General features: G+C 39.7%; 108 protein-coding genes and 2 pseudogenes (2 of these 110 only partly in view). 57 read left to right on the forward strand and 53 right to left on the reverse strand.

Translation table 11 applies throughout. The features are described from left to right. On the reverse strand, nt 1-321 hold the 5' portion of the coding sequence (locus tag VOI46_RS18720; RefSeq protein ID WP_004586327.1) for a S24 family peptidase. Its footprint begins 93 nt before the window's first position; 321 of the gene's 414 nt are visible here — the first part of the coding sequence; the start codon lies at nt 319-321; the stop codon falls past the left edge of the window. 81 nt (nt 322-402) lie between these two features. Continuing rightward, entirely contained in the window at nt 403-822 is a 420-nt protein-coding gene (locus VOI46_RS18725; protein ID WP_004586326.1) for a MarR family winged helix-turn-helix transcriptional regulator, read from the reverse strand. A 123-nt stretch (nt 823-945) separates the two neighbouring features. On the opposite strand from VOI46_RS18725, the gene VOI46_RS18730 reads away from it, so the two are divergent. The 3 genes from VOI46_RS18730 (at nt 946) to VOI46_RS18740 (ending at nt 4,097) form a co-directional block, all read left to right on the forward strand. After that, nucleotides 946-1,689: a siderophore-interacting protein gene (locus tag VOI46_RS18730; protein WP_282337425.1), complete on the forward strand. Its 744-nt coding sequence runs from the start codon at nt 946-948 to the stop codon at nt 1,687-1,689. Nucleotides 1,690-1,829: 140 nt separating this feature from the next. Next, a complete protein-coding gene (locus tag VOI46_RS18735) occupies nt 1,830-2,819 on the forward strand; it encodes an LLM class flavin-dependent oxidoreductase (protein ID WP_004586324.1) in 990 nt (329 codons plus the stop codon). Between the two features lie 282 nt (nt 2,820-3,101). After that, a complete protein-coding gene (locus VOI46_RS18740) occupies nt 3,102-4,097 on the forward strand; it encodes a patatin family protein (RefSeq protein WP_004586323.1) in 996 nt (331 codons plus the stop codon). A 67-nt stretch (nt 4,098-4,164) separates the two neighbouring features. Here VOI46_RS18740 and VOI46_RS18745 read toward each other — a convergent pair whose 3' ends face one another. The 3 genes from VOI46_RS18745 to VOI46_RS18755 form a co-directional block, all read right to left on the reverse strand. After that, nucleotides 4,165-5,028 (reverse strand): EamA family transporter, encoded by an 864-nt coding sequence (locus tag VOI46_RS18745; protein ID WP_004586322.1) that lies wholly within the window; start codon nt 5,026-5,028, stop codon nt 4,165-4,167. Between the two features lie 150 nt (nt 5,029-5,178). Then, nucleotides 5,179-5,889 (reverse strand): AraC family transcriptional regulator, encoded by a 711-nt coding sequence (locus VOI46_RS18750; protein WP_004586321.1) that lies wholly within the window; start codon nt 5,887-5,889, stop codon nt 5,179-5,181. Between the two features lie 74 nt (nt 5,890-5,963). Continuing rightward, nucleotides 5,964-6,395: an Lrp/AsnC family transcriptional regulator gene (locus VOI46_RS18755; protein ID WP_004586320.1), complete on the reverse strand. Its 432-nt coding sequence runs from the start codon at nt 6,393-6,395 to the stop codon at nt 5,964-5,966. Between the two features lie 167 nt (nt 6,396-6,562). Here VOI46_RS18755 and VOI46_RS18760 point away from each other — a divergent pair, with 167 nt between their 5' ends. From VOI46_RS18760 to VOI46_RS18775, 4 genes are all read left to right on the forward strand, one after another. Next, nucleotides 6,563-7,645 carry an ornithine cyclodeaminase gene (locus VOI46_RS18760; protein ID WP_004586319.1) on the forward strand — a complete coding sequence of 361 codons (1,083 nt, stop codon included), beginning with the start codon at nt 6,563-6,565 and terminating at the stop codon, nt 7,643-7,645. Continuing rightward, on the forward strand, nt 7,642-8,553 hold the full coding sequence (locus VOI46_RS18765) for an arginine deiminase-related protein (protein WP_004586318.1): 912 nt from the start codon (nt 7,642-7,644) through the stop codon (nt 8,551-8,553). The genes VOI46_RS18760 and VOI46_RS18765 overlap by 4 nt, the downstream gene beginning before the upstream one ends. A 127-nt stretch (nt 8,554-8,680) precedes the next feature. Further along, a complete protein-coding gene (locus VOI46_RS18770) occupies nt 8,681-10,087 on the forward strand; it encodes an alanine/glycine:cation symporter family protein (RefSeq protein WP_004586317.1) in 1,407 nt (468 codons plus the stop codon). Between the two features lie 139 nt (nt 10,088-10,226). Beyond that, the gene (locus tag VOI46_RS18775) at nt 10,227-11,258 is read left to right on the forward strand and encodes a patatin-like phospholipase family protein (RefSeq protein ID WP_004586316.1); all 1,032 of its coding nucleotides are present in this window, start codon (nt 10,227-10,229) and stop codon (nt 11,256-11,258) included. A gap of 103 nt (nt 11,259-11,361) precedes the next feature. Here VOI46_RS18775 and VOI46_RS18780 read toward each other — a convergent pair whose 3' ends face one another. Then, on the reverse strand, nt 11,362-12,978 hold the full coding sequence (locus VOI46_RS18780; protein WP_004586315.1) for an FAD-dependent oxidoreductase: 1,617 nt from the start codon (nt 12,976-12,978) through the stop codon (nt 11,362-11,364). A gap of 562 nt (nt 12,979-13,540) precedes the next feature. Next, nucleotides 13,541-14,302 carry a DeoR/GlpR family transcriptional regulator gene (locus VOI46_RS18785; RefSeq protein ID WP_004586314.1) on the reverse strand — a complete coding sequence of 254 codons (762 nt, stop codon included), beginning with the start codon at nt 14,300-14,302 and terminating at the stop codon, nt 13,541-13,543. Between the two features lie 169 nt (nt 14,303-14,471). Between VOI46_RS18785 and glpK the strand changes: the two genes are divergently transcribed. Both glpK and VOI46_RS18795 read left to right on the forward strand, forming a co-directional pair. Next, nucleotides 14,472-15,968: a glycerol kinase GlpK gene (gene glpK, locus VOI46_RS18790; RefSeq protein ID WP_004586313.1), complete on the forward strand. Its 1,497-nt coding sequence runs from the start codon at nt 14,472-14,474 to the stop codon at nt 15,966-15,968. Nucleotides 15,969-16,145: 177 nt separating this feature from the next. Then, entirely contained in the window at nt 16,146-16,892 is a 747-nt protein-coding gene (locus VOI46_RS18795) for an MIP/aquaporin family protein (RefSeq protein ID WP_004586312.1), read from the forward strand. Nucleotides 16,893-17,704: 812 nt separating this feature from the next. Here the strand turns inward: VOI46_RS18795 and VOI46_RS18800 are convergent. The 4 genes from VOI46_RS18800 to VOI46_RS18815 form a co-directional block, all read right to left on the reverse strand. Continuing rightward, nucleotides 17,705-18,103: a hypothetical protein gene (locus VOI46_RS18800; protein WP_128081036.1), complete on the reverse strand. Its 399-nt coding sequence runs from the start codon at nt 18,101-18,103 to the stop codon at nt 17,705-17,707. Between the two features lie 169 nt (nt 18,104-18,272). Continuing rightward, nucleotides 18,273-18,626, reverse strand: a complete 354-nt coding sequence (locus VOI46_RS18805; RefSeq protein WP_029772036.1) for a hypothetical protein — start codon at nt 18,624-18,626, stop codon at nt 18,273-18,275. Nucleotide 18,627: 1 nt separating this feature from the next. Further along, nucleotides 18,628-19,038 carry a hypothetical protein gene (locus VOI46_RS18810; RefSeq protein ID WP_085065403.1) on the reverse strand — a complete coding sequence of 137 codons (411 nt, stop codon included), beginning with the start codon at nt 19,036-19,038 and terminating at the stop codon, nt 18,628-18,630. Nucleotides 19,039-19,159: 121 nt separating this feature from the next. After that, the gene (locus VOI46_RS18815; protein ID WP_324738277.1) at nt 19,160-19,303 is read right to left on the reverse strand and encodes a hypothetical protein; all 144 of its coding nucleotides are present in this window, start codon (nt 19,301-19,303) and stop codon (nt 19,160-19,162) included. A gap of 71 nt (nt 19,304-19,374) precedes the next feature. Here VOI46_RS18815 and VOI46_RS18820 point away from each other — a divergent pair, with 71 nt between their 5' ends. Beyond that, on the forward strand, nt 19,375-19,611 hold the full coding sequence (locus VOI46_RS18820) for a hypothetical protein (protein WP_324738278.1): 237 nt from the start codon (nt 19,375-19,377) through the stop codon (nt 19,609-19,611). Between the two features lie 264 nt (nt 19,612-19,875). Here the strand turns inward: VOI46_RS18820 and VOI46_RS18825 are convergent, their stop codons facing one another. From VOI46_RS18825 to VOI46_RS18855, 7 genes are all read right to left on the reverse strand, one after another. Continuing rightward, nucleotides 19,876-21,030: a zonular occludens toxin domain-containing protein gene (locus VOI46_RS18825; RefSeq protein WP_324738279.1), complete on the reverse strand. Its 1,155-nt coding sequence runs from the start codon at nt 21,028-21,030 to the stop codon at nt 19,876-19,878. A gap of 4 nt (nt 21,031-21,034) precedes the next feature. After that, the gene (locus tag VOI46_RS18830; RefSeq protein ID WP_138611579.1) at nt 21,035-21,358 is read right to left on the reverse strand and encodes a hypothetical protein; all 324 of its coding nucleotides are present in this window, start codon (nt 21,356-21,358) and stop codon (nt 21,035-21,037) included. Beyond that, nucleotides 21,351-23,312 (reverse strand): hypothetical protein, encoded by a 1,962-nt coding sequence (locus VOI46_RS18835; RefSeq protein WP_324738280.1) that lies wholly within the window; start codon nt 23,310-23,312, stop codon nt 21,351-21,353. The genes VOI46_RS18830 and VOI46_RS18835 overlap by 8 nt, the downstream gene beginning before the upstream one ends. 103 nt (nt 23,313-23,415) lie before the next feature. Then, entirely contained in the window at nt 23,416-23,550 is a 135-nt protein-coding gene (locus VOI46_RS18840; protein WP_262974659.1) for a hypothetical protein, read from the reverse strand. 26 nt (nt 23,551-23,576) lie between these two features. Next, nucleotides 23,577-23,840: a hypothetical protein gene (locus VOI46_RS18845; protein WP_029771876.1), complete on the reverse strand. Its 264-nt coding sequence runs from the start codon at nt 23,838-23,840 to the stop codon at nt 23,577-23,579. Between the two features lie 2 nt (nt 23,841-23,842). Next, nucleotides 23,843-24,160 carry a hypothetical protein gene (locus tag VOI46_RS18850; protein WP_324738282.1) on the reverse strand — a complete coding sequence of 106 codons (318 nt, stop codon included), beginning with the start codon at nt 24,158-24,160 and terminating at the stop codon, nt 23,843-23,845. A gap of 39 nt (nt 24,161-24,199) precedes the next feature. Beyond that, nucleotides 24,200-26,191, reverse strand: a complete 1,992-nt coding sequence (locus tag VOI46_RS18855; protein ID WP_324738283.1) for a replication endonuclease — start codon at nt 26,189-26,191, stop codon at nt 24,200-24,202. 336 nt (nt 26,192-26,527) lie between these two features. On the opposite strand from VOI46_RS18855, the gene VOI46_RS18860 reads away from it, so the two are divergent. Then, nucleotides 26,528-26,866 (forward strand): DUF3693 domain-containing protein, encoded by a 339-nt coding sequence (locus VOI46_RS18860; RefSeq protein WP_029771881.1) that lies wholly within the window; start codon nt 26,528-26,530, stop codon nt 26,864-26,866. A 100-nt stretch (nt 26,867-26,966) separates the two neighbouring features. Here the strand turns inward: VOI46_RS18860 and VOI46_RS18865 are convergent, their stop codons facing one another. Next, a complete protein-coding gene (locus VOI46_RS18865; protein WP_004586310.1) occupies nt 26,967-27,530 on the reverse strand; it encodes a YSC84-related protein in 564 nt (187 codons plus the stop codon). A 137-nt stretch (nt 27,531-27,667) separates the two neighbouring features. On the opposite strand from VOI46_RS18865, the gene VOI46_RS18870 reads away from it, so the two are divergent. Continuing rightward, nucleotides 27,668-28,879 carry a tyrosine-type recombinase/integrase gene (locus VOI46_RS18870; protein ID WP_004586309.1) on the forward strand — a complete coding sequence of 404 codons (1,212 nt, stop codon included), beginning with the start codon at nt 27,668-27,670 and terminating at the stop codon, nt 28,877-28,879. Further along, a complete protein-coding gene (locus VOI46_RS18875) occupies nt 28,879-30,078 on the forward strand; it encodes a cation:proton antiporter (RefSeq protein WP_004586308.1) in 1,200 nt (399 codons plus the stop codon). Before VOI46_RS18870 ends, VOI46_RS18875 begins: the two co-directional genes overlap by 1 nt. A 143-nt stretch (nt 30,079-30,221) precedes the next feature. Here the strand turns inward: VOI46_RS18875 and VOI46_RS18880 are convergent, their stop codons facing one another. Beyond that, nucleotides 30,222-33,269, reverse strand: a complete 3,048-nt coding sequence (locus VOI46_RS18880; protein ID WP_004586307.1) for an FAD-binding and (Fe-S)-binding domain-containing protein — start codon at nt 33,267-33,269, stop codon at nt 30,222-30,224. A 684-nt stretch (nt 33,270-33,953) separates the two neighbouring features. Beyond that, nucleotides 33,954-36,329 carry a phosphoenolpyruvate synthase gene (gene ppsA, locus VOI46_RS18885; protein ID WP_004586306.1) on the reverse strand — a complete coding sequence of 792 codons (2,376 nt, stop codon included), beginning with the start codon at nt 36,327-36,329 and terminating at the stop codon, nt 33,954-33,956. A 154-nt stretch (nt 36,330-36,483) separates the two neighbouring features. On the opposite strand from ppsA, the gene VOI46_RS18890 reads away from it, so the two are divergent. Next, the gene (locus tag VOI46_RS18890; RefSeq protein WP_004586305.1) at nt 36,484-37,293 is read left to right on the forward strand and encodes a pyruvate, water dikinase regulatory protein; all 810 of its coding nucleotides are present in this window, start codon (nt 36,484-36,486) and stop codon (nt 37,291-37,293) included. Between the two features lie 60 nt (nt 37,294-37,353). Here VOI46_RS18890 and VOI46_RS18895 read toward each other — a convergent pair whose 3' ends face one another. After that, nucleotides 37,354-38,703, reverse strand: a complete 1,350-nt coding sequence (locus VOI46_RS18895) for a 3-deoxy-7-phosphoheptulonate synthase class II (protein ID WP_004586304.1) — start codon at nt 38,701-38,703, stop codon at nt 37,354-37,356. 986 nt (nt 38,704-39,689) lie between these two features. On the opposite strand from VOI46_RS18895, the gene VOI46_RS18900 reads away from it, so the two are divergent. Further along, the gene (locus tag VOI46_RS18900) at nt 39,690-40,565 is read left to right on the forward strand and encodes a DNA replication terminus site-binding protein (protein WP_004586303.1); all 876 of its coding nucleotides are present in this window, start codon (nt 39,690-39,692) and stop codon (nt 40,563-40,565) included. A gap of 62 nt (nt 40,566-40,627) precedes the next feature. On the opposite strand, the gene VOI46_RS18905 is transcribed toward VOI46_RS18900, so the two are convergent. Beyond that, the gene (locus tag VOI46_RS18905) at nt 40,628-41,842 is read right to left on the reverse strand and encodes a hypothetical protein (RefSeq protein WP_004586302.1); all 1,215 of its coding nucleotides are present in this window, start codon (nt 41,840-41,842) and stop codon (nt 40,628-40,630) included. 774 nt (nt 41,843-42,616) lie between these two features. Here VOI46_RS18905 and VOI46_RS18910 point away from each other — a divergent pair. From VOI46_RS18910 to VOI46_RS18930, 5 genes are all read left to right on the forward strand, one after another. After that, nucleotides 42,617-43,855, forward strand: coding sequence for an AAA family ATPase (locus VOI46_RS18910; RefSeq protein ID WP_004586301.1), 1,239 nt, complete (start codon nt 42,617-42,619; stop codon nt 43,853-43,855). Nucleotides 43,856-43,870: 15 nt separating this feature from the next. Then, a complete protein-coding gene (locus tag VOI46_RS18915) occupies nt 43,871-44,833 on the forward strand; it encodes a hypothetical protein (protein WP_004586300.1) in 963 nt (320 codons plus the stop codon). Nucleotides 44,834-45,269: 436 nt separating this feature from the next. Continuing rightward, nucleotides 45,270-48,413, forward strand: coding sequence for a DEAD/DEAH box helicase (locus tag VOI46_RS18920; protein ID WP_004586299.1), 3,144 nt, complete (start codon nt 45,270-45,272; stop codon nt 48,411-48,413). A gap of 955 nt (nt 48,414-49,368) precedes the next feature. Beyond that, complete coding sequence (gene rmuC / locus VOI46_RS18925; RefSeq protein ID WP_004586298.1) at nt 49,369-50,835, forward strand: DNA recombination protein RmuC; 1,467 nt, start codon at nt 49,369-49,371, stop codon at nt 50,833-50,835. A gap of 160 nt (nt 50,836-50,995) precedes the next feature. Further along, nucleotides 50,996-51,172 carry a hypothetical protein gene (locus VOI46_RS18930; protein WP_004586297.1) on the forward strand — a complete coding sequence of 59 codons (177 nt, stop codon included), beginning with the start codon at nt 50,996-50,998 and terminating at the stop codon, nt 51,170-51,172. 34 nt (nt 51,173-51,206) lie between these two features. Here VOI46_RS18930 and VOI46_RS18935 read toward each other — a convergent pair whose 3' ends face one another. Then, on the reverse strand, nt 51,207-51,611 hold the full coding sequence (locus VOI46_RS18935; RefSeq protein ID WP_004586296.1) for a MerR family transcriptional regulator: 405 nt from the start codon (nt 51,609-51,611) through the stop codon (nt 51,207-51,209). An 87-nt stretch (nt 51,612-51,698) separates the two neighbouring features. Here VOI46_RS18935 and VOI46_RS18940 point away from each other — a divergent pair, with 87 nt between their 5' ends. Beyond that, the gene (locus VOI46_RS18940) at nt 51,699-52,949 is read left to right on the forward strand and encodes an NADH:flavin oxidoreductase/NADH oxidase family protein (RefSeq protein WP_004586295.1); all 1,251 of its coding nucleotides are present in this window, start codon (nt 51,699-51,701) and stop codon (nt 52,947-52,949) included. A gap of 26 nt (nt 52,950-52,975) precedes the next feature. Here the strand turns inward: VOI46_RS18940 and VOI46_RS18945 are convergent, their stop codons facing one another. Continuing rightward, a complete protein-coding gene (locus VOI46_RS18945; protein ID WP_004586294.1) occupies nt 52,976-53,701 on the reverse strand; it encodes an amino acid racemase in 726 nt (241 codons plus the stop codon). A gap of 111 nt (nt 53,702-53,812) precedes the next feature. Here VOI46_RS18945 and VOI46_RS18950 point away from each other — a divergent pair, with 111 nt between their 5' ends. After that, nucleotides 53,813-54,697: a LysR family transcriptional regulator gene (locus VOI46_RS18950; RefSeq protein WP_273604499.1), complete on the forward strand. Its 885-nt coding sequence runs from the start codon at nt 53,813-53,815 to the stop codon at nt 54,695-54,697. A gap of 205 nt (nt 54,698-54,902) precedes the next feature. Further along, nucleotides 54,903-55,910 carry a zinc-binding alcohol dehydrogenase family protein gene (locus VOI46_RS18955; RefSeq protein ID WP_029771784.1) on the forward strand — a complete coding sequence of 336 codons (1,008 nt, stop codon included), beginning with the start codon at nt 54,903-54,905 and terminating at the stop codon, nt 55,908-55,910. A gap of 63 nt (nt 55,911-55,973) precedes the next feature. On the opposite strand, the gene VOI46_RS18960 is transcribed toward VOI46_RS18955, so the two are convergent. Both VOI46_RS18960 and VOI46_RS18965 read right to left on the reverse strand, forming a co-directional pair. After that, entirely contained in the window at nt 55,974-56,921 is a 948-nt protein-coding gene (locus VOI46_RS18960; protein WP_004586291.1) for a LysR family transcriptional regulator, read from the reverse strand. Between the two features lies 1 nt (nt 56,922). Then, nucleotides 56,923-57,828 carry a LysR family transcriptional regulator gene (locus tag VOI46_RS18965; protein WP_004586290.1) on the reverse strand — a complete coding sequence of 302 codons (906 nt, stop codon included), beginning with the start codon at nt 57,826-57,828 and terminating at the stop codon, nt 56,923-56,925. A gap of 298 nt (nt 57,829-58,126) precedes the next feature. Between VOI46_RS18965 and VOI46_RS18970 the strand changes: the two genes are divergently transcribed. Both VOI46_RS18970 and VOI46_RS18975 read left to right on the forward strand, forming a co-directional pair. Then, nucleotides 58,127-58,882: a glucose 1-dehydrogenase gene (locus tag VOI46_RS18970; RefSeq protein ID WP_004586289.1), complete on the forward strand. Its 756-nt coding sequence runs from the start codon at nt 58,127-58,129 to the stop codon at nt 58,880-58,882. Between the two features lie 186 nt (nt 58,883-59,068). Further along, nucleotides 59,069-59,860, forward strand: a complete 792-nt coding sequence (locus tag VOI46_RS18975) for a dioxygenase (protein ID WP_004586288.1) — start codon at nt 59,069-59,071, stop codon at nt 59,858-59,860. A 117-nt stretch (nt 59,861-59,977) separates the two neighbouring features. On the opposite strand, the gene VOI46_RS18980 is transcribed toward VOI46_RS18975, so the two are convergent. Both VOI46_RS18980 and VOI46_RS18985 read right to left on the reverse strand, forming a co-directional pair. Next, the gene (locus tag VOI46_RS18980; RefSeq protein ID WP_198288820.1) at nt 59,978-60,124 is read right to left on the reverse strand and encodes a hypothetical protein; all 147 of its coding nucleotides are present in this window, start codon (nt 60,122-60,124) and stop codon (nt 59,978-59,980) included. A 126-nt stretch (nt 60,125-60,250) separates the two neighbouring features. Continuing rightward, nucleotides 60,251-60,604 carry a DJ-1/PfpI family protein gene (locus VOI46_RS18985; protein WP_004586286.1) on the reverse strand — a complete coding sequence of 118 codons (354 nt, stop codon included), beginning with the start codon at nt 60,602-60,604 and terminating at the stop codon, nt 60,251-60,253. A 150-nt stretch (nt 60,605-60,754) separates the two neighbouring features. Here VOI46_RS18985 and VOI46_RS18990 point away from each other — a divergent pair, with 150 nt between their 5' ends. The 7 genes from VOI46_RS18990 to VOI46_RS19020 all read left to right on the forward strand — a co-directional run bounded on the left by VOI46_RS18990 (nt 60,755) and on the right by VOI46_RS19020 (nt 69,892). Further along, on the forward strand, nt 60,755-61,432 hold the full coding sequence (locus VOI46_RS18990; RefSeq protein ID WP_004586285.1) for a haloacid dehalogenase type II: 678 nt from the start codon (nt 60,755-60,757) through the stop codon (nt 61,430-61,432). Between the two features lie 359 nt (nt 61,433-61,791). Next, a complete protein-coding gene (locus tag VOI46_RS18995) occupies nt 61,792-63,330 on the forward strand; it encodes an aspartate aminotransferase family protein (protein WP_004586284.1) in 1,539 nt (512 codons plus the stop codon). Further along, a complete protein-coding gene (locus VOI46_RS19000) occupies nt 63,330-64,649 on the forward strand; it encodes a SidA/IucD/PvdA family monooxygenase (RefSeq protein WP_004586283.1) in 1,320 nt (439 codons plus the stop codon). The genes VOI46_RS18995 and VOI46_RS19000 overlap by 1 nt, the downstream gene beginning before the upstream one ends. Next, nucleotides 64,646-65,824, forward strand: a complete 1,179-nt coding sequence (locus VOI46_RS19005; RefSeq protein WP_324738285.1) for an MFS transporter — start codon at nt 64,646-64,648, stop codon at nt 65,822-65,824. The genes VOI46_RS19000 and VOI46_RS19005 overlap by 4 nt, the downstream gene beginning before the upstream one ends. Before the next feature lie 25 nt (nt 65,825-65,849). Next, nucleotides 65,850-68,198, forward strand: a complete 2,349-nt coding sequence (locus VOI46_RS19010; protein ID WP_004586281.1) for a GNAT family N-acetyltransferase — start codon at nt 65,850-65,852, stop codon at nt 68,196-68,198. Beyond that, on the forward strand, nt 68,191-68,829 hold the full coding sequence (locus VOI46_RS19015; protein ID WP_004586280.1) for a hypothetical protein: 639 nt from the start codon (nt 68,191-68,193) through the stop codon (nt 68,827-68,829). The genes VOI46_RS19010 and VOI46_RS19015 overlap by 8 nt, the downstream gene beginning before the upstream one ends. After that, complete coding sequence (locus VOI46_RS19020; protein ID WP_004586279.1) at nt 68,813-69,892, forward strand: heparan-alpha-glucosaminide N-acetyltransferase domain-containing protein; 1,080 nt, start codon at nt 68,813-68,815, stop codon at nt 69,890-69,892. The genes VOI46_RS19015 and VOI46_RS19020 overlap by 17 nt, the downstream gene beginning before the upstream one ends. Nucleotides 69,893-69,929: 37 nt before the next feature. On the opposite strand, the gene VOI46_RS19025 is transcribed toward VOI46_RS19020, so the two are convergent. Beyond that, a complete protein-coding gene (locus tag VOI46_RS19025; protein WP_004586278.1) occupies nt 69,930-70,796 on the reverse strand; it encodes a LysR family transcriptional regulator in 867 nt (288 codons plus the stop codon). A 114-nt stretch (nt 70,797-70,910) separates the two neighbouring features. Between VOI46_RS19025 and VOI46_RS19030 the strand changes: the two genes are divergently transcribed. From VOI46_RS19030 to VOI46_RS19045, 4 genes are all read left to right on the forward strand, one after another. Continuing rightward, the gene (locus VOI46_RS19030) at nt 70,911-71,411 is read left to right on the forward strand and encodes a lactoylglutathione lyase family protein (protein WP_004586277.1); all 501 of its coding nucleotides are present in this window, start codon (nt 70,911-70,913) and stop codon (nt 71,409-71,411) included. A 199-nt stretch (nt 71,412-71,610) separates the two neighbouring features. After that, nucleotides 71,611-72,048: a GNAT family N-acetyltransferase gene (locus VOI46_RS19035; RefSeq protein WP_004586276.1), complete on the forward strand. Its 438-nt coding sequence runs from the start codon at nt 71,611-71,613 to the stop codon at nt 72,046-72,048. Nucleotides 72,049-72,073: 25 nt separating this feature from the next. Continuing rightward, on the forward strand, nt 72,074-73,492 hold the full coding sequence (locus tag VOI46_RS19040; protein ID WP_004586275.1) for a serine hydrolase domain-containing protein: 1,419 nt from the start codon (nt 72,074-72,076) through the stop codon (nt 73,490-73,492). Between the two features lie 25 nt (nt 73,493-73,517). Continuing rightward, on the forward strand, nt 73,518-74,003 hold the full coding sequence (locus VOI46_RS19045; protein ID WP_171044761.1) for a GNAT family N-acetyltransferase: 486 nt from the start codon (nt 73,518-73,520) through the stop codon (nt 74,001-74,003). Nucleotides 74,004-74,187: 184 nt separating this feature from the next. Here the strand turns inward: VOI46_RS19045 and VOI46_RS19050 are convergent, their stop codons facing one another. Further along, a complete protein-coding gene (locus tag VOI46_RS19050) occupies nt 74,188-75,027 on the reverse strand; it encodes a DUF2971 domain-containing protein (RefSeq protein WP_004586273.1) in 840 nt (279 codons plus the stop codon). A gap of 111 nt (nt 75,028-75,138) precedes the next feature. Then, entirely contained in the window at nt 75,139-75,690 is a 552-nt protein-coding gene (locus tag VOI46_RS19055) for a hypothetical protein (RefSeq protein WP_004586272.1), read from the reverse strand. A 284-nt stretch (nt 75,691-75,974) separates the two neighbouring features. Here VOI46_RS19055 and VOI46_RS19060 point away from each other — a divergent pair, with 284 nt between their 5' ends. Continuing rightward, the gene (locus VOI46_RS19060; protein WP_004586271.1) at nt 75,975-76,307 is read left to right on the forward strand and encodes a gamma-glutamylcyclotransferase family protein; all 333 of its coding nucleotides are present in this window, start codon (nt 75,975-75,977) and stop codon (nt 76,305-76,307) included. Between the two features lie 44 nt (nt 76,308-76,351). Here the strand turns inward: VOI46_RS19060 and VOI46_RS19065 are convergent, their stop codons facing one another. Further along, a complete protein-coding gene (locus VOI46_RS19065) occupies nt 76,352-77,032 on the reverse strand; it encodes a hypothetical protein (RefSeq protein WP_004586270.1) in 681 nt (226 codons plus the stop codon). Nucleotides 77,033-77,139: 107 nt separating this feature from the next. On the opposite strand from VOI46_RS19065, the gene VOI46_RS19070 reads away from it, so the two are divergent. Next, a complete protein-coding gene (locus VOI46_RS19070) occupies nt 77,140-78,015 on the forward strand; it encodes a LysR family transcriptional regulator (RefSeq protein WP_004586269.1) in 876 nt (291 codons plus the stop codon). A 77-nt stretch (nt 78,016-78,092) separates the two neighbouring features. On the opposite strand, the gene VOI46_RS19075 is transcribed toward VOI46_RS19070, so the two are convergent. Next, complete coding sequence (locus VOI46_RS19075) at nt 78,093-80,174, reverse strand: TonB-dependent siderophore receptor (RefSeq protein ID WP_004586268.1); 2,082 nt, start codon at nt 80,172-80,174, stop codon at nt 78,093-78,095. Nucleotides 80,175-80,342: 168 nt separating this feature from the next. Here VOI46_RS19075 and VOI46_RS19080 point away from each other — a divergent pair, with 168 nt between their 5' ends. The 5 genes from VOI46_RS19080 (at nt 80,343) to VOI46_RS19100 (ending at nt 84,557) form a co-directional block, all read left to right on the forward strand. Further along, the gene (locus VOI46_RS19080) at nt 80,343-80,966 is read left to right on the forward strand and encodes a fused MFS/spermidine synthase (protein ID WP_004586267.1); all 624 of its coding nucleotides are present in this window, start codon (nt 80,343-80,345) and stop codon (nt 80,964-80,966) included. Continuing rightward, on the forward strand, nt 80,959-81,843 hold the full coding sequence (locus tag VOI46_RS19085; protein WP_004586266.1) for a fused MFS/spermidine synthase: 885 nt from the start codon (nt 80,959-80,961) through the stop codon (nt 81,841-81,843). Before VOI46_RS19080 ends, VOI46_RS19085 begins: the two co-directional genes overlap by 8 nt. Nucleotides 81,844-81,962: 119 nt before the next feature. Next, nucleotides 81,963-82,424, forward strand: coding sequence for a MarR family transcriptional regulator (locus tag VOI46_RS19090; protein ID WP_282337981.1), 462 nt, complete (start codon nt 81,963-81,965; stop codon nt 82,422-82,424). A gap of 8 nt (nt 82,425-82,432) precedes the next feature. Beyond that, a complete protein-coding gene (locus VOI46_RS19095; protein WP_004586264.1) occupies nt 82,433-83,497 on the forward strand; it encodes an HlyD family secretion protein in 1,065 nt (354 codons plus the stop codon). A 10-nt stretch (nt 83,498-83,507) separates the two neighbouring features. Continuing rightward, nucleotides 83,508-84,557 (forward strand): DUF2955 domain-containing protein, encoded by a 1,050-nt coding sequence (locus VOI46_RS19100; protein WP_004586263.1) that lies wholly within the window; start codon nt 83,508-83,510, stop codon nt 84,555-84,557. Between the two features lie 81 nt (nt 84,558-84,638). Here the strand turns inward: VOI46_RS19100 and arfB are convergent, their stop codons facing one another. Then, the gene (arfB, locus tag VOI46_RS19105) at nt 84,639-85,052 is read right to left on the reverse strand and encodes an alternative ribosome rescue aminoacyl-tRNA hydrolase ArfB (RefSeq protein WP_024033019.1); all 414 of its coding nucleotides are present in this window, start codon (nt 85,050-85,052) and stop codon (nt 84,639-84,641) included. Between the two features lie 193 nt (nt 85,053-85,245). Between arfB and VOI46_RS19110 the strand changes: the two genes are divergently transcribed. Further along, nucleotides 85,246-85,818 carry a hypothetical protein gene (locus tag VOI46_RS19110; protein ID WP_004586261.1) on the forward strand — a complete coding sequence of 191 codons (573 nt, stop codon included), beginning with the start codon at nt 85,246-85,248 and terminating at the stop codon, nt 85,816-85,818. An 89-nt stretch (nt 85,819-85,907) separates the two neighbouring features. Here VOI46_RS19110 and VOI46_RS19115 read toward each other — a convergent pair whose 3' ends face one another. From VOI46_RS19115 to VOI46_RS19135, 5 genes are read right to left on the reverse strand one after another with little or no spacing between them, the layout of a single operon-like run. Continuing rightward, on the reverse strand, nt 85,908-86,654 hold the full coding sequence (locus VOI46_RS19115; RefSeq protein ID WP_004586260.1) for an SDR family oxidoreductase: 747 nt from the start codon (nt 86,652-86,654) through the stop codon (nt 85,908-85,910). 10 nt (nt 86,655-86,664) lie between these two features. Then, complete coding sequence (locus tag VOI46_RS19120) at nt 86,665-87,369, reverse strand: histidine phosphatase family protein (RefSeq protein WP_004586259.1); 705 nt, start codon at nt 87,367-87,369, stop codon at nt 86,665-86,667. Then, nucleotides 87,369-88,442 (reverse strand): phosphotransferase family protein, encoded by a 1,074-nt coding sequence (locus VOI46_RS19125; protein WP_004586258.1) that lies wholly within the window; start codon nt 88,440-88,442, stop codon nt 87,369-87,371. Before VOI46_RS19125 ends, VOI46_RS19120 begins: the two co-directional genes overlap by 1 nt. A gap of 12 nt (nt 88,443-88,454) precedes the next feature. Next, nucleotides 88,455-89,276: an SDR family oxidoreductase gene (locus tag VOI46_RS19130; RefSeq protein WP_004586257.1), complete on the reverse strand. Its 822-nt coding sequence runs from the start codon at nt 89,274-89,276 to the stop codon at nt 88,455-88,457. Between the two features lie 9 nt (nt 89,277-89,285). Continuing rightward, a complete protein-coding gene (locus VOI46_RS19135) occupies nt 89,286-90,506 on the reverse strand; it encodes an acyl-CoA dehydrogenase family protein (RefSeq protein WP_004586256.1) in 1,221 nt (406 codons plus the stop codon). A 115-nt stretch (nt 90,507-90,621) separates the two neighbouring features. Between VOI46_RS19135 and VOI46_RS19140 the strand changes: the two genes are divergently transcribed. After that, complete coding sequence (locus VOI46_RS19140) at nt 90,622-91,530, forward strand: LysR family transcriptional regulator (RefSeq protein ID WP_004586255.1); 909 nt, start codon at nt 90,622-90,624, stop codon at nt 91,528-91,530. Nucleotides 91,531-91,588: 58 nt separating this feature from the next. On the opposite strand, the pseudogene VOI46_RS19145 reads toward VOI46_RS19140, so the two are convergent. The 5 genes and pseudogenes from VOI46_RS19145 to VOI46_RS19165 form a co-directional block, all read right to left on the reverse strand. Continuing rightward, nucleotides 91,589-91,984: pseudogene (locus VOI46_RS19145) on the reverse strand (bile acid:sodium symporter family protein); the annotation flags it as partial. After that, nucleotides 91,965-92,147: a hypothetical protein gene (locus tag VOI46_RS19150; protein ID WP_004586253.1), complete on the reverse strand. Its 183-nt coding sequence runs from the start codon at nt 92,145-92,147 to the stop codon at nt 91,965-91,967. The gene VOI46_RS19150 and the pseudogene VOI46_RS19145, both read right to left, overlap by 20 nt. Before the next feature lie 163 nt (nt 92,148-92,310). After that, nucleotides 92,311-92,847: pseudogene (locus VOI46_RS19155) on the reverse strand (phytanoyl-CoA dioxygenase family protein); the annotation flags it as partial. 460 nt (nt 92,848-93,307) lie between these two features. Continuing rightward, entirely contained in the window at nt 93,308-93,898 is a 591-nt protein-coding gene (locus VOI46_RS19160; protein ID WP_004588279.1) for a uracil-DNA glycosylase family protein, read from the reverse strand. A 150-nt stretch (nt 93,899-94,048) separates the two neighbouring features. Continuing rightward, nucleotides 94,049-94,405, reverse strand: coding sequence for a VOC family protein (locus VOI46_RS19165; protein WP_004588278.1), 357 nt, complete (start codon nt 94,403-94,405; stop codon nt 94,049-94,051). A 222-nt stretch (nt 94,406-94,627) separates the two neighbouring features. On the opposite strand from VOI46_RS19165, the gene VOI46_RS19170 reads away from it, so the two are divergent. Genes VOI46_RS19170 through VOI46_RS19180 form a run of 3 tightly spaced genes read left to right on the forward strand, consistent with a single transcriptional unit; the run spans nt 94,628 to nt 96,896 of the window. Then, the gene (locus tag VOI46_RS19170; RefSeq protein WP_004588277.1) at nt 94,628-94,966 is read left to right on the forward strand and encodes a hypothetical protein; all 339 of its coding nucleotides are present in this window, start codon (nt 94,628-94,630) and stop codon (nt 94,964-94,966) included. Continuing rightward, complete coding sequence (locus tag VOI46_RS19175; RefSeq protein ID WP_004588276.1) at nt 94,963-96,558, forward strand: PepSY-associated TM helix domain-containing protein; 1,596 nt, start codon at nt 94,963-94,965, stop codon at nt 96,556-96,558. Before VOI46_RS19170 ends, VOI46_RS19175 begins: the two co-directional genes overlap by 4 nt. Continuing rightward, nucleotides 96,555-96,896 carry a DUF3325 domain-containing protein gene (locus VOI46_RS19180; protein ID WP_004588275.1) on the forward strand — a complete coding sequence of 114 codons (342 nt, stop codon included), beginning with the start codon at nt 96,555-96,557 and terminating at the stop codon, nt 96,894-96,896. Before VOI46_RS19175 ends, VOI46_RS19180 begins: the two co-directional genes overlap by 4 nt. A gap of 237 nt (nt 96,897-97,133) precedes the next feature. Here the strand turns inward: VOI46_RS19180 and VOI46_RS19185 are convergent, their stop codons facing one another. After that, nucleotides 97,134-97,655, reverse strand: a complete 522-nt coding sequence (locus VOI46_RS19185; RefSeq protein WP_004588274.1) for a lipocalin family protein — start codon at nt 97,653-97,655, stop codon at nt 97,134-97,136. A 120-nt stretch (nt 97,656-97,775) separates the two neighbouring features. Between VOI46_RS19185 and VOI46_RS19190 the strand changes: the two genes are divergently transcribed. From VOI46_RS19190 to VOI46_RS19200, 3 genes are read left to right on the forward strand one after another with little or no spacing between them, the layout of a single operon-like run. Further along, a complete protein-coding gene (locus VOI46_RS19190) occupies nt 97,776-98,231 on the forward strand; it encodes a YaiI/YqxD family protein (protein WP_004588273.1) in 456 nt (151 codons plus the stop codon). Nucleotide 98,232: 1 nt separating this feature from the next. Beyond that, nucleotides 98,233-98,775, forward strand: a complete 543-nt coding sequence (locus VOI46_RS19195) for a hypothetical protein (protein WP_004588272.1) — start codon at nt 98,233-98,235, stop codon at nt 98,773-98,775. A 17-nt stretch (nt 98,776-98,792) separates the two neighbouring features. Beyond that, entirely contained in the window at nt 98,793-99,185 is a 393-nt protein-coding gene (locus tag VOI46_RS19200) for an ACT domain-containing protein (protein WP_004588271.1), read from the forward strand. Nucleotides 99,186-99,291: 106 nt separating this feature from the next. Here VOI46_RS19200 and VOI46_RS19205 read toward each other — a convergent pair whose 3' ends face one another. The 6 genes from VOI46_RS19205 to VOI46_RS19230 form a co-directional block, all read right to left on the reverse strand. Then, nucleotides 99,292-99,723, reverse strand: coding sequence for a hypothetical protein (locus VOI46_RS19205; protein WP_004588270.1), 432 nt, complete (start codon nt 99,721-99,723; stop codon nt 99,292-99,294). A gap of 165 nt (nt 99,724-99,888) precedes the next feature. Further along, nucleotides 99,889-100,545, reverse strand: a complete 657-nt coding sequence (locus VOI46_RS19210; RefSeq protein ID WP_004588269.1) for a class I SAM-dependent methyltransferase — start codon at nt 100,543-100,545, stop codon at nt 99,889-99,891. 12 nt (nt 100,546-100,557) lie between these two features. Then, nucleotides 100,558-104,208, reverse strand: coding sequence for an AAA family ATPase (locus tag VOI46_RS19215; RefSeq protein ID WP_324738286.1), 3,651 nt, complete (start codon nt 104,206-104,208; stop codon nt 100,558-100,560). Continuing rightward, nucleotides 104,205-105,452: an exonuclease SbcCD subunit D C-terminal domain-containing protein gene (locus VOI46_RS19220; RefSeq protein WP_004588267.1), complete on the reverse strand. Its 1,248-nt coding sequence runs from the start codon at nt 105,450-105,452 to the stop codon at nt 104,205-104,207. Before VOI46_RS19220 ends, VOI46_RS19215 begins: the two co-directional genes overlap by 4 nt. A 77-nt stretch (nt 105,453-105,529) precedes the next feature. After that, nucleotides 105,530-105,766 (reverse strand): hypothetical protein, encoded by a 237-nt coding sequence (locus VOI46_RS19225; protein ID WP_004588266.1) that lies wholly within the window; start codon nt 105,764-105,766, stop codon nt 105,530-105,532. Nucleotides 105,767-105,901: 135 nt separating this feature from the next. Continuing rightward, complete coding sequence (locus VOI46_RS19230; protein WP_004588265.1) at nt 105,902-106,138, reverse strand: hypothetical protein; 237 nt, start codon at nt 106,136-106,138, stop codon at nt 105,902-105,904. A gap of 382 nt (nt 106,139-106,520) precedes the next feature. Between VOI46_RS19230 and VOI46_RS19235 the strand changes: the two genes are divergently transcribed. The 5 genes from VOI46_RS19235 (at nt 106,521) to VOI46_RS19255 (ending at nt 112,646) form a co-directional block, all read left to right on the forward strand. Then, nucleotides 106,521-108,956 carry a M1 family metallopeptidase gene (locus VOI46_RS19235; protein WP_004588264.1) on the forward strand — a complete coding sequence of 812 codons (2,436 nt, stop codon included), beginning with the start codon at nt 106,521-106,523 and terminating at the stop codon, nt 108,954-108,956. Next, nucleotides 108,956-109,447 carry a DUF6702 family protein gene (locus VOI46_RS19240; protein ID WP_004588263.1) on the forward strand — a complete coding sequence of 164 codons (492 nt, stop codon included), beginning with the start codon at nt 108,956-108,958 and terminating at the stop codon, nt 109,445-109,447. The genes VOI46_RS19235 and VOI46_RS19240 overlap by 1 nt, the downstream gene beginning before the upstream one ends. A 257-nt stretch (nt 109,448-109,704) precedes the next feature. Continuing rightward, complete coding sequence (locus tag VOI46_RS19245; RefSeq protein ID WP_004588262.1) at nt 109,705-110,322, forward strand: HAD-IA family hydrolase; 618 nt, start codon at nt 109,705-109,707, stop codon at nt 110,320-110,322. 178 nt (nt 110,323-110,500) lie between these two features. Beyond that, nucleotides 110,501-111,226, forward strand: coding sequence for a YebC/PmpR family DNA-binding transcriptional regulator (locus tag VOI46_RS19250; protein ID WP_004588261.1), 726 nt, complete (start codon nt 110,501-110,503; stop codon nt 111,224-111,226). 283 nt (nt 111,227-111,509) lie between these two features. Beyond that, nucleotides 111,510-112,646, forward strand: coding sequence for an ISAs1 family transposase (locus tag VOI46_RS19255; protein WP_024602346.1), 1,137 nt, complete (start codon nt 111,510-111,512; stop codon nt 112,644-112,646). A 234-nt stretch (nt 112,647-112,880) separates the two neighbouring features. Here the strand turns inward: VOI46_RS19255 and VOI46_RS19260 are convergent, their stop codons facing one another. Continuing rightward, on the reverse strand, nt 112,881-115,073 hold the full coding sequence (locus tag VOI46_RS19260) for a malate synthase G (protein ID WP_004587181.1): 2,193 nt from the start codon (nt 115,071-115,073) through the stop codon (nt 112,881-112,883). A gap of 236 nt (nt 115,074-115,309) precedes the next feature. On the opposite strand from VOI46_RS19260, the gene VOI46_RS19265 reads away from it, so the two are divergent. After that, on the forward strand, nt 115,310-115,343 hold the 5' portion of the coding sequence (locus tag VOI46_RS19265) for an isocitrate lyase (protein WP_004587182.1). 1,568 nt of this gene lie beyond the right edge of the window; only the first 34 of its 1,602 coding nucleotides appear in the window; it begins with the start codon at nt 115,310-115,312; its stop codon lies off the right edge, out of view.

The following is a 115,343-nucleotide window of genomic DNA, read 5'->3' on the forward strand; positions in this document are numbered from 1 at the left end:
TAGTTGTACCGGCTTATGTAAAGGCGATGCAGAGAGTAACCGCGCATTGGTTTTATCTAATAGCTTACACACAAATAAGCCATTTAAGTTAGCAACAATAACATCGCCGTTATCGGCTTGCTCAGCACGGTCTACAAGCAGTAAGTCGCCCTCAAAAATCCCCACCTCTTGCATGGAATTACCCGAGGCAATACCAATAAAGGTGGCGTCGGGGTGCTTTATTAATAGCTCATCAAGAGAAACACCGAGCTCGGCGTATTGCGCCGCGGGCGATTCAAACCCACACACACCGGCTTCTATATAAACGGGAATAACAAACATAACACAACCTAAAACGCATATACTGTATAAGTGTACAGTATATGCGTTTTGTGTAAGTTATGCCAAGAAATGAAAGACAGATCACGCCATGTTTTTGATCATTTGTTGCGCGGTATCTAAAAAGTCTTTGATTTGCTGCGGGTTTAAGTTTTTACACATTTGATCATTTATTTGCTGCTCAGAGGCTAATAACTTATCAAACAATGTATTGCCTTGCTCGGTGAGCGACAAAATAAAGCAACGTTTGTCGTGCTCACTTGCTTGCTTATTAATCAGATTTAAGGCAATAAGATCTTTAATTAAGCGGGCAATTTGGGCTTTGTCGCGCTGTGTTTTAGTCACAATGTCGTTAGCGGTACAGTTAGATGTACTGGCAATAATGTGTATACAACGCACGTGCATAGCATTAATACCAAGGTCGCCTGCGTTAATAGCCTCGCGAATTGTTACGCGGTAATTTTGCATCAGCTCAAATAGGGTATTTGATAAAAGCGTGTTCATAAGCTCTCTAATGGTTGACAATGTCAATTAGTTTGTTATAGTTGATTTTATCAACCAATGGGGCGTTGTGCAATGCTTGCTTTAAAAAGCAGTTAACTATTTTGTTAAACGAGGTGATTTTAAATGGGTAAACAAGTTCGCAAAGCTACGGTACTAAGTACTGAACAAATAACACCGCATTTACAGCGCATTGTTGTAGGCTCAGATGAGTTTTCGGATTTAACACAAGCGCATATTGGCAGCTATGTAAAAGTGCTTATTCCCCAAAATGGCAAAGTTGATTTTAATTTAAAAACCGCGTGTATGCGCTCTTACACAATAAGAGACGTTGATGATACAACGGGCGCGTTAACGCTCGACTTTGTAATAAACATGCACCAAGGTCCGGCTACGCAATGGGCTATAACTGCAAAAGTAGGTGACGAGGTTGGCATAGCGGGCCCAGGTCCTAAAAAGCTTGATAATTACCAGCATCCGCATTATGTATTACTAGGCGATTTAACCTCAGTTAATGCAATAAAAGGGTACATGCAGCAGTTACCCGCCAGCGCAAAAATTGACGCGTTTGTGCATGCCCCTACTGAGCAAGACATTATTGATTTACACACGCAGCGCGATGTTAATTGGTTAATTACAGATACACCGGATACGGATATGCTCAGCGCGCTTAACAATTTGCCACACACAAACGAGCCACCTATTGTATTTATGGCATTAGAGGCGGGGTTAGTACGTAAAGCAAAAACCTTACTTACCCAGGATTGTAATATACCGCGCAGTAATATAGTTTCTTCTGGCTATTGGAAAAAAGGCGTAGACTCAGAGGGTTATAAAAAAGAGCGCCAGCAAAGCCCTGAGCTTGCATGAATACCTTAGAGCAAAACAGCCTAACGCTATTTTGCTTTTATCCATTACCTAACTTGAATTGAATAAATAGCAGACCCATTTAAGTGTTTTATGCTGATGATGAAGCCCATTGTTAGTATGCATTTTAAGGAGCTGCTATTTTGTTATCTTCCATTCCCTTTTCGTTATTAGAGCTTGCCCCCATGATCAAAGGGGACAGCGTTTCTCATACGCTCAATAAAACCACCAAATACGCCCAGCGTGCCGACCAATTAGGGTTTAATCGCTTTTGGCTAGCCGAGCACCACAATATGCCTGGTATAATTTGTGCTGCCACCTCAATATTAGTAGGTCACATTGCAGGTAAAACTCAGCGTATACGGGTTGGCTCTGGCGGAATAATGCTGCCGAATCATTCGCCCTTAGTTGTGGCTGAGCAATTTGGTACGTTAGAGAGTTTATACCCTGGACGAATAGATTTAGGCCTTGGCCGCGCCCCTGGTAGTGATCCAGTAACCAGCCGTGCACTAAATAATGATATGAGCCGCGCAGAAAACTTCCCGGGCGAGGTAACAGAGCTGCAAACATTATTAGGCCCATACAATGGCACACACCCTATACGTGCTATTCCAGGGGAGGACACAAACGTACCGCTTTGGTTATTAGGCTCAAGTTTGTTTAGCGCCCAATTGGCCGCGCAAAAAGGGTTGCCTTATGTATTTGCAGGGCACTTTGCACCGCGTTTTGTACACGATGCCATCGCACTATATAAGCGAGAATTTAAAGCCTCAAATGTACTCGATAAACCCTATGTAATGCTTGCCTTACCGCTGGTAGCAGCAGAAACCGATGAAGAAGCGCAGTACCTCTCTACCACCTCAAAACAACGCGTGCTTGAATTAATACGCGGCAAAGAGCTGTGGCTAAAGCCACCGGTAGAGAGTATGGAAGGTTTATGGAGTGAGCAAGAGCGCGCCCACGTAGAAAACTTTTTAAGCTTAAGCGTTGTTGGCGGGCATGTGAGTATAAAACATAAATTACAAATGATAGCGAAAGAGCTAGAAGTGGATGAGTTTATATTTACCAACGATGTTTACGACAGCGAAAAACGCCACCGAGCTCTAGAAATTTTAATGGAAATAAAGCATTAATTAAAAAAGGAAGTGTTTAGTTAAGCAAGCGTACACACAAGCCTTGCTACTATGTAGACATCATTAAAAGTGAATACAAACTTATTAACTTTAAGTGATGTCTGAACAAACACTTTCGATAATTAAACATATTTAGGTTGCCAAGGATAAGGCCCATTTTGCATTATTTGTCGTTCTGTTTTTTCAATCAAACTGATTTAAACAATCAATTTTAAGACATCACTTTTATTTTTTATAATGTAGTTATTAATCAAACATCATTAAATTAAAGGAAGGTACACCGTGAACGCTCTAACAACCGCATCGGCTAATTCAGTTACTCATACAGCGCAGCCAAAAGTTGCTCTGATAGCTGAAGGTGGCGGACAACGAGGGATATTCACAGCCGGTGTATTAGATGCATGGTTAGAGCAAAACTATGACCCATTTGATTTATTTATTGGCACCTCTGCCGGCTCGCAAAATTTAACAAGCTATTTAGCACGTCAAAAAGGTTACGCTAAACGCTTAATTAGAGGGCTTTCTCGTAACAAACGCTTTTTTCAACTAGGGCGTGGTTTAATGGGCAAGCACATTGTTGATTTAGACTGGTACTTTGAAAAAACCACCGAAGTAAACAGAGCCCTTGATTTTAAAACAGCAAAAACCAGCTTAGGCGAGCGAAAGCTGCTTATAACGGCAACCAATGCACGCGACAGAAAAGCCTATTACCTTTCACCTACAGGCGAGGGTAAGCAATGGCGAGATTTGTTAAAAGCATCGAGCGCGTTACCTTTTTTGTATAAACAAGGCGTTAAACTTACTCCTTGGTTAGGTACAAAAGCGGCAAACGAAGCACATTTAGCTGCAGAGCAATCGAGTGAAGATTTTTATTTAGATGGCGGCTTAGCTGCGCCACTGCCTGTACGCGAAGCTTATAACCGTGGCGCACGAAAAATCGTGGTAATTAGAACCGTTGATGAGCATTTTCAGGCGCAAACTGCATGGGTTCAAAAGCTTAGAACATTTGCATGTGCATCAGGCTACTGCCCAAAAACACTTGATTACTTGATTCAACACGAGCAAGCATACCTAGACGAGCTAACGTTTATTGCCAACCCGCCTAGTGATGTAGAAATTATACAAATTTTTGCAGACGAAAAGCTGCACAGTAAATTATTAGGTAGCTCAAACGACGATTTACGCTTTGATCATAAGCTAGGTGTAAAAGCAGGCCGCGCTTATTTAAAAAGCCAAAACGCACGTATAGTAGATTACGCACACAGCTACGCTATGTAGCTGTGTATTAACGCTTAAACTTAAATTACTACTTAAGTTTAAGCGTTGGTAAAGTGCCGTGGCAAAATTAAAGCTCTGCTTTTTTTAAACTTACCGATGGCTTTTTATTGCTAATCGCCGCGCCTAATAAAATAAGTGCTAAAGCAATAAATACTGACCAACTAAAGGGAGCCTGCGAGGCGAGTATTAAAATAAAAGTAGAAAGCACCGGCGTTAAAAAACTCAACGAGGCTAATAGCGAACGGTTACCAAATTTTAAACCATGATCCCATAAATAAAATGCACCTCCCACTGGGCCTAATCCTAATAAAATAGCGCCTAGCCATTGTGAAACAGACAAACTAATAACGGTTGTTTCAAAATAAAAATGTGCACAAAGGGCAAGCACAGCCACAATAAGCGAAAGCCAGCCTATGTCATCTACATGGCTATTAAATTGCGACATTAAATAAGAATAACTAGACCACAGTACTGCGCAGCATCCTGCAAAAAAATACCCTAAGTAGTATTCACTATTGATAGATAACCCACTGCCATCGGTAATTAAACTAAGCGTGCCTAAAAACCCCAGTAATCCGCCCAATATTGCTTTAAATTTAGACCTAGGGGTAGCCACAAATACACCCAGTAATAATGGCCAAAGGTACACAATTAAGCTTACCTCTATTAAAGGACCGTATTTTAAAGCCATAAAATAACAAAAGTGAAAACCAAATAAGCCAGTAACACCTATTACAATTTGTTTTTTAGAAAGCTTTGGAGGGGTTAATAATGGCTGTTTTGTAGCAAAACGTTTTACTAATAAAATAATAAAAGAAAGTGCAAAGCACATAAAAAGTAACTGAAAAGCCGGGAGCGCTTTGGTTAAATTACCCAGTAATGCTAAAAGCCCCCACGAAAATATTGCTAAAAACCCTATGTGTGTTGCCATTAATTACCCTCCGTAAATACTATGTACTGAGTGTATCAATATAGGTTTTTAAAAATATGCTAAAAAGACGGTGTTATTGTTTGCTCTGACGCTATTTAACCTACGCTCTGCCTGAGCTTGCTTTATTATCTTGTGTTTAGGTTATCTATATTACTGCTTTGCAAACGCCTTAGGTGGCTGCCCAAAATATAAATTAAACCGGCGGCTAAACGCAGAGGCATCGTTATAACCAATGCGCTCGCCTACTAAAGCAATGGGTAAGTCTGAATGGGTTAAAAGGGCGCGCGCGTGCTGCATTCGCAACATAGTTAAATATTGCAGCGCACTCATAGTGGTACTTTTTTTAAACACAGTTTTAAATTGTGTAACGCTTAAACAGGCTATATCGGCCAGCTCTTTTAACGTATAGGGGTAGGCTAAATTTTGCTTAACAGTGGTTATTACATTATCTATTCGTTTATCAATATTACTGTGGCTGCTTTGCTCACAAAGTAATAAGTAAAATAAATCAAAAGTTGAATTAGTAAGCTTTTCATCGCTAAAAACGAGCAGTTGCTGCTCTATAAACTGTAAGTAACTTAATAAACGGCTATCTATTGAAATTTTAGGGCATAAAAGGTTAATAAGGTTTTCAGGGAGCGCGTCTAAATCTGCCACAATAAAACGCGCGGCTTCATCGGCCGTAAAGGCATGCACTACGTTTTTCTCTATAACGATACAACTGCCCGTACTCACCGTTGTTTTATAGTCATTATTTAACGTTATAAAAATTTCCCCGTGTAGGGGTAAAACGAGTTGATGGTAATTGTGCTGGTGGCGCTTTATATCTTGCGAATAATACCGAATAGAAAGCTTATTCATTACCTACTCCAATACCTAATACATAAACCGAGTATTGCCTAACATACTTTAAGTAAAACATGGCGTTAATAAACCTAAGTAGATGACAATAATATACTGGTTTCGCTATTTAAAATGCCTTCTATTTCGCGTACTTGCCTGAGTACGCCATCAAACTCACCTAAATTTGCCGCCTGTATTTCAGCCACTAAATCCCAAGCGCCATTGGTTGTATGTAACTTTGTTAGCTCTGGTATGCCGCGCATGGTTTTAATTACCTGCGATGTAGATTTACCCACCACTTCCACCATCATTATTGCTCTTACAGCTTCGGTTTCTATGTGTTCGTGTACACGCACCGTAAAGCCTAATATAGCGCCCGATGAGACTAAACGGTCTAAGCGGTTTTGCACTGTCCCGCGCGACACCTTTAAAACATCGGCTAGGGCTGAAATAGAAGCGCGGCCATCTTTTCGTAATTCGGCTATTAATGCGTTATCTAATGAGTCGTAAATGTAAGGGGTCATAAAACGCCTTGGGTTATGTGTTTATTACAAATTACTAAATTTGTACTTTATTGCATAGCAATTTGCTAAAAAATACTATTATTTGTATAAACTTTTGGCATTTTAAGTAACACCTCTGGCCTATAAACTTATTTCAATTAATTTATTTAGTCATTAAAGAGGTATTTATGAGTCATTTTATCGCACAACCTAAACAAGGTGTTCCATTCGTTAGCGTACAGGCAATGGCCAAACTTATAAATAAAGTCGGAATAGAAAACGTATTGCTTGAGCTTACTCAAAGATTAGAACACGACTTTGCTCGCTGGGAAGAATTTGATAAATCGCCACGTTATGCGGCGCACTCTCCTGATGGCGTAATAGAGCTTATGCCCGTAAGCGACGGTAAAATGTTTAGCTGTAAATATGTAAATGGTCATCCAAAAAACACCTTTAAGGAACTTCAAACCGTGGCCGCATTTGGTATTTTGTCGGATGTTGATAGCGGCTATCCGGTCATGATCAGCGAAATGTGCTTACTAACAGCCTTACGTACAGCGGCTACATCGGCGCTTGTGGCAAAGTATTTAGCGCCTAAGCACTCAACAACGCTTACATTAATTGGTAATGGTGCACAGTCTGAGTTTCAGGCATTAGCTTTTAAAGCCGTATTAGGCATTACTCACATTCGTTTATACGATATTGATAAAAACGCCTCACAAAAAGCCTACAACAACTTAAGTGGTTACGGTTTAAATGTAACTCTATGCAATAGCGCAGAAGAGGCCGTACAAGGCGCGAACATTATTACCACCTGCACAGCCGATAAAAAAAATGCCACTATTTTAACCAGCGATATGATCCCCCAGGGCGTGCATTTAAATGCCATTGGTGGCGATTGCCCTGGTAAAACAGAGCTTGATTCAAAATTATTAACGCGCGCAAATGTGTTTGTAGAGTACGAACCGCAAACCAGAATAGAGGGCGAAATACAACAAATGAGCGAAACCTTTGCCGTAACAGAGTTTCATAAAGTAATTAATAAACAAACACCTGGGCGTACAAGTAACAACGAGCTTACTATTTTTGATGGGGTAGGCTTTGCAAGCGAAGACTTTACCGCGCTGGTGTATATTAAAGACGCGCTGGTGGCTGCGGGTGAGTTTGAACTACTTGATTTAATTACACAACAAGCTGATCCGCGTAATTTATTTTCGGTACTTAATAGTACACAACCATCAAAAACACCTAAGCAAGAGCAAGTCGCATGAGCCACATAAAGCAAGCACCGACAGCGGTGGTGATGGTGCGCCCGCATCACTTTACATCTAACCCACAAACCATGTTAGACAACACGTTTCAAAGTACCTGCAACTCACAAAATCAGAGTCAGCTTGCCTTTGACGAAGTCACTAATGCGGTTAAATTATTACAAAACGAGGGCGTAACGGTTCATCTTTTTGAAGACGAACATACACACACGCCCGATTCTGTGTTTCCAAATAATTGGTTTTCTACTCATCAAAGTGGCGAGCTAGTTATGTACCCAATGTACGCAGAAAACAGAAGGTTAGAATATCGAAAAGATATTATTGATTTTTTGACTAATCACTATAAAGTGTTGTCTGTGACTGATTATTCATTTTTAGCGAAAGAAAATGCATTTTTAGAAGGCACAGGATCGCTTGTTATTGACCACCCCCATAAGCTTGCTTATGCAGTAGAATCTAAGCGCACTACTAAAACCGTGGTTAATACAGTGTGCGAGCAATTAAAGCTAAAACCTGTTGTATTTAACGCCTACGATGAGCAAGGCACTGCGGTTTATCATACTAATGTATTAATGTGTGTAGCCACAGAGTTTGCCATGATCAGCTTAAATATGGTGCCAAATAGTCAGCACAAACAATTAACTAGCCATTTTATACAAAGCCATTTAGAAGTAATAAACTTATCTAATGAGCAAATAAGTAGCTTTTGCGGCAACGCAATAGAGTTACAAGGTACAAATGGTCGTATTTTAGCACTCTCACAAACGGCGTTTAATGCACTTACAACCGAGCAAAAAGCAGCAATACAAAAAACAGCTAAACTTGTTCCGTTACCTATACCAACCATAGAGTCGGCGGGAGGTTCGGTTAGATGCATGATTGCTGGCATACACCTGCAAAGTAAATAACCTACCACTAAGTCAACATACTAAGGCAGCTTAGCTGCCTTAATCTATGGCTAACATGCATTATTAAATGCCAATTACTCAACTATGCGCTGAGTAAAAACATAATAAATACAAAAAGGATTAGCCCATGTTCGATACCGTAGTAAAAAGTGTAAATGGCCTATTATGGGGAGAAGGCCAAATACTAATCTACATACTACTGTTTGCAGGTATTTGGTTTTCGGTACGTTTAAAAGCAATTCAAATAGTAAAATTTAAACACATGTTTAGCCTGTTAAAAGGCAGTAGCAAGTGTAAAAAAGACGACATTTCATCATTTCAAGCATTGTGTACAGGCCTGTGTGCCCGTGTAGGTACAGGTAATTTAGCCGGGGTCGCTGTTGCAATTTCACTAGGCGGAAGCGGCGCCATATTTTGGATGTGGGTTATAGCCATACTAGGCATGGCAACCGGCTTTGCTGAAAGTGTATTAGGGCAAGTGTATAAAGTACGCGATAGTAGTGGCGAATTTAGAGGCGGCCCCGCCTATTATATTCAACAAGGTTTGGGCAGCCGTGCCTTTGCTATTGTGTTTGCCGCGTGTTTATTTTTAGGTTATGGCTTTACCTTTAGTGCCATGCAAACCAATACCATAACCGACGCCCTTAACTATGCTTTTCAAGTACCTACCTTTTATTCTGGGTTAGTTATTACCGTATTAGCAGGCTCAATTATATTAGGTGGCTTTAAAGCTATTGCCCGCTTTGCTGAGCGAGTCGTGCCATTAATGGGCATATTATTTGTAGCCGCGGCGGTTATTATTACGATTATGAATTTACCGCAAGTGCCTGCCATGCTTAAAGATGTGTTTTTATCTGCATTTGGTTTACAAGAAGCAGGCGCAGGAGCAATGGGCGCTGCCATTAAAAACGGTATACAACGCGGATTATATTCTAACGAAGCCGGCGCAGGTAGTGTGCCGCACGCTGCAGCAAGTGCTAGCCCAATGCCTAATCATCCAGTTACACAAGGGTATATACAAATGCTTGGCGTGTTTTTCGATACAATTGTGCTTTGTAGCTGTACCGCGGTAGTTATTTTATTGGCCGATGTAGATATAAGCGGCGAAATGGAAGGCATACGTTTAACCCAAAGCGCCATGACCGCACATTTAGCACAAGGCGGTGTGTACTTTGTTGCGGCAGCCATAACCTTATTTGCTTTTACCTCGGTAGTGGCCAACTATGCTTATGCCGAAAGTAACCTGCATTTATTTAAGCTCGATAACAAAGTAGGGCGCACAATTTATACATTACTTTATTTATCAATGATGCTGTGGGGCGCATCTGCGTCTCTAAAAGAAGTCTGGGATTTAGCCGATATAGCATTAGGGTTAATGACAGTGGTTAACGTTATCGCTATTATATTGCTCACGCCGACTATTTTGTCTGTTAATCGCGACTACAACACACAAAGAGAAAAAGGCATAGAGCCCGAATTTAAAGTAAAAGACGTAAAAGTACAGGGTAAATGCGAAAGTGGCATTTGGGATTGATTCCCGTATTTTTAGCAATTTTAACGATAAAAAGCGGTTTTATGGCAACATAAAACCGCTTTTTAATTTTGCATAATTATTCAATTTTGGGTTATGTGAACAGCACTAAAATATAAGAATAATAAGGTAAACTGATTTAATGATCGACATTCACGCAGGTAAAACAGCAGCAAAAATTATTAACGAGCAGGGCTTTAAACCCGAGTTATTTACCTCTTTTTTAGGGGCAAGTGGCGGGCCTAAATGGTTTACATTATTTGGCTTAGACAAATATATTTTTGGTGAGTTTTTTAAAAACCGCACCCAACCGCTTAATTTAATTGGGTCATCAGCGGGTGCTTTTCGTTCTGCATGTTTTGCACAAAACGATCCGGTTGCTGCCATTGAGCGTTTAGGAAAATCATATTCGCAAACCCGTTACACGAGTAATAAACCAACACCTGCTGAAATTACACTAAAAGCCCGCGCATTATTAGATGATGTATTTGGGGAGCACGGCGTAACCGAAATTTTAAATAATCCTATTTTTAAAGCGCATTTTATAGTGGCAAAATCGAATGGCTTTATTGCTAGTGAAAATAAATTAATTCAACTTTTAGGTTTATCAAAAAGCTATATGCTTAATCGGGTTAACCGAAAATTATTAGGCTCGCAGTACGAGCGATTTATTTTTGGCGCGCCAAACAGCAACTTATCAATAACCGACAGTTATAATTTTAAAACCCAAAACATACCACTTAGCCAAACAAATTTAAAAGATGCCTTACTTGCATCGGGCTCAATACCGCTTGTTATGCAAGGGGTAAAAAATATTGCAGGCTCACCACAAGGCATGTATCGCGATGGCGGGATCATTGACTACCATTTTGACTTAAAAATTAATAACCCTGGCTTAATTTTATATCCACATTTTAATAGCGAACCAAAAGCAGGCTGGTTTGACAAAAGTTTAAAACGTAAAGTTGCACCGCAAAATTACGATAATGTTGTGATGATTTCACCTTCAAAAAAGTTTGTAGCAGGGTTGCCTTACGGAAAAATTCCAGACAGGAGTGACTTTACTATACTTGATGCAGACACACGTATAAAATATTGGAATACCGTTTTTAGCGAAACTGAAAAGCTAGCTGAAGATTTCGATAAAAAATTAAAAACTAGAACTTATTATTAATAGGCTAAATTACAATTTAGTCGCTAAACTATTGGATACCAGAACAATTGATTAACTGCACTGGTAGCCAATATACTGTAAAGCGCCTGATAGTTATAAAATGCTATTTTGATATTTCATCAATATACTCTTGGAGTTTGCTTTGAGCATTTTCTTTACCAAATAAGATTTGGCAAACCTCCTGCAAACCAGGATCGTTAAGAATATCCTGCGTTCTAACAACCAATGAAATCTTAGACCGGCGGCGCAAAAAGTCACTGAGTTTAGTTATCATTTCTCGCTCGGCAGCATGCTCTATTTCTACACGTAAGTATTCAGAGTGTTTAATAAGAAGTTCTGCTTTTTCAGGTACTTCGCGAATTTTTTCAAGCATGTTAATGCTATTTCTACCGTAGCGCCTCCAAAACCGTTTACTAAGCGGCTCAGTTGATGTAATAGGTGTTAAACCATCTAAGTTCATTAATTTTGCACGATGCAAAAACTCATTTTTAACGGTGTCGTCAGGCTCGCCGTACCATTTGTAGTCTTTATGTGGCAGGTTAATGCCTAGGCTTGTAACCAAATCAGCTACTTCATCGCCAACATTAATACAATCAGTTAATTTACCGCCAAAAATAGACAGGTATTGTTTATCCTTATTCGTATCTATTGCGTGTTTGCGCGATAGCTGTACCCAATCAGCTTGGCCATTACCGTCTTTTTTAATAGCTAAAGGCCTAACACCGCAACGCTCGGCAATAATGTCATCTTTAGTCAGTTCTTTTTCTAAATCCAGTAGCTTATTTGCGTTACCTAGAACAAAATTTCTGTCTTCATCAGTCACTTCTGAGTATGGACTATGAACTTGTGTATCGGTTGTACCAATACAAGTTTTAGGCCCCATGGGGATCACAAAAAACAATCGTCCATCGTCAGCAAAAAAAGTTAACACCTTATGGCTATTCGTAATTTTATCAACAATTAGGTGAATACCTTTTGAAAAAACATGATGATGAGCCGTTGTTTGGTTATTAACGTCATTAAGCGGATCAACAAACGGACCCGCAGCATTAATGATAACCTTAGAACGAATGTTAAATTGTTCGTTAGATATTTCATCTACCGCTTTTGTAGTCCAAACGCCATCAGCGCGCGTTGAGCCTTGTGAACTAACATAGTTAGCTGCAATACAGCCATGACTCATACTGGAGCGAATAAAATTAAAAACAAAACGCGCATCGTTATCTAATAAAAAGCTATCTGAATATTCAAACCCGGCCTCAACATTTTTTGTATCAACAACAGGCTCCAAAGACTTAATTTTTTTTGTAGTAAGGTATTGAGGAGATTTTGTAAAAAAACGGCCCATAAACCAATAGAGAATAGTCCCTAAATAAACAAATAATGCAGGAAACCTAAAGCCTTTTTGAATACTTGTAAAAAAACGAATTTCTTTAACAGTAGAAGGGTAACTACGCATTAAATGGTTTCTACTTTTACAAAGTTTGTTAACTAGATTATATTCATGGCCTTCTAAGTACTTTATACCACCCCATGCTAAATTAGATGAGTTTGAACTTGTAAAACCAGCAAAATCACCTTTGTCTATCAACGCAACTTTAGCACCTTTAGCCGCTAGTGCTGCAGCAGAAACTGCACCGTTAATACCTCCTCCAATAATCAAAACATCATAGACATCTTGAGGAAGCTTTTTAATATTGTTGTCTCTGAGTTGACTCATCTATTGGATTACCTATTTTAAGAAGCTTAATTAACTATATAAGGCCTAAAGGGCTCTAAGGTGTAATTTTTAAATATTTAGGGCGTTTTACTTGCATTGCGAAATATCAAACCTTGCCTATTTATTAATACAATCCCAAGACTAAAAATTATTGTCACGGGGTAGGTATTCAACATCTAACGTAGGATAGCAGGTAAAAATATTTATAGGCTGAAAATAAACATGGTACAAATTTTCCCTTTAATAAAAATAACACTTAATAACGAACATTTGCAAACATTAAAATACATAAATGAAAATCAAACTTTTGCAGTGGTTGTAATTTAAATTTTGAAAAATTAGTACGTTCTAGCTTGAGCTAGCGTATTTAGAAAAAAAAGAAAGGTATCTTAATAATGCCAACGACATAAAAAAAGATGGATTATAGCACCTTGAAAATTGCGCTATGGCAGAGTAAAAATTGCAATATAAAGTTATGATTAATAATTTTTACACTGTACTGTCTGCTATATCCCCATAAACGAGTATAAATACAGCTTTAAACATCCCTATGCTGTTTATTTTAATGGGCTAAATGCAGTGTTACATCGTGCTCTTTTAGTAAAGTAAGTATACTTTCAGGTGGCTGCGCATCAGTAATGAAATTATTGGCTTGTGTAATATTACCCAATCTCACCATTGCATATCGACCAAATTTAGAATGGTCGGCGGCCAGTAGAACGTTACGTGAATTTTTAATAATTGCCTGTGCTACACGTACTTCTCGATAGTCAAAATCAAGTAACGCGCCATTTTCTTCTATACCACTGATGCCAATAATGCCAAAATCCATACGAAATTGATTAATAAAGTCTTCTGTTGTTTCACCAATAATGCCGCCGTCTCTGTGTCTAACCTCACCGCCTGCAATAAGCACGGTAAAGTCTTTTTTAACGCCTAATATAGCCGCAACATTTAGGTTATTAGTAACCACTTTTAAATTTTCATGATTAAGTAATGCTTTCGCGATAGTCTCTGTTGTGGTGCCTATGTTTATAAAAAGTGAAGAGCCATTGGGTATCATACTAACGATGTGGTCAGCTATTTTTTGCTTAGCTTCTAAGTCCATAATTTTTCGGGTTTGATACGCGGTATTTTCAATACTTGAAATTGCACTAGCACCGCCATGGTGGCGCCTTAATTTATTTATATTGGCTAAATATGTGAGATCGCGTCTGATAGTTTGCGGCGTAACCTTATAATGACTTACCAATTCTTCTATAGAAATTGAACCTCTTTCTTTTAATAATTTTAGTATGGATTCGTGTCTCTGATCTTGAGTCATGTGCTTCACATTTGAGAATAAGCTATCGGCAAATTATAGATTAAAAACAAATGAATGAAAATTACATATAAATAATTATATATTAAGGACGTATTTTAGTTGTATGTACCGATAAATCCATGTAATAGTAAAAAAACGAAAATAATCGAAAGTAGAAGTGAAAAAAACAATGAATAAATACATTCTTTCAATAGATCAAGGCACAACTAGTTCTAGAAGTGTACTATTCGACTTAAAAGGTAATATTGCTTACTTAGAACAACAAGAGTTCGAGCAACACTTTCCTAAAGCCGGCTACGTAGAGCATAAAACAGATGATATTTGGCATTCTGTTAAACAAACGACTGAAGCGGTAATGAAGCACATTGACCCACAACAAGATAAAGTGATTGCAATTGGTATTACTAACCAACGTGAAACAACCATTGTGTGGGACAAAAAAACAGGCGAGCCTGTTTATAACGCGATTGTTTGGCAAGATAGACGTACGTCAGAGTTTTGTAATAGTTTAAAAAAAGCTGGCAAAGAAAAAATGGTTAGCAAAAAGACAGGGCTTTTAATCGACCCTTATTTTTCTGCAACAAAAATAAATTGGATTTTGGATAACTGCGAAGGCGCTAGAGAAAAGGCAGAAAATGGCGATTTAATCTTTGGTACTGTTGATACGTATCTATTGTGGAAATTAACAGGTGGAAAAGAGCACCGCACCGACGCCACAAACGCATCACGTACTATGTTGTTTAATATTCACACCCAAGAGTGGGATCCAGAATTACTTGAACTTTTCAATATACCTAAACACATGTTACCCGAGGTTATGGACTCATCTGATGACTTTGGCGTAGCAGAGCAAGCATATTTAGGTTACGAAGTTCCTATTTTAGCTATGGCCGGCGATCAACAGGCTGCACTATTTGGGCAAACATGCTTTCAACCCGGCATGGCAAAAAGTACCTATGGAACAGGGTGCTTTATGATGGTTAACACTGGCGATAAAGTCCTTGAATCTGAAAATAGGCTTTTAAGTACAGTAGCTTACAGACTAAATGGTAAACCAACCTATGCGCTTGAAGGTAGCATTTTTGTTGCAGGTGCGGCAATTCAATGGCTTAGAGACGGTTTACAGCTAATCGAAAAAGCAGATGAAACTGAATCACTTGCGTGTAATACCCCTTTAGACCACGGTATTTATATGGTACCAGCGTTTACTGGATTAGGTGCACCTTATTGGGATGCTAATGCGCGGGGCGCTATTTTTGGTTTAACCAGAGACACCGGTATTAAAGAGATTGTAACCGCTGGATTACAATCAGTCTGTTTTCAAACTAAAGATCTTCAAAAATCTATGGAGTCAGATGGGGTGCGTCCTCAGGTACTGAGAGTTGATGGCGGTATGGTAAAAAATAGCTGGCTTATGCAGTTTTTGTCTGATGTGTTAGGTGCAGAAGTTGATCGTTCTAGCATAAGTGAAACAACTGTATTAGGCGTCGCCTATTTAGCAGGTCTAAAAGCGGGTGTTTTCCCATCACTTGAGTCATTAGCTACAAACTGGAATTGCGATAAACGATTCGTACCCGATATGACTAAAGTAAAACGAGATGAATTGTATGCTGGTTGGTGTAATTCAGTCAAAAAAGTTCAAAGCGAAGATTGCTTGCAAGAATAAATGGTAAAAATTATCTGATTAAGTTTTTTAATATACGTTATTAAAAACTAAAACAGACTTAACGTTAAATATAAAATACGTATTTATGATGATGTAAACCAAATATTATAAATATTTGGGCTTGTCTGATAAATACATAGTTATGGACGGTTTTTATCACTAATAAGGAATATTAAAATGTCACCTTTCTTAGCTGAAATAGTTGGCACAGCATTACTAATTTTAATTGGTGGTGGGGTTGTTGCTAACGACATACTCAAAAAAACATTGGGCCATGGTGGCGGTTGGATGACAATCACTACAGCTTGGGCATTTGGTGTTTTTATCGGCGTTGTTGTTGCCGGCCAATACAGTGGTGCGCACCTAAACCCTGCGGTTACATTGGGTTTAGCCGTAGCAGGGTCATTCCCCTGGTCTGAGGTACCAAGCTATATTGTTGCTGAGTTTATAGGCGCTATGATCGGCGCTTCATTAGTGTATGCAATATACAAAGATCACTTTGATGCCACCGACGATCCGCTTTTGAAACGAGCAGTATTTTGTACATCTCCAGCAATACAAAACACATTTAGGAATGTACTTAGTGAAGTAATAGGCACATTTGTTTTACTCATTTGTGTATTTTATTTTTCTTCGGCTGAAATTTCCGACGGCTCTGGTGTAAAAATAGGTTTAGGATCAATTGGTGCCATTCCTGTTGCATTTGTAGTTTGGGGAATAGGGCTTTCTTTAGGTGGAACCACAGGATACGCGATAAATCCAGCTCGCGATTTAGGCCCGCGCATTGTTCATTCGTTATTACCAATAAAAGGAAAAACGGATAGTAATTGGAGTTACTCATGGGTGCCGGTAATTGGCCCATTAATAGGTGGGCTATTAGCTGCTTGGTTTCATATTTTAATTAGCTCAACGAACACTATTTAAGTTAAATACACACTAAACGCACAGACACATTATTAATACACAAACTAATTAATTATATAATCATAAAAAATAAAAAGGGCGCATAGCCCTTTTTATTTGTGTAAAGTTAAATAAAATTACCGCACGCATAATAAATAGTTTATTAGCAAAGCAAGTCATTGTTTGCATGTTAAATGTATAATGCAATGAGGTGCTAAACTAAATTCGTTTTTATTTAAAATTAATAAGGCCGACTTAATTTTATATTTTAATTTAAATTTAAAAAGCAGGGCGCTTAGATAAAAAAAAAGTAACACCACAAAAATTACGATAGCGTTGTGATGATCTCCCATCAAAAGAATTTATAGCAGGTTTACCTTATGGAGAATCCCAGACAGAACGACTTTACTGTTTTTGATGTAGATACACACATTAAATATTGGAATAGCGTTTTTAGTGAAACTGATAAGTCGCTTGAGCGTTTGATAATAAATTGATGACTAGATAAAATCTATGGGTGTAAAAGATAATAAGTTAAGGGCTGCGTAAAGATAAAGGTAGATTCGAAAAATTAAAGCTAATCTCATAAATAGAATTTGTAGAAAGAATCCTATTCGAAAATTAGTTTCAGCTTAATTACATTGTGATGTGTTTTCCCAACTAATTTAGGATAATCATAAGATCTTGTGTGATTTTTAATTTAAAAGGCTAATTATTAATACCTTAATAATTAGCTTTACTATTTATATAATGACTTTGTGAAATATAATATCACGGTTTCTTTTCCATAAAATAATTATTTAGTATCGACAAATTGTTACCTATAAAATATTTCATTCACTAAAATTTTTATCAAGTTTATCAACTAGGGTGCGAAAGTCACTAGTTAAAATTTCCTTTGAATTTGGAGCTAGCACTATTGCTTGTGAAAAATACTTATTTTTAAGTAGTCCATCACTATTTTTTTCATGTAATAGACCAATTCGGAAGTAAGTTAAAGCAAGGTTTAAGTTTGTTCCTTCAATTGAAAGCTCATCTGGGCCAATAAACTCTAATAAACGAGCTAGTGAGTTCAATGCATATAAACCGGTGGCAGTATCATTAAACAAATAAGCTTTATGGGCTTCATTAATTTCATTTTTTAAATATGAAGATGTTGAGCTATTTGCAAACACATTACTTATGGATAGGGTGAAAAATATGAAAAACGTCAATATTTTGAAAGTAGTCACTTTTTATTCCTTTAAATAATTAACAGTATTTAAAACATACAAGGTTGTATGTGATTTTACAACTTTAAATACACAACCCATAAATTACGGTACGTAATATTAAAGAAAAGGGCGAAAAGCCCTTTTTTATTAATTGGTTAGTGCTACTGTCTACATTGACAGTTTGGCATTAGTGGTACATAGGGTCGCAAGCTTCAACATACTTTAATTCATTTTCCTTGGTTCTATTATTTACATATAAATTAGTAAATAAATCACATACACCAAGTAGCTCTTGAAATTTTTCTTCACCATATTTATTTTTTAAACTTTCTATATAGGCGTCTCGAAGTTTATGTAGTTGCTCACCTTGTTCCTTTTTATGTTTTTCCATAGCAACCTCTAAGTTGTATGAAAAAGTTTCCTCTTTAGGTATGTTTTCAAAACTGTTTAAATTAGTTGATTTAGTGCGTAATTTATTTGCAAAAAATAAAGCTACCGATAATACAATAAATATTATTATAAGAATTTTTAAATTATTCATACTAACTCCCTGTGCGCTCTGAGATTTCACCAATTATATCTAAAAGTTGGTTTTGTAGGTCAGATAAATATACATCTTGTGTTTTATATTGTTCCTTAAGTGTTTTGTACATATTTTCAGATTTCCTTGCTGACCATTTGTATCGGTGAACTAGTTGAACATCGGATGGTTTAACTTTGCCCCAAGGTGTGGACATTGTGTTGTCGTGATAGGAAATTCTACAATCCGCCCACGGGCCAGTCGGAGGTAAGTAACCGCGGTGAATAATTGAGATCAATTTCTCGATTGGTTTAGATGCTTTATTTGCTTTCACGTACCGCCTTACCTGACGTTCACTAACACCTAATTCTTTAGCTCCTTTTGCATAGTCATAACCGAATAATGACAAAAATTGCAATTTAAAGTTTCCCATTGTGATTTACTCCTTTATTAAAAATCACAATGAGAACTTGATTTAGGTGTTAATCTCAGGTTCGTCATTATCTGAATTTCCGTAATTGTTTATCAAGGGCGCAAGCGCGGGTTATGTGTAACTAAATAAATGATTTACGCTGCGCTTGGTTACGACCGATGAACAGCAATGCTAAATTAATATGAATGTGCGGTCTACATGGCTGCGCCATAAAAATGCTGGCACATTTGATTGCAAAATGTATGTTTTCGCCTGGCTTTGCCATGTCGTTTTGATTGCAAAATATGCTCTGCCGGTTTATCCTGGCTGTTCATTATGATTGCAAAGGATACTAAAATGGCTATTACATACCGCCCAAATGATGAAGTTATTAATGAACTTGAACGCCTAAAGGGTAGGCTAAATATTAATACTTCGACTAAGTTAATTGATTTTTTAATACTCGAATATCAAAAAACACAAACGGAAATTAGTAATTTAAAGGCTGATAATTACCGATTGGGTAATGAACTTGATAATAAAAACGATGCTATTGATAATTTTAAACAAGCTTTCGACAATCTAATTAAATAGCCTTTTTCATGCGGCCAGTTATGACACTGCGAGCCATAAAAGGTATATAGTCAGGGTTATCAATTAAAAACTCTACCATCTGTTTTATCTCAATTTCTGAGTCATCAGGTATTCAAAGGGTTATTTTTTTTAACCCTTTTCCTTTTTGCTTTTGTTCGTACTTTTGATTTCTAGTCATAGTGTCACCAGTGACGGCATCTGATTTATGAATATTTAAACGCCAGCCTACGGTTTCAACAAGTTGAAAAGCGTAGGTTCTGGCGTTTATTCTTGTGTGTATAAATCTTGGTAAGATTCGTCAGGGATATTATTAAATATTTTACCTATTGGTTTATAACGGAAAACTGCTGCTAAAGTATCCCCTCTAAATGCCTCAATACCTAAAGTGCTTTTCTTTAAGCGATAGCCAAGCATCAACAATTCATCACGGGTGAATTTATCAAGTATCTGTTTATTTGAGTTTTCAATAACCAAAAGCAAATCAACAATACGCCCTTTATAGATTTCCTCATAAGTTATAAGTGCAGAGTTATTTTGTATGGTCTGCCTTATATTTTCATATGGGTCTGAACTATAGCGGACAGGAGTATTTTCAGATTTAGCACTTTTAGGTTTTTGCTTAACTGGGGTTTGTATTTGCTCCCTACTTTCAACTTTTGCAACGGGCCCGTTGATAGGTTCTTTAACCGGCTGCTTAACAACTTGAGAATCACCATTAAAAAAACCTACTAAGTAATAAAGAGCAAAAGCTATAACACCAATAAATATTGGTATATAAAACATGAATTGTTTTGTTTTGAATATATTTACACGGTCATCACTATAAACATCAGTATTACCCGTTGTTTGTTGGTGACTAAGGTATGAACCAAAATATTTACTATCGTAAGTGTCTGTACCAGACTTTACTTTTTTAAATACAACATCGCCTTTAGTGCCATTAATTGAACCTTGGTACATTTCCCATTTATATTTTTTATCCATGCCCAACATAGATAATTTTAAAAATGTAATTTTACGTTCAATTCGGCGTTTCCATGTAGTGTGACAATCTGCAAGAGCTTGACCCATACAGATAATATCCATACCTCTATGCCTATGCTCAGCGATAAACTGTGTCATTTCATCAGATAGTTTTTGTCGACCACTTGGGAAAAAGTTTTGTAACTCATCAAGCACAAGTAAGCTGTCATTTTCTACCAAATCGTAAACAGTGTGAACCTGCTCCTCTGTTATTTCGGTATATAAATCCTTTAGTTCATCAACTGTTTTACCAGTCAATTCACTTACTTTTTGATGGTTAAAACCATTTAAGCGAGCGTAGACTTTACGCCCTTTTTGTAAGCTTGGAATTATATGTTTAACGAGTGCTTCGTAACTTTTACCAGAGCCGGGCAAACCTTCGTGAAATATAATCATATTTTTACCACTGGAATAGAGTTAAAACTTTTCTAGTTAGACGGAAAGTGTAACCGATACCGATGATACCCAAAGCAGCATCAAAACCAGTTGCACCGAGTAAGTAACCAACATCAGCAGGAATAGCACTACTAAATTGACTAATGCCACCTGATATAAATTGCGGCGGTTCTATCATTGCAAAAATAAATCTAAAACCCTCTAACATTCGTTCAAATGTTTGCAGAACAAGCCACATTAAACCGTTTAAAATAAATAGTATTACCTCGTAACACCAATCTATAAATGCTTGCCATTGTTCGGCTAACCAATCTAGTAAATCATTCAATTGCAATTCTCCAAGCAAAGAAACCCGCAACAAGCATTAAAATTGCCCTTATATATGGCAAAATACTTTGTACTGCGCTTGAACAAAATTGGTCAATACGTACATTAAAGCTTGCTTGCATAACAGATACATTTGTTTCCCAAACTGGGCATGTACCACCAAAAGAAGTATCAAAGAAACCATCTATAGCACTAAATAAAGGTAGCTTTTGCATTTCATCAATATGCTTTTCCATGACAGTGCCAAAGTTATTTTCATCCCAATCAAATTCTGCTATTTCGGTGTAAGCATCAGGTTTTGTTTCATAATCAATTTTTGGTTTATCGCCATCATACTCTGCTATTTTTTGTAACAACTCTGTTTGACCTTGGAGCTCACCGGTTTGTTTTTTCATTTCTGTTAGTTGGGTGTTTAGAGCACCGATTATGCCATCTTCATCTATGCCATTAATTGTAGAAGTTGTTCCATCTTCACAATTAATTTGCGAATCTCCATTGGGAAGTGTGGTTGTAGTACAAGAATCACCATTTTTTACAGTTGAAGTTGAAGCGCCGCAAGTTATAGAAGCACCTTGAGATGTTTGAATTATTGAACAATCTTGACCATCTTCACCATCTTCACCATCTTCACCATCAAGGCCATCAAGGCCATCAACACCATCTATACCATCAACACCATCTATGCCATCAACACCATCTATGCCATCAACACCATCTACGCCATTAATTCCATCTATGCCATCAACGCCTTTTTCGCCTTGCTCACCTTTTTCGCCTTTTTCACCTTGCTCACCCTTTTCGCCTTTTTCACCTTGCTCACCCTTTTCGCCTTTTTCGCCTTTTTCGCCTTTTTCGCCTTTTTCGCCCTTTTCGCCATCTACACCATCGACACCATCGGTACCATTTAAGCCATTAGCACCTTTATCACCCTTTTCGCCTTTTTCGCCTTGCTCGCCCTTTTCGCCTTGTTCACCTTTTAATTCACCACTATCAACTAATTGTTGTAAATCCTCTTGTTTTAAAAAAGTTGCCTCAATGGCTGCAATTCGCTGATTATCTAAATTAGATTGTTCAGCTAAACCAAGGACCTGATTCCAGTTAATAGCAATAGAATTTTCAGGGCAATCGACAGAATAAACACCGCTAGCATTGTTAACGGTGCAATACTTATCATCTGTATCTGATGGGTCTTTAACTTGCATTCCATTTTCCTCACATTTTGCACCTGTAAAAGTACCACCACCAACAGGAGACCAAATAGTGTGTGTTTCGTTAGATGCAGTATCTATAAATGTGTTTCCAGTTACTTCGCAAGTATTGCCATAATCATCGTTAACACATTTTGGCCTATTACCGCCAGAGGTTAGATTGTTAGGAACAGTAATTGAAAAAAAAGAACTATCAAGACCAACAGAGTCAGCACAAGTATTTTCAGGTTCTACTGGCTCAGCACACATTAATTTAGAGCCTGAATAAACAGGTTCTGTAAAAGTGGGGCTTCCTTCTGGGGGGCAGGATTCACCAACTACCCATGAAACACGTACATTACCTAATGTTTTACATGAATAATTTGATTGAAGGTAGCCGACACCGCCAGATACTGATGTGGGGTAAGATGGCATAGGCGGAGGGGATTGACACATCTCACCAGAACCACCAATAGCAGAAACACATTCAGAAATTGAACCAACTTCAAAGTAATTTGGATTTTGAGGATTAGTAGCACATTCAATAAAAGGCTTGTACTGAAAAGGGTCTCTTAATTCTTGAGCCATTACCATAAAACTAAATAAAGTGAAGAACATCAAAGCAAACCAAATTTTGATTAAAGCAAATAATGTTTTAAATGGGTGTCTTATAATAAATTTTAAAAGGCGCGTTAAACGGCCAAGTGTGTTAACAGCTTTCAAAGCCGCGTACGACTGCAACCGCACAAGCAATACCGAGGAACGCATAATAAATACCCCAAATCATAATTGTTTAACTCCATTAAAAAAGCCCCGCACTTAGCATGAAACGGGGCTTACTGTGCAATTGTTTACAACAGGTAAAACTGTATTAGCGGAACCAGCCAATAACTTTGTTATAACCCCATTTTGCAACGCCTGGTAAAATCTTAACTGCTGCAATAGCTGTAATTGCTGCAACGATAGTAGTAGCGTCAACCGCTGATGTAACTGAAGTGAAATCCATAGTTATTTCCTTTTAGCTTAAAAAGTTTAATTGTCGTTTTCTGGTTTAAACCAGTTAATTACTGCACCATAACCCCATGAGACTAGGTAGCAGATTATTACCAAAGAAAAGCCGCTTACAAAAAGTGCTTGCGCCTGTTCAGTGCTAATTAGTGAAGGGTCGAAAATGCTAGACCCTAAAATAAATTGCTGGTACTCGGTCGGCTCCAACATGACAAAGCCAGTGCAATCTTCAATTGATTGTGCCGTTGGTTTAAGTTCGCCATATTCAAGCTGTACACAAGTAGCCATTTTTATTTACCTTTATTTTCTTGAGGTAAACTATGCAAACGGAAGCCTTTCCAGTCCATTTGACGTGCTACGTTAGCACCTTCGTAATATTCAATATTGAGCAAAACAGGCTTTAAGCCCCAGCCGTTAGGGTCAGATTGCAAGTTTTCCAAATGCTGATAAGTACCATCGTTAAATTGGTCAGCAGATACCTTCACAGATAGAATCTGAGCGGGGTTTTTAGTATGCAGCTTGAATTCGCCAGTAGTAGGCAGGGAAGCGCCTTTATCATCTGTGCGGTTAACTTTTACTAGGTCTGTAATAGCGCCTTCAATATTCATAATTTCTCCAATTTGGTTTAGTTTTATTAATAGTTACAGTTAATGACACAAGTCCAAGCTCGCGACTTCGTCGCTCGAAATGTTGCCAGCCAGAGCTTCGTAATCCATGAATAAGCACATGTTTTGATAATCCTCAAGAACGCACGCTTCAAGGAACTGCATATCTTCATCACTAGGTGCGAATAAGCGGCCGTCATCGTGCCAACCTTGTATTTGTTCAGACACACCGCACATGATTTTACGTTGCGATTTAATATCTTTTTCAGTGAGTATCTGGGTAGTACCGCGTCGAGTAATTACAACAACAGCATCCCAAGCAACGCCTAAAATCCGGTTAGCTGGTTGGTCGCCATATTTAGTGGCAAAGTAGGGTGATTTAGATTCACTGCGGCTAACCTCGCCAGTAATACGGTCAACAATATCGGGCAATTGGTAGTGAATGCGTAAAGTTTGGTCTTTGCGTTTAACTTGTACGCCACCCATTGCAAGGCAAAATGCTTTCCAATCTGATGAATCAGCAGCTTGGCGTACCTTCTCAAGTGCGTATTTTGAAACTGTGTCTAGTGTTGTATTCATTGCGTTTGCAACCTCACATTTGCCAGTATCACCTTGGCCTAATCGTCTAAGTTCACGCCAAAGGGTGACTGAGGGGCCACCAATTTGCTGAAAACGTCTAATATCAAACGTACTCGCCCAAGTCGATGCACGTTCTGCGGCATCGGCTGGAAGTATTTTCATTTCACCAGCTTGTGAACAAATCACTTTATGGATGCTGTCACCAGTTACGGCTTTAGTAATATATTTAGCAATGTAGCCAGCAGCAGAGCCTTTACTTTTATTAATCGTAATAGCCTTAAAGCGGGTGGTGCTTGTTCTAAATTCGGTTGGTGTATCTTCGGTACAAAGCTTTTTAAGAATTGCGCGAACTTGTATCGCGTCACCTTTTTCCATGAATAAAAGCATATGCCAGTGTGGGCAACCGTCATGATGAGGTTCAACAACACGGAATCCGTAAGGGCGCAAATTTTGTTTTGAGAATAGGGCGCGGGCACGTTTCCAAATTCCGTTAAAATATTCCTGTGCATCATGAGGGGTTGAACCATCATATTTATTATTTGGTCGGCCTGTATGGTGAACTGCATGATATCTACTTGGTGCTGATAGTGTGTAGAACTCACCGCGATGGCCATGCATGTCTGCTAGCTCTTCAAAACCACGAATACGAACCATTAATTCTGCCGCTTGTTGTTTACCTGATGTGTGCGAACGTTCAATAATTGATTGCAGTGTTTCGAACTCATCAAACGGGTTTGCATCGTTTGGAACAACAAATAAATCAGACATTATTTCGGCTGATTTGCGCTTACGTTCTCGGCGGTTCTGGATGGTTGGTTGTGACACATAAGCACTTGCTTTTTTATGTACGAGTCTCAAATCACGTGCTAATTGTTCGATAGTAAACGCTTGGATTTTACGTAATTTACGACGCCAGAAAATTGGGTCAGCAAAGCGGTTTAAAATACCTGTTAAAGAGTCTGCTGCAAAGTGTGTGCAATACGGTGCAACTAGTTCAGGCTCTTGAATGTCAAAGGAATTTAAGTATTTAACAAGGATATTAAATACAGATAAAGTGTGGCCGTTTTTACTTATTTTCAGCTCACAATAACGGGCTTTTTGCTCTGCAATTTCGCATAGTTCATCGTCTGAACATGATAAATTTATATGACCGTGTTTAAAATTCCCAAGGGTTAAAACGGTATCAGCAGACTTTAAACGCTTGTTTGCTTCAGCTAAATTGTTGAATTTTTCAGCCAAAAAGTAACCGGTGCTAAGCATATGTGCAAGGTTAGAATGACGTTCAAAAATACGATTTCGCCATGATTCAAAGTCAAAAAAACGTTCTTTCATTGGTTTAGAAAGGTTTGCAAAAACGTCTTTTGCAGTGCATGCAGGTCGTAAATTTGCCGTTAAATTGATTGCTGTATTTAGCGGGAAAACTTGAGCGTATTGGGCGTTAGATAATGAGTTCATTTTAAACCTCATCATCTGAATAAACAGTTTTGTTAATTTGATACTTTGCTACTTGAAATAAAATTTCACATAGAATACCAAGAGAAAAAACAAAAATAGATGACCACATAAGCGCGGTATGCTGAATAAGTAAGGAAACTTGAAATACGACTAATGAAACTAAAATTTGAATGATATTAAATAATTTTAAAGTTGAGCTCATATCCGTATTTACCTGTTAAACTGACAAACTGTCACGTTGGACTCTTTTTTGGAGTCTAGCGGTCATATGTGACTTTTGTCAAACTTTTTAATTATCAAGTTTGACAGTTATAATGAAATACAGAGGAGATTGTTATGAATTTTAGTTACGAACTAATTGAAAAATATAAAGAATCCAAAGGTTATACTCAGGACAAACAAGTTATTTCTGATTTTGAGGAATTTAACTCAGGAAACATGAGTAAAATTAAAAAAGGCGAAAGGCATATTACAGCTAATCAGTGTATAGCAATGGCTAATGCTATAGGTATGGATCAAAAGGAAGCCTTACTTAAACTTGCTATAGAAAAGTCAAAGTCTAAGGAAGAAGGTAAAATCTGGTCTGAAATTGTAAAAAAGATTAGTGCAGCATGTGTAGCGCTAACGCTAGTTGCAGGACTAGCAAATGCACCAACTGAGGACGCATTTGCGTAATAGCGATAACCCATAAATTACGTTATGTTAAATTGAATGATTTATTAGAAAGCGAGCGTGATTATACAAACCAGCCCGCTTTTAGGAGAGTAATTAGGTGTTAATTTAGCTCAGAATCTACCCAAAATTTAGTGCCTTTTAGTACTGCTTGAAGTGCAAGGCCATTTTCGGTTAAAGAATATACGGTAACTTGGTCGGCAATGGCTTCTGCAACCAGTGCTCCACCTTTATCTTCGTATTTTGCTGCTGCATCTGCGTTTCCGCCAAAGGCCCAACCGTGTTCAATAAATCTATTTACTGCCGCTTGGTTATGAAAAACCATAACAACGTTAAAATCTTTAACGCCTAAACCAAGCCCTAAACCGGCTTCACCCATATTCATGTAGGTTGATTTACCCGTTAAGTTATTTTTTACTACACCGTACCCGCCACCAAAACTAGCTAAAACTACATTTACGTTTGCGTTATCAAATACGGCGTAACCGGCAGAATTGGCAATTTGTTTTTTAACATCGGGTTTTTGTGCGTATAATTTGTCGAGGGTATTGTTTTTCATGCTTTGAACTAAAGCACGTTTTTCGCTAGGTGAAGCACTACCTGTAGTAGCACAACCTGTTAGTAATACACTTATTGTAAGTAGGGCTAACACTATAAATTTTTTCATAAAACTTTCCTTAATAAGATTCATACCAATACACAACAATGTTTAAATAAATATACTTTTACTATGTCCAATACTAGACAGTATCGGACTTTAGCGTTAAGCTGTAAGTCTATTATTTTATTGAATATTTATACATTATGCTTGTTGCTTTAGTTGATACGTTAAAACAATTAAGATACCAAATTGCTCATCTTGACGACGGTACTCTAAACTCAGAATACCCAGAACTTGCATCCTTTATACAGCAAGTTGGCTTGACTGTAACTGAATCAAAGGACGATCTTAAATTTTTATACCAATTTTTATATGTGTACGGCCGAAAATCTGAGGCAACATTTAATCGTTTTCGTAATGAGCTTGAACGATTTTATTTGTGGTCTTGGCTAATTGCCGAAAAATCTGTATTTAGTTTAAAGCGCGAAGACATTGAAGAGTATGTTGATTTTATGGCTGAGCCAGATAAAAAATGGGCTTCAACTTCGGTGCAATGGCGTTACAAAGATGAACAAGGTATTCGTCGATTAAATCAAAATTGGCGCCCTTTTATATTAAAAGAGTCAATTGCGAGCCAGCAAACATTAGCGGCTATGTTTACTGCGCTAAATGTATTTTATAAGTTTTCTATTTTAGAAGAAAAAACGTTTGCTAACTTTGTGCCTGTAGTGAAAAAAAATAGCCCCTATTTGGTAGTTCAATCTCAAATTCAGATCCCAGACACCTTAAGTGACATACAATGGGAATATGTATTTGGCGTAACACGCGATTTATGTGAAAAAAAACCAGAGCTTGAACGTAACCTATTTACGCTCGCGTGTTTAAAAGGGCTATATTTACGTATATCAGAATTATCAGAGCGCCCGCAGTGGTCGCCAGTTATGTCACACTTTTGGCAAGATAATGACGGCTTTTGGTTTTTACGTATTATGGGCAAAGGTAACAAGCTGCGAGATGTTACGTTAAGTGATGATTTTGTTGAGTATTTAAAACGTTACCGATTATACAGAGGGTTACCCGCCCTACCACGCGTTGATGAATCTGAGCCATTGGTGCATAAAATTCGTGGCCAAGGTGGGATGACGGTTAGGCAAATTAGGCGTTTAGTGCAGCAAAGTTTTGATTTAGCTCAGCAATCGTTACTTGATGACGGGTTTAAAGATGATGCAGAACAACTTGAAGCAGCCACTGCCCATTGGCTTCGTCACACGGGTGCAACACATGATGCGCAAACTCGACCGCTAAAACATTTATCGGAAGATTTAGGCCATTCTAAAATTGCGACAACCGATCAAATTTACATTCAAACAAATATTAAAGAGCGAGCAAAATCAGGCGTTAAAAGGAAAATTTAATGGAATACTTAGTAATAGCATTTATTGGTTTTTTATTTTTAGTTTATTCAATTTCAATAAGGCAGTTAGAGCGCACAGAAATAACAGGCCCTATGTTTTTTGTTATTGGCGGCATGTTTTTGGCGTTTTTACTTCCTAATGAAGGCGAAAAATTAAAAACAGGAATAGATTATTTATTACCACTGATAGAGCTAACGCTAAGTATATTTTTATTTTCTGATGCGGCTAAATCTAAGTTAGGTGTATTGAGGCATAGTTTTCAATACCCTAGCCTATTACTATTCGTTGCCCTACCCTTAACTTTATTGTGCGGTATTGGTGTTAGCTTATTTTTATTTGCAGAGTTGTCGTTAATTCAATCGGCACTGCTGGCAATTATACTTACACCAACCGATGCCGCTTTGAGTAAAGGGTTATTGCAAAGTACACAAGTGCCCGAAAAAATTAGAGAAGGTATAAATACCGAAAGTGGATTAAACGATGGCTTATGTGTACCAGTATTTTTAATTTTTATTTTATTGGCTAAAAACCCTGACTCTGCTATTACTGCTTCACATACATTAGGTGTGTTTTCAAGAGAGCTTGGCTTAGCATTATTGATTGCTGGTTTTTCTATAGCGATATTTATTCCGGCATTAAATTTTGCAATGCAGCGCCATTACTTTGCAAAAAGCACCAGCCCATTTTTACTTTTAGGTTTTGCGATGGCGGTGTTTTCTATCACTCAATATTTTCATGGCAGCGGTTTTATAGCGGTGTTTATTGCGGGTTTGTTATTTGATAAATTTTCTAAAACTGATATTCGCGCTGAGCTAATAGAGGATTCAGAGCACATTGCTGATTTTACTTCGTTAATGATTTGGTGTTTATTTGGATTTGTTTGTGCGTATTTAGTAATTCCGAAATTAAATACAAATATAATTGTGTATGCCTTATTAAGCACAACATTAATTAGAATAATTCCGGTTATGTTATCGCTACAATTTACAGCACTTAATTGGAAGGAACGTTTTACTTTTGCATGGTTTGGGCCACGTGGTTTGGCATCTATTGTTTTTACTTTAATGGTAATAGACACGCAAATAGAAAATAAATACGATATTGCCACTATTGCAATGACCACTATTTTATTTAGCGTGTTTATACATGGTATAAGTACAAAGCCAATTGCAGATAGCTTCGTTAAAAAATCTAAATAGCGTTTATAAAAATTAGCGAATCTATTGTTTTGCTATGAACACGTTTTTTAGCTTTAAAATAAATCACTTAACTAAGCGAATTGGTATTAATAAAAAAGGCGTAACTTATTTTTAAGTTACGCCTTTTTTATTTTTAACTTTTACTAGCTAAGTACCTGAGCGAGCAACTCTATTGGGTGCTTTGGTTTAAATTGCTCAAAACGTTTTACTTGGCTGCGACACGAAAAACCGGTAGATAAAAGTTGCTCTGGTTTATTTTTATCTACTATTGGTTTCCAACTCATTTCGTACAGTGCACGGGAATTTTCTTGGTTTTGTGCTTCATGGCCATAAGTACCGGCCATGCCACAACACCCAGTATTGGTTGTATTTAGGGTTAAACCAATATCAGTAAAAATTGTTTTCCATACGCTTGCCGCTTTTGGTAAAGCGGTTGTTTCTGTACAGTGGCTTAGTAATGTAAATTCAGTATCGGTTTTTTGTTTAGCCGATAATGATTTAAACGATTGAGTTTGTAACCATTCATGGGCAAGTTGTACATGAAACTCGCCGCGATTATTTTCTAAAATGGTTTTGTATTCATCGCGATAACACATAACTAACGATGCATCTAAACCAACCAAAGGCGAATTAATATCTGCGAGTTTATTTAAAAATTCTGCGCCATTTTTTGCGGTTACTTTAAACTCATGCAAAAACCCTTTTACGTGTTGGGCTTTACCATTAGGTTTAAACGGTAATAGCATCGGCTTTTTACCCAGCGTGGTGATAAGTGTTATAAAACTTTGCACTAACTCGGCTTCGTAAAAGCTGGTAAACGGGTCTTGCACTATTAGCACATAGTCATTTTGTTCATCGCTTGAAAGTGAATTTAATAATTCAAAATCAAATTTATGTGCTTTTGCTACGCGTTTTTCGAGTGAAGGCACACTTAATTGGGGTGTATCTACATACCCTACTGTTTTTTTAATTAAACTACTTACTAAGTTTGTTTTAACAATTGGGTTGATCACACGTGCAAATTTAGACATTACAGGCGCCGAACTTTCAATGTTAGCGACTAAATAATCTTTAAGTGGGCGCGCGTAATAACTGTGATAATAATTTAAAAAGCGTGCTCTAAAAGTAGGTACATCCACTTTAATTGGGCAAGATGTTGTACACGCTTTACACGCTAAACATTCATCCATTGACTCTTTTACTTCGTGAGAAAAATCGTAAACACCTTTGTTTTTTTCACGGCTATGAACAAAACGCTCCCACCAGGTAATAACTTCGCCTTTGTTAAGCTCTTTTTCTACTTCGAGCAAATCTACATTTTTAGACTCTTGAAGTCGTAACCATTCTCGCATTAATGTTGCGCGGCCTTTTGGCGAATGCCTGCGATCGCCGGTTACTTTATATGAAGGACACATGGGAGAATTTTCGTCGTAGTTAAAACAAATGCCGTTACCATTACAGGTCATTGCATTGTTAAAACTTGTTTTTACATCGATAGAAATTTGCTTATCGAAGTACGAACGTTTTTGCCCATCTACACTAACTAGTGGGTCCTCACTTTCTATGGGAGTACATATTTTACCAGGGTTTATTCTATTATTAGGGTCGAACGCTGTTTTTATTTTACGTAGTTGTTTAAATAAATGCTCGCCAAAAAACTCAGGGCCGTATTCACTTCGGTAACCTTTACCATGTTCGCCCCACATTAAGCCGCCGTATTTAGCGGTGAGTTTTACAACTTCGTCTGAAATTTTACGAAGCAGTTTTTCTTGTTCAGGGTCGCACATATCTAGCGCCGGGCGTACATGTAAAACACCCGCATCAACATGGCCGAACATACCGTATTGTAAATTATGGCTATCGAGTAATGCTCTAAATTCTACAATGTAGTCGGCTAAGTTTTCTGGCGGTACGGCGGTATCTTCAGCAAAGGCCAATGGCTTTTGGCTGCCTTTGACATTACCGAGTAATCCGACAGATTTTTTACGCATTGCATAAATTTTTAAAATGTCACTTTTACTGCTGGTTAATTGATAGCCAATAACACCATTGGTTTGATTTGCTACGCATTCATCTAATAATGTGCAAAGTGTGTTTACTTTGTCTTTTATATCTTCAGGTGATACTGCATTAAACTCAACCATGTTGAGTCCTTGCATATCTTTATTTGGTACATCGGTTATTAAGTCCGATACTGAATGCCAAATAATATCTTCGCGAGCCAGGTTTAATACTTTGCTATCGACTGTTTCTACTGATGTTGCACGCGCATCCACTAAAAAGGGAGAGTGGCGAAGTGCCGAATCAAAACTGTCGTATTTAATATTTATCAGTGTTTTAAATTCGGCTATGGGAGTTAGGTTTAATTTAGCTTCAGTAACTATACCAAGCGAGCCTTCTGAACCGGTAATTAGCCTACTCATATCAAAAGTTTGTAAGTCATCACTTAGCACATGTTCTAGGTCGTAGCCTGTTAAAAAGCGATTTAAGCGTGGAAATTTTTCTAAAATAGCTTGGCGCTCATTTAAAGAAATTTCCAATACTGTTTTGTAAAGGCTACCGATTAATGATTCTTGCTCGGCTATTACTTTAGCTTTTTCTATGTCTATTGGTGATGTCACCATTGGGCTGCCATCGACTAAATAGGTAGTAAGTCCTAAAACATGGTCGCTAGTTTTACCGTACACTAATGAACCTTGACCTGATGCATCAGTACTGATCATTCCGCCAATAGTTGCTCGGTTACTGGTTGATAAGTCGGGTGAGAAGAAAAAGCCGTACGGTTTTAAAAAGTCGTTTAATTGATCTTTAATTACACCTGTTTGTACTCTAACCCAACCTTCTTCAACGTTAATTTCGAGTATTTCCCGCATGTAGCGAGACAAATCAACCACTATTCCTGGTGTGAGTGATTGCCCATTAGTACCTGTACCACCACCACGTGGGCCAAAAGTAAGCGACAAAAATGGGTCGCGAGATGCTGTTTGCAATGCCAGTTGAATGTCTTTTTCGGTTTTAGGAAAAATAACACCTTGTGGGATTTGCTGATAAATACTGTTATCAGTAGAGGCGGTTAAACGCGTTGCATAGCTTGCATCGGTGTCTCCACTAAATCCCTGATTTTTAAGTGTACTTAAGTAGTTTGCGACAAGCTCTGTCGCTGCATCTTGCTGTGTAATTGTTGCTATCATGACGGCGATAATTTAAGGCATTTGTGTAATTATATCATGGTGATGGCTAATAGAAATTGAAGATTTTACAGTTTGTAACACTCTTTTTATCGTATTTTGAGGTTCTGTATTTATAATCAAGTTAAACCAATGTGCAGAGTTTTATATGAAAAAATTACTATTACAGATCATAGGTGTGTTCTTTATTTTGCTGGGGCTATTTTTTGCTGTAGTAGCTAGGGCGTGTTGACCTTTGGTTGTTGAATTTGCAGCAGTATGTTTGGTTTTTAGGCAAGGCAGAGCCTATGTAGTGTTACTCCCCATAAATAGGCGATAACGCAGCATAAATACCAAACATGCGCTGCCCTATGGGTTCTTTCTAGGGACGATTAACTCTTTGTTACTCGATTTTTACTTAGCCCACTAGGTTACAAACCTCGCGCCGCGATTTAATCGCCCCTAGATTGAACAAATTTCAATCCACAAAGATAAACACGCCCTTAGCCCCTCCTTGATATTTTTTATGGCGGGGTTACTGTGCTTTTCTTTTTACTACCCAAAAGCGAGGCATTATTTAAAGCTTTGCCAAAAAGCCTTAACTAAATCGTGTAATTATTTAGATAAAAAATTAGCACGGTAATTTAGCCCACATACAAAAATGCCAGCATAATTGCTGGCATTTTTATTTTTTACGGGTACTGATGTTTATTTAGCAAGTTTGTCTGCTAGGTATAACCATGTTTCTAGTACTGTATCTGGATTTAGTGAAACAGAATCAATGCCCTGCTCTACTAACCATGCTGCAAAATCTTCATGATCTGAAGGACCTTGACCACAAATACCTACATATTTGCCCTTTTCTTTAGCTGTTTTAATTGCCATAGAAAGTAGCTTTTTAATCGCAGGATTACGCTCATCAAATAAATGTGCGATTAGGCCTGAGTCACGGTCAAGACCAAGTGTTAGCTGAGTTAAATCGTTAGAGCCGATAGAAAAACCATCGAACATCTCTAAAAATTCATCGGCAAGTAATGCATTTGAAGGAAGCTCACACATCATGATTACTTTTAGACCATTTTCACCACGTTTAAGGCCATGCTCTTCTAGTAATTCGATAACACGTTTACCTTCTTCAAGGGTACGTACGAATGGGATCATGATTTCAATGTTGGTCATACCCATGGTGTTTCTTACGCGTTTAATTGCTTCACACTCAAGGGCAAAACAATCACGGAAGTCTTCAGAGATATAACGTGCAGCACCACGAAAACCAATCATTGGGTTTTCTTCTTCAGGTTCGTACTGCTCACCACCTACTAAGTTTGCATATTCGTTTGATTTAAAATCAGACATACGCACAATTACACGCTCTGGTGCAAAGGCACAGCCTAGCGTTGAAATACCTTCTACTAATTTAGAGATATAAAACTCTACCGGTGATTCGTATCCGGCAATAATGTCGGTAATTTCTGCTTGTAACGCAGGTGATTGGGCATCAAAATTTAATAGCGCTTTAGGGTGAACACCAATCATGCGGTTAATTACAAATTCAACACGGGCAAGACCAACACCTGCATGTGGTAAACGTGCAAAGTCAAACGCGCGGTCTGGATTACCTACGTTCATCATCACTTTCATTGGCAGTTCTGGCATTTTATCAACGCGCGACGTTAGTATTTCAAAATCTAAAATACCTTCGTAGATGTAACCTGTATCGCCTTCAGCACATGATACCGTTACTTCTTGGCCTGCTTGAATTAAATCGGTTGCGTTACCACAGCCAACTACCGCAGGAATACCAAGTTCGCGGGCAATAATTGCTGCGTGACACGTACGCCCACCACGGTTTGTAACAATAGCCGCGGCGCGCTTCATGATAGGTTCCCAATCTGGGTCAGTCATGTCGGTAACTAAAATGTCGCCTTCTTGTACTTGGTCCATTTCTTTAATTGAATCAAGTACACGAACAACACCACTACCAATTTTATGACCAATTGCGCGGCCTTCAGCAATTACATTGCTTGTGCCATTTAATTGAAAACGCTCCATAATATTGGCATCTTCGTTTGAGCGAACGGTTTCTGGGCGCGCTTGTACTATGTACAATTTGCCATCGTTTCCGTCTTTTGCCCATTCGATGTCCATAGGACGACCGTAGTGCTTTTCGATTATTACAGCTTGTTTTGCAAGTTCTTGCACTTCTTCATCTGTAATTGAAAATTTGTTTGAAAGGTTTGGCTCTACGTCAACAATTTCTACTTGTTTGCCGTGTGCCTCATCTGTTGAGTAAATCATTTGAATGGCTTTTGAGCCAATATTACGACGCACTACTGATGGCAACCCTTTTTGTAATGTTGGTTTATGAACATAAAATTCATCAGGGTTTACTGCGCCCTGTACAACCATTTCACCTAAACCGTAGCTTGAAGTAACAAATACAACGTCTTCAAAACCAGACTCTGTATCAATACTAAACATAACGCCTGATGCTGATTTATCTGAACGTACCATACGCTGAATACCAGCAGATAATGCAACACCACGATGATCGTAACCTTGGTGAACACGGTACGATATGGCGCGGTCGTTAAATAAAGAAGCAAATACGTGTTTAATAGCGACCATTACTGAGTCGATACCACGTACGTTAAGGAAGGTTTCTTGTTGGCCTGCGAATGATGCATCTGGCATATCTTCAGCGGTGGCTGATGAGCGTACTGCAAATGATACATCAGCTGATGTATCGCCATGAAGTTGGCTGTATGCGTCGCGAATGGCTTGGTCTAGGTTAGGTTGGAATGGGGTATCGATAATCCATTGGCGGATATCGGCACCGACTTTAGCGAGTGTATTTACATCATCAACATCAAGCGTATCTAAAATGTCGTGAATTTTTGCATTGAGTCCAGATTGCTCTAAAAACTCATTGAAAGCGTCGGCTGTAGTGGCAAAACCACCCGGAACCTGTACACCTGCGTTAGCGAGGTTTGAAATCATTTCACCCAGTGAGGCATTTTTGCCGCCAACACGAGGAACATCTTGCATACCAAGCTCTTGATACCAGAGAACGTATTCTTGCACGGGTCTTTCTCCAAAAAACAAATTGTAGTTGTAACTGTGAGAGTTAAGAAAGAAAACCTTTTATAAAGGTCACCTTCATTCTACACTGGCATTAGACCTCACGTAAACCGTGAGTAAGTCATTTTAGGGATTAAACGTAATAAAAAGGTTAACTATGAGAACTGCTTTTTATATATCAGACGGCACTGCTATTACCTCCGAAGTGTTTGGTCACGCGACTTTGTCGTTATTTCCGGTTGAATTTAATCATAAAACTATTCCTTTTGTAGAAACAGAAGAAAAAGCAAATGAAATTAAAGCGTTAATAAACGCAACTGCTGCAAAAGAAGGTGAGAAGCCATTTGTATTCTTTACCTTCGTAAATCACAACTTAAGTGAAATTATTAAATCGGCCGATGCAATCGCGTATGATTTTTTGTCTACTTACAGTGAAAAAATAGAAAAAGAGCTTAATGTTGCGCCAGTGCCAAAAATGCATCGTACCCACTCTATTCATGAAAAAAGTTATGACTTTAGAATAGATGCGGTTAACTATGCCCTTATGAATGATGATGGCGGAAATATTAAAAACTTTTCTGAAGCCGATATTATTTTAGTAGGTGTTAGCAGAAGCGGTAAAACACCAACAAGCTTGTACTTAGCCCTACAGTACGGCATTAAGGCTGCAAATTACCCAATAACTGAAGACGACTTAGAGAGTGAGGGACTACCTAAATGTTTACTCCCTTACAAACATAAGTTATTTGGGTTAACTATTGACCCTGAGCGTTTGGCTGCAATTAGGCATCGTCGTATGGCAAATTCTAAATACGCATCAATAAGACAATGCCGAATTGAAGTGCGTGAAGTTGAAATGCTTTATAAGCGACATAAAATTGCATACTTTAATTCTACCCATCATTCTGTAGAGGAAATATCTGCAAAAATCTTAATAGACAGTAACCTTGAGCGACGTAAGTACTAACCAACTAATTTACTGTTTTGCTAAAAAAAGCCGCTATATGCGGCTTTAATTTTTTATTTATTATTTACGAGCGTCTTTTAATAAGTCAGCTACTAAAAAGCCTACTTCTAATACTTGGTCTGCATTTAGACGCGGGTCACATTGTGTTTTGTAACGTTGCGCTAGGTCATCATCAGATAAACCGTATGCACCACCGGTACACTCTGTAACGTGCTGGCCAGTCATTTCTAAGTGGATACCACCTGCGTATGAACCTTCAGCTTTATGTACAGCAAAAAACTGGCTAATTTCGCGCATGATATTATCGAAGCTACGCGTTTTATAGCCTGATGTCGCTTTTTCAGTATTACCGTGCATTGGATCAGAGCTCCAAATAACTTTACGGCCTTCTTGCTGAACGCGTCTTACAAGTGCTGGAAGTTTTTCCGGCAGTACGTCGGCACCCATACGTGTAATTAGCGTTAAACGACCCGGAATGTTATCTGGGTTTACTGCATCAATTAAACGAATTAGGTCATCTGGGTCCATTTCTGGGCCAACTTTAACACCAATAGGGTTTTTAATACCTTTGAAAAACTCAATATGTGCATGGTCTAATTGACGAGTACGCTCACCAATCCACACAAAGTGCGCAGAACAGTCGTACCAGTCACCAGATAGGTGATCGCGACGAGTTAGTGCTTCTTCATAGCCTAGCAATAACGCTTCGTGAGACGTGTATAAGTCGGTTTCTTTAAGGCTTGGCGCAATAGTAGAATTAATGCCACATACTTCCATAAATTCAAGTGCGTCTTGAATTTTGTCAGCAAGCTGTTGGAATCGCTCTTTTTGCGGATTAGCGGCTACAAAGCCCATGTTCCAGCGATTCACTTGGTGTAAATCTGCTAAGCCACCTTGTGCAAATGCACGAAGTAAGTTTAATGTAGCAGCACTGTTGTGGTATGCCTTCATTAAACGTTGTGGATCGGGAATACGTGCTTCTTCTGTAAACTCAAAGCTATTTACAATATCACCACGGTAAGATGGTAAAGATACACCGTCAATAGTTTCTAAATCTGCAGAGCGTGGTTTAGCGTATTGACCTGCCATACGTGCAATTTTAACAACTGGGCATTTACCGCCGTACGTTAAAACAACAGCCATTTGTAAAATGGTTTTAAATGTATCGCGAATATTAGCGGCATTAAAGTCGCTAAATGATTCGGCACAGTCGCCACCTTGAAGTAAAAATGCACGACCTTCACATACATCTTCTAATTGTTTAAAGAGGCTTCTTGTTTCTTCTGCAAAAACAAGTGGCGGAGCACTCTTTAACTGGCTCTCTACTGTTTTCAGTTCTTCTTGATCTGGGTACTGTGGCTGCTGTAGTATTGGCAGTTCTCTCCAGCTATTTGGGTTCCACGATTGCATGTTCTTTCCTCATTCCTACTTTACCTGATATAAAGAAATTAACGTATGCATGGCCCTAAGTTCAAGGACTATATTCACTATTTACCAACTAATTTGTTATGAGTTAAATATATATAAGGTTATTTGTGATTTTAAGGCTGCTCAGGCTTAGTTTTAAGCGTTGTTTAATTTTATTATTTTTATTCAAATACAATAAGTTAAACTTATGAAGGCGCTTTTTTAACCATCCCAAACCAAATTGAATTCAAAGCCTTAAAGTTAACAGTTTTATTGGGAACACATCATACTATAAGTGGGTTAAATGTAATCTTAGCTTTACAGTGATAATTTAATTAGATTATCTAGGTGGCTAGTAATTGGCTCGAGTATATGATATATGGCTCGGGGTTGTGCAAGGCTATAGCAATAAGTCCACTTTATTATGTACAGCTGTGATCAGGTTGTTGCACGATGTCAGTACTCTAATTAGAGCTACTAAAAACAGTCTGTATGAACCACTACTTTAAATATTAAGTTGTAGTAGAGTTCATTTTTACAGAGCAGCCTTCCCCATCACAGGTGCCTAGCGCTGTATTACAAGTATCACTTTTAAGAATTATATAATGAGTGCCCAACACTATCTAAAGTGGCGAACCAAAAAATTGATTGCTGGCCTTAAACTAAAGGCTCAATAACTATTTTACACAGAGCGATAATATATAAAAGTATAAACCGCCCTGACAATTACCTGCGTTACAACAAATTTCCCCATATAGCTTATACACATAAGTGTATTTATCACGCCTGGTTTAACTAATTCTTTATGTTATATGCAAACTCTTAAGCACCGAATCTCACTAGGATAAACAAATGACACTAAAGAACACATCATACTTAGCTCTATTTAAACGTAATCTTAGCTTTAGTAAGATGAATTAACTTTAAAAAACCAAAGCAAAAGGTTAAACTTAATAATTATATAAGTAAGATGTGTTCTTAAGGTGGTTATGGTTTCTAAAGTACAAATAAGAAGTCAGTTTGATTTAATGAATGAATTAACATCGTTATTGATTGATGAATTACGTGTCTTTGAATATTCAAAGGCTGAGTATTATCAGCTACCAGATATAAATAGTGTTGATGAAAATATTATTCCCGAGTCAATCCCTGTACAAAAATCAACCGGTGAAATTGCTCATAGGGCAATTTTAAACTCATTTACTGATATTTATAAAAAAGAAAGTTTAAGTAGTAGAGTACTAAAGCGTCATCCTGGGCTTTTGGTTTTAAAAAATGCAGATGTCGCAGCATTAACTAGCCGAATACAACAAGTTAATAAAGCTAAGGCTGCTTTTAAGGAGTGTGTTTTGGCTATCGATAATAACGATGCTCGATTTGAAGCTGTTCATAACGCGGTTCCAAATTTAATCACTCTTGCAGCCTATCGAAAAATTCATTTTCAAAGTGAGTCCCCTTTTTCAGTGAGATTTACTTGGATGCATAAGCATGCAACTAAAACTCTAACTAAAAAAATGGCACTTGAAATGCTCGATAAATCTGCTGGTTATAGAAATCCAAGAATGATCGACCAACAAAAATGGCAGTCCCTTGTTGCACAAGAGCAAATGCGAGTAGCTAGTTTAGGTGAAAAAGAAAAGTTAAGAATTCGCCGCCCTACCCGAGTAAGTCCCCAAGTTAATGTTAGGTACACCGCAGAAAATAGGTATCACGTAAGTGCTGCATTGCCGTTTATTTTAATTAACCCACAGCCCGATGTTAAGTTAGGTACTTTGCCAGATTATCAAAAACCAGAGTCTCACCCGAGAAAAAAAGAGTATGACTTTTTAGTGGATAGGCTTTACTTAGAACAAGTAGATAAATAATTATGTTAAAAAGGCCACACTGTGTGGCCTTTTTGGTAAGTAGTCTAGTATTTTAACCGTTGTTATTTTTCAACTATTTCTTCTATTTTATCTTCATCAATTAAAACTGCGTTTTCGACAATTCGTTTACCACCTTGAATCTCAATACGCTTATTGTGCTTATTGAGCGTGAGTATCTCATCACAAAACTGATCAGAAGGATGCATTTCATAGGTGTAATCAATAATATTACCGGTTTTATCATCTTTTACATTAGTAATGCTGTATTCTGAAATAGCCCCTTTTTCAATCAAGTCTTTCATTGTTGTGGTCATATCACGGCGTAATGCTTTTAATTTGTTTTCTGTGATATCGTCGGTTGAATATATAGACCCGTATTTTTCCATAATAGATAGCAATCTAAAATGATACGTTTTACCAGGCGCGGCATAACGCCAAAGGTGATATAAACGCAGCATCATCCAACGCGATAAACCACGTTTTAGCTCTTGCGCACTGTTAAAGTAATACCCTTTGTATTCAAGGTTATCAATCATGTTATGAACAAATGCATTTAAACATGCAACACATTTAACGTTGCCGCCTTGACCTTTTTTACCACTAAAATGAAGAGATGATAAAAAGTTCATGTTTGACTCATAAAAAGAGTCATCAATATCTGTATTTTTAGTATCAGTAGCCGAGTATTTAAATGAAAGTTTAGAACCTTGAAGTGCTTCCAATGATTCTTTAATTTGTGGGTATGGCATTGATTGGCCAACCGCTTTAAGTTCTTGGGCTAATTCGTTCATCGAAAAAACCACGGCATATTGAATACCGGACTTAAAATTGATTTTTACGATTTTACCTTTCGATGCAAGGCGAATTAACGCGCGCTCAACTTTTTCTTCTCTATCCGATGGCCACACTAAATATTCTACGTCTTCGCCATCTTTACGCGTGCTTACAACAGCCGGTGTAATTTTTATTTCGCCGTCATATAAAATACCATCTACTTTTTCGGATATTTTACGCGTAATAATTGTTTTTTTAGGTGCTTCTTCCAATGGCAATTTTTTATGCCCAGAACGTACAAAACGGCCCCATAAATCATAGTGGTTAAACGTGTTTGAATAAGCACGTAACCCATGAGCGGCATTTTCGATAGAAATTCGCACATCTTTGTTATCTGTAAATAGTGCTAAACTTTCGTTATCAATTGCACTTTCCACCCCGTGTATTTGGCCCCTAAGTGTATCGGGCAAGTTATCTACCGAGATGTTGACCTTTCGGCTCATTGTTCTGATTTCCATTTTTTATTGCGACAGCTAATAACAACACATTAAGCAACAAAAGTTAAATGTTTAAGTTAGTATAAAACTGATCCGAGTATAAATAAACGTAATGGATCATTATTATACTAAGTAGAGAGTGATAAGCTTAATTTCAGATCACTATTTTACTAAGATAAGCTTCTCAAGCTAAATTTTTACTAACTCAATTTATTTTTTGTCCATTAAAAGCGCTATTTTTAAACTTTTTACACGACAAACGTTAGTAAAATAAATACCTGCTGTGGATAACAGTACTTCGAGTTAGCATAGATCTGATCTGTACTTACTACAGATCAGATCTATACCAATTAAACGCCCTGCTCTTCGTAAGCTTAAGTGTATAACTTTCTAATTTACTTGGTAAAAAACTGATCTCACACAGTCATTTTGTACATAACTTATTGAGTAAGTTGTGCATAACTCTAATAATTAAATAAGGCTTAGTAAAAAGCTGATCTGCATGTAGATAAAGATCTGATCTTAACCAAGTATAAAGGTGATCTGCTTTTTTTAACATTATTTATAAATATCATATAGTTACATAGCTATTATACACCCTTAACCTTTATTACCTTATATATTTAACCACCTTTAAACTTCTTTATTTATACTAAGCAATCTTAAAGGTGTAAAAATATTTTTAAATGTCTTGTTATTAAAATGCATGTCGCCTTAAATAGTTGTTTACAGCTATTTGAATGGACATTATACTAACTGCCTAACTTTGAGGAAGAAAGTATGTCTATCAATAATAACGCGCTAAGTACTTACCGGCTTTTAAAAGCAACAGCCGAAGTTGCTGAAAAATCTTTAAAAGGACGCATACAACATTATCGCGCTCATCTTAAATCAGAAGAAAAAGAATTAAGAACTTACACCCAAAAAGCGGCAGCAGATTTATTAGGGTGTAATAATCGTACCTTAAAACGTCGTCATGACAATGGTGACTTTGATGATTTAAATATTAAGCGTGGTGCAAATGGGCACTATGCGTACACGTTAGTTAATATTTTTGCGATGGCCGATATCATGGATATTCAGCCAGATCACCGCACTGCTAACGATAAACTCCAAGTTATTGTTATTAATTCACTTAAAGGTGGCTGTGGTAAAACAACCAGTATGGTTAATATTGCTGCTGCATTGGCGACGACTAATATCAAACGTTATCGTATTGGTATTATTGATTTAGATCCTCAAGGTTCGTCTTCTAGCTTTTTCCCTTCTAACGATCACGACCCTGTTACGGTAGGCGACTTAATGCGTGATTGTATTGATTTAGACGAAGGCGAAACCTGGCCAGAGTTTGTTTCTAGTGCTTTTGTTACTACGCATATTCCAAATATTCGTGTTTTACCCTCAGGTATGGATGACTTTTACTTTGAACACGAGACAGCAACACTTTTAAAAGACACCTCTAATTACGAACAAACACGTCATTATCATAAGCTTTTAGAAAAGGTTATTGAGCCGGTTAAAGACGAATTCGATATTATTTTAATCGATACCGCTCCTACACTTAACTTTATGTTTTATAATGCTTTAATGGCCTCTACGGCGATGCTTATTCCAGTTCATCCAGAAGCTGTAGATTTTGATGCTAACAATAAATATTTAAAGCGTTTAGGTGAGATTTACCACACAGTAGCGGCACTTGGTCATGAAGGTTGGGACTTTATGCAGTTTTTAGTGACCAATTACGTTAAGGGTAATCATTCACAGCGCGATATTGTTAAAGATGTACGTAGTGCGTTTGGCCGCCAAGTAATGAGCTACCCAATTAATCACAGCTCGGCAATTACGGCTAGTTCATCGTCTTTTAATACCATATTTGATCAAAAAGCATCGGATAGTTTAGCAAGTCGCGAGTCTTTATTACGCGCGCAAGAAAATATTAAAGATGTTGTGGACGAATTAGAAATGCTTATTCGTTCTAATTGGGAGTCAACCCAATCATCACTTAACAACACTAAGTAAGGATGTTACATAAAAATGGCTACAAAACGTAAAAACGACACCCGCTTAGATCCATTTGCAACTGCCGTAGGCAATAGCAGCCTTGATGCATTACTTGAGCAAGCAAGCGCTGGTGATGTAATAAGAATGCCTGCGCCAAGCGACCCTACACGCGAAATAACCTTAGTGTGTAAAGTTATTGCTCATGCAGATATTGAATCTAGCACCACGGTTTACGGTAAAAACCGCCGTGTACAAGCGCTATTAAACGAAAAGTCGGTTTCTGATATTTTACCTGCAATTAGTGAAGATGGACGTAATCAACACCCTGCTTTACTTTGGGATCAGGGAAATACTAACTTAGTACTTGCCGGTTCACGTCGTCGAAAGGCATGTATTTTAGGTAATGCCGATTATTTAGTTTTAAGCTCTCCTGATTTTACCGATCAAGATGCTAAAATTTTAGCTGTATCTTCAGATCAGTACATAGCTCCAAGCCTTTGGGAGCTAGGACAAGCTTATCAACAAACTAAAAACGATCTTATTGAGCAAGGTAAAAAAGGCTCTTATCGCGAAATTGCCGCTATTGAAGGTGTATCGCACACCGCAATTGCAGATGCCATTAAAGCGTACGAGCAAATCCCCGCTGATGTAATTTCACTTTACCCAACGGCTAATCACGTAGGCAGAGAAGTCGCTAAAAAGCTTGTTAGTGCAAAGGAGCGCGACGAGCAGGCGTTTAACGCCCTAGTTAGCGAATTACATACAGACGATGAGATTAACGCCATTACAAGCGACGACAAACGCGCTATGGCAATTACTAAACGTTTAACTACCGAGCCTAGCGTGGTTGCTAAACGTGAAGCTGTATTTGAAAACAACTTTATAAACGTACAACGTAATTTAAAAAGTGGTGACGTATCTATTAAAATAGATAATAAAGTATTGACTGACAAACGCTTAGAACAACTTACTAAGCTGTTAAGCGCGTTTAATTAGCCCCTTATTACTTAGTAAAATAGTGATCTTAAAAGCCTGTTAGGTTAGTTAAATTCTGATCTGATGGGCTTTTTACTTAGTAAAATCCTGATCTTTTTTGCTATTTATAACCTATAAATCCCTCATTTTTGCTCTAAAGATCACATTTTTACCAACTGAATTTAGTTTTTACGACTATTTGATGCTGGATCTTAATTTGTTAGTAAAAAACTGATCTGTAAAGCCCCTGCATTGTTAATAAATTGTTTGTAACATGTGTGTTTGCTGTTTACTTATTCTCATATTGGCAGATAAAGTGTCATAAAGTACGTATAAACCGATTTTTTACTAACCTAGCAGCTCCAACCAGTTTATATAACGTTAATATTGCTTTTGCTGTGCGCAGTTAAAGAATATACTGGCAGAATTATTTTAAAAATTTAATACTTAGAGTGACATGTCTGCTAACTTATCAAAAAATGATTTACTGGCTATTTTTGAAGAAATAAAAAATGAGCAGGCAACCTTGTTCCCTCTTTCTGAGCGCTTTATAAAAAAGCTGTTTAGGCCCAACGTGCTCGATAAAGGCAAAGAGTATTATAAAAACGACCAAATTAGTTGGTTAGAGCACAGCAGTGATTTTGCTGTTATTGATTCAACGGTACAAGGCGACACCGGATCAGCATTTAACCAACGCATTGAGATCAGTAAAGTACCTACTGGTTACTCTGTTGATACGCATTGTACCTGTAATGCTAAAACCAAATGTAGGCACTTAGCCGCTGTATTATTTAAACTTAAAATAGAGCACTCAGGTGAATACGGAGAAGACTACTTTATTAACGATTGGTTTAGTGAACTGACAGCACTTAAAAGTGTTGATGCTAAAGCTCCTTCGCAAGTTCTTTTATTTGTATTAGACATTGAAAACAATAAAGTATTTTTAACGCCAAAAATTGCCAATTACGACAAAAATAATAATTACACGCTCGGGCGCAATTTAACTGAGCAACAATTAAATAGCTTTGTAACGCCAAACGATTTGCTCGAAAGTGACTTTAGACTCTTTAGTTGGATTCGCTCACAAAATGCAGTAGGTAATTTAGAGCTAAAAGGTCAATGGGGCTTTAGCGCTCTACAACAATTAATTGCCACCGATCGTTTATTTTTACAACGCTCTCGTGTTGCTATTAAAGCGCAAACTGGGCAATCGCTTAACTTTAATTGGCAGCAGCAAAACGAGTTATCGCAATTAATTATTGAGCTTGAACACAGTAAAAATTGGGCATTGATAAAAACCACGCCGCCCGCTTATTTAGACCTCGATCACTTTAAAGTAGGCCGGATCAGAACACAGCTTAGCGCCGACGAAATCGCTCATTTACAATCTATTCCCGCACTGCACGATGCTAATTTTGATCGCATTTATAAACAACTTGCCGACAATTTTGGCGCCGGTGTTATTCCGCATCCGAATAACGAACAAGTCAATGTTAAGCAACTTGGTAATGCTGTTTTAAAAGCCACTATGGATGAGCAAGGGCTTAAAGTTTCGCTATTATTTAAATATAAAAATAAAAATTATTTAGCGGGAACAGCACCCGCGAGCTTAATAAATAGTGCATTTGAAAACACAGTAACAAATGAGTTAGTAAATTTAGGTTTTGAGTTTTGTAAAGGGGGTTTACAAAGTGAGTTTATATTTAATAAACAATCACCTATACATTTACATTGGCTTGTTTACGAAGTATTCCCTGGCTTTAAAAAGCGTGGCTGGCAGGTAACTCAAACTAAAGTAAATGTAGCCGACCCCCAAGGGCACGTTACACTCGATGTAAACCGTGCTGCAGGTCACCAAATGCATTGTAAAGTGCAATTAAGTGATGCCAAAGCCGCTGTACTTTTTAATACCGATGATGCCACGTATCAATCGTTAAATCGTCAAAGTGAGCTGTTTTATTACTACCCTGTTGGGCGTCAATTTGGTGTTATTAGTAAAGCCGCCATTAATTTACTGACCGAATTTAAACAACGTTTTGAATTTGTTAAAACACGCGATGAATTTAATATCCCGCTTTCTTATTTACCTGAGCTGGTAAAGCATACCGCAGTTACTATAGATCTTCATGATGACTCATTGGAGCGTTATCTTGATGAGTTAAACAACACCGAGCAGGCAATGCCCGTGGTGCCCTTACACGGTTTAAATGACTCGGTAACACTACGTGAATACCAGCAACAAGGCGTTGATTGGCTTAGCTTTTTAAAGCGCCACCAATTAGGTGGCATACTTGCTGATGACATGGGGCTTGGCAAAACGCTACAAGTTATCGCCTTTTTAGCCAGCAGTTTTAATCGCCCGCAAGCGGGCCCTACTCTTATAGTGTGCCCTACAAGTTTGGTAAGTAATTGGCAAAACGAAATAACCAAATTTGCTAAAAGTCTTAAAGTAACCACTATTTTTGGCTCGCAACGTAATGAGCCTTTACAACATTTAGCGCAAGCGCAGTGTATTTTAACTACTTACCCATTATTAAAGCGTGATATTGCTTATTACTCGCCACTTTATTTTGAAAATATTATTTTAGATGAAGCGCAATATATTAAAAACGATACTGCACAAGTCTCGCGCTTAGTTAAGCGTTTAAATGCCGACTTTAAGTTATGTTTAAGCGGCACGCCAATCGAAAATAATTTGTTTGAGCTTAAATCGTTACTCGACTTTGCAATGCCTTCATTACTTGGCTCGCAAGCGCACTTTAAACAGCACTTTCAAACACCTATTGAGCGCGAAGCCGATTCAGAGCGAGCTGAGCAACTAAAAGCGCTTATTATGCCGTTTATATTACGCCGCACAAAAGCGCAGGTAGCTCAAGAGCTGCCACAAAAAACAGAGCTGTTAAAAGAGTTTGAGTTTGAACCTAAGCAAAAAGATATGTACCAAGGTATTACGCGCGCCCTAGAAGAAAAGCTCATCGACTTATTTGCTGAGCAAGGCGCACAAAAAAGTAAGCTCGCATTTTTAGAAGCGCTACTAAAGCTAAGGCAAATTTGTTGTCATCCAAAATTAATTGAGCCAGAAACACAAGCAGGTTCAGCAAAATTAGAATGGCTAACTACGCATTTACCGTTAATGCTAAGCCTTGGTCGTAAAGTGATTATTTTTAGTCAATTTACCTCTGCGCTCGATTTAATTGCAGAGCGTTTAAACGATATAAATATCAAATTTAGTATGCTAACTGGGCAAACGCGTCATCGCGACAAAGTTATTGACGAATTTACCAGTGGCAAAACCTCGGTGTTTTTAATCAGTTTAAAAGCAGGCGGTACTGGGCTTAACTTAACTCAAGCCGATACCGTTATTCACTTTGATCCATGGTGGAACCCTGCTGTTGAAAAACAAGCCACCGATCGTGCTTATCGTATTGGCCAAACAAATCCAGTGTTTGTTTATAAATTAATTATGAGCAATTCAATTGAGCAAAAGGTATTTAAAATGCAGCAAGATAAGCAAGCGCTAGTTGATGCATTATTTACCGATAAATCAATGAGCTTTACTTCGTTTGATGAGCAGCAAATGTTATCACTTATAAAAAGCTAATTTTTTTACTTAGCATGTGAACTAATTTAACCAAACGGCGTCTATTATATTGCTTGTTGAATAATTGCAGTTATCACAAGCTTCATGTTGATTTCCCTGATTGGTTACTAAATTTAGTAATGATTAAGCCAGCCCTTTTAGCTGGCTTTTTTTATGCCTGTAATTAACACCTTAAATTGCATTTTTTATAAATTGTTTGAACTAAATTTAAAAACACGCGTCTACTATAATGCTTGTTGAATAATTGCAGTTATCACAAGCTTCATGTTGATTTCCCTGATTGGTTACTAAATTTAGTAATGATTGAGCCAGCCCTTTTAGCTGGCTTTTTTTATGCCTGTAATTAACACCTTAAATTGCATTTTTTATAAATAGTTTGAACTAAATTTAAAAGGGCGCGTCTACTATTATGCTTGTTGAATAATTGCAGTTATCACAAGCTTCATGTTGATTTCCCTGATTGGTTACTAAATTTAGTAATGATTGAGCCAGCTCCTTTTAAGCTGGCTTTTTTTATGCCCACATTTTAGTTTTTAAATTATTTATATTTTTATGTGAACTTAATTTAGTGTGCGGCGTCTACTATTATGCTTGTTGATTAATTGCAGTTAACACAAGCTTCATGTTGATTTACCCCGTTTAATTACTAATTTTAGTAATGATTGAGCCAGCTCCTTTTTAGCTGGCTTTTTTTATGCCCACATTTTAGTTTTTATAATTATTTATATTTTTATGTGAACTTAATTTAATGAGTGGCGTCTACTATTACGCTTGTTGATTAATTGCAGTTATCACAAGTTTCATGTTGATTTCCCTGATTGGTTACTAAATTTAGTAATGATTGAGCCAGCCCTTTTAGCTGGCTTTTTTTATGCCTTTAGTAAATGTTACGCCCTACCCCCCACTACCTTTATTCGTTATGATGGCATGTCTCTAAATTTTATAAGTTTATTTTATGTTTACTCAGTTATTAACGCATATAGATTGGTTAAGTGCCAGCGCAGGGCTTGCAACAGGGCTCGTACTATATGGCCTAGTGTCGCTCCCTTCTCGTAATAAATTAAAACAACACATTAGCGAGCAACAGCAACAGTTATCGTTATTACAAAACCAGTACGACAATAAACAGCTGCAATACACCGCCTTATTTGATGAGCACGAGCTGCTCGAGCAATCACATCAAGAGCAACGCGATGAAGCGCAGCATTTTAAAACTCGCTTTAGTGAGCAAGAAAAACAAAGTGTTCAATACAACCACTTTTGGCGTAAAGCCGAAGGCGAACTTAGTGCCTTGCGAGAGCAATATAACCAGCGCGATATTGAGCTTAATAATATGCGAACTACGCTTGAGCAAAAGCAGCAAAACTTTACCGAGCAGCTTGCACAAATAGAGCAAAGCAAAAATGTGCTTAAAAAAGAGTTTGAAAACCTAGCTAATAAAATTTTAGAAGAAAAATCGCAAAGCTTTAAAACCCTAAATCAAGAAAGCATTGAGCAACTATTAAAGCCAGTTCAAGGGGAGCTAAAAGGCTTTAGAGATAAAATGGAATCGATTCACGTTGAAGACTTAAAACAACGTGCTGCCCTTAAAACTGAGCTACTGCACTTGCAAGCTAAAAGCCAAGCTATTACCGAGCAAGCCGATAAACTTAGTAATGCCTTACAAGGGCAAAAAAAGACCCAAGGTAATTGGGGCGAACTAATGCTCGAAAACGTACTCGACAGCGCAGGCCTGCGTGCGGGTACTGACTACAAACGCGAAGTATCGTTTAATACCGAAGACGGTCGACTGCGCCCCGACGTAGTGGTGTATTTACCTCAGGGCCGCCACTTAGTGATTGACGCTAAAACATCGCTAAACGCTTATACCCGCTACGTTAATGCCGAAAACGAGCTAGAGGCTAGCCAAGCAATTAAAGAGCATGTAAATGCTGTTACCGCGCGTATTAACGAGCTTGCCAGTAAATCGTACGATCGTCTCCCTGGTATAAATTCGCCTGAAGTAGTTATTATGTTTGTGCCTATAGAATCTGCATTTGTAGAGGCGCTTAAATATCAAAGCGATATTTACCAACAAGCTATCGAAAAAAACATTTTAGTTGCTACACCAACGACTCTGCTTACAAGCCTTAATATTGTTAAACAGCTGTGGCGCTTTGAAGAGCAAACCAAATACTCTAAAGAGCTGGCGAATCGTGCAGAGCGCTTTTATAACAAGCTCAATGGTTTTTTAACGAGTATGGAAGGTGTTGGCAAACAACTAGACCGCGCAAAAGAAAGCTACGATAAAGCCTTTTCACAGCTTTACCGTGGTAAAGGTAACTTAATTAAACAAGCTTCAGAATTTAAAGAGCTAGGTGTATCGGTTCAAAAAGAGCTACCAAACGAAAGCGTAGAAAAAGCCCAATTAGAGCTAGATTAAATTCGATTTATCTCTACTGTTTTATACATTAAAAGGAAGGTTAATGGTTTTTCCCTTACTCAATTCGCAAAGGTTAGCGTTAACCCCTATAAATTATGAGGATAGAGACGCTATTTTTGCTCTTGGTACTGTGGAGCAAAAATAGCGTTATTTAAGTTTTATGGCTGAAAAGCTAGTAAACGCTGAGGCAAAAGTAATTGAATACATAGACGTATATTACGTAGAAACATTATTTTGGGGCGCAAATTCTCATACTATTGCGGTTGGTTGGCCTCTAGTGCCTGTCAACTTACAAAAGCTTTATATCAATTTTCATGGTAAAGCGCCGCAAAACTAATACAACTAAAGCTCACATGTACTCGCTTACGCCTTTAATACTCCACCTCATTTAATAACTCATTTATTTTTTCATCGCCAATACACTCTCCATTAGACCAGTTTGCATTAAGCAGTGTAATTAAATTACCAATACGCTCTGACTTACGCTGTAGCTGCTCTATTAGTGCATTAGCTTCATGTTGTTTTTGAGTGAGGCGCTCAATAATGGCGTTGTGATCTAGCTCCTCATTAGGCTTACGCAGGGAGGGGATTTCTTCAAGCGAAAACCCTAAACTTTGTGCAAACTTAATCATTTTAAGCTGCTCTACACTGGCTTTGTCGTATTGCCTATACCCGTTGTTATTTCGCGTACCGGGTGGCAGCAGCCCTATACTTTCGTAATACCGTATGGTGCTTGCTGCAATACCTGAGTGCTTAGCTAGTTCACCTATTTTCATTATTGCCTCTACTATAAAAAAGCGGGTTGACCTTAAAGCTGACTTTAAGGTTATAGTGCCTGTAATGTCAATTTATGGTTTATATGTATGTCTGAGTTTGAACAATCTGCTGTATTTACGCCCTTTACCCTACCAAGCGGTTTAACGCTTAAAAACCGAGTAGTAAAAGCCGCTATGGAAGAGAACCTCGCAGAGGCCGACCTAACGCCATCGCAAGTGCTTAAAAATGTATACAACGAATGGGCAAAAGGCGGTTGCGGGTTAATTTTTACCGGCAATGTTATGGTTGACCACCTTGCAATGACAGGGCCTGGCGGCCTTGCCCTTGAGCAGCAAACCGATATAACGCCTTTTGCAGAGCTTGCTCGTTTAGGGCAACAAAACGACTGTAAAATTGTGATGCAAATAAATCACCCTGGCCGCCAAGTATTTAAAAAAATGGGCGGTAAAGCGCTAAGTGCCTCTGATATTGCGCTTAATATGGGTAAGCACTCTCACTTATTTGCCCAGCCAACAGCTATGGATAAAAGCGAGATTAGTGATGTTATCGCTCGTTTTACCCATACAGCGCAACAGGCCGAAAAAGCAGGTTTTAATGGCGTGCAAATACACGCTGCACAAGGCTATTTATTAGCGCAGTTTTTATCTCCACTAACTAATAAGCGTGATGACGAATGGGGCGGTAGCCTTGAGAATCGCGCGCGATTATTACTTGAAATAACACGCAGTATTAAAGCGCAATGCAGCGCCGGTTTTTCGGTATCGGTTAAGTTAAACTCAGCCGATTTTCAGCGCGGCGGCTTTGAGCCGCATGATGCGCAAGCAGTTGTTAATATGCTTAGTGCATTAAAGCTTGATTTTGTAGAGCTTTCAGGCGGCAGTTACGAAGCACCGGCTATGCAAGGAACAACGGGTGATGAACGTACACTTGCACGTGAGGCGTACTTTTTGGAATTTGCCAAAGCAATTAGCGAGCAATCAACCATACCCATTATGACCACCGGTGGCATTAGCCGATTAGATGTGGCAAATAAAGTAATTAGCTCAGGCGTAGCGCTCGTTGGTATGGCCACGGCACTGGCTTATCAACCTAATTTAGTTAATGCGTGGCAAAGTAATTCAGTGCAGCCGCTGTTAATGCCGCGCGTTACCTTTAAAGACAAAACCCTTGCAGGGCTTGCCGCTATGGCGCTGGTAAAAAGGCAAATTCGCCGAGTGGGCCAAGGCAAACGCGTTAAAGCAAATGCCTCGGCTATTTTTACTTTAATAAGTGACCAAATACGCGCTGCAAAGCTTACAAAGCGCTATCGAAAACGCTTTGCAAAAGAGCTAAATTAATTAGCTCTAGTTTAAACTGATATTTTCTATGCCACACTTGAGAGCGTTGATTGATGGGCGTTCGCATATGCCCAGTTAACGCACTCTTGCGCTAAAATAGCAATGGTATCTAGGCAGGTGTCTGGCGAGTGTTTGGCTTGTTCATTTAACACAAGCGGTATTTCTGTACAGCCAAACAACACGCAGTCAGCACCTTGAGCAAGCATTAAGTCGTATGCCTTGCTTAACAAGTGGCGACCTTTATTTAAATCGCCCGCTTTTACGGCGGTTATGCCATCCATTATGGCTGCTTGTTGCTGAGTGTTTGGTTCAACAAAATCAATATTGTGCTGCTTAAACGCATTTTGGTAAATGCCCATATTAAGCGTAGCGGTAGTGGCTAAAATACCAACCTTTTGTTTGCCCGTGGCTTTTACTTGTTTTATAACACTTTTTACAATGCTAATGGTGTGTACATCGGCATTTTTAGTGAGCGCGTCGTACCAGTAATGCGCGGTATTACACGGAATAACAATACAACTTACACCTAAGCTTGTTAGCTCTTTAAAGCCTTTTTTAAGCTCAAAAAATGGGTTTTCGTCTTCAAGACCCATTAAAAATTTTGTTCTGTCAGGAATTTGCGGGATATTCCTTATAAACATAGGTATATGCTCTTGATCATTTTTAGCGGGCGATAGCGCAATTACCTGATTCATAAATGAGGCGGTAGCCAAAGGCCCCATTCCACCTAATACGCCAAGAGTTCTAAGCATGATTGCATTCCGGTTATTGAGTTTATAGGCTTAATTTATAGTGTTTTATTTAGTTTGAATAATGCTATTATTTTAACATCCATGCACAAATTGCATAACTAAGTGGTCGCTATGAATATTGAAAGTAAATGGTTAGAAGATTTTTTAACGCTCTCGCACACAAAAAGCTTTTCGCAAGCGGCAAAGCTTAGGCATATTACGCAACCTGCATTTAGTCGGCGTATAAAAGCCCTTGAAGACGCCCTTGGCGCAGCCCTAATCGACCGAGAAAACTTGCCTATAACCCTTACCCCAAGCGGTAAAATATTTCATATAACGGCGCGTAATTTAGTTAACCAAATGAATACCTCGGTTAGCATGCTTGAGGAGTTATCGGTGCAGCAAAATTATTCTGTAAAGGTTGCAGCCGCACATTCTTTAGCGAGTTTTTTAACCTTACAACTCGCTAACTTTCAAACGCAAGATGAGCGCGACATTGTACTTAATTTAGAGGCTATAGACGTAGATAAAGCCACCGAAGCGCTAGAGCAAGGTGAATGCGACTTACTTATTGCCTTTGATAACGAACGCCTTAAACTGCCGCCGTTTAGTCATCAAAAAATAGGTAATGCTAAGTTATTACCTGTTAGCGCCTGTGACGAGCAAGGTAAAGCCTTATATAACCTAGAAAGCGCAGCGCCTATACCGCATTTAGCCTACAGCCTCGACTCCTACATGGGGCGGCAGTTAGAGCCTATTATATCGGGCGCTAAGCTTAAAAAGGTGTTTGTTTCATCCATGACTGAGCTTTTAAAAGTGCACGCTGTAGCGGGCAATGGTATTGCCTGGCTGCCCGACTACGTTATATCGAACGAGCTTAAAAATAATACCTTGGTAGTTGTAGGGAATGAGCACCATTGCGTGCCAATAACTTACTATGCGTATAGGTATCATGCGGCTTTGCACCCCGGTGGCGAAAGTGCGTGGAATAAATTAACTGAGCTAAATATAACCTAACTGTAAACCCCCGTTACAGTTAATAAGGTATTATTAATTTAAAACGATAACAGCTATGTGCAATTGAATTTTAATTATTTACCTATTTTATTATGGAGTTTTATTTCCATAATAATTGGGTGTTTTGTCTCTTTTTTAATACTCTTGATAAGGCCAAAATAGCGTCATCAACACAGAGTATTAACTAGCTAACGAGGCAACTCCCATGAAAGCAATTGGATATCAAAAAAGTTTACCTATCGAAAACGAATTATCATTACAAGACATTGAACTTGAAACGCCAACAGCACACGGCCACGATATTTTAGTAGAAGTTAAAGCGGTATCGGTTAACCCGGTTGATTTTAAAATTCGCCAAGCAATGCCAGCAGCTGAGGGCGAGTATAAAGTAATTGGTTGGGATGCAACTGGGGTTGTTAAATCGGTTGGCGAAAACGTATCGCTTTTTAAGCCAGGCGACAAAGTATGGTACGCAGGCGACATTACGCGCTCAGGCAGTAACGCGCAGTTTCAGTTAGTTGACGAGCGTATTGTTGGCCATATGCCAAGTTCGCTTTCGTATGGCGAAGCCGCAGCATTGCCGCTTACCAGCATTACTGCGTGGGAATTATTGTTTGACCGTTTAAACGTAGCTAAAAACGATGATTCTAAAAGCATTTTAGTTATTGGTGCCGCCGGTGGTGTGGGCTCAATAATGGTGCAGCTATTAAAGCAGCGCACTAAATTAAATATTATTGCCAGTGCTTCTCGTGCTGAAACAATATCGTGGTTAGAAGATTTAGGTGCCGACACTATTGTTAATCACCGTAACCCGTTAAGTGAAGAATTTGCAGCTAAAAACTTAAGCGAAGTGGATTACGTTGTTAGCTTAAACAATACAGAGCAGCACTTACCTGAAATTGAAAAAGTAGTGAAGCCACAAGGTCAATTTGCCCTTATTGATGACCCTGAAACACTTAATATTGTGCCATTTAAAAACAAAAGCGTGTCGGTACATTGGGAGCTTATGTTTACTCGCTCGTTATTTAAAACCGACGACATGCAAGAGCAACACGTTATTTTAAATAACGTAGCCACTATGATTGACCAAGGGCAAATTAAAACTACGGTAGGTGAGCACTTAGGTAAAATTAATGCAGCCAATTTACGCAAAGCGCATCAGCACCTTGAATCGCAAACCGCTAAAGGTAAAGTGGTGTTAGAAGGCTTTTAAGGCCTTTAGCTAATATAGTTTTTTTGAGTATACCCAAGCCCTAACGGGGCTTTTTTGTGGCTATTATTTATATAACTTGTTGTAATTAGGAATATGTTTTACCCAAAATGCAGGGCTGCCAATATACTCTTGTACAGTTTTTATAAATTCGCTCACCAGTGGTGTTTGTTTACGGTGAGGATACAGCGCGTAAATACCGGCGCCCGATGCGCTAAGCTTATAATTAGTTAATAGCGGCACTAGCCCCATTTCGTCTATGGGTTTTTCTAGGTTAAATAAATCTAGCATCACATACCCTAAACCCGCTTTTGTGGCATCAAGCATGGCGCGTACATCGCTTACCTTATAGTTGCCTTTCATTTTATGAGTTTTGTATTCATCACCATGAGGTTGGGTGCTTAATTTTATTTGATCTAGGCTTACATCGCCATTGCCATAAACCACCGCAGGTAAGGCGATAAGTTCTTCAGGTGTGCTTGGCATACCATGGCGTGCAATAAAGTCATTAGAGGCAACCAAAGCAAAGTGCATATCAGATATTTTTTTTGCCATTAGATTGGAGTCATTCAATTTGCCAATTCTAAATGCTAAATCGTAATGGTCGGCAATAATATCGTTGCGCTTATCATCAAGCATGAGGGTTATTTTTACCTCAGGGTACTTTTGCATAAATAAATTAATGGCCGGCTGCACATACTGCTGCCCAAAAAACATGCCCGAGGTAATACGCAAAATACCTTTAGGTTTTGCTTGGTAGGAGTCGGCAATGCTATGAATATCACTGAGCGTATCAATTAAAATATGCGCTTGCTGGAGTATTTCCTCTCCTGCGGAGGTAAGCGAAAACGAGCGCGTAGAGCGATTAAGTAACTGTATACCTAAACTGCTTTCTAGCTTTTTAATTTGCTTTGAAAGCGATGAGTTGTCCATATCGTGCAGGGCCGCGGCTTTTGCAAATGAGCCTTGCTGTACTACATCAACAAATAGCGCTAATTGGTTGGTGATTGACATCTCACTCTCCTAAATCCCAATAAGGTGTATCGGTGTAATAATTGCTCGCAAAATCAACAAACGCGCGCACTTTACTGGGTAAAAACTGCCTGTTTGCGTACACCATATAAAGCCCTATTGGCTCAGGCTCGTAGTCTTTTAATATACGTACTACTTTACCCTGTGCCAGCGCCTCACCAGCTATAAATGTTGGCTGCATGGCAATACCGCCACCTGCTATAGCGGCATTGAGTAGCAGGTCGCCATTGTTAGCAACTAGGTTACTTTCAAGCTTTAACTCGTTTTTAAGCTCGTTCGCTCCACGTAGCTTTTTTGTGGGCTCGGTGTGTGCGTAGCGTAAATAGTTATGCGATTGCAGCTCTTCTAAGCTAGTAGGCGTGCCGTGCTGCGCTAAATAAGAAGGAGAGGCAAATACCGCTAACCTAATAGGCGCTATTTTTTTAGCAATAAGTGAAGAGCTTTTTAAAACCCCAATGCGCAGCGCTATATCAATACCTTGCTCAACAATATCAACAAATTGGTCGGTAAGGTTTAGATCTAATTTTAAATTTGGATAGCGCTTTTGAAACTCAACCAATAGCGGTGCTAAGTGCTTAACCCCAAACGACATAGGGGCACTAATACTGAGCACACCTGAGACATTTTCGTTTAGGTTATCGAGCGAATTTTCCATGTCGTCTATATCGTCTAGTACCTGTAAGCAGCGGGTAAAATAGTGATCTCCCGCCTCGGTAGTGCTTACTTTGCGCGTGGTGCGGTGCAGTAATCGGGTAGCAAGCCCCTCTTCTAGCGCAGACACATACTTGCTCACAAGTTGCGGCGATATATCGAGCTTATCGGCAGCTTTAGAAAAAGACCCCTCTTGTACAACACTTACAAAAGTCTTCATGGTGGTTAGCTTATCCATTATTAGCAATGCCTTGTTTATAATTTTTAAATAAAGATCGTATTAATTATGTTTATAAAAACAGTTAAAGTCCACACATCGCATTTTTGCACAGTTAGTGAGTTTTTATAGCGTTATAAACACATTTTTTTGCGTAAATAACTATTTATTTACAACAAAATGGAGTTAATACGTGCTACTGCAGCAATCACGCTTCTTTTTATCCATTCTAACGCCAAGTCGGGTTTATTAATAATGCAGTATCGCTGTACGTGAATAAGCACGCTTATATTTTTATTAATGACTAAGAGATAAAGCCATGAAAAGATTAAACAACAAAGTAGCCATCGTTACTGGTGCAGCACAAGGTATTGGCGCTGCTTATGCAAAAGGTTTAGCTCAACAAGGCGCTAAAGTTGTGCTTGCTGATTTAGCCGACCCAAGCGCAGCTGTAGCTGAAATTATTGCCGCTGGCGGCCAAGCAATAGGCTGCAAAGTAGATGTAACGAATAGTGAATCGTTAGATGCCATGGTAAAACAAACCGAAGCTGAATTTGGCCCGGTTGAAATATTAGTTAACAATGCTGCTATATTTGCTGCGCTTGAGCTTAAACCATTTTGGGAAATATCTGAAGACGAATGGGATTTAGTTATGCGCGTAAATGCACGTGGGCCTTTTCAGTGTACCAAAGCAGTGTTGCCTAGCATGCGTAAATTAGGTCGCGGTAAAATCATTAACATTGCATCGGGTACATTTTTACGCGGTGCACCTATGTTTTGCCATTATGTGGCATCTAAAGGCGCGGTTGTTGGGCAAACACGTGCGTTGGCCACTGAGCTTGCTAACGATAATATTTTAGTTAATTGCCTATTAGTTGGCTTAACCGAAAGCGAAGGCGTTAAAAATAACGCACAGTTTGATAAAGCTAAAAATAGCACACTAGGCTCACGAGTAATAAAACGTGCAATGGAACCTGAAGACTTACTTGGTCCTATTTACTTTTTAGCTAGTGAAGACAGCGATTTTATGACCGGACAATGTATTAATGTTGATGGTGGTGCAATTAACTACTAACACGCCTGATTGCTTATTTAGTGTTAATTTAAAAGCCGATGTTTACGCACCGGCTTTTTAACGTGGGGGAAAATAAAAATCAGTTTAACAATACTGTATTTATAATATCTCAATGGGCGCTTTATTTATTAACAAAATAAAAGCCAATAAAATACGGGGATATTAATAAAACCCTTAGGTATTACCATGGCTCAACCTGCACTATTTATCTCTCACGGTTCACCTATTATGGCCGTACAGCAATCGCCAACGTCTGACTTTTTAAAAGCGCTTGGCAAGTCACTCAACACGCCACGCGCTATTGTTATTTTTTCGGCGCACTTTGATATGGCCCACGATGAAGCGGCTCATAATATTGTAATAACCGCAGGGCAAGCGCCTGAAACCATTCACGACTTTTATAATTTTCCTGCGCATATGTATAACATTAAATACCCAGCTCCAGGTCATCCTGAGCTTGCGGGTAATATTGCAACGCTATTTAAAAATAAAGGCATTACAGCAATACTTGATGAACGCCAAGGCTGGGATCATGGTGTATGGATACCACTGCGCTTAATGTACCCGCAGGCAAATATTCCTATTGTACAAGTGTCTATAAATACTCGATTAGGCGCAAAAGCCATGTATGAATATGGGCAGTTACTTGCCCCACTTCGTGACGATAATATATTAATTATTGGCTCTGGCGGCATTAGCCACAACCTACGAGAAGTGTTTAAAACCCCTGCTACACCTAACCGTGTACAAATGGTAAAAGCGTTTACCCAATGGGTTGAATATAAGCTTTTAGCGCAAGACACGCCCGCACTTTTAAATTACTTAGCCGATGCACCTCACGTGTTATTTAACCACCCTACCCAAGAGCATTTTTTACCACTCTTTGCTGCTTTGGGCGCAGGCGGCAAGCAAGTTGAAAAACTCTTTAGTGATATTGAACTGGATATTTTAGCGCTTGATACCTATAAGTTTTATTAATTTTAATCAGCACGCTGCAAGCGCCTTGTGTTTTTTTAATCAAAGTGTAATGGGGGTTTACAAAGCGTATGTTGGGTTAAGAGCAGCAAAGCCCAACATAAAGTTATAAAGTGGGCTTTAACGCAGCTTTTTAATGTAATTAGATGTGGCGCTATTTTTATGCGCGTCACCATAAATAATTGGTGACGGATAGTATTCTGCGTCTAACTGTATGGTGGAGGCAACATCTTCACCAAAGTAATCGGCAATAAAAGCAAGGCACATATCCATACCTGCTGACACACCCGCACAAGACCAAATATTGCCATCTTTTACAAAGCGTTCTTCAACTACGGTTACAGTGTTATCTTTTTTAAGGTGATCTAGAAAAGCCCAGTGGGTGGTTACTTTTTAATGCTTAAATAGCCCCGCTTTTTGCATTAAATACATACCAGTGCAAATAGATAAAACACTGTGGCAGTTTTCAGCTGTTTTTTTAAGATAATTAATAACGTCAAGGTCTTCCATTGCTATACGTGCACCACTACCGCCAGGTACAAATAATACATCGGGCTGCACTGGGTCAGTAAAAGGATAATCGGCACTAAAACGCATGCCGTGCTCACCTGAGGGAGTCATAGAATTTAGCGATATTAATTTGGGTTTTTCACATAGCCCCTTTTCTGCCAGCAGGCCTATTAGTTCCCAAGAACCAACTAAATCCAGCTCTTCAACTTTGTCGTAAATTAAAAAATATATTTTCATACTATGTTATTTAGTCCTTTAATTTGTATCGTTTTTAAATAATAGGCGCTGCAATCGTGTTGTAAACTTTATTAATTTGAGCAATCGTTCAAAGTAAGTTAAGCTCAAAACGACTAACTTACAAGTATCTTAAAATTATTGGGAGCAAACATGGCAACCACACTCGCATTTGACGTATACGGTGCGCTTATAAACACTCACGGCGTGCTGTCTTTACTTGAAGATATGATAGGCAATAACGCGCAAAACTTTTCAAATACATGGCGCGAAAAACAATTAGAGTATTCGTTTAGGCGTGGGTTGATGCAAAACTATATACCGTTTTCGTTATGTACCAAACATGCCCTCGATTACGCGTGTTTAGCGCATAAAACGCAGCTTAGTGACGATCAGAAGCAGCAATTGCTTGATCAGTATAAAATTTTACCGGCCTTTGACGATGTTAAAAAAGGCCTTGAGCAACTTAAAGCGCAAAATTACCGATTGTTTGCATTTTCTAATGGCGCTGCGGACGCGGTTAATAAATTGCTCGAAACTGCAGGTATTAGTGAGCTTTTTGAAGGTGTAGTAAGTGCCGACGATATGAAAACATTTAAGCCAAACCCAGGTGTTTACAGCCATTTCTTACGCGAGACCAATTCAACGGGCGCAAACACGTGGCTTATTTCGAGTAACCCGTTTGATATTACCGGCGCTATTTCACATGGTATGCGCGGAGCATGGATAAAACGCTCTGAGGATTCTATTTTTGATCCGTGGGAAATTCAGCCAACCACCGTAGCCACCGATCTAGTGGATTTAAAAAATAAGCTTGAAGATATCAATTAAGCTGCATTTTTACTTTTATATCTCTCTTTAGCACTTAAGGTTTAACCGAGTTGTAAAGGGGGCTTACTTCTTATAGTGGTACTGCCCACTTATAATACGTTAGCTTTTTACTACCCTCTCTCATCTCTTATATTTCAACCATCGTACTATTTTACAAACTGTCATTATTTAGCACACATTTTGGCACCTTCTCTTAGCTCATTTTATACTTTGTTAGTTTTTAAAGTAATTCCTTATAACTAATCAGTCACTCCTAATTGCGAAAATAAACCTATATCTAACCCTTAATCATTATTGTAAATGCAAATTGTTACCATTAAGATCCTCAGCCCCAATATAAGTACAACCAAGGAGCGAATATGTCACAATTACAATCGGCGCAGCTTAGCCCTGTCGAAAATAAAGCATTATTTGAGCAAAACGGGTTACCTCCTCAATTTAATCTCGATCAGTTTATTAACTACCAAATAGCGTCGTTGCAGGGGCTTTCGGCTGTACAACAAGCTATGGCTAAAGCGCAAAAGCCGTTTTCTGGCGTGTCTGTTAATACACTTGCCGCCACTGTAAATGATGTAGATTTAGCCAAACCTCTTGCTGATTTTCCTGCCGTATTAAACGAGCTTAAAAGTGTGTATTTAGATCACGCTGTGTATTTTCATCATCCGCGTTATATGGCGCATTTAAATTGCCCCGTTACGTACCCTGCAGTTGTAGCAGAGCACATCATTGGCGCAATCAATACGTCGGTAGACACCTGGGATCAAAGCGCTGGCGCGACCCTTATTGAACAAAAATTAATAGATTGGAGCTGTGAAAAAGCAAAATTACCTAGCACTGCTGATGGTGTTTTTACCAGTGGTGGTACGCAATCGAACTTAATGGCCATGCTTGTTGCTCGCGAAGTCGCAGTGAGCCGCTATGCACCTAATCATGAAGTAAAACTGCAAGGCTTGCCTGAAGTAGCCTCACGTTTTCGTATTTATTGCTCTGAGGTTGCGCATTTTAGTATTCAAAAGGCAGCGGCATTACTGGGCCTTGGCTATAACGCGGTAGTGCCCGTGGCTACAAACAATAAAATGCAAATGGATATGGACGTACTTAACCACGCAATTGCGGATTCTAAAGCTAAGGGCGATTTACCTATCGCTGTGGTAATTACCGCAGGTACAACCGATTTTGGCTCAATTGACCCTGTTGAAGACATAGCAAAACTTGCTAAAAAAGAGCAGCTTTGGTGCCATGTTGACGGCGCATACGGCGGCGGATTATTGGTAAGCGAGCATCACCGAAGTGCTTTAAACGGCATAGAACAAGTAGATTCAATTACCATTGATTACCATAAATCGTTTATGCAGCCGGTTAGCTGCAGTGCTTTTTTATTAAGTGACAAACGCCACTTTAGCCATATTACCCTTTACGCTGACTATCTAAACCCGCTTGCTGAGGCCGGCAATGGCACGCCAAATTTAGTTGATAAAAGCTTACAAACCACACGCCGTTTTGATGCCTTAAAACTGTGGTTAACACTGCGCACCATGGGCGAAGCACCACTTGGGCGAGCGTTTGATAAAGTAATTGGCCTTGCTCGTCAAACCCACATTGTGCTTAACGACCACCCTGATTTTGAAGTTATAAATTACCCAGAACTTAGCGCATTGGTATTTCGTTTTGCGCCAGAGGAGCTAAAACATAACCCCGATTTACTCGACACCCTAAACCTGCACGTACGCCAAACATTCTTAAATACTGGTGAAGCCATGATTGCGCGCACAAAAGTTAACGGCCGTCATTACCTTAAATTTACGTTACTTAATGCCCAGTGCCAATTGAGCGATGTGCGCGCCGTGCTTGAACAAATTAGTGCTATTGCGTGGCAAACGTATAAGGAGCAAAAATAATGAGTAACCAACCTTATGACTTTATAGCCATTGGCCTTGGCCCGTTTAATTTGTCGTTAGCGTGTTTAAGTGAGCCACTGGAGGGTGTTAAAAGCTTATTTTTAGAGCAGCGTAGTCAATTTGATTGGCACCCCGGCATGATGCTAGAAGGTGTTACTTTACAAACGCCGTTTATGTCTGACTTGGTGACTCTTGCAGACCCTACCAGCAAGTACAGTTTTTTAAATTATGCCAAGCTTAATAATCGCTTATACCCATTTTATATTCGCGAGAGCTTTTTTTTACTGCGTAAAGAATACAATCTCTATTGCCAGTGGGTGTGCTCGCAACTTAGTAACGTAAGCTTTGAGCAAAGTGTAACTAAGGTTGAGTTTTGCCAGCAAAGTGAGTGCTATACCGTTACCTGTAAAACCCCTAATGGGGAGCAACACTATGTTACGCGCCACTTAGTGCTTGGCACCGGCCCTGCCCCATATATTCCTGATTGCGCAGTGCAAAGTAATTCAAATAACGTACTGCACAGTAGTGATTTTTGCCACCGCCTTGATGAGCTAAAAGCTGCTAAACGCGTTACGGTTGTAGGAGCAGGACAAAGTGCGGCTGAAATTTATCACACCTTATTACAACAAGCTGTGCCACAAGGTTTGCAACTAGATTGGATTGCGCGATCGCCGCGTTATTTTCCGCTGGAATACACTAAACTCACCCTTGAAATGACCTCTCCTGAGTATGTTGATTACTTTTATAATTTAAAAACTGAGCAACGAGATTGGCTTAATCAAAATCAAAAAAACTTATTTAAAGGCATTAATGGCGATTTAATTAATGACATTTTTGACACCCTTTACGCGCAAAGCCTAGATGGACCCATATCTACCACATTTAAAACTAACAGCAAGCTTACCAATACACGTAAAAGTGCTGGTTGCTTAGTCACTGAGTTTTATCATCAAGAGCTAAATGAAGCCTTTGAAATAAAAACCGATTACTTAATTTGTGCCACGGGCTTTAAATACAAGCGCCCTGCTTTTTTAAACCCCATTGCACAGCAACTCCCAGAAGATGAGCAAGGCCGCTACTTAGTTAGCCGCGAGTATGCGGTAGATAGCGAACAAAAACGTATATTTGTACAAAATGCAGAGCAGCACACCCATGGTTTTGTAACCCCCGATTTAGGCATGGCGTGTTATCGCAACAGTATAATTTTGCGCGAAATACTCGGTTATGCGCCGTATCAGGTTGAACAAAAAATTGCTTTTCAGTGTTTTGATTTAAGCGATGTAGAAACCCATTCACAGCAAAAGAGTAACGCCGCATGAGTTTACGTTTAGCGCTTATTTTGCTTACGGTTATTTCGGTCGTGTGCGACACCTTATTACTGCCGTTTTATCCGCAATTTTTTGCCAGCGAATTTTCTGTAAGTAACCCCACACTTATTGGCGTGTTTGTAGCTAACTGTTGTATTACCGTTATGCTCGCGTTGCCCCTGTGGGCAAAGGTTGCCAAAAAATACCACGAGCTGGCTCTTTGGCTTGTAACGCAAGTTATTGCCGCCTGCTTTGGTTTACTTTGTTATTTTGCAACTAACGTGTGGGAGTTTTGGTTTTATTATCAGCTTATGTTGGTGCTTAAAGCCAGTTACCTGCTTATTTACCCGTTTGCACTGCGTTTAGAGCAGCAAAGTAAGCATCTTTCTATTATTGGCTTGTTTTCGGTACTTATGCACTTTGGTGCTATTGGCGGCGCGTTAGTGGGCGGGTACTTTTTTAGTATAAATGCACCGCGTTATGCATTGTTATTAAGTGCTGCGGGCGATGTTATACAAGTGCTGTTGTGTGCCTATTTAATGGTGAGCTTAAAGCTAGGTATTTATCAGCACGCGATTGAAAGCGAAAAACCGCGCACTCGCACGCCGTACTTTATTTGGCAATTTTGTTTTATAAGCGTGGTTGTTTACTTTAGTGCGTTTTTAATTAGGCCGTTTTTTACTACCCACTGGCAAGGTATGAGCGCACAAAACAGTGCATTCCAAAGTGCGCTTGTGTACGCCATTCCTGCTTTTGCAGCCCTACTAATGCTGTTGTTTAACCTCTTTAGGCAGCACTTACCTCTTCCTACGCTTAGCCGCACTAGCACGCTATTGTGCGCACTTATTTTTGGCGCTATTGGGCTTTATTTACAGGCGCAAGAGTCGGTGTGGTTAGTGGTCAGCTCTCGCGTTTTATACGGTATAGCATTGTTTCAGGTCATGGTTTTATTAGAAGTGATGCTATTTGCTAAAAGCGAGCCTGCTCACTACGGCAGTGATTTTGCCAAAGTACATGTTGCGCAAAATATTGGCGTTATTTTAGCGTCGTTATTAGTGGGTATGAGTGTGGAATATTTTAATACCACCGTGCCTTTTTACTTTGCTGCCATTGGCTTTGCAAGCCTTGGCGCTATTTTGCTATGGCGCGTTAAATTTGTTGGCCAAGCTGCACACACAGCCACTTAATAATTAAAAAGATTTAGGAGTTTTTATGTATTTTTCATCTTTTGTAACCACGTTACAACACACAGGTAATGTGACTATGCGGTTACTACAGCAAAGCGATATGCCCATAATTTGCCAGTGGCTTACACTGCCTTACGCCCATTTTTGGGGTATGAGTAAACAAACCCCCGAGCAAATGTGTAGCGCCTACCAAGATATACTTAACAACCCGCACCATCATGCCTATGTTATTGAGCAAAATAATGAGCTGCTTGCCTTAGTTGAGCTTTACAGCCCAAAGCACGACAAGCTACTCGCAGCCGCCTATGAGGTAATGCCAAACGATACCGGCATGCATATTTTACTTGCCCCAAATACACAGCCTAAACGCCATTTTAGTTTTGAAATAATGCAGTGCGTATTGCACAGTATTTTTACTCATAATGCCGATGCACGCGTAGTAGTAGAGCCCGATATTGCCAATAGTAAAATTCATACCTTAAATAAGCGTTTAGGCTTTGTGCATACTAAGCAAATAACCCTTGGTGATAAAAACGCCTACCTTGGGTTTTGTAATAAAGCTGCATTTGAAACGCATGTTAATTTACATCACAAAGCGCAAACGCCAATAAACACCGACTATGTAAAGTTTGACCACTGGCAGTGGGCTAACAGGCACTTACAAAGTAAAGCCATTAGCGAACTGGTACACGAGCGCTTATTGGTTGCAGAGCAAACCCCACAAGGTTTTAAAGTAAATATTGAAGGGGGTTATTTTATATTTAATGGCCGTGCTATGGCGCTTAATCACATAGATATAGACGAGCCAAGCTTATGCTTTTATAACCTTAACAACGAGCAAGCAGAGCTTGATGTACTGCACTTTTTTAGCGTGCAAGGCCCTGCGCTGGGTTTAACTGGCGAGCGTTTAGCCACCTACCTTGAAGAGCTTAACGCCACACTTGCCAGTGCCTGTTATAAACGCGAAAACAACACCCTTAGCGCAGCCGAACTTGCGCAATTAGGGCTGCAACAAATAGAGGCTGCAATGAGCGAAGGCCACCCTGCGTTTGTGGCTAATAATGGCCGAATTGGTTTTAGCAAAAGCGACTTTTTACGCTATGCGCCAGAGGTGGGTAAACCGTTTAAAGTGCTGTGGTTAGCGGCGCACAAAACAGTATGTGATTTTGCTTATAGTGAATACTTTAGTGATTACCCAAGCCATATTAGTGGCGAGCTTGATTTAACCACTCGTAATGCGTTTAACAAAGCGCTAAAAACGCAAAACCTAAACCCCGACGACTACCTATTTATGCCTGCCCACCCGTGGCAATACCAACATAAATTAAGTGTGGTGTTTGCCAACGAGTTTGCCAATAACCGTTTAGTGTATTTAGGTGAAGGCGACGATTTATATCAAGCGCAACAATCTATTCGCACGTTATATAACTGCTCACACCCGCATAAGCCGTATTTAAAAGTGGCGCTGTCTATTTTAAATATGGGTTTTATGCGCGGGCTTTCGCGCGCTTATATGGCGGTAACCCCGGCTATAAATGATTGGGTATTTAATAAAGTAAACTACGACCCCGCGCTCAGTGCGTGCAATTTTACTGCACTAAGAGAGTACGCCACCTTAGGGTATGCGCATCATACCTTTGAGCAAAGCGCATTGGGCGATACACCGTATCGTAAAATGTTTGCCTGTTTATGGCGCGAAAACCCAAACCATAACTTACAAAATAATGAGCAGCTCACCACCATGGCCGCACTACTGCACCTAGATAACGACGGTAAAAGTATGGCAGGTGCATTAATAGATCAAAGTGGTTTAAGCACACATGCTTGGCTGCAACACTATTTTAACGCCTATCTTATTCCGTTAGTGCATTGTTTTTATGCCCATAAATTAGTGTTTATGCCGCACGGCGAAAACCTTATTTTAAAACTTAAAAATTCAGTCCCTGTGGGCGCTTACATGAAAGACATAGGCGAAGAAGTCGCGCTGCTTAATAGCACTGAACCTTTACCTGAGGAAGTGTCGCGTATTCATATTGCTATGCCAAAAGAGCTTGAGTTACTGAGCATATTTACCGATGTATTTGACTGCTTTTTTAGATACCTAGTGGCTATTTTAGTAAGAGAAGAGCGCATTACCGAGCACGACTTTTGGCACGGCGTTGCGCAAAGTGTTAAAGCGTATCAACAGGCTAACCCTGCCTTAAATGCGCGTTTTAAAGAGTATGATTTTTTTGGTGATGAATTTGCACACTCTTGCTTAAACCGCTTGCAGCTTGGCAATAATAAACAAATGGTTGATTTAACCAACCCAGCAGGCAGTTTACAGTTTGCCGGAAGTTTAAATAACCCGGTATCGGCAAAGCTGTATGGCTAAGCCAGTAACCCTTGCGCACTTTTTATTTTGCCCAGATGAGCCAGCTACTGCGGCTCACCCAAGCTTAGATTTAGTGCGCACATTAGCGATTCATTGCAAGGCGCACTACCCACATGCGCCTAGGCAATTTATTAGTCGGCATTTATATTTGCAGCTTTGTTGGCAAACTATTTATGCCTATTGTTATTGGTATACGTGTAAACACAACGCGCATAGTCCCATGCAATTACAGCTTAAAATTAATGGCGCTTATAGCCGAGGGTTTAACCTCAGCGGTGCGCCTATATTAAGTAAAGCCGAGCAAAACACTGCACTTATTGAGTTTATTAGCTGTGTAGGTAAGTGGATCAATACAGATTATGCGCTGGGTGAAAAAGAGCAAGGGCGCTTATTAATCGACACCCTTAACAGTGCATTTGAGCGCGCACATAGCTTAAATTTAGCAAGCGCTGATCACACTACACATTGCCATCAACAGCTACACAATTTAATCAGCAATCACTTTAATTTAAACAGCCCATTTAAATTAACGGCCGATCGCTTAACGTGCTGTCGTTATTATTTAGCTGGTTACAGCAAATGCCAAACCTGCCCTAAAAAGGATATTAAAACCAATGAACACACGTCTTAAAACGATAGACCTTGCCCGAGGTGCGAGCGTTTTTATTATGATTTTGGTACACACCCTATGGATGTACTCGAGCACAACGCTTCAAAGTGAGAGCCTATTTGGTGCTGTTATTCATATACTTGGCAAAGGCACAGCCTCGTTTTTGGTGGCAATGGGGCTGTCTATGGCGCTTTCGCGCAGGCAAACCCCCATGTTATTAATTAAGCGTGGTATACAGCTTTTACTCCTTGCGTATTTGATGAATGTGGCAAAGTTTTGGCTACCCATTGAGGTATTTAATACCATGCCCGAGGCATTTATAAATGCCTATGGCTGGCAAAGCCCGCTCAGTGCTGGGCAGTTACAATTTATGGTGTTAACCGGTGATATTTTACAACTTGCTGGGGTGAGCTTAGTGCTGTTTGGCGCGCTTAATATTGCCCGCTGGAAAACCCCATGGATTGCATGTTTAGCCATGGCTATTGCACTTGTAAGCCAGTTTGTTAGGGGGCAGCAGTTTGCGCTTTCGCCTTACATTAGCGATTTGTTTTTTGCTAATAACTACCAAGTTTATTTTCCGGTATTTCCGTGGGTAAGCGCTATATTAACGGGGTATGTGCTTGGGCGTGTATATATAAATAGCCAACATAATGCAGCGTATTTATTTAATGTGTGTGCAAAGTTAGGGGCCGCATTATTAGTGATTGGTTCAGTGTGGTTATTTATTGATTTTAAAGGCCAGTTTGGCAACTTTTTTCACTTAAATGGCGGCGGTATTATTTATTTAGTGGGTTTAAATTTATGTGCATTAGCCTTAATAGAATATGCCATTGCCAATAAATTTAATGGCCTTATTACACGCGCTCTTTTATATGCGAGCAAACATGTAACGGCCCTTTACATTATTCAATGGGTGCTAATTTGCTGGCTTATGGGCGTGTTTGGTTATCATACCCAGTCGTTTTGGCCAACGTTGTGCTTAATGGTACTTATGAGCTTATTAACCTTTGCAGTGCACAAAGTGTATTTGCAAGCTAAGCAAACCATATTCGCTATTAAGCAAAAGCCTAAGCGCACAGCATAAACTGTAAAGGGGCTTTACGGGCGCAGTTACACGCGCCCTAGCCGGCCTTTATTGCTTCAATTACTGTGTTCATGCGCTTTGCCATTGGCCTATTTCGGTGATGGCATACATAAATATTTTCACTAATCGGATTAGCTAAATGGTGCGTTTTAATAAGCGCAGGTTTATTAAATGCGCTAACAGCATGCGCAGGTAAAACCGTAAAACCTAGCCCTAAACTGACCGGCTCCAGTATTAAACTTATTTGGTTAGAAAACCCCGTGCGCTTAATTTGATCAACATGCTCAAACTCGCTGTAGTTTTCGCTAAGTAATAGCTGCGCGTGGTGTTTTGCATCGGGATGGCCAATAAAGCCAAGCTCACATAAAACCTCCCATGTTGGGTTTTTAATATGTGTGGGGGTTACTAATAATAAAGCTTCTTGGCCAATTTTGTGGCTGGTAACTTCGCTAAGCGTGGGGGCTTGGGTTAAAAAGCCTATGTCGGCACTGTGGTTTGCCACCGCTTGCTCTACACTGGTATTAGGTGCAAAGCGATAATCAATATTAAGCTTGGTATGCTCAGCCTGTAATGCTAATAATTGGCTATAAAATTGTAGCCCACAACTACCAGGCGATTGTATTTTTACTAGGCCGCTGTAAGGCGAGTCATCTTTTAATTGTTGTTCTAAAAATTGCCATTCTTTTAATAACAAACTGCCTTGCTGATACAAGTTTTGCCCATGCACGGTAAGGGTAAATTGTTTGCCGTGGCGCTCTAATAGCGCGCAGTTTACTTGCTGCTCTAGCTTTTTAATGTGCTGACTTACGCCCGATTGGGTCATAAAAAGACGCTCGGCGGTTTGGGTAAAATGATTTACCTCAACCAAAGTACAAAACGTATTTAACCATGTTGGATTTATCATTACAAAACGTACTCAAAACGATGATTAATGATAATTTTACTTAATGTTAGTCGATTCGTAAACTAACTCCATCAACTAGCCACAAGATAAGTCACAAGTTAAAGAGGAAGCATTATGAGTCATACATATCCACGTAGTTTTTCGCACATTGGTATTTCGGTTCCCGACGTTGAAAAAGCAGTCGAGTTTTACACTAAGGTGATGGGCTGGTACACCATAATGGAGCCTACCGTGATCACTGAAGATAACAGCCCCATTGGCGAAATGTGTACCGATGTATTTGGCCCAAATTGGGAAAAATTTAAAATAGCGCACCTTTCAACAGGCGACCGTATTGGTGTCGAAATTTTCGAATTTAAAAACCAAGAAAACCCTAAAGACAACTTTGAATACTGGAAAACCGGTATCTTTCATTTCTGTGTACAAGACCCAGATGTTGAAGGCTTAGCGGAGCGTATTGTTGCTGCAGGTGGTAAAAAACGTATGCCAGAGCCACGTTACTACTACCCTGGCGAAAAGCCGTACCGCATGATCTACATGGAAGACCCATTTGGTAACATCCTTGAGATTTACAGCCACAGCTACGAGCTTATTTACAGCGCAGGCGCTTATTAAACGTAGCTAATTTAAAAAAGTTTAGCTAAAAACAAAGGCCGCAGTATTTATTTACTGCGGCCTTTTTGTTTTAAATAGACTTGTAGATTATTAATTTGGCTAATATTGGGTGTATAAAAATCAATATCTTCATTTGATTGATTATAGGTACATACACTGATAGCTTACTAATTGCACAAAGTTGTTCTAAAGGAAAAACATGAATCTGTCACTAGAAGACATCACCGCCGATAACTATGAAGCCATATGCGAATTGGATGTTACTAAAACGCAAGAAGAATACGTAGCGTGTAATATGTGGTCGTTAGTTGAGGCGCACTACAATAGCGGGTATACCTGTAAAGCGATTTACTTAAATGCTCTGCCAGTTGGCTTTCTTATGTGGGTACAAGAAACCCCTGCAAAGGTTTCTATTTGGCGCTTTATGGTAGATCAAACTCATCAAAATAAAGGCATTGGGCGCAAAGCACTGGCTATGGCAATTGAAGAGATTAAAACGATTTCTAAGCTTGAACAAATCGAGATTTGTTATAACCCGCAAAATCCTGTTGCTAAAAACTTTTATTCAAGCTTCGGGTTTGAGGAAGTGGGCCTCGATGAGGATGACGACGATATGTTAGCGATTATTAAGCTATAATTTTAATTATTAAAAAGGGATTTTTATGAAGCATCTTATTACTGGTTTAGTTGTACTTTGCCTATCTTATTCGGCTCATGGTAATGAAAAAACAGCGCAAAATTTTATTACTGTTTTTAACGAGGGTTCTCAGAGTGAAGTTATTGAGTACCTCTCAAATAATATGTCTCAGAGTAGAATAGAGACCTACGGCCTTGATGCTTATGTTGGAGTGTTTTTAAACGAGAAAAATACTTATGGAAAACTAAAAGTATTAGAGTACCTACCAGAAAAAAATAATAATGATCGTATACGTGTTATTTCTCAAAATAATAACTTTGAGTATGAACTTGTTATAAATAAACAAAGTTCTCCTCCTCACAAAATTAACTACAGCAGTTTTAATGATGTTGAGTTAAAAAATATAAAAAATGCTTCACTCACCCCAAAAAGCTTTAGCCAAGAATTAGCGCAATTTATTGATAACTTAGATAATAACAACGCGTTTTCTGGTGCTGTATTAGTCGCTAAAGGCCAAAATGTTTTATTTCAAAAGGCGGTAGGTTATGCCAGCAAAGAGTGGCAGGTTAAAAATAATTTAGAGACTAAGTTTTCTTTAGGCTCTATGAATAAAATGTTTACCGCTATAGCGGCGTTGCAACTTATTGAAAAAGGCAAACTCAAGCTCGACGATAAGCTAGTTAACTTTGTAGATAAAAGCTGGCTTCCTGAAGGCGATACAGATTTAATTACTGTTAGGCACCTTTTAACGCACACATCAGGATTAGGTAACTTTTTTAATGAAGAATTTAATGCCAGCAACAAAGAGGCATATCGAGACCTTTCAGCTTATAAACCCCTAGTGGCAAGTACCCCTCTTCTTTTTAAACCTGGCACACGAAACCGATACAGTAATTCAGGAATGCTAATGCTTGGGCTTATAGTTGAAAGTGTAACTGAGGAGTCTTACTACAGTTATGTAGATAAGCATATTTATAAAAAAGCGGGTATGCAAAATTCGGGGAGCTTTGCACTAGATGATGTAAACAATAACCTAGCAACGGGTTATTTAAAGCGAATGCATAGTAGCGGCTGGGTGAATAGTATTTACACCAGAGCTATTAAAGGCAGCCCTGCCGGTGGAGGTTTTTCGACGGTTGGGGACTTACACCGTTTTTCTTTGGCGTTAACACAATTTAAATTATTAAATAAAGAGTTAACACAAGCAGCTTATAGTGAAAAAACACAGTATAATTCAGCGCCTTGGTATGGTTATGGTTTTTCAGTCGGTGGAACCGATACTAATCGAGTTATAGGGCATGGCGGTGCATATTTAGGTGTTGATGCGCGGTTAGATATACATTTAGACGATGACTTCATTGTTGTTATTTTAGCTAATCAGTCAGATGTAGTGTCACCGGTAAGAAGAAAAATCAATGAATTGATTTCTAGCTATAAGCCGTAACAAATTTCAAATTGGAGTAACAGCCATCATAAGGCCATTTGCAGAGAACGACTTTTTAGCCGTTCAAAATATTTATCAGCAAGGTATTGATACCGGCAACGCGACTTTTCAAACTAAAGCTAAAAATTGGGAGCAATGGAATAGTTCTATGCTCAACTGTTGTCGTCTTGTTGCAGTTGAGGATGAAAAGGTGCTTGGCTGGGCCGGGTTATCTGCGGTTTCTAGCCGTGAGGTTTACTCGGGCGTTGCCGAGGTAAGTGTATATGTTGCAAACCAAGCCCAAGGTAAAGGCTTGGGGCAGGCACTGCTTAAAGCACTCATTAATGAGTCAGAAAAAAGCGGTATATGGATGCTACAAGCCAGTATATTCCCTGAAAATACTAATAGTATTGCTTTACATGCTCGCAATGGTTTTAGGCCGGTTGGAAATCGAGAGAAACTAGGTAAATTAAATGGTGTGTGGCGCAATGTAGTTTTAATGGAAAGGCGAAGCGCCATAGTGGGTTTATAATCACACAAACAGCGCAATAAGTACGTATGTGCCTTTGATTAGTATTAAACCATATTAGTGGCCATTGTGGCCGCCGAAAAAACTAATCATTAAAGCAAAATATCTTGCCAATTATTATCAATATTTTAAGTTGTCGAGTGACTAAATAGTGCCATGAGCGGACGGTTGTAACCTTATTCACTTGTTATAACTCTATGAACTCAAGACAAAACTCTTCATTTGATATTCTTGCTTGTTTAATCGCTACGTGAGGATAATTTTTTCTTACCACCGTTAAAATGTTTTCTTTTACATTGTTTTCTATACATGCACCTAGAATTATCTCTTTAACCGCTGAGTTAGGAAATTGAAATAGGTGTATCGGTAAGGAGGTTGTTGTGCTGATAGTCTTTTCGCTATCCTCCAATACAGCACACATTCTCCATTCTTGCTCATATTCCCAAGCCTGTGACTTAATTAAAAATAGCTCGACACCATTCAATTGATTTAAAAGTTTGGAGGGTCTAATTTTACTGTATGTGACTTTACGCAAATGATAAAACTCATCGACCTCGCTTCTCTTTTTGTTGAAGAAGGGTGAAGTATTATCAAACCCGATACAGAACCCTTTATGAGAATACGCGTAATGCGACCACATCAGAAGATTGTCGTTTTTTTCCGTTAGAGAAAGAACACCAATTAATGTGTTTGCTTTATCAATAAAAACTCTAGTTGTTTCACTGCCCATTTCTTTAAATTTGGTTTCCAAAGAAGGCCAATGCTGTTCATATAATTTACGTGTAACTGCTTCTAGCTGTGCAGGTGAAATTTGTTTGCGTATTTCTGAAGGGAATTTTTGAAGTTCTTCTTGAACCATTGTTTTAAGATCTTCATCCATAGCCTTATCGAATTCTTCCTTTGAAGCCACTGACGAAATTACTGATCGAAACTCAAAAGGATCATTAAAATCGGCTGGCTGAGTAAAACGTATATGACCAGAGGCTAAAACATCAATTCTATCGGGCTCTAGGTATTTGAAAAGCAAAATACTCTCTCCTTGAGTTATAACGCCACCTTAAGTGGTGAGCGACAGTTTGCTAAAATGTGAAACGAAGTGGAATCGAGCAAACTGTTACGAATCCGACTTTAAGGCCTGTTATGCAGCTGCTTTTCGAGTTTTAAGTATTTCTCTTAAAGACATTATTCTTGCTACATCTTCTTGGCAGACCTCCTTTATTTTTTGTAACTCCATTTCGACATAATTTTTATCAATTTCACGTTTGTCTTTGACAAGCTGTCTAAGGAACGTTTCATATGAGTTTTGTCGGAATTTATTTTGATCATAATTATGATTAATATAAAGTTGATAACGTGATTCATAATCTATTATAAGGCTTTTATTGACCACTTTACCTTCTTTAACTGCATGGAAGTAAATTCGAGCACTTGCAATCGAGTTTTTAATTATGTCACACTCAATAGGAGTAGCTACACCGTTTAACTGAGAAGTCATTTCATGATATGCGCTCTGAAGAAACTTTCTGGACTGCTCTACACTTGCCTCATTTATGTCCTTTTTGTAGCCCATGATGTTCTCCATGTGCTCAAGGCAAGTATCAATATAATCAATTACTCTTTGAGTTTTTTCTTTTTGTTTAGCACTTCGTATCCCAAAAGCTTGCAGCGCTATACCAATTAACTTTATCACTTTTAATATTCCGATATTTACAGGCTACTCATAGCTGCATAACAATTCAATAGTGTGCTCATCGCGCATATTTCTGCCGACTTAACGCTCATTTATCTACTTTTAACAAATTACCTAAGGTATTACTATAACTAAGTTTTCTAAAGTTTTTAGGTAAAGTTAAATAGAACAATATTAAAGGTGGGTGTCATTGTAAGAGTAAAATTTCACTCGGGAATTTTTTCATATTTAGTTAAGCTTTAGCTTAGTTAAACATAATCATTAGCCTTAATTTAGGAGTTTACGTGTTAGAAGCGCTATTTGTATATGGTACCTTGTGCCCAGGGCATCCGAACGAACATATTCTTGCCAATATTGGCGGTACGTTTGAGCAAGGCAGTGTAGTTGGCAATTTAATTAACGAGGGCTGGGGCGCCAAAATGGGCTTTCCTGCACTGGTATTAGACGAAACAGGCCAAGAGATAAAAGGCTATGTGTTTAGCTCAACTAATTTAAAAGATCACTGGCATGTGCTCGATGAATTTGAAGGCGATGCGTACTCACGCATTTTAACGCAAATAAAATTGTTAAACGGCGAATACGTTCAGGCAAATGTATATGCTCTTAACGTTAAGTAATTTATATAGCAGCGCTTTTTAAGCTAAAGCGCTGCTATAATTTTTTAATTAACTGCAAAATCGTGAGTTTCTAAATAGCTTGGTACGCTTTTAAAACAGGCCTTTAGCTTACTTGCAAGCGTTGTGGTTACTGGCGCATCACATTTTAACTGGCCATTATATTTTCCGTTAGTTAGTGCTACTAAACTGAGTGAGTCATAACTTGGTCTACTTTGTATTTTATGAATTATCACCCCCTGCTCTGCTGAAACCTTTATTAAATCAAACTCTTCTTTTTCAGGTTGTGTTATAGCGATCTTTTTTACATATAACGGATTTTTAAAGGTCAGCTTTGTCGAAAACAAAGCCGTACCTCCGCGCTCAAAATGGCCATTAAACACAGTAGTATTTAAAGTGGGTGTCAGCTTATTTATTAATAAATTTAAATCAAATTTGGTTGGTAAAATGGTGATCTGAGTTTGTTTTTTTAGTGACTCGTTCAGTGCATTTTTGATTATTTTAAAGTGGGTGTCATTGGTAGTTACTTCGTACACTATTTGGTAGTTGTGTGGGAGGGCGTATAAGGGCATGTGGCTAGCTAGTAGTTTATCGCCCGCTAATATAAGCGCCATACCATGAAATCCCACGTAGCTGTGGGTTTTGTGTGTGTTATACGTGTTTTGTTGAGGGTCGCTTGCTAGTGCTGCGCTTGAAAATAAAATAAAAATTAGCAGTATGTATTTCATGTTAATGCTCAAAAATAAATATAGCGTCACTATAAGCTGATTTTTATGTATTAATAATCGATAATAAGTTATTAGCTGTTTCCTTTTAATCAATACGGTTTGGCGCTATGCATTTAGATGACATTGAAAAAGTAATTCATATGGCGAGTTCGCAAAATCTGCATACAACCGCTAAGCATTTTAATATTACCCCAGGGGCGCTGTCTAAAACGCTAAAAAAGGTTGAGGCAAACTTAGCCACGGAGCTGTTTAATCGTGTGGGAAAAACCTTAGTACTTAATGATAAAGGCAAAGAGTTTGTTAAGCACAGTAGTGATTTAGTTCATAATTACCAGCAGCTTACTAGCCGCTTTAAAAGCGATAACCATAAATTTAATGCAGTTATTGCAGGCCCTGCAATTTTACTTAAAAGTGGCTTAAAAAAGTTACTTACCCCTCTTAGCAACCTGCCCTGTTCGGTACGTATTAATAATGTGTTTGAAGGTGAAGCCATAAGCCAAGTTGCATCAGGCGCGGCGCATATTGCGCTAGTAACTCGTGAGGCATTAAATAACAGCTCACACGCTAATTTAGTGGCGGTTGATGTATTTAATACTGGGTTTAGTGTGGCTGCGCATGCTTCGCATCAGCTAGTACAAACTGGCTCTTTAACGCTTAATAAAAATCAATTACTAGAGCTTGCTTTTGCATGCCCTTTGTTTTCACCACTGTGCGGCCTCGAGCAAGGTATAGGCTCCGACGGCTGGCAAGATAATATTGCACCGCGCAATATTGTATTTAGATGTAGCGATTACAGTGCATTAATAGAGGTGGTACAAAGTGGCTTGGCGTTGGCGTATTTACCTAACTTTGTGATTGATGATTTAGGGCTTACAAAATTAACTGTAAAGGGGGTTAACAGTCACTACAGTGAAAACATTGTAATGATATACAAACCTTCAAAGGCCGATGGTTGGCTTAATAAACTTATGCATTCTTTATAAAAAAGCGCTTAAAAATATAAAGCGCCTTAACCACTACATTAAGACGCTTTAGGATGAAAACTTTAATTTGCTAGCTATTAAAAATTATACGCTAACGACATTTTAAATTGAGTTGGCGCACCTGGGTAAACCCATAAAGCGTTGTAGCTGCTTTCGGCGTAATCTTCATCAAAAATGTTATTAACACTCACATTAAGTTCTGTTTGCTCGGTTAAGTTTACGTTGCCAAACACGCCTACTAATTGGTAGCTCGGTAGCCTAAAGCTTAAATCGGCGGCATCACCTAAACGGTTGCTGGTGTATTGGTAACTTGCACCAAACTCAAGCTCTTTGCCCATTAATGCTGTTTGGTGGCTAAGCGTAAGGTTTAAGTTATTTTTTGGTACATTTACCAGCGGGCTGCCTTTTTCAATTGGCACGCCCCAATCGGCATTAATAATGTCGTTTGCTGTGGTGGCATCTATATAGGCGTACGATAAGTTAAACGCCGTTGCATCAGTAATATAGGTGTTTAAATCAAGCTCAAACCCTTTACTATCGGCTTTACCAATAGGCGCTGAAAATCCAACGTTTACAGGGTCTGCCACTAACATATTACTTTTAGACGCATCAAAAAATGCCACAGTACCGTTTATGCCTAAGTATTCAAACTTAGCGCCAACCTCAAACGAGTCACTGTATTCAAAGCCAAACGGGTCGCCGCTTGCATCAGTGCCGCTCAGTGGTAAAAAGCCTTCTGAGTAACTGCTGTAAAAAGTGATTGCGTTATTTAGCTCGTACACTACGCCAACACGAGGGCTTACTTGGCTTTCAGAGCTGGTCGAAAACACGCCGCTGTTGGTTTCTAAAATATCTTGGTCTACGCTGTCAAACCTTAGGCCCACTAATAGCTTAAATTTGTCGGTAATATCCATTTGGTCTTGAACATAAATACCGTACGCCTTTTGCTCTTCGTCGTTTTCGTAAAGCAGGCTTACTGCTGGGCGTTCTACATCGTAATTTGGCTCAAAAATATCAACGGTATAAGTGCCGTTACCGCCTCGATAGCGAGAAAGCGCTGTACGTAAATCGTACTTGTATGCATCGGCACCTATTAATAAATGATGCGTAATACCGGCTGTGTCTACACTGCCGCTTAGCTCAAACTTAACACTTAAATCTTCTACTTCGTAGTCGCGATAACGCTGCTGGCGAGTAAGTGTGCGGCCATCGTCAAATAACGATTGGCGCGATGGCGAAAGCTCAGCATCTGACGAAAACCCCGTTAACGTAGAGCTGCGGTAGTTTGCACCGGCCACTAACGACCATTCATCGTTAATATCGTGATTTAAAGTAATTTGGTGCCCGCGCGAATACACCTGCGTGTCGCCATCGTTAGGGTTACCTAAATAACGTGAGCTTGGTACGGTGTCAAAATCGTTATCGAGTACGACAACACCACGGTCAAATAACTGCGCTAAATCTACGTATTCAAACTCATAAGTCACACTGGTTGATGCGTTTATTTGATGATAAATAGACGGCGTAATTACCTTTTTATTGGTGTACACCGCATCGCGGTAGCTGTCGCTATCTTGCCATGCGCCATTTATTCTAAACGCGGTGGTGTCGTTAATGCCGTTTGTGTAATCGCCTTCAACGCGATTAAAACTGTCGCTGCCTAAGCTCAGTTTTAGCTCACCTTGCGGCTCAAACTGTGGCTTTTTAGTCACAATATTTACAGTACCGCCGGGCTCTGAGCGCCCATAAAGTGCTGAGCCTGGGCCTTTTAGTACTTCAATGTAATCAATGTTAGATACATCACGCGGGCCGCTAAAACCACGCCCACCGCTAAAGCCATTAATTAAATAGCCCGATGGCATGTTTTCGTTACCCGAAAGACCCCGAATAGAAAAGCTATCCCATAATGCGCCGCTGTTATTTTTGCGCGAAATACTGGCCGAAAAATCGAGCGCGTCTTGTAATTTAGTAATGCCTTTTTGATCAAGCGCAGCACTACTAACACTTACAATAGATTGCGGCATTTGCTTTTGAGGAATGTCGCCGCGGTATGCTTGTTTATAAGTAACCGATATTTTTTCAATTTCGTCGTTTTGCTCTTGCGCCACTGTTTGCGCACTTATGCCTAAGCAGGCTAAATAAATTAAAGAATACTTCATGATAATAGGGAAATCGAAGGTGTTATATTATAACAATAAGTTTAACATGCGTTACTTTATAACAAAACAACTTTTTAAAAAATCACAGAGCGATTAATTAATGCACTAGCGACTGCCGAGCCATCACGTTAGTATGGAGATCTCTTTAGGTTACATAACGATAATTACATGAGTATAAAAACAAACGCGTTAATCTATTTTTTAGCCTTTTGCAGTGGCTTTTGCATTATGGGGATTGAGCTATTAGGCGGGCGTATTTTAGCGCCTTTTTTTGGCAGTAGTGTACACATTTGGGGCAGCATAATTACCGTATTTATGCTTAGCCTTTCTTTTGGGTATTTACTCGGCGGTAAGCTAAGTACTAAAAATGCATCGCTTACAAAATATGGCTTAATATTTTTAACTGCCAGTATTATGGTGGTGCCTATTGCGCTTTTTTCGCAGCCAATAATGGAATTTATTTTTACCCACATTGAAGATACACGCTACGGCTCGTTACTTGCCTCTACGGCGTTGTTTTTTATTCCTACCGTTATTTTAGGCATGATCTCGCCTTACTCGGTGCGTTTATTAGTCACCGACAGCCATAAAAGTGGCCAAGTGGCGGGTATTTTATATTTTGTAAGCACGTTGGGCAGCGCCTTAGGGACTATTATTACCTCGTTTTACTTTGTACTGGCGTTTGATGTAAACACCATTATAAGTGCCTTTGCGTTAACCTTGGGCCTGTTAGGTGTGCTGGCAATTACTGTTAATAGCCTTGCTGGTAATAAGGAGCTTGCCCATGCGTAACTATTTATTATTTTTAGCGGTACTGTTTTCAGTTGCGGCGCACAGTAATGTAGTGCACGAGGAGCGTTCTTTATATCGCAATATTATTGTTGATGAAACACGTGACCTACGCTGCTTAAAATTTAATACAAAAAGTAGCCAAACCAGCCAAAGTTGTATGTACAAAAACAACCCCGACAAACTGGTTTTTAACTACACAAAACTTACGTTTGCCAGCCTTTTAGTAACCGATAACCCTAAAAATGTGCTTATTATTGGCCTAGGTGGCGGTACGCTTTCTAATGTCATTCATGCGCTTTACCCTGCAGCTAAAATTCATAATGTTGAAATAGATCCCGCCGTTTTAAAAGTAGCCCGTAACTATTTTAACTCTATAGAAAACGATGCGGTCACCTCAAGCGTGCAAGACGGGCGTATATTTATAAAGCGCGCAGCCATTAAAAAGCAAAAGTACGATTGGATTATTCTTGATGCGTTTAACGGCGATTATATTCCTGAGCACTTACTCACCAAAGAGTTTTTTGAAGAGGTAAAAAGCGTATTGGCCGAGGGCGGTGTAATTGCCGCTAATACGTTTTCGAGCAGTAAATTATACGAGCATGAGTCGGCAACTTACCACGCCGTGTTTGGCGATTTTATTAACGTAAGCCGTGCTAATCGTTCTAACCGTATTATTTTGGCGGGTGTAAACTCTATGCCTACTGAGGCGCAAATTAATCAGCGAATTAAAGCACTTAACCCGCGTTTAAAAAAATACGATGTAGATTTAAAAGCAATTAGTACCTATATGCAAAGTACCAAAAACAAGCAAGATTGGCCTGCCAATACAAAAGTGCTTACCGATCAGTACTCCCCTGCTAACCTCCTTAATTTTTAAATCCACAAATTTATTTAGCCCCAGCCTTGGGGCTTTTTTATTTGCCACACCCCTCAATATTTACTTAGCACGCTAACCAATGCTAAAATACTTAGCATGCTAACTAATTTGAGGTGGTTATGACTACTCAAAAACCTTTTCACGAAACGCTCGATTTAACCATTATTGGTAACATGGGGCGGGTTCATAGGCTGTGCCGCGAGGCCATCACTTTAGCTGTAGAACCTTTAGGGCTTACGCAATCGCGCTGGACGGCACTAACCCATATAAATATGTTGGGCGAGGGCATAACGCAGCTTGAGCTTGCGCAGAGTTTAGGAATAGAAATGCCCTCGCTTACCCGCACATTAAAGCAATTAGAAGAGCAGCTTTTAATTACCCGTAAAGTTGATGAGCACGATAAACGCAGTAAAAAAATTTACTTTACCGAGCAAGGTGGTGCAATTTTACAGTCGCTAAACGAAAAACTCATTGATATTAAAAGCCAGCTATACAGCGGGCTAAGCACACAGCAACTCGATGCGTTTGCTTATGGCATCGTCAATATGGAAAAAAACGCACTAAACTGTATTAAAGAGTAAGAGACACAATGACACCAGATCAAAAATTTACTCGTTATGTAAGGCTTTCGTTAGCGTGTTTTGTTGTTATATTTATTTACTATTTAATTGCCGACATGTTTATGCCGGTAACGCCGCAAGCGCGGGTTTATCATCCTGTGGTGCAAATTGCCCCGCAAATAAGTGGCCGTGTTACTAAGGTATTGGTTAACAATAATCAAACCGTAAAGGCTGGCGATGTATTGTTTGAAATAGACTCAGGCCCGTATAAATTAGCGCTAGAGCAGGCACAGCTTGCCCTTGACGACGCCAAATTACAAAACAAACGTTTAGATACCAATGTAAAAGCACTTGAGGCGCAAATTTCGGCGGCCAAGGCAAAGCTGCACGAACAGCAATTACTAAATAACCGTGGCGAAGCATTATTTAAGCAGCGCTCTATTTCAGAGCAAGAGCTTGAAAGCATTAAAGCTAACTTTGAAGCAAGTAAATCAAATGTCGCCTCATTAGAAGCGCAATTGGCAGAAGCAGTACTTGCCCGCGGCGAAAGCGGCGCGCAAAACTTAGCGCTTCGCCATGCTGCAAACCAATTAGCACAAGCCGAGCTTAACTTATCGTACACCCAAGTGCGTGCGCTAAGCGCTGGTGTGGTTTCTAACTTACAACTACTTGATGGCGCATATGCGGTAACGGGTAGCCCGCTTTTAGCTATTGTGGCTAATAAGGCCGACCTTGTTGCCGATTTTAGAGAAAAGTCATTACTAAATATGAAACCAGGTAGTTTGGCGCGAGTGGTATTTGATAGCCGCCCAGGTGAGGTTTACAACGCGCATATAAGCACGTTTGAGGCAGGCGTAAGCGATGGGCAACTCAGTGCTAATGGCTCGCTTAGTAGTACCGAAACCAGTAATCGTTGGGTGCGCGATGCTCAGCGCCAGCGTATTCATTTAGTGATGCCAGATAACGCTAAATTAATTGCTAATATGCCAAGTGGTGCCCGTGCCACTGTGCAACTATTGCCAGAGTCAACAATTGGGCAATGGTTAGCGTCGGCTCAAATTAGGTTTATTAGCTGGCTACACTACATTTATTAATGGAGGCCGTATGACTCAAGCTGTTAGCCAAGCACCGCAATTAGACTCAAACGGTTTACGCCAAGCGCTGCGCATAGCCGGTGGTTGCACCATAGGGTTTACTATTAGTAAATTAATGAACTGGCCATACGGTATATTTTTTACTGTTTACCCTATGTTGCTACTTGGTTTAGTGCCGGTGTTAAATAAAAGCATTGTGCGCCAGTTTTTAGCCAGTGCCGCCATTAGTATTCCAATGGTTTTAATTATGCAGGGCTTGTTTTCGCACCTTCCGGTACTGATGACCATTATCGTATTTTTAGCGTTTTGCTTTTTGTTTTATCAAATGAGCTCAGGTGCGGCTTTTTTATTTGGCGCACTAGGCGTGGTTGGGTTGTCGATTCAACTGCACTTTTCAAGCTATGTAACCGGTACAAGTAGTGTATACCCGCTTATTTTAAGTAATGGTTTGGCTACTGTTCTCTCTATTGTTATAGCGTTTGTTATGCATGGTGTTTTTCCTGATGTAACCGCGCGTGCCGTGAGGGCGGTACCCGCTAAAGCCAAAGAAAGCATTCGCCATGAGGTATTATTATGCGCAACGGTTGCTACGCTTTCGTTTGTGGCGTTTCAAGTCCTCGATTTACAAGATTCAATATCGGCGCAAGCCTCATCGGTATTAATTTTGTTTTCGCTGTGCTGGAAAGCCGCAGGTATGGCCGGTTGGCAGCGCGCTATTGGTACATTAATTGGCTGTAATGCTGCGCTGTTGGCGCAAGTGTTATTGTATAATCACTCTGACTTTTTATTGTTTCCGGTGCTTATACTGTGGACGTTATCGTTTGTATTTAGCCGTTTTCATATTATTGGTGGCGGCGCACCGGGCATAGGATTTGGTGTGTTAACCACGTTTGGTATTTTGTTTGGCAACTCTCTAGGCCCCGGGCAAGACCTTGTTTATAGCGCCATGTATCGCTTTAGCTCTGTTGCGGTGGCTATTGTGGCTAGTTTATCTGCGGTGTATGTAATGCACCATATATTAAATCGCTTTAGTGCCACCCGCCATCATACCTACGAATAGCCCACTCACGCCTACGCTTAACTATTAGCTGTAGGCGTAAATTAAGCATACTTTACTGTAAAGCCTTATAAACTTAGTGAGTTATAACTTAATGTTACCGCGCAGGGCTTTGGTTTGCCCATGCTTGGTTTTTTTATCCATGCGCTTGCGCTGCGAGTTACGGCTTGGCTTGGTTGCGCGGCGGGCTTTATTTACCTTGGTTGCACTTAAAATTAAATCTTTTAAACGTTTTAGTGCATCTTCTCGGTTAAGCTCTTGGGTGCGAAAGCTTTGGGCTTTAATTACCACCACGCCCTCTTTGGTGATCCGAGAGTCGTTTAGCTTTAATAGACGTTCTTTGTAAAAATCGGGTAACTTTGAGCGGTTAATATCAAAGCGTAAATGAATGGCGCTGGCTACTTTGTTAACGTTTTGGCCACCGGCACCTTGCGAACGTATAGCAGTTAGCTCTAGTTCCCATTCATCTATAGTGACAGTATTTGAAATAGTTAACATTACGTTCAGCTCTTATCGACAAAAATGCAGTATAACATTTGTAACTATATTTGTGCTGAATCAGCTTAAGTTATAGAACTTTAAAGCATTTATACTACTTTATAGCCTAATTACACCTAATACTTTAGTTATGTATTGGCAAGCGCTTACATTTAGTTTTTAATGGCTTTAATTAAATAATAGGAAACGCCCCATGAAAAAAATAATTTTATCACTTAGCTTACTAGCAATGAGTTTTTCTAGCCTTGCTGAAGATATTAGCGAAGGCCAATTACAAAGCTACATGAAAGCACTGCCGGCTGTTTCTAGCTGGGCTAGCAGCCAAGATTCGTTAAAAAACCTAGATTTAGCAAGCATGCTAGGTGGCTCTGCTGATCAAAATGTTGAAGAGCAAAGCTCTCTTGCTAATAGCGCATTAAGCATGATTAAAGAGCAAGGTTTATATAAAAGCTTTGCCGATATTACTAACCGTTACGGTTTTTCGCCTGAAGAATTAGTATCTGTTGGCTCAGAAGTATCTATGGCTTACATCGAAAACCTTAAGTCGGGTCTTTCAGCTGAAAACCAAGAAACAGCAAATAAAGTAATGGGTGGCCTGCAAAGCCTTAAAAGTGCTAAAAGCAGTGACGCTAGCTCGTTAATGGGCTCGTTTGGTAAGGCTTCAAGCGCGGCTGAAGAATCTACAGACCCACTAGTAAGCGAAAACAACCTTGAGCTTGTGAGCGAGTACATGCCACAGCTGCAAAAGATTTTTGCACTACTATAATTTTACAAATAACCTAAACGTAGGTTAAGTAAACACGTACATAAAAGGTGGCATTTGCCACCTTTTTTAATGCCTAAAATTTAAAAACCTTACGACATTTTACGAATTGTACTCAGCGGTGCTATTCGTAAAATCCAATGCAGAAATGCCCACGGCCAGCTTGGCACAAAGCTGTTGGCTTTTTCTTTATTTATTGCTTTTACCAGTGCTTTGCAGCCAGTTTCGATATCAACAATAAACGGCACTGTTTTTACTTTTTCGTTTATTTCGCTTCTTATAAAACCTGGATGTACACAGCTTACTTTTATAGGCGTGTGCATTACATCTATGCGTATGCCCTCACTTAATGAGGTAATAGCCGCTTTAGTGGCGGCGTAAACGGTCATGGCGCGCCTAAAACCACGTACAGCACTAATAGATGAAATAGTCACTAAGTGTCCATGGTTTTGCGCTCTAAAAATTTCCATTGCGGCCTCAGCTTGCGCAAGTGCGGCCACAAAGTTAGTTTGTGCGGTTTGTTTGTTGGCATTAAAATAACCCGTACCAATAGAGGCTCCTTTGCCCATACCAGCGTTTATAATCACTCTATCAAGGCCGTTAAGCTCTTCTTTAAAGGCGTTAAATACGCTAAATACTTGCTCGTGGTTGTTAACATCAAGCACTTTTATGCTAATGGTTATATTTGGGTTTATTTGTTCAAGCTCACTTTTTAGCTGCTCTAATAGCTCAAAGCGCCGAGCACATAAAGCAAGATTACAACCTTGTTTTGCAAACTCTTTTGCCATGCCTTTGCCTAAGCCTGAACTTGCACCTGTTATTAGTATGTTTTTGCGCATAATTAGATCCTTAGGTGTATGTAATTAATTTTTGTTGTGGGTGGCACTCTAAAAAGTGATGCTCGTTTAAACTACTTATCGTTAATTTTTGATTTTTTCCTTTGCCGCGCGCCACTACTTTGGTTACGCCTGCGTTTACTAAGCTCCAATTAATATCAATAAAGCGCTCGAGCTTTAGCCCCATTAAATGGCTGGTTATAATGCTAATAGGCCCGCCAGAGGTATAAATAATTACTTTTTTACCGTGGTTTTCATTGGCTATTTGTTCAAGCGCGCCAAGTACACGCGCAGTAAATGCATTAAAGCTTTCGTTATATTGAGTGCTGTCGGGATTGAGTACCCATTGCTGTATGGCGCTAATAAATACCGTTTTAAAGTATTCCATAGGCTCGGCTTGCTTGCTAAGTGCCGCGCGAACTTGGCTTGGGGTGGCAAGCTGTGGGTTATAAACGGCTAAAATATGCTCGTGATCGTATTCGTTTAATCGCGCATCGTTTATTAGTACCGGCGCATTATTAGCACTTACTAAACTCAGCTCTGCGGTTTGATTATGGCGCAGCATACTGCCAGCAAATACAGCATCGGGTGTTAGCTGCTTTTGTGCTAAATATTCACCTAGTAGTGTGGCTTGCTGTTGCCCTTTTGTTGAGAGCGTATCGTAATTATCAGCCGAAAAACTGGCCTGCCCGTGGCGTACTAAATATAAAATACACATTAGACTTTACCTTGGTTGTTAATGGCTTTTTTACAGCGCCATAAAAGGTAATGTACAAACACCCAAAAGTGTTTAAAGGCGGGGTTTTTAGTTTGCCCATGGTGATAGCGGTAATAAATTTGCTGCACAATGCCGGCAAGCCTAAATAGCCCGTACACTTCGTAAAAGGTAAAGTCATCTACGGTTATATTCATTTTTTTACAGTAGTAGGCCACTACTTCTTTGCGCGTTAGCATACCCTCTAAGTGAGTGGGTTGACGGCGTGTGGCTTGGGCTAAAAAGTCATCTGCTGGCTCTACCCAGTAAGCCAGTGTATTGCCCAAGTCCATAAGTGGGTCGCCAAGGGTGGCAAGTTCCCAATCTAAAATACCCAGTACGTTGGTGTAGTCGTTTGCATCAAGCACAACGTTATCAAACCTAAAATCGTTATGTGTTATACAAATGCGCTCGTTACTTGGCATGTTGTTTTCAAGCCATTTAATTACTTTTTTGCCGCTGGGTACATTCCAAGTTTTGGCTTTAGTAAAGCGCTCGCTCCAGCCGCTAATTTGGCGCTGTGTATAGCCTTCGCCTTTGCCTAAATGGCTTAAGTTGGCCTGTTTGTAATCTACTTTGTGTAACTCTACTAGGCAGTCGAGTACGTTTTCGCACAGCTTTTTGGTGCGCTCGGGCGTGGGGGTTAATCCGCGTGGTAAATTTTTACGCGGAATTATCCCCGTAAGCTTTTCCATAACGTAAAAGTCGGTGCCGAGTATGTTTTCATCGTCGCAAAACGCCTCCATATTTGGCACATAGCCGTAAACTGGCTTTAGCGCCTGCTGAAGTTTAAACTCGCGGCCCATATCGTGTGCGCCTTTGGCTTTGGTGCCTTTGGGCGCACGGCGTAAAATAAGCGATTGCTCTGGGTACTCTAGGCAGTAGGTCCAGTTTGATGCCCCCCCTGCGTATTGAGTAACACTTGGCTCGCCAGTTAATTGTGTAATGTGTTGTTTAAGCCAGGCATCTACCTTTTGGGTGTCGAGCTCTTCGCCTTGGCGTACGTTTTTGGCTTGATCTAATAATTGTGTGTTCATTGCTAGCCTTTATTATTTTGATTTTAAACGTTGCATAGAGCGTGTTTTTTTCAGCATGTTTTTAATGTACCACTCAACGGGGAGTAGTTTTTTCATTAAAAAGGCCTGTTTACCTAATTTATGGGTCAAAATTAAAAATGGGCGTTTAAGTGACTGCTTATAAATAATATCGGCAACTTGTTGTGCGTTTATGGGGGAGCGCTCAAAGGCACGGTTAAGCATGGTTTTCATGGCCGGCTCGCTAGTGCGCATTGATTCATCAAGATTGGTTTTAAAAAAGCTTGGGCACACTACGCTTACATCTATATTATCGTGGGCGAGTTCAAGCTTTAGGGTTTCGCTAAAGCCAATAACCGCTGCTTTTACGGCGTTATAACTGCTCATAAACGGAATAGGGGTAAGCCCTGCTTGTGAGGCTATATTAATAAAGTAGCCACCGCCTTGTTGCTTAAATACGGGGTAAAACGTTTGGCACACCCGCACCATAGAGAGCAAATTAATATCCATAATCCACTGCCATTGCTCAAGCGATTCGCCCTCAAGTGAGCCACCCGTGGCTACGCCTGCATTATTTATAACAATATCTACGCCCTGCCACTTGGTTTGGATAATATCGTAAAGCCCCTTTACATCTGCTTGCTTGGTTACATCGCAGGCGTAAAAAAAAGCATCGGCTTTTAGTGCTTGCAGCTCACTAATGGTTATGGCTGCACGCTCGGCGTTTATATCGGCAATACAAATTTGTAAGTTAGCGCCCAAATTACTTGCATAACTCAGGGCTAACGCTTTACCCAGCCCTGTGGCTCCACCTGTTATTATTAGTCGTGTTTTCATGGTGTTGCCTTAGCGGTATTTGTTAAGTTCGAGGCGCGAAACCATGCCCATATGTACTTCGTCTGGGCCATCTGCAAGGCGTAAAATACGGCCCATTGCATTAAACGAGGCAATAGGAAAGTCGCTCGACACCCCAGCACCACCAAACACTTGTATTGCCATATCTGAGACCATTTGCAGCATATTAGGTACTACTACTTTTATGCTCGATATTTCGGTCATGGCGTGTTTAACGCCTTGAGTGTCTATTTTCCATGCCGCGTGCAGCGTTAATAAGCGGGCTTGATCTATTGCCATACGCGCTTGCGCTACACGTTCTAAATTACCGCCTAATTTAAGTAAGGGTTTACCAAAAGCGCTGCGCGATAGCCCGCGTTTAATCATGAGCTCTAAACAGCGCTCTGCTGCGCCAATTGCGCGCATACAATGATGAATTCGCCCAGGCCCTAAGCGCCCCTGTGCAATGGCAAAGCCTTTGCCTAACCCTAAAATAAGGTTTTGCTTTGGTACGCGTACGTTATTAAATTCCATTTCGCCGTGGCCGTAGGGGGCATCAAAATCGCCACAGGCACTTAGCATACGCTTAATGTTTACACCGGGTGTGTTTAGCGGCACAAGTACCATTGAATGCTGGCTGTGTTTATCGTTTTCGGGGTTGGAAAGCCCCATAAAAATAGCCACCTGTGCATTGGGATGACCAAGGCCGGTGGTCCACCATTTTTTGCCATTTAAAATGAGATCGTCGCCATCAACATCTATGGTAGCTTGCATGTTTGTCGCATCTGATGAAGCGACATCGGGCTCGGTCATGGCAAATACTGAGCGAATATCGCCATTTAATAATGGGGTTAACCACTGTTGTTTTTGTTCATCGTTTGCAAAATGATAAAGCACTTCCATATTGCCAGTGTCGGGGGCGTTACAATTAAATATTTCTGAGGCAAATAAGCATTTACCCATTTGCTCTGCAATAGGGGCGTATTCTAAGCAGGTTAAACCTTGTGCTAGTTCTGCATCGGGTAAAAATAAGTTCCACAGGCCAGCGGCTTTTGCTTTCGCTTTTAATGGCTCAATGTGCTCACTTAACTGCCAAGTGGTCCAATCGTTTGAATTATTTTTAGCATGGTTATGCGCAACTACTGCTTGCTCAATAGGCAATACGTGCTCATCCATAAAGGCAGTTACACGCTTTAGGTAGTCTTGGCTTTTTTGGCTTGGCTCAAAGTTCATTAGGGTTGCCTATTTATTTTTTAGTTAACCCAGCATAAAACATTCGCCTCAATGAATTAAATGAAATATATTACCAGTTAAGTGTGAATTATATTCATAGTATGAGCGGGTAATAATGATAGAAGCTAAAAATATTCAGCAGTTAGATTTAAATTTACTTAAAATATTTGAATGCCTATACCGTGAAAAAAACATGAGCGAAACCGCAAAGGTGCTGTACATAACGCCCTCAGCAGTCAGCCATGCTATAAAACGTTTGCGCACTGTATTAAACGATCCGTTATTTGAGCGCCAAGGGCAATTAATGCTGCCCACCCCTGCGTGCCAACGTATGGCACCCGAGCTAATAGATTTACTCGAAAAATTACGCCAAGTGCTACAAGCCTGCGGTGATTTTAATTTAGCGACCACTGCACAAACTTTTAAAATAGCCCTGCACGATGCAATAGAGCCTATTGTTTTGCCTAAATTGCAACTTGCACTGGCAAAACATGCTCCCAATGCAAGCTTAGCGAGCGTAAAATTAAGCCGTGAAGATATGCATAAGCAATTAGCTAATCATCAAATAGATATGGCAATTGATGTAGCACGGCCAATAAAAGCGCCCATTAGCCACGCTGTTCTCTCAAGCGATCACTTTTGTGTACTCATGAAAAAAAACCACCCGCTTAAAAACCAACTCAATATAGACAATTATTTAGCGGCTAAGCATGTGGCGGTATCTAACCGGGCAACCGGTACTGTTATTGAAGATATTGCGTTATTGCAATTGAGTTTTAATAGGCAGGTGGCTATACGTTGTCAAAATTATTTTGCCGCGAAAGAGGTAATAATAGACGCGCCATTTTTACTTACTTTACCTTCAATGGTTGCCAGTCAATTGCTAGACGACACGCTAATAGCACGGCCCGTGCCCACCACTATGCCTGCTATTTATCAGCATTTATATTGGCATCAGAGTACTGATAAAGACGATGCTTTAGTATGGTTACGTGGGCAAGTGCAGCATATTTTTAAACGTTAATAGCTATAAAAAAAGCGCCAAACTTAGTGAACTAAACTTGGCGCTTCGCGTTGTTTTTTTAAGCGTTTACAAGGCGTTTGTTTATAAACTTAAGCCCAGCAATTAATAACAGCGGCCTAATAAACATGCCAAGGCCATATACACCGCCTGTTACTGCGTATTCTGGCTTATTTAAAAAGCTTATAGCAATTAAAATAGCCAGCGATGCGTTTTGAATCCCTACCTCAATCCCAAGTGTTAGTGAATCGGTCAGATTAAGGTTTGAAAGCTTAGCTATGAGCAAGCCAATGACCATTGAGCCAATATTTAATGCAAGGCAGGCCCAAAATACAGCATCAAACGAGCTTGCCAGTAAGGCGCGTTCTTTTATTACTAACGCGGCTATCATGGCGAGCATAAAAAATAACGAAAAACGCCTAAAAAACGGCTCACTTTTAATCGCAAATTCGCTTTTGCGAGGTGGCGGTAATGGTTTCAAGCTCACTTTTATTTATTTTTTGCTCGCCAGCTTGTGCCATACCCACGCTTAATGCGCTGAGCGTAAATAAAGTAAGTGTTTTTTGTTTTAAAAAAGCAGGTTTTAAACGTGTATGTGATTGTGTGTGTTCAGTTGTCATAGCTGCAACTCCATTATATAGGTTATTTTTATTGGATAATTTTGCTTCTATTTCATACTGACGAGTCTTAAAATAAATAACAGTGATGTTTATTTATTCAACACTATTAGTAATATTTATAGTTAAGCGAAAAAGTGTTGTGTTAAATGGGGTTATAGCGGGTTTAAAGCGGGTTAAAAAATACCAGTGGGTTATCGGTTTTATTAGCGATTGCCGAGCTTGGAGTGTTTGCTGCATTGATAAAGGCGGTAAGCTGTGGTGCATTTTCGCAAAAAATAATATCCAGTGCTAAACGGTTTTTGCCGTATAAGCCTCGGTGAATCATATTGGCTGAAAACAACAGTAAATCTCCCGCATTAAGTTTAATAACTTTGCCTGTAGTTAGGTTATCGCTTGGCAGTTTATTATTTTTTGCAAAACGTACATTTAGCTCCTCTGGTGTATCCCAATTTTTATGCGAGTGGGGCACAAGCTCTATGCCTGGCTCGTCTTCAAAGGCTAACCGGCAGTGCACTACGTCGGGCCCGTTTAACGCAGCTTGTTGCTCTTGCACATTTAAATGGTATTGCATATCGCGATGCCAATAATTTTTTTGTGTAACATTTACGGGATTAAAAAATAACTGAGTATTTAAAAACAGTGGCTCACTAATCGCCTTTTTTACACGCTTAATTAATTTGTTATCAGCTATTAAACTAAATAAGGCTTCGTTTTGCTGCGCCGTTAAATACTCCTATTTGTTATGCCTGAGCTATTAATGGCACGGGATTTATAAAGCTCACGGTTATTAGCCTTCCACTTTGTATGGAAGCTTAGGGCGTGTTGAACTTTGATGGTTGAATTTGCAGCAGTGTGTTTGGTTTTTAGGCAAGGCAGAGCCTATGAAGTGTGGTTATTCCACATAAATAGGCGATAACGCAGCATAAATGCCAAACATGCGCTGCCCTTTGGGTTCTGTCTAGGGGCGATAAACTCTTTGTTGCTCGGTTTTTACTTAGCCCACTAGGTTACAAACCTCGCGCCGCGATTTAATCGCCCCTAGATTGAACAAATTTCAATCCGCAAAGATCAACACGCCCTAATTGCTGGCTTAATTTTATTTAGCTCTTTGGTACTGTAAAGCCCCTTTACAAGCATATAACCGTTTGATTTATAACTGTTCATTGTGGTTCTTTATTTAATATTGCAGCAACGCGCCCAGCAAGTTCTGGCAGTACATCTTGTGCAAACCATGGGTTCTTTTTAAGCCAAATATTATTGCGTGGGCTTGGGTGTGGTAGCACCAAATGCTCCGGCCAATATTCACGCCACGATTTTACTAACTCGGTTAAGGGCCTGTTTTTAGTATGCGGTAAATGATAAGCCTGCGCGTATTTACCAAGCACGATTGTAAGCTCTAAATTTGGCAGAGCGGCTAGTAATTGCGCTCTCCAAGCGGGTGCACATTCTTTACGCGGGGGTAAGTCGCCCGACTTACCTTTACCAGGGTAACAAAATCCCATAGGTAAAATAGCTATTTTTTGCGGATCATAAAACTCATCAACACTTAGCCCAAGCCATTCGCGTAGGCGGTTTCCGCTGGCATCGTTAAAGGGCTTGCCAGTTTCGTGTACTTTTATGCCCGGTGCTTGGCCGGCAATTAAAATACGCGCATTGGCATTAAATTGTATAACGGGGCGAGCACCTAACGGTAAATGAGGTTCACAGATCACGCATTTACTAACTTGCTCAATTAAATTGATCGGATCCATATAAATTTGGCCTTAAATGCTTAAATTTTGTTCTAAATGGCCATTTAGACCTAATGAGTTGGTAAAAAATCGGTTTATTTTACTCAAATTAGTTATTAGTTGGTAAAATCGTGATCTCACTTGAAAGTAACAACTAATTATTTGATATGTTTATTGTTTTTCTGACCATACGGCAAATTCGTTACCACTCGGCTCGGTAAAGTGAAATCGGCAGCCACCGGGGAACTCAAAAATAGGTTTTACTATTTTGCCGCCATATTGCGCTACTTTTTTAAAGGTTGCGTGAATGTCGTTACTGTAAAACACCAGCAGTGCGGCCCCATGTTGAGTAAGTGATTTAAGCGGTGCTTTAAAAAAGCCACCATCAAGCCCTTGGCCGCTAAATGCCGTATACTCTGGGCCATAGTCGGTAAATTGCCAGTTAAACACGTTAGTAAAAAAGCTTTTTGTAGCTGTTAAATCGCACGCGGGAAACTCTACATAATTTAGTTTTTCGTGGTTGCTCATTTTAAATTTACTCTTTGGCTTGCCAGTATTGACCACTGTAAACCTTCGTAATTAGCTAAGCAATAACCGTAAAACAGCAGAGATCAGTATTTTACTAACATGCTAGGCACTAATGTTAAATTAACTAGAATATACAAATGAGAATCGCTATCTTTTGTATTTGTAAGCTTTATAATAACGCCTTATTTTTATTCTCGTATTTGAATAAGGGATTTGTTAACTATGCAGGCACCTCTGCACATAGCACCTTTTACAAAAACTAACCTAGCTGCGCTTTTAAATGTGGCCCAAAGCTATAGAGTGTTAGTATTTTTGCGTTTTATTATTGCCATAGTGGGTGGTTATGCGTTTACCTCAGCGTGTATTTCATTATTAAGTGTACTGCTGCCCATTCCTAAGCAAGATGCCGTATTACTGTGTGTGTCTATCAGTATTTTAATTTACGCCGCAGTGTTTATTTATGCGTTTTCGGTTAAGTCGTTAAAAACTGTTTGGATCAGTATTTTACTAAGTACAGGTTTTTTTGTTGCTGTATTGGCATTACTGAAGGGTTGGCTATGAAAGACAGTTTTTTTAGGTCGATGACCTGGCTACATACCTGGGTGGGCTTACTTACCTGTTGGATTATTTACGTAATATTTTTTGCAGGCACAGCGAGCTTTTTTAGAGACGAAATAAATCTGTGGAATCAACCGGCTATACACAATGTGCAAGCCCAAACCGACAGAGTGGCCGCGCAAAGGCAGCAAATTATTAATGGCTTTGATTATTTAAATCAGCACGCTGCAAATTCCCCTAGTTGGCGTATTACCTTGCCCGAAGAGCGTATACCGTATTTAGTATATGGCTATGCAAAACCTAAAGAGCCAGGGCAGCGCCGCAGCCAGTTTGTAAATACCCAATTAAACCCGAACACCATGCAAGCGCTGCCTCCTTTTGTTGAAAGTAAAGGTGGTAACTTTTTTTACCGGTTGCATTATCAGCTTTATTATTTAGATGCCATAACAGGTCGCTGGGTAGTGTGTTTTGCCAGCTTTTTTATGCTGCTGGCAATAATTTCGGGCGTGGTTATTCATAAGCGCATATTTAAAGATATGTTTACTTTTAGGCACAATAAAGGGACTCGTAGCTGGTTAGATGCGCATAACTTAAGCTCGGTACTTGCCCTGCCGTTTCATTTAATGATTACCTACACAGGCATCATTACACTTATATTTATGTTGTTCCCCTACCCTGCGTTAACGACGTACGACAAGGGTATGCGTGGCTTTTTTAACGATATAACACCTAGCAATAACGTGACTAATAACGCCCAAGACAGTGCAGAATTGCTCCCTATAAACACTATTTTGGATCAAGTTTATACCAAGTGGCCTAGTGCAGATATTACGCGTGTTCAGGTTAGTAAACCGAATATGGCCGCTTCAACAATAACGGTATTGGTGAGCCCTGCAAAGGCGCTTCGCGATCAATCTCCGCGGCTTTTGTTTAGTGGTGCTACGGGCGAGTTAGTTGCACAAACTGATGACGAACTTAGCAGTAGTAAAGCACTTTATGAATCACTTAACTCTATGCATACAGGGCGCTTTGCTACGCCTTTACTGCGCTGGTTATACGTACTTGGCGGAATTGCAGGCTGCGTAATGATTGGCTCTGGCTGCATAATGTGGGCTAAACGCATACGTGAGCGTAATAAGGGAAAAGCCTCATTTGGCTTACAGTTAGTCGAAGGTTTAAACCTTGCCACCATTATGGGTTTACCACTGGCTACTTGCGCCTTTTTTATTGCCAATAGATTACTTAGTCCAACCGTAGCAGGGCGTGGTGAAAAAGAAGTTACAGCGTTCTTTTTAGCATGGTTAGTGGTTGCCGTTATGGCACTTTTAAAGCGTGATAGGCTGCAATGGCGTGTAATGGCAGCCATAAATGCCCTCGCGTGTTTGAGTGTACCGGCAATAAATGCGCTTACCACACAGGGCAATATAGTGAGCTACTTACTTAATAAACAATGGGCCTTGTTTATTTTCGATGCGGTATTTTTACTGTTTAGCATACTGTTTTTAGTACAAACCGAAAAATTACGTACTGCTTCTAGCGCATCTAAAAAAACAGCTAATAACCTAGCCGATAATAAAAAGAGGCAAAAAGCATGATTGATTTACTTAGCTTTAGCCTCTGTTTGTTTGCTTTTAATGGTTTTGCTTTGGCAAAGCCAGCGCATTTTAAAACGGTGTTTACAAAGCGTCCCTCTAAGCTGCAAAGTAATTTACTGCTAATAGTTGCTTGGATCAGTATTTTACTAAGCTTATTGCTCTGTGTGGTTACGCAGCAGGGATACGGTGCTTTACTGTTTTGTGGCTTTATGGGGGTAAGTGTATTAATTATAACGATTTTTTATAATTTTATAGAAAAGTTGATTAAGCCATTTAGCTTTTTAAATATGTTACTGATTGGCTTATCAGGGCTATTACTGGCAGTAAATTCACTTTAGTTAGTAAAAACCTGATCCAAAGAAAGCCATTAATTTTAGGCAAAAAAATGGCAAGCTATAAAGCTTGCCAACAATAGGGGGATATTCAGTATGTCCAACACTTGCATGTCTCGTTGCAAGTGCAGCTAATATAGCCCGAACATATTTAACTTACCTTACAGTGAGATGATCATTTTATTACAGCTGTAACAATCATTTGCTCAACAACTGTAAAGCCCCTTTACATAGCTAAGCATCCTACTGTTTCACCCAAATAATTTGCTCTGTAGCAAAGCCTAGTTTGTTTGCTTTAGCTATAAAATGTTGTTTAAGCTTGTCACTAACGGTAGGTGTACGCGATAAAAACCATAAAAAGTCGCGGTTATAACTTGTAATAAACGCATATTGGTAGTCGTCTTGGTCTAATTCAAAAATAACGTAAGCACCATAAAATGGGCCAAAAAACGAGACTTTAAAATGGCCTGTGTCAGTCCCTTCTACAAATTTAGCTAAGCCCTGTGCTTCATCCCACTTTTGCTCTTTAGTTATAAAACCTTTGTTGAGCACTTTTACAGTGCCATCGTCGTTTACTGTGTAAGTCGCGGTTACTTGCTCCATACCCTCTTCGAATGAGTGATCAAGGCGGGCAATTTCGTACCACTTACCTTTGTACTGCTCTAAGTCAAAGTTTTTAACCGGAGTAATGCCCTCAGGTGCGCTTGTGCAGGCGGTGAGTAAAAATAACCCTGTAATGAGTAAAATAGTCGTAATGGCCTTCATGAAAGCTCCTTTTTAAAAGTGATGTTGTTTGTACGGCTCTAAGCCAATAAAGTTTGCTAGCCGATTAAAATAAATTGCTATAGGATCAGCTAAATACTAGAGCAATTAAAAGATTTAAGCATGAAAATATGGGTAGATGCCGACGCATGCCCTGTGGTAATAAAAGAAATACTTTTTAGAGCCGCTGAGCGCACGCAAACACCAACCATTTTAGTAGCTAACCATGCAATGCGCATTCCGCCTTCTAAATTTATAAGCCGCGTACAGGTTTCGAGCGGGTTTGATGTGGCCGATGACGAAATAGTAAAACGCGTAGAAAAAGGCGATTTAGTTATTACTGGCGACATACCGCTTGCCAGTGAAGTTATAGATAACGGCGGCCAAGCACTTAACCCGCGTGGTGAGCTTTACACGCCAGAGAATATTCGCTCGTTATTAAACGTGCGCGACTTTATGGATACCATGCGCTCAAGCGGCGTAGAAATGAGTGGCGGGCCACCACCGCTTAGCCAAACCGACCGCCAAAACTTTGCCAATAATCTCGACCGTATTTTAGCGCAAAAAAAGGCGAGTTAGTGTGAGTGAGCAACTAATTGGCTTAGGTGAGCAAGCCTTTAGCGTAGCCGTTTATGTGGCAAAAGCGCCGCCTATGCCCTACTTTGCAACTCTACAAAGTGTTGAGCCTGTAATAAACGAGCAAATAAATACCATAAACCACCACTGTGGTAATGGCTGGCGTAAAGTGTTTAATGTATACGCTAAAGTGTTGTTTGCGCTACCGAGTGAGCATTACAGCTTTGCTAAACAAGCCGCTAGCTGGCAAGCTTATCGCGATACACTTTTACTGCAAAAAAACAGTAAAACAGCGCTGTTATTTAGTGCGCCCATCATTAACGGCACAAATAAAAACCAACTGCATATTATTGCTGGGCGAACCCATGCTAAAAACTTATTACAGCAAGGTAAGCTTAATGCGCAATTTAATTGGTTAGACGATGAGTTTGCAATTGATACAACGAATAACATTATTGTGTGCCCGTATTTTGATTACCGGCAGTTAAGTAATATTAAAATAGCCCGATTAAGCGAGCTAGTTGCCAAGCTTAAAACATCTAATTAAAAATGTAAGGACTCAACATGGCGGGAATTTTAGAGCTAAATACGTTATTAAAATCAATGAACCCCGAGCTTAAACAAGGTGAATACATATTTTGTTGTTTAGCAGGCAACCTTGCCGACTACGTTCATTTAAACCCACTTGCCAGTTACGTTGAAGAAGAAGGCCTAACCCTTATTTTAAATGCAGATACCGCCGATAAAGCAGGTATTACGTATGAAGCTAAATATAATTTAATTACCCTTAATGTGCATTCAAGCCTTGAGGCTATTGGATTAACCGCTGCGGTATCGGCCAAATTAACCGAGCATAATATTAGCGCTAACGTAGTAGCTGCGTTTTATCACGATCATATTTTTATACAAACCGATAAAGCGCAGGCCGCGATGAAAGCACTTGGTGAGATTGGTTAAAGGTAGTTGATATAAACCAGATCTGAGTAACACGTATTTAGTGGGATGCGCCCTATGCTTATGTAAAACACAAAGCCGATATTGCAGTATCGGCTTTTGGTATTAATTAGTTTTGATTGCAAAAGTGGTGCGCTACAGGCTCAATTTTTACTGTATCGCCTGCATTTACTACCACGCATTGCGTGTTTTTATCGAGTTTTTGCTTTTGAATAATAGTAAATTCGCCTTCGTTAGCTGCGTATAAATTGAATTGATAGGCATCGTTACCGCCTTCAAATAACGCGGTAAATAACCCTCCCACTAACCCACCAATTATTGCTCCGCCGAGCATTTCTTCGCTGTTGCCATCTAAGTTATCGACAAAGCCGAACCCGGCGCCAGCTGCTATGCCTGTGCCTACTTCAGATGAAAGTGTGACGGGTTGTATTGATTCTACCGATGCGTAGTAACGCTTAATAATTTGGTTTTGATTGTTTCGATCTACCCCTTGTGATGCGCAGCCTGATAGGAGTAATACCGCGATAAGATACTTTTTCATGTTGAGTCCTTGTTAATATTTAATAGGGAAATAATAAGTAGCAACGCATATAAAAGATGTGAGAAGTTTGTTTGTTGCTGTCAGGAAATGTAAGGGTGTGCATAAAATAAAACACCGAGTATGCATACTCGGTGTTTTGGGTTATGTTACTTAAATTTTATACTATTAAACAACGTATCCGCTAAAACCGAGCGCTTTAAAATAAAGCTTAGGAATACCGTATTTGCACTCGTTAAGTAACTCGCTAAAGCGCATTCTATCAAGTGGGTAAAATTCACTGTCTAAGTTTTGAGCTGTGTAGGCTTGCCCTGCATCACTTAAGCCTAAATCGGCACACACAGTAATTTGTGCTTCGCGCTCAAAGTCGGTTTCGGGTTTCATTAAATCGCTAATAAATAAGTTTGCGCCTTTATTTAAATTAGCTTTAATATTTTTTAATAGCTGCTTTTTGCTGCCGTCGTCTTTTAAAAAGTGCATTACGAGTAGGCATAGCGCCGCATCGGCCTTAGTTGATAGCTTATCAAGCTCGCCTTCAATAACAATAACGCGCTTTGATATGCCGTGCTCTTCAAACGCTTGTTTAGCAATTGCGAGCATATCACTTGAGGTATCTTGCGCGGTAAATTGCCAAGTAGGGTTAAGCGCGGCAAGAGCGAGTATTTCTTTGCCTGTGCCTGCGCCCACGACTAAAATGTGTGCGTTATCTTTAAGGGTTGCTTTAAGTTGAGCATTAGTAAGTTGGTGCAATAGCTCATAACCAGGGACTAAACGGGTAATGCGGTCGTTGTAATGCGTTGCTTGCTCGCCTGTGAATGTTGGCATTTTTTAACTCCTTTATAAGACTTCAACAGTGGAGTATCCACCACTTTTTTTACTTACATGTACTTGCGTGGCTACGCGTTCACTCATTTCACTCACATGTGATATAACCCCTACTTTACGGCCTTGTGCTTGTAATGAGTCGAGTGCGTCCATAGCAACGCTGAGTGTTTCGCTATCTAACGTACCAAACCCTTCGTCAATAAACAAAGAGTTGATTTGCACTTTATTTGAAGAAAGGGATGCAAGCCCTAATGCCAGTGCTAGTGATACTAAAAATGATTCACCACCAGAGAGCGTATTAACAGAGCGTTGTTCGTCGGCCATATCGCGGTCAATAATGGCTATATCGAGCGATTGCGCAATGGCAGTGAGCTCGTAGCGTTTATTGAGGGTTTTTAAATGGCTGTTAGCATAATGCAGCAATATTTTAAGGGTTTGTGTTTGCGCTAAATTACGCATGGTTTTACCGGTTGCATCCCCTAATACTTTATTAAGCACGTGCCACTGCTCTACCTGCTTTTTAAGGGTAGCAAGTTCAGCGTGTTTGCCCTTAAGTGCTGTGGCGTTTTGATTGTGTTGCTCAAGCGCGGTATTAGTGCCAAGCAAACTATTTTGTAGCTCAGTTTGTTCATTGGCTAAGGACGTTTCTTGCTCTGCTAATTGGCTTTCGCTTTTTTCGGGCTTGTTAGTATTTTGGTGATCTGTTTGCGCCTTTTGCTGTTGCTTAAGCGCTGCATTTGCGTCTGTAAGTGCTGCTAAACGCTGCTCAAACTGCATTAATTGCTCTTTTATTTGCTCACTAGTCAGAGTTAGTAAAATAGCGATCTGTTCGTGATTTGCCTCGCTATACTGCGCTTTAAAGTCGTTAAACCAGGCATTGTAGCGCTCTTCAAGTGTACTTTGCTCTTGAATTTGCTCTGCCAAGCGCTGCTCAATGTTTTTGAGTGTTATAGCGTGCTCATCGCGTTTTTTAATTGCGCTGTCGTGGGCTTGTTGGCTTGTATGTAACTCCTTTTGGCACTGCTCAAGCTGCGCATTAAGTTTTGCTTGGTAATCATCGGCACTTAATGGCTCGTTGTTAAATAAAGCAAGGCGCTCTGTGCGTGTGGTATTTTGCAGTTGTTGCGCTTTGGCTAAATCGTCGTTTAAAACTTTAAGCGCTTGCTCACTTTTAGCAATTAACGGTGTGAGTTGCTGTAATTGCTGATTAGCGCTGTCTATTTGTTTTTGACTTTGTTCAAGCTGAACTTGTGTTTGCTGGTACTGCTCAACCTGCTGGCTTAAATCGCTCATATTAAGCGTGTTGTTTTGCAATTGCTGCCAAAAGTCACTGTGCTCAAACTGTGCGTTAAGGGTGCTGGTAAGCTCGTTAACTTGCGTATTTAGCTCTGCATGTTTAGTGTTTATTTGGCCAAGCTTATTGGTTAATTCAACATGCTGATTATGCAATTGCTGCTGTGTATGTTGCTCGGCTTTTAAGTTATTTATTAGCTGATTTACTTTTTCTTGCAGGGCTGTTTGCTCTTTTTGCGATTCAAAATAGTGCGATTTTTGACTGCTGAGTTGGGCGTATGTTTCATCAAGCTGCTGTGCTGTTAAGTCGTTAAGCTCTGTACGTGCCCCTTGCATTGTTGTTTTAATTTCTAGCTGCTTTGTCTGTGCGCTCTGTATGGCTTGGCTGTATTGGGCGTGCTCAGTGACAAGTACAGCATGTTGAGTTTGGTGCTGGTGCAGCTTAGCTTGGGCGCTATCGTGTTGCTGCTTAGCTTGGTTATAACTTGTTTCAAAATCGGCTATTAGGTTATTTAATTGCGGGCTTTGGCTGCTTGCATACGGGTGCTCTTTTGCCCCGCACACTACACATGGCTCGTTAGGGGTAAGCTGCGTGCGTAAATGCTCTACGTTTTCGCTGGCACGCAGGCGAGCTTGATTTAATGCGTATTCACTGTGTTTAAGTGCTTGCTCGCAAGAGGCTAAGCTTTGTTGCAATGTTGTTTGAGTTTGCTCACTGTGTACAAGCTTGGCCGCAACCGCCGCTTGTTGCTGTGTGCTGTGTTTTATTTCTTGATTAAACTGCTGGTAGCGCAAACGCTGATCTTTTAAATATTCAATATTTTTAAGTTTGCTATCGCATTGTTCAATATTAAATTGGCGTTGTTGCTCACTTAGCTGGTTAAGAGCTTTTTGTTGATGCGCAAGTTGTTGCTCTTGCAGCTCTACTTTTTTAGTTTGCTCAGCTAACAGCGCCGCTTGTTTAGTTTGCTCTTCTAACAGCTGTTGGTTTTGCGAAGCGGTTGCCTTTATTTGCTCATTGGCACTTAAATACGTATTAAAGCTATGTTGGTAATAATTCCAATCATTAGCCAATGGTTTAAGCTGCGTGTGCTCGTTTAGCCACGTTTGATGCCCTGTGCTGAGTTTGTTTGCCTCATCGAGTGCATGTTGGCTTTGCGTATACTGCGTTTGTAATTCGCTAAGTTGCTGCTGCTCTTTTTCGCTTTGCTGAGTCAGGCTTGTAATGGTTTGTGCGTGTATAGCAAGTTGGCTGTCGAGCTCGCGGGCTTTTGCAATAATTGGCTCTGCCGTTTGCTTTTGCACTTGCGCTGTTTTTAACTCGCTTTGCTTTGTTGTAAGTGTTGCGGCCTGCTCTTTTATAAGCGCTGCATGGTCAATCGCTTTTAAATCGCTTATTTGCGTACTAAGTACTTTGTTTTGCGCCGTTAAGTACTCATGACGTTTGCGGTTGTCTTTTATTTCAAGGGCGCTTTGTGCTTGTTTAGCTTGCTCACTTTGCTTTGCTATTGCATCAAGCTGTTGTTGTGCGTGTTGTTGCTGCTTTATTGCGTGTTCTAGTGCCTGCGATAAGCTAGCTGCTTGCTTATACCAATTTAAGTTTTGCTCTGTTGCTGCATGCGTTTTTTTAGTTTGCTCAATTTTTTTAAGTAACTCATCGCGCAGGGTTTGTTTAGCACTTAATTCGTCATCGCTTAATAGGGTGTAGCTTGCAAGGCTTGCATTAAGTAATTCATATTGATCTTTTAGCGCTTTATTACGCTCAAAAATACGTTTACCAATTAAGCTAAATTTATCGGTGCCGGTTAAACACTCTAAAAGTTGTGCGCGTTCATCCCCTGTGGCTTTTAAAAAGGCTGCAAACTCGTGCTGTGCTAACAATACCGCGCGGGAAAACTGCTCAAAGCTTAGCCCTATTTTGTTTTCTACTTCTTTTATGGTTTGGCTTTTATCGGCTATTAGGGTTTCATCGGGCAAGGTTAGTAACGTATGCTCAGCCACTTTTAACTTGCCTGTTGCCTTTTTGTGGGTGCGGGTAATAACGTAGCGTGCGCGATATAATTGTTTATCTTGGCCAACAAAATCAACTTCAGCAAAGCCTTCCCATTTGCCTCTGCGCAGTAAGTTACGCGCATCGTTTAGCTTTATGCTGTCGCCGTTAAAATCAATTAAGTTGCCTTTATCGCCTTTTAAGCGTGCTGTCTTAGTATAAAGCGCTAAACAAATAGCATCTAAAAAGGTACTTTTACCTGCGCCTGTGTCGCCGGTTATTGCAAATAAACCCGCGTCTTTTAGTGGAGCTTGAGTAAAGTCGATTTCGGCATCGACTATTGAGGCTAAGTTGTGAATACGAACTGCGGTTATTTTCATAGTTGCTCTTGCTCCGTCAGCTCACTTATTACATCGTTTAACAGTGTTTTTAGCTCATCTGGTACAGCTTGGCCGGCCATATCTTTATCGTTTGCAAAGGCTTGTTCTAATAAGTTTAATGGGTTGAGCATTTCAATTTCACTTAAATCTTCAAATACGGCGCTGTTATCGCTTGTTATGGTTTGTTCTCGTACCCGCTCAATGCCGCAAAATTTTACGTGTTTACCCTCAAGTGCCTGCTCTATTTGTTCTCTAAAGGTGGTGTCGGTATCACTTGATTTAAGTTTTACGCGTAAATAAGGGGCAATAGTATGTTGTGATGTATCGAGCGCTTTAATTTGCTCGCATAAGTTGCTTAATGGCACGCACTCCCCTTTTGGTAAAATAATTACTTCAGCAGAGCGTGGAATGTAAAGGGGGTTTACAGATGTGCTAATAGTTTGTTTTTCAACACTTTTAAATTCTACTATATTAACTTGGTGCGTGTAGTTACGCTCTGAAAACGACATAGGAATAGGCGTACCGCTGTAACGAATAACGTCTTTTTTAGCGACTTGCTGCGCTTTGTGTAAATGCCCCAGTGCTACGTAGTCTGCCTTGTTACCAAATACATTGGCCGAAATAGACTCCTCCCCACCAATCACTAAATTACGTTCTGAGTCACTTGAAATATCACCGCCTTTGGCATGTAAATGCCCCATTACAATTAACGGCGAATTTTGCGCGTTAATGCTATAGGCGTGATCAAGGGCAAGCCTGTAGGCTTTTTCAACGCCTTGTGCGTAACTAGGGCCGTTTTTAGTATGACTAAGTGAACTTATATCGCTGGTACGTAAAAAAGGCATAGCGACGATTACAGCGCGTTTATTTTGCGTATTTATTTCAATCACGGTATTGGCTGGGTCGGTTACTTCAAAGCGCCCCACTACATGGGTGTCAAACTGAGCAAGTAAGGGCTGCGCCGCTAATATACGATTGGCTGAGTCGTGGTTGCCGGCAATAATAACAACATGCAATTGCGGGCAACGCTTTTTAGCATCTTTTATAAATTGGTAGAGTTGGTTTTCGGCGCTGGCACTGGGTGTGGCTGTATGATAAATGTCGCCTGCAACTAAAAGTATATCTATGTGTTGCTCTACTAGGGTGCTAAGTAGCCAAGTAAAAAATGCAGCGTGCTCATCACGGCGGTCATGTTCATAAAATTGTTGGCCTAGGTGCCAATCTGAGGTGTGGAGAACTTTCATATCGCGCTCTTAAAAAACCATAAGAGCGCCAATATACCCAAGGCAAGTAAAGATGCAAGCCTCGGGAGGGCTTTAGTTTAGGTAAAACTATATATAGCAATAATAATGACAGGAAGCGCTAACAAAGCCATACCTAGCGGCATTTTTAAACTTTTAGTTTGCTTTGCTTGCAATGCTTTTATGGCATTCGTTTCGTTACAGGCGGCTACTTTATCAATATAAAAATAACCTGAGTCTAGATACTGCTTACAACTTTGCTGATTTGCTGGAATGGCTATTAGCTCTTGTTGTTTTTTTAGGATATAAAAATCCATACACCCACCACATTGCTTACTGGTAATAAGTACATATTTGAGAATAATTGTAACGATTTTATTATGCTCAAATAAAAAAAGTGGGCGATTTTAAATATAAAATGCACTAAATATCAACCTAAAATTTCACTATTTTTAATTTATCGTATAAATAGTTAATATTAGTGAGATCACGGCAATATTTGCGCCAATTATTAGCCACTTTTTACTGTGTTTTTGTTCAGTAGATAGGCGTTTTAGTGCATCTTGCTTATTGCATGCCGACACCACATTAACATACGAATATTGGTTTGATTCGTAGCGCTCTAGTAAGTCTTTATCAGCAGGGATAGCTTCGAGCTGATGATCTTTTTTTACAATGTAAAATTTCATATCGGGCTCCTTTAGTTTAAATATGCTGCTTAATTTGTATTGAACCTGAGCGCATTAAAACCGTGTAAACACTGCTAACGCTATAAATTTTAGCTCAATTAAAACAACATATTTTTGCACCTTAATTTAATCCTAAGCTAATGGCATGAATTAGGCCTGAACCCTTATAAATACTGCGTTTGTACCTTAATTAATACACATCAACTAGCTGTGAAGTGTAAACCCCCTTTACAGTTTTAAAAGCGGCTTAATTTACTGATTAAAAAAGCATGTTAAAACAACGTGAATATTACCGTGTTTAATGGGCGGTTGGTCGCTAATTAATTGAACAAAAATAGTAACTTTGTCAAAGTACGCTCACAAAATTCCACTAGGACTCATAATGAAAAAAACAGTTCTTACGCTAAGCGCGTTTGTGTTGCCTCTGGCAATGTCGAGCGCTGTGTTAGCGTCATCCGTTGAGCAAACTAAAGGCTCATTCGTTGATAAGTTTCGCCAGTTAGACGAAGCGCTTCCTACCCCAAATGTTTATCGTAGTGCCGCAGGTGAGCCAGGCGAAAAATACTGGCAGCAACGTGTTAATTACGACATAGGTGTAAAGCTTGATGAAAAAAAGCGCCGCTTAACAGCAAGCCAAAGCATTGAGTATAAAAATAACTCGCCGCATACACTTAAATATTTGTGGTTACAGTTAGATCAAAATATTTTTAAAAGCGACTCAATTGCCGAAATCACAAAAACGTTTAAAAGCACGCTAAATAGTTTACCTGCACAAAAGCCGGCTAAATTAAGTTTAGGTGAGCTACGCCGTCAACAATTTATGAGCGACAACGAGTTAGGCTATACAATTAGCAATGTAAAAGATGACAATGGCGATGAACTGCGCGTAACTGTTGTTGATACGCTAATGCGTATAGATTTAAACGAGCCGTTAAAACCAGGCAAAGAAGCTGAGTTTAGTATGAACTTTGCTTTTAACATTGTTGAAGAAGATGCCGTAGGTGCGCGTTCTGGTTACGAGCACTTTGAAGAAGATGGCAACGATATATTTTTACTTGCGCAGTGGTTTCCGCGTTTAGCTGCTTACACCGATTACGAAGCATGGACAAACAAGCCGTTTTTAGGCCGTGGTGAGTTTACACTTGAGTTTGGTGATTACGATGTAGAAATTACTGTACCTGCTGATCATATTGTATCGGCAACAGGTAAGTTAGATAACGCAAGCAAAGTGCTTACTCGCACGCAGCGTAACCGCTTAGAAAAAGCTGAAACAGCAAAACGCCCTGTATTTATTGTTACTGAAGAAGAAGCGTTAGAAAACGAAAAACAAGGTACCGATAAAACAAAAACGTGGCACTTTAAAGCAGAAAATGTGCGTGACTTTGCGTGGGCGTCGTCGCGTAAATTTATGTGGGATGCAAAGGGCTACCAGCAAGGTGGCGATGAACAACCTTTAGTGATGGCTATGTCGTTTTACCCTAAAGAGGGTGGCGATTTATGGAAAAAGTATTCAACTGAATCTGTAGTACATACAATGGAAGTGTATTCTCGCTATTCATTTGACTACCCATACCCTGTAGCTCAATCGGTAAATGGCCCTGTAGGTGGTATGGAATACCCAATGATCACTTTTAATGGCCCACGTACAGAGCTGCAAGATGATGGCTCGCGCACTTATTCTCAAGCTGAAAAACGCTTTTTAATTGGTGTGGTTATTCATGAGGTTGGCCATATTTACTTCCCTATGATTGTAAACTCTGATGAGCGCCAATGGACCTGGATGGATGAAGGTTTAAATAGCTTTTTAGATGGCGTTGCAGGGCGTGAATGGGACCCAACTATACCGTGGGGTGTTGAGCCGCGCGATATTGTAAGCTACATGAAATCGCAAAACCAAGTACCTATTATGACGCAGTCAGACAGCGTACTACGTTTAGGCCCTAATGCTTATACTAAACCAGCTGCGGCACTGAATATTTTACGTGAAGTTATTTTAGGCCGTGACTTATTCGACTTTGCGTTTAAAGAGTACGCACAGCGCTGGAAATACAAGCGCCCTACTCCAGCAGATTTTTTCCGTACGATGGAAGAAGCCTCGGGTGTTGATTTAGATTGGTTTTGGCGCGGCTGGTTTTACAGCACCGACCATGTAGATATCTCGTTAGATAAAGTGTATCAATTACGTTTAGATACTAAAAACCCTGATATTGACTTTAAACGCTTACGCGATATAGAAGCAGACAAACCAACATCACTATTTGTTAAGCGCAACCGTGAAGAAGGTAAGCAAACTTGGGTTGAAAAAAATCCAGATATTACCGACTTTTACGATGAAAACGACCGCTTTACTGTTACCAATAAAGAACGTAACGCGTACAACAAGTTTTTAAAAGGCTTAGAGCCGTGGGAGCGTAAAACGCTAGATCGCGCGCTTGAAGAAGATAAAAACTACTATGTTATGGAGTTTTCAAATCTAGGTGGCTTGGTAATGCCTATTTTATTAGAGCTAACTTATGAAGATGGCACAACCGAAGAGCGTTACATTCCGGCTGAAATTTGGCGCCGTAATCACAAAAATGTACAAAAGCTTATTGTTACAGATAAAAATAAGCCATTGGTATCGGTAAGTGTTGACCCTCGCTGGGAAACAGCTGATGTAGATGTTGAGAACAACAACTACCCTCGTCGTATTATTCCTTCACGTATTGAAGTGTATAAAAAGAAAAAGAGTAAAGCGAAAGTAAGTCGAGATATTATGCAAGACATTAAAACTGAGCTTAAAAAAGACGAGAAAAAAGATGGTGAGGAGCAACAATAATGCGCTTTTTGCTTATTATTGTTTGCCTTTTAGTTGCTGCGCCAAGTATGGCGCATCAACTAAAGTCATCGGTTACTACGGTGCTTTTTAATAAACGTACTAACAATATTGAGCTTATGCATCGCTTTTATTTACATGATACTGAGCATGCTGTAGCGCATTTATTTAATGGAAAAGCCGATATCATTAGCAACAAGGCCGACCAACAACGTTTTGTAGAGTATGTTGAGTCGCATGTTGCGCTGCAAACCTTAAAGGGTAAGCCATTAACGCTTAGCCAAGTAGGTGCGCAAATTGATGGAAAGTTTTTTTGGGTGTATCAAGAAGCTCCTATCCCAAAAGGGATTGAAGGCATAAAAATGAGTAACGGCGCACTGCGTGACTTATGGCCTTCTCAAGTAAATATGGTAAACGTAGAAGGTAAAGGCAAGATTAAAACCCTTCACTTTACCCAAAACGATACCTGGCTCGAGGCTAAGTTCGAGCAATAAGTACTTCCCCAACCTACGCGCACTGCAGTTTATGTGCGCGTATTCTCCTTTTGTTTATGCTGTGTTCATTTTTGATCTGTTATTACTAGCTGTTCGTAGAATTTTAGTAATTAATTGGTGTTTATAAGGCTAAGTAATAGATAAGTGAATACTTTTCTAATAATTTGTTTGATAAACATTTGCTAAATTATTCTCATGAAGTAGAGTCATTATGTGTACACATGTTGTATTGATTTTTACCCCATTCAAGGAATGATATGAAAGCTCAAGTAGAGGCTATTCAAGGAGTTATATTTGATTTAGATGGCACTTTAGTATCGTCTGAGTTAGATTTCTCTCTTATAAAAGCACAAATAGGTTGCCCATGCGAGCAAGACTTACTTGATTATATTGCCCAGCTTCCATCGCCCTACATGCGTGAAGAAGCGATGAATATAGTGCATCAGCACGAGCTGCAAGACGCTCAGTTTGCCACTATATTGCCAGGCGTAACCGAAGCCGTTAACGCCCTTAAAGTTAAAAATATTCCTATGGCTATTGTTACCCGCAATTTTGATAAAGCGGCAGCAATAAAGCTACAAAATAACCCGCTACCTATCGAAACGGTATTAACCCGTAGCGATGCCCCAGCCAAACCCGATCCCAGTGCCTTAAATGCAATTGCCACGCTTTGGAATATAAACGCCAGCAACTTGTTATACGTAGGGGATTTTTTATACGACATTCAAGCAGCACATAATGCAAATATGCGCGCTTGTTTGTACGCGCCAAACGCGGTGCCTATTTATGCCGACCAAGCTGATTACGTTTTACGTGAATTTACAGAGTTAGTTACTTTAGTCGAAAGTTACTCACAAAAAGTAGAGTTATGTTAAATAGCGCATACCTTTTATTGTTGCGTAATTACTCCTGTATTATTTGCATAGGCTCGGCCTTATTTATTTAGCAAATAGGTTGTTTTAAATTCAGTTTGTAAAGTTCAACAGACCCTAGCCCAATAGGGTTTGAATTGGTAAAATATGGCAAAATTAACGTATTGATTAGAGGCACAAGATGGGCAGAGCATTTGAAGTCCGTAAGAGCTCGATGGCTAAAACAGCCAACGCTAAAACTAAAGTTAACTCAAAGTACGGTAAAGAAATTTATGTTGCCGCTAAAAATGGCGAACCAGACCCCGATGTCAATCAATCACTGCGTCGTCTAATTGAAAAAGCAAAAAAAGACCAGGTTCCTGCTCACGTAATAGAAAAAGCAATTGAAAAAGCGGCCGGTGGGGCAGGGGAAGATTATTCTCCCGCACGTTACGAAGGCTATGGCCCAGGTAATTGCATGGTTATTGTTGATTGCTTAACCGACAACCCAAACCGTACAATTAAAGACGTACGTTTACCGTTTACCAAAACAGATTCAAAAATTGGTACACCGGGCTGTGTTGCACATATGTTTGATCACCTTGCTGTACTTGGTTTTGCCGGTGACGATGACGAAGTGGTACTTGAAGCACTAATGGTGGCCGACGTTGATGTAACCGACGTTGAAGTTGAAAATGGTAAAGTGTCGGTATTTGCACCCCATACTGAGTACTATAAAGCGAAAACAGCGCTTGAGGAAAACTTTGAAGGGATTAACTTTGAAGTAGATGAAATTACGTTTGTTCCGCAAGTGCATGTAGAAATTGAAGATGAAGAAGTTATTGCTAATTTTGACAAGTTCATCAACATGCTTGAAGACTGTGATGACGTTCAAAACGTGTATCACAATGCAATAATTAAAAATTAATTTAGCGCTAGGTACAGTGAGCACTAAATAAATAACGGTACTAGGGCGTGTTGACCTTTGGCGCTTGAATTTGCAGCAGTATGTTTGGTTTTTAGGCAAGGCAGAGCCTATGAAGTGTGGTTATTCCCCATAAATAGGCGATAACGTAGCATAAATGCCAAACATACGCTGCCCTTTTGGGTTCTGCCTAGGGGCGATAACACGGCAAGATCATTATAAATTGAACTTATAGAATATGTAGTGATCAGATCAAGGCATAATAATCACCTTGGTCACGTAAAATATGAGCGCTACTTTTCTGAAACACTTTAATTCAATTACCGATCCTCGCATTGAACGCTGTAAAAAGCATGAGCTTATCGATATTCTCCTTTTAGCCATTAGTGCAGTAATCTCCGGTGCACAAGGATGGGAGGATATTGAAGACTTTGGGCATCTAAAACTTGATTGGTTAAAAAGATATGGCGCTTTCAACGCGGGTATTCCAAGACACGACACCATAGCCCGTGTCATTTGTCGGTTAAAATCAGATGAAATAGAGCATGCATTTCAATCTTGGATATCTTCACTTATTGAAACCACGGGTGCTGATATTATTGCTATGGATGGAAAAACTGCACGTCGTTCATTTACAACCAAAGATAGAAAAAGTGCTTTACATACCGTCAGTGCATGGAGCTGCCAACACCAGTTAGTTTTAGGGCAAACAGCCGTTGATAGCAAAACAAATGAAATCACAGCCATACCTGAGTTACTCACCATGCTAGATATTGAAAATAGCATCATTACACTTGATGCTATGGGCTGCCAGCAAGAAATAGCGAAACAAATAATTAAACAAAAAGCTGATTATATCCTAGCGCTCAAAGGTAACCATTCAGGTATGCAGAGTGAATTAGAAGCTTGGTGGCACAAGAGTGAGCGCGAAGGATTGACCAATAGCAACTATGATAAACATACCGAAATAAGCTCAGGGCATGGGCGCATTGAAACAAGGGTTTGTCAGCAATTGCTTATTGATAAAAGCTGGTTAGATAAAATCTACCAATGGTCTGGCTTAAAGAGTGTTATTCAAGTAACCGCTGAGGTTCACGATAAATCATCAGGTACAGACACGATAGAAACGCGTTGGTATATTAGTTCGTTAGCGTTAGGTGCGGAGCAAGCTCTTAATGCGGTACGAAGCCACTGGCAGGTTGAAAGTATGCATTGGATGTTGGATATGAACTTTAGGGAAGATGAATCAAGAATCCGTAAGAAGCAAGGACCCCTTGTTTTTAACGTAATGAGAAAAATAGCCATGGCGTTATTTAAACAAGATACAACTAAAACAGCCAGTATGGCGAGAAAAAAGAAAATGGCAGGGCTAGACGATGATTATCGCTCAACCCTGTTAGAATCTGGGATTAAAATGCGCTAGCCGTGGGGGCGATAAACTCTTTGTTGCCTACATGGATGTAGGTAAGGGGCGTGAGCAGGACGCGGAAGCTTTGCTCGGTTTTTACTTAGCCCACTAGGTTACAAACCTCGCGCCGCGACTTGATCGCCCCTAGGTTGAACAAATTTCAATCTGCAAAGATCAACACGCCCTAATAAACAAAAAGCGCGTTTTGTGTAGGCAAAACGCGCTTTTTTGCTGTTAAACTAATGTTAACTATTCAGCTAGGTTATGGTGTTTTGCTTTATATTTTAAGCGGTAACTGTGTAATAAGGGCTCGGTGTAGCCACTTGGCTGCATAGCACCTTCTAATACAAGCGCCAAAGCGGCTTGATAAGCAATACTATTTTTAAGTGACTCTTCGCTTTGTGCCATTGGCTTGTACGCGCTGTCGTGCTCATTTTGGCCATCGACCACTTTAGCCATTTTAGCCATAATCGACTCTATTTGTTGTTGAGTACACACCCCATGCTGTAGCCAGTTTGCCATATGTTGACTTGAAATACGCAAGGTTGCTCTGTCTTCCATTAAGCCTATGTGGTTAATATCAGGCACTTTTGAGCAGCCAATGCCTTGGTCTATCCAGCGTACTACGTAGCCTAAAATGCCTTGTGCATTGTTCTCAAGCTCACTTTGAATATCTTCTTTACTGAGCGTTTGCGGCTGAGCCATTAAAGGCGGTGTAAGTAAATCAGTAAGGCTTGCCATGCCTCGTTTGGCAATTTCTTTTTGCTCAGTAAATACATTCACATCGTGATAATGCATAGCGTGCAAAGTGGCTGCGGTAGGCGAGGGCACCCACGCGGTATTAGCGCCAGATTGCACATGAGCAAGCTTTTGCTCCATCATAAGTGCCATTTTATCTGGCATTGGCCACATACCTTTACCTATTTGTGCTTTACCGCTTAGGCCGCAGGCAAGGCCTGTATCAACGTTACGGTCTTCGTATGCTTTGATCCACGGCTGAGCTTTAATAGCGGCTTTTGGCAAAGCGACCCCTGCGTGCATAGAGGTATGAATTTCATCGCCCGTGCGGTCTAAAAAGCCAGTATTTATAAACACCGCGCGCGCTTTGGCTGCGTGTATACAGGCTTTTAAATTTACTGAAGTACGGCGCTCTTCATCCATAATCCCCATTTTTAGGGTGTTTTTTGGCAAGCTAAGTGCTTCTTCTACCATGCTAAAAAGCGTATTTGTAAAAGCAACTTCTTCAGGGCCATGCATTTTGGGTTTTACAATATTGATGCTTTGCGCACTGGTGTTTTTAATGCCTGTTTTTTTATTTAAATCGTGCAGGGCTGCGGTTGCGCTAAACATCGCATCCATAATGCCTTCAAATACGGGTTGGCCGTAAATGTCGGTAATAGCAGGGTTTGTCATTAAGTGACCGACATTACGGACAAACATCATGCTGCGGCCTTTAAGCGTAAGGTTACTGCCATCAAGGGCTGTATATTGTCTATCGCTTTGTAAAGTACGCTCTATGGTTTTATCGCCTTTTTTAAACGATTCAACCAAGTTACCTTGCATTAACCCCAGCCAGTTTTTGTAAACTTGTACTTTATCCTCGGCATCTACTGCGGCAACAGAGTCTTCGCAATCCATAATGGTTGTTAGTGCAGCTTCAAGCAAAACATCTTTTAATCCTGCTTTGTCGGCTTGGCCAATAGGGTGGTGATGGTCTATTTGCAGCTCTACATGCAGGCCATTGTTTTTTAATAAAATAGCACTTGGGTTTTGCGCCTCGCCTTGGTAGCCAATAAGTTGCTCAGGGTTTTTTAATTGAGTATGCGAGCTGTCTCTTAGGGTGATAGACAAGGCGCCTTCAACAATTGAGTAGTTGGTGCTTTCTATGTGTGAGCCATTTTTAAGGGGCAGGGCCTTATCTAAAAACTGGCGCGCATACGCCATTACTTTAAAACCACGAACTGGATTATACGTAGTGCCTTTTTCAGCGCCGTCGTCTTCACTTAATACGTCGGTACCGTACAGCGCATCGTATAACGAACCCCAGCGCGCGTTAGCCGCATTAAGCGCAAAACGTGCGTTGCTAACAGGCACAACAAGCTGAGGGCCTGCGCTGAGTGCTATTTCGGGCTCTACATTTTGGGTTTCAATGGCAAAGTCTGCAGGCTCTGGTACTAGGTAGCCAATGTCTGTTAAAAACGCTTGGTACTGCGCGCTATCCCACGTTTTATTTGTTTTATGGTAGTCATCTATTTGTTGTTGTAGCTGCTCGCGCTTAGCTAAAAGAGCGTTATTTTGCGGGGTAAGCGTTTGTACTATGTTTGCAAAGCTTTGCCAAAATTGCTGCTCAGATAAATGAGTGCCTGGGAGTAGCTGTGTTTTTACAAAGTTGGCCAGCTGTGTATCTACGCTTAGCCCTGAGTGTGTGAGAGTGTGTGCCATATTTACCTTCCTTAAACGGTCGCGGTGTTGTTGTGTGCGTTAAAGCAACAATAACGCAAAAAAGGCTCAGTGCGTGCTTTTTAGCCATTCACAAAAAATATAGCGGCAATAACAACTATAAATTTACTAAATCTAAAAAATAAGCCTAATGTTGAATTAAGCGATACGGAGCACACACTCCTAGCCACTCTCACAATAATTTAAATAATTTATAGACCCGTTCGAAGGATTTTATTATGACAACATACACACGTGAAACCGATACTCTAG

It is taken from the genome of Pseudoalteromonas sp. CuT4-3, from assembly GCF_035666335.1.
GTDB lineage: Bacteria > Pseudomonadota > Gammaproteobacteria > Enterobacterales > Alteromonadaceae > Pseudoalteromonas > Pseudoalteromonas atlantica.

What these genes read in the sequence shown, in the direction of transcription:
- VOI46_RS18725 (WP_004586326.1), bottom strand. Translation starts at nt 822, where the DNA reads ATGAACACGCTTTTATCAAATACCCTATTTGAGCTGATGCAAAATTAC.
- VOI46_RS18730 (WP_282337425.1), top strand. Translation starts at nt 946, where the DNA reads ATGGGTAAACAAGTTCGCAAAGCTACGGTACTAAGTACTGAACAAATA.
- VOI46_RS18745 (WP_004586322.1), bottom strand. Translation starts at nt 5,028, where the DNA reads ATGGCAACACACATAGGGTTTTTAGCAATATTTTCGTGGGGGCTTTTA.
- VOI46_RS18750 (WP_004586321.1), bottom strand. Translation starts at nt 5,889, where the DNA reads ATGAATAAGCTTTCTATTCGGTATTATTCGCAAGATATAAAGCGCCAC.
- VOI46_RS18755 (WP_004586320.1), bottom strand. Translation starts at nt 6,395, where the DNA reads ATGACCCCTTACATTTACGACTCATTAGATAACGCATTAATAGCCGAA.
- VOI46_RS18760 (WP_004586319.1), top strand. Translation starts at nt 6,563, where the DNA reads ATGAGTCATTTTATCGCACAACCTAAACAAGGTGTTCCATTCGTTAGC.
- VOI46_RS18765 (WP_004586318.1), top strand. Translation starts at nt 7,642, where the DNA reads ATGAGCCACATAAAGCAAGCACCGACAGCGGTGGTGATGGTGCGCCCG.
- VOI46_RS18770 (WP_004586317.1), top strand. Translation starts at nt 8,681, where the DNA reads ATGTTCGATACCGTAGTAAAAAGTGTAAATGGCCTATTATGGGGAGAA.
- VOI46_RS18775 (WP_004586316.1), top strand. Translation starts at nt 10,227, where the DNA reads ATGATCGACATTCACGCAGGTAAAACAGCAGCAAAAATTATTAACGAG.
- VOI46_RS18780 (WP_004586315.1), bottom strand. Translation starts at nt 12,978, where the DNA reads ATGAGTCAACTCAGAGACAACAATATTAAAAAGCTTCCTCAAGATGTC.
- VOI46_RS18785 (WP_004586314.1), bottom strand. Translation starts at nt 14,302, where the DNA reads ATGACTCAAGATCAGAGACACGAATCCATACTAAAATTATTAAAAGAA.
- glpK (WP_004586313.1), top strand. Translation starts at nt 14,472, where the DNA reads ATGAATAAATACATTCTTTCAATAGATCAAGGCACAACTAGTTCTAGA.
- VOI46_RS18795 (WP_004586312.1), top strand. Translation starts at nt 16,146, where the DNA reads ATGTCACCTTTCTTAGCTGAAATAGTTGGCACAGCATTACTAATTTTA.
- VOI46_RS18805 (WP_029772036.1), bottom strand. Translation starts at nt 18,626, where the DNA reads ATGAATAATTTAAAAATTCTTATAATAATATTTATTGTATTATCGGTA.
- VOI46_RS18810 (WP_085065403.1), bottom strand. Translation starts at nt 19,038, where the DNA reads ATGGGAAACTTTAAATTGCAATTTTTGTCATTATTCGGTTATGACTAT.
- VOI46_RS18815 (WP_324738277.1), bottom strand. Translation starts at nt 19,303, where the DNA reads ATGGCAAAGCCAGGCGAAAACATACATTTTGCAATCAAATGTGCCAGC.
- VOI46_RS18820 (WP_324738278.1), top strand. Translation starts at nt 19,375, where the DNA reads ATGGCTATTACATACCGCCCAAATGATGAAGTTATTAATGAACTTGAA.
- VOI46_RS18825 (WP_324738279.1), bottom strand. Translation starts at nt 21,030, where the DNA reads ATGATTATATTTCACGAAGGTTTGCCCGGCTCTGGTAAAAGTTACGAA.
- VOI46_RS18835 (WP_324738280.1), bottom strand. Translation starts at nt 23,312, where the DNA reads ATGCGTTCCTCGGTATTGCTTGTGCGGTTGCAGTCGTACGCGGCTTTG.
- VOI46_RS18840 (WP_262974659.1), bottom strand. Translation starts at nt 23,550, where the DNA reads ATGGATTTCACTTCAGTTACATCAGCGGTTGACGCTACTACTATCGTT.
- VOI46_RS18845 (WP_029771876.1), bottom strand. Translation starts at nt 23,840, where the DNA reads ATGGCTACTTGTGTACAGCTTGAATATGGCGAACTTAAACCAACGGCA.
- VOI46_RS18850 (WP_324738282.1), bottom strand. Translation starts at nt 24,160, where the DNA reads ATGAATATTGAAGGCGCTATTACAGACCTAGTAAAAGTTAACCGCACA.
- VOI46_RS18855 (WP_324738283.1), bottom strand. Translation starts at nt 26,191, where the DNA reads ATGAACTCATTATCTAACGCCCAATACGCTCAAGTTTTCCCGCTAAAT.
- VOI46_RS18860 (WP_029771881.1), top strand. Translation starts at nt 26,528, where the DNA reads ATGAATTTTAGTTACGAACTAATTGAAAAATATAAAGAATCCAAAGGT.
- VOI46_RS18865 (WP_004586310.1), bottom strand. Translation starts at nt 27,530, where the DNA reads ATGAAAAAATTTATAGTGTTAGCCCTACTTACAATAAGTGTATTACTA.
- VOI46_RS18870 (WP_004586309.1), top strand. Translation starts at nt 27,668, where the DNA reads ATGCTTGTTGCTTTAGTTGATACGTTAAAACAATTAAGATACCAAATT.
- VOI46_RS18875 (WP_004586308.1), top strand. Translation starts at nt 28,879, where the DNA reads ATGGAATACTTAGTAATAGCATTTATTGGTTTTTTATTTTTAGTTTAT.
- VOI46_RS18880 (WP_004586307.1), bottom strand. Translation starts at nt 33,269, where the DNA reads ATGATAGCAACAATTACACAGCAAGATGCAGCGACAGAGCTTGTCGCA.
- VOI46_RS18890 (WP_004586305.1), top strand. Translation starts at nt 36,484, where the DNA reads ATGAGAACTGCTTTTTATATATCAGACGGCACTGCTATTACCTCCGAA.
- VOI46_RS18895 (WP_004586304.1), bottom strand. Translation starts at nt 38,703, where the DNA reads ATGCAATCGTGGAACCCAAATAGCTGGAGAGAACTGCCAATACTACAG.
- VOI46_RS18900 (WP_004586303.1), top strand. Translation starts at nt 39,690, where the DNA reads ATGGTTTCTAAAGTACAAATAAGAAGTCAGTTTGATTTAATGAATGAA.
- VOI46_RS18905 (WP_004586302.1), bottom strand. Translation starts at nt 41,842, where the DNA reads ATGAGCCGAAAGGTCAACATCTCGGTAGATAACTTGCCCGATACACTT.
- VOI46_RS18910 (WP_004586301.1), top strand. Translation starts at nt 42,617, where the DNA reads ATGTCTATCAATAATAACGCGCTAAGTACTTACCGGCTTTTAAAAGCA.
- VOI46_RS18915 (WP_004586300.1), top strand. Translation starts at nt 43,871, where the DNA reads ATGGCTACAAAACGTAAAAACGACACCCGCTTAGATCCATTTGCAACT.
- VOI46_RS18920 (WP_004586299.1), top strand. Translation starts at nt 45,270, where the DNA reads ATGTCTGCTAACTTATCAAAAAATGATTTACTGGCTATTTTTGAAGAA.
- rmuC (WP_004586298.1), top strand. Translation starts at nt 49,369, where the DNA reads ATGTTTACTCAGTTATTAACGCATATAGATTGGTTAAGTGCCAGCGCA.
- VOI46_RS18930 (WP_004586297.1), top strand. Translation starts at nt 50,996, where the DNA reads ATGGCTGAAAAGCTAGTAAACGCTGAGGCAAAAGTAATTGAATACATA.
- VOI46_RS18935 (WP_004586296.1), bottom strand. Translation starts at nt 51,611, where the DNA reads ATGAAAATAGGTGAACTAGCTAAGCACTCAGGTATTGCAGCAAGCACC.
- VOI46_RS18940 (WP_004586295.1), top strand. Translation starts at nt 51,699, where the DNA reads ATGTCTGAGTTTGAACAATCTGCTGTATTTACGCCCTTTACCCTACCA.
- VOI46_RS18945 (WP_004586294.1), bottom strand. Translation starts at nt 53,701, where the DNA reads ATGCTTAGAACTCTTGGCGTATTAGGTGGAATGGGGCCTTTGGCTACC.
- VOI46_RS18950 (WP_273604499.1), top strand. Translation starts at nt 53,813, where the DNA reads ATGAATATTGAAAGTAAATGGTTAGAAGATTTTTTAACGCTCTCGCAC.
- VOI46_RS18955 (WP_029771784.1), top strand. Translation starts at nt 54,903, where the DNA reads ATGAAAGCAATTGGATATCAAAAAAGTTTACCTATCGAAAACGAATTA.
- VOI46_RS18960 (WP_004586291.1), bottom strand. Translation starts at nt 56,921, where the DNA reads ATGTCAATCACCAACCAATTAGCGCTATTTGTTGATGTAGTACAGCAA.
- VOI46_RS18965 (WP_004586290.1), bottom strand. Translation starts at nt 57,828, where the DNA reads ATGGATAAGCTAACCACCATGAAGACTTTTGTAAGTGTTGTACAAGAG.
- VOI46_RS18970 (WP_004586289.1), top strand. Translation starts at nt 58,127, where the DNA reads ATGAAAAGATTAAACAACAAAGTAGCCATCGTTACTGGTGCAGCACAA.
- VOI46_RS18975 (WP_004586288.1), top strand. Translation starts at nt 59,069, where the DNA reads ATGGCTCAACCTGCACTATTTATCTCTCACGGTTCACCTATTATGGCC.
- VOI46_RS18980 (WP_198288820.1), bottom strand. Translation starts at nt 60,124, where the DNA reads ATGTGCCTTGCTTTTATTGCCGATTACTTTGGTGAAGATGTTGCCTCC.
- VOI46_RS18985 (WP_004586286.1), bottom strand. Translation starts at nt 60,604, where the DNA reads ATGAAAATATATTTTTTAATTTACGACAAAGTTGAAGAGCTGGATTTA.
- VOI46_RS18990 (WP_004586285.1), top strand. Translation starts at nt 60,755, where the DNA reads ATGGCAACCACACTCGCATTTGACGTATACGGTGCGCTTATAAACACT.
- VOI46_RS18995 (WP_004586284.1), top strand. Translation starts at nt 61,792, where the DNA reads ATGTCACAATTACAATCGGCGCAGCTTAGCCCTGTCGAAAATAAAGCA.
- VOI46_RS19000 (WP_004586283.1), top strand. Translation starts at nt 63,330, where the DNA reads ATGAGTAACCAACCTTATGACTTTATAGCCATTGGCCTTGGCCCGTTT.
- VOI46_RS19005 (WP_324738285.1), top strand. Translation starts at nt 64,646, where the DNA reads ATGAGTTTACGTTTAGCGCTTATTTTGCTTACGGTTATTTCGGTCGTG.
- VOI46_RS19010 (WP_004586281.1), top strand. Translation starts at nt 65,850, where the DNA reads ATGTATTTTTCATCTTTTGTAACCACGTTACAACACACAGGTAATGTG.
- VOI46_RS19015 (WP_004586280.1), top strand. Translation starts at nt 68,191, where the DNA reads ATGGCTAAGCCAGTAACCCTTGCGCACTTTTTATTTTGCCCAGATGAG.
- VOI46_RS19020 (WP_004586279.1), top strand. Translation starts at nt 68,813, where the DNA reads ATGAACACACGTCTTAAAACGATAGACCTTGCCCGAGGTGCGAGCGTT.
- VOI46_RS19025 (WP_004586278.1), bottom strand. Translation starts at nt 70,796, where the DNA reads ATGATAAATCCAACATGGTTAAATACGTTTTGTACTTTGGTTGAGGTA.
- VOI46_RS19030 (WP_004586277.1), top strand. Translation starts at nt 70,911, where the DNA reads ATGAGTCATACATATCCACGTAGTTTTTCGCACATTGGTATTTCGGTT.
- VOI46_RS19035 (WP_004586276.1), top strand. Translation starts at nt 71,611, where the DNA reads ATGAATCTGTCACTAGAAGACATCACCGCCGATAACTATGAAGCCATA.
- VOI46_RS19040 (WP_004586275.1), top strand. Translation starts at nt 72,074, where the DNA reads ATGAAGCATCTTATTACTGGTTTAGTTGTACTTTGCCTATCTTATTCG.
- VOI46_RS19065 (WP_004586270.1), bottom strand. Translation starts at nt 77,032, where the DNA reads ATGAAATACATACTGCTAATTTTTATTTTATTTTCAAGCGCAGCACTA.
- VOI46_RS19070 (WP_004586269.1), top strand. Translation starts at nt 77,140, where the DNA reads ATGCATTTAGATGACATTGAAAAAGTAATTCATATGGCGAGTTCGCAA.
- VOI46_RS19075 (WP_004586268.1), bottom strand. Translation starts at nt 80,174, where the DNA reads ATGAAGTATTCTTTAATTTATTTAGCCTGCTTAGGCATAAGTGCGCAA.
- VOI46_RS19080 (WP_004586267.1), top strand. Translation starts at nt 80,343, where the DNA reads ATGAGTATAAAAACAAACGCGTTAATCTATTTTTTAGCCTTTTGCAGT.
- VOI46_RS19085 (WP_004586266.1), top strand. Translation starts at nt 80,959, where the DNA reads ATGCGTAACTATTTATTATTTTTAGCGGTACTGTTTTCAGTTGCGGCG.
- VOI46_RS19090 (WP_282337981.1), top strand. Translation starts at nt 81,963, where the DNA reads ATGACTACTCAAAAACCTTTTCACGAAACGCTCGATTTAACCATTATT.
- VOI46_RS19095 (WP_004586264.1), top strand. Translation starts at nt 82,433, where the DNA reads ATGACACCAGATCAAAAATTTACTCGTTATGTAAGGCTTTCGTTAGCG.
- VOI46_RS19100 (WP_004586263.1), top strand. Translation starts at nt 83,508, where the DNA reads ATGACTCAAGCTGTTAGCCAAGCACCGCAATTAGACTCAAACGGTTTA.
- arfB (WP_024033019.1), bottom strand. Translation starts at nt 85,052, where the DNA reads ATGTTAACTATTTCAAATACTGTCACTATAGATGAATGGGAACTAGAG.
- VOI46_RS19110 (WP_004586261.1), top strand. Translation starts at nt 85,246, where the DNA reads ATGAAAAAAATAATTTTATCACTTAGCTTACTAGCAATGAGTTTTTCT.
- VOI46_RS19115 (WP_004586260.1), bottom strand. Translation starts at nt 86,654, where the DNA reads ATGCGCAAAAACATACTAATAACAGGTGCAAGTTCAGGCTTAGGCAAA.
- VOI46_RS19120 (WP_004586259.1), bottom strand. Translation starts at nt 87,369, where the DNA reads ATGTGTATTTTATATTTAGTACGCCACGGGCAGGCCAGTTTTTCGGCT.
- VOI46_RS19125 (WP_004586258.1), bottom strand. Translation starts at nt 88,442, where the DNA reads ATGAACACACAATTATTAGATCAAGCCAAAAACGTACGCCAAGGCGAA.
- VOI46_RS19130 (WP_004586257.1), bottom strand. Translation starts at nt 89,276, where the DNA reads ATGAAAACACGACTAATAATAACAGGTGGAGCCACAGGGCTGGGTAAA.
- VOI46_RS19135 (WP_004586256.1), bottom strand. Translation starts at nt 90,506, where the DNA reads ATGAACTTTGAGCCAAGCCAAAAAAGCCAAGACTACCTAAAGCGTGTA.
- VOI46_RS19140 (WP_004586255.1), top strand. Translation starts at nt 90,622, where the DNA reads ATGATAGAAGCTAAAAATATTCAGCAGTTAGATTTAAATTTACTTAAA.
- VOI46_RS19150 (WP_004586253.1), bottom strand. Translation starts at nt 92,147, where the DNA reads ATGACAACTGAACACACACAATCACATACACGTTTAAAACCTGCTTTT.
- VOI46_RS19160 (WP_004588279.1), bottom strand. Translation starts at nt 93,898, where the DNA reads ATGGATCCGATCAATTTAATTGAGCAAGTTAGTAAATGCGTGATCTGT.
- VOI46_RS19165 (WP_004588278.1), bottom strand. Translation starts at nt 94,405, where the DNA reads ATGAGCAACCACGAAAAACTAAATTATGTAGAGTTTCCCGCGTGCGAT.
- VOI46_RS19170 (WP_004588277.1), top strand. Translation starts at nt 94,628, where the DNA reads ATGCAGGCACCTCTGCACATAGCACCTTTTACAAAAACTAACCTAGCT.
- VOI46_RS19175 (WP_004588276.1), top strand. Translation starts at nt 94,963, where the DNA reads ATGAAAGACAGTTTTTTTAGGTCGATGACCTGGCTACATACCTGGGTG.
- VOI46_RS19180 (WP_004588275.1), top strand. Translation starts at nt 96,555, where the DNA reads ATGATTGATTTACTTAGCTTTAGCCTCTGTTTGTTTGCTTTTAATGGT.
- VOI46_RS19185 (WP_004588274.1), bottom strand. Translation starts at nt 97,655, where the DNA reads ATGAAGGCCATTACGACTATTTTACTCATTACAGGGTTATTTTTACTC.
- VOI46_RS19190 (WP_004588273.1), top strand. Translation starts at nt 97,776, where the DNA reads ATGAAAATATGGGTAGATGCCGACGCATGCCCTGTGGTAATAAAAGAA.
- VOI46_RS19200 (WP_004588271.1), top strand. Translation starts at nt 98,793, where the DNA reads ATGGCGGGAATTTTAGAGCTAAATACGTTATTAAAATCAATGAACCCC.
- VOI46_RS19205 (WP_004588270.1), bottom strand. Translation starts at nt 99,723, where the DNA reads ATGAAAAAGTATCTTATCGCGGTATTACTCCTATCAGGCTGCGCATCA.
- VOI46_RS19210 (WP_004588269.1), bottom strand. Translation starts at nt 100,545, where the DNA reads ATGCCAACATTCACAGGCGAGCAAGCAACGCATTACAACGACCGCATT.
- VOI46_RS19215 (WP_324738286.1), bottom strand. Translation starts at nt 104,208, where the DNA reads ATGAAAATAACCGCAGTTCGTATTCACAACTTAGCCTCAATAGTCGAT.
- VOI46_RS19220 (WP_004588267.1), bottom strand. Translation starts at nt 105,452, where the DNA reads ATGAAAGTTCTCCACACCTCAGATTGGCACCTAGGCCAACAATTTTAT.
- VOI46_RS19225 (WP_004588266.1), bottom strand. Translation starts at nt 105,766, where the DNA reads ATGGATTTTTATATCCTAAAAAAACAACAAGAGCTAATAGCCATTCCA.
- VOI46_RS19230 (WP_004588265.1), bottom strand. Translation starts at nt 106,138, where the DNA reads ATGAAATTTTACATTGTAAAAAAAGATCATCAGCTCGAAGCTATCCCT.
- VOI46_RS19235 (WP_004588264.1), top strand. Translation starts at nt 106,521, where the DNA reads ATGAAAAAAACAGTTCTTACGCTAAGCGCGTTTGTGTTGCCTCTGGCA.
- VOI46_RS19240 (WP_004588263.1), top strand. Translation starts at nt 108,956, where the DNA reads ATGCGCTTTTTGCTTATTATTGTTTGCCTTTTAGTTGCTGCGCCAAGT.
- VOI46_RS19245 (WP_004588262.1), top strand. Translation starts at nt 109,705, where the DNA reads ATGAAAGCTCAAGTAGAGGCTATTCAAGGAGTTATATTTGATTTAGAT.
- VOI46_RS19250 (WP_004588261.1), top strand. Translation starts at nt 110,501, where the DNA reads ATGGGCAGAGCATTTGAAGTCCGTAAGAGCTCGATGGCTAAAACAGCC.
- VOI46_RS19255 (WP_024602346.1), top strand. Translation starts at nt 111,510, where the DNA reads ATGAGCGCTACTTTTCTGAAACACTTTAATTCAATTACCGATCCTCGC.
- VOI46_RS19260 (WP_004587181.1), bottom strand. Translation starts at nt 115,073, where the DNA reads ATGGCACACACTCTCACACACTCAGGGCTAAGCGTAGATACACAGCTG.